This is a genomic window from Bacillus sp. FSL K6-6540 (assembly GCF_038007545.1).
On the sequence record NZ_JBBOXH010000001.1, the window covers coordinates 1,825,001 to 1,939,758 of the forward strand.

Genomic DNA, 114,758 nt, shown 5'->3' on the forward strand with positions numbered 1-114,758 from the left:
TTCGAAGAGTGCAAAGGCATAAGGGAGCTTGACTGCGAGACCTACAAGTCGAGCAGGGACGAAAGTCGGGCTTAGTGATCCGGTGGTACCGCATGGAAGGGCCATCGCTCAACGGATAAAAGCTACCCTGGGGATAACAGGCTTATCTCCCCCAAGAGTCCACATCGACGGGGAGGTTTGGCACCTCGATGTCGGCTCATCGCATCCTGGGGCTGAAGTAGGTCCCAAGGGTTGGGCTGTTCGCCCATTAAAGCGGTACGCGAGCTGGGTTCAGAACGTCGTGAGACAGTTCGGTCCCTATCTGTCGTGGGCGTAGGAAATTTGAGAGGAGCTGTCCTTAGTACGAGAGGACCGGGATGGACGTACCGCTGGTGCACCAGTTGTTCCGCCAGGAGCATGGCTGGGTAGCTACGTACGGACGGGATAAGCGCTGAAAGCATCTAAGCGTGAAGCCCCCCTCAAGATGAGATTTCCCAATTCGTAAGACCCCTTGAAGACGACGAGGTAGATAGGTTGGAGGTGGAAGTGCAGCAATGCATGGAGCTGACCAATACTAATCGGTCGAGGGCTTATCCAAATTTACCCCAAAAAGTGAAGCGAAGCTTTGAAGCAACGCCGAATACTTTTCGGGGACCCCGATACCACATCGGGTGAATGCTACGGATTCTAATGTGCTGCAAATATCGTTTCGTATCTAGTTTTCAGGTGATCAAAACTGAATTGTAAGTGTACAAGCTATGCTTGCAAGGAGGATGGTCACGGCATTTGGCGATGCCGTATCCTGAATATACGTTTGGTGGCGATGGCGGAAGGGTTCCACGCGTTCCCATACCGAACACGACCGTTAAGCCTTCCAGCGCCGATGGTACTTGGACCGAAGGGTCCCGGGAGAGTAGGACGTCGCCAAGCGGTACATATTCCCTGATAGCTCAGTTGGTAGAGCACTCGACTGTTAATCGAGTTGTCACAGGTTCGAGTCCTGTTCGGGGAGCCATACGGAGAGGTGTCCGAGTTGGCCGAAGGAGCACGATTGGAAATCGTGTAGGCGCCAAAAGCGTCTCGAGGGTTCGAATCCCTCTCTCTCCGCCAGCAAGGACTTTATATACGGCCCGTTGGTCAAGGGGTTAAGACACCTCCCTTTCACGGAGGTAACAGGGGTTCGAATCCCCTACGGGTCACCACTTTCTTTAATGCATCAGGGGATGAGAATCCCGTCGGTTCGTCGGAGGATAACTTCGTAAGCATAGACTTCGCAGTCTCGAACGAAGTGAGAGTATCCCCTACGGGTCACCACTTTCTTTAATGCATGTAACAATCCAGATGGAGGCTTAGCTCAGCTGGGAGAGCATCTGCCTTACAAGCAGAGGGTCGGGGGTTCGATCCCCTCAGCCTCCACCATGATTTATCCCCAAAAAGTGAAGCATATGCTTCGCAGGTAATTTCGATTACTTTTCGGGGACCCCATATAAGCAACCCTTTTAATGACGCGGGGTGGAGCAGTTCGGTAGCTCGTCGGGCTCATAACCCGAAGGTCGTAGGTTCAAATCCTGCCCCCGCAACCAATTTATATCGCAATAGCGATAATGCCTCTTGGAACTGTGGTGTAGAGGCCTAACATGCCTGCCTGTCACGCAGGAGATCGCGGGTTCGAATCCCGTCAGTTCCGCCATTCTTATTAGCTTCAGGGATGAGAATCCATATTGGGTTCGTCGGAGCTTAGCTTCGTTAGCATAGACTTCGCAGTCTCGAACGAAGAGAGAGTATCCCGTCAGTTCCGCCATTCTTTAACTCTTAGTAATAAGAGCCATTAGCTCAGTTGGTAGAGCACCTGACTTTTAATCAGGGTGTCGAAGGTTCGAGTCCTTCATGGCTCACCATCTTTACCAAAAGAGCTGGAAACGGAATACATATCATATTTGCGGACGTGGCTCAGCGGTAGAGCATCGCCTTGCCAAGGCGAGGGTCGCGGGTTCGATTCCCGTCGTCCGCTCCATTTTGCGCCCTTAGCTCAGCTGGATAGAGCGTTTGACTACGAATCAAAAGGTCGGGAGTTCGAATCTCTCAGGGCGTGCCATTTTTACAATCAGATGCTTAACTTATGAAATTTCTTTGTGCCGGTGTGGCGGAATTGGCAGACGCGCGCGACTCAAAATCGTGAGGGAAACCGTGGGGGTTCGAGTCCCTTCACCGGCATTAATTAACGGGATGTAGCTCAGCTTGGTAGAGCACCTGGTTTGGGACCAGGGGGTCGCATGTTCAAATCGTGTCATCCCGATTCAAACCGAAAGACCGCTTTCAGTATATCTGAAGGCGGTCTTTCTTTGTTATGGATAGAAATGATGCCAACGGCAAGAGCGGAACTGAATATTTTGACAGCATCCCGGTCACAATATGAAAAACATTGAATAGAAGGGGATAACCTTGAGTGTTTTTCATTTCTTCAAGAAACTGTTCAGAAAACGGTGGAGACGTTGGAGACGCGCGATTTGGTCTTGTTCGATCGTGGTGCTCGTAGGTGTCATGGTATGGTCCGGCCAGAATATAACCGATCAGATGAAGAGGCTGCTCACCGCTACTTTCGATGAAACGCCGCTGGCTGTTGAAACGATGCAATACCTGCAAATCGAGGATGATAAGCAGGAGGAACGCAGGCAGGATCAGAGGGAATTCATGCAGAAGCTGAATACCTCGAAGGGAAAGAAGCATGTTCATGTCCGCATCACGTATGTCTGCGGCATTGAAGAGCAGGATATGGGAAAGCTTACGGCGGACGGCATTTATGAACTGATGAATAAAAATCCTTTATGGCAGGGACGGTTGGATAATAAAGGGAATGTCTGGCTCGAGCAAACCGTATCCGACCTTTCACCCGCCTGCAAGCGGCAAGCCTATATGAGCATCGATGCCAACGGGAACTTAACGTTGTTTGACGGCCCGCCGGAAGAAGAGAAGGTCATGCGCACCTTCTTCCAACTGGATGTCGGCTCGATGGAATCCTCTTTGCCTAAAGACGTGATTCAGCAGCTTGAAGAAGGTATTCGAATTCAAGATATGGAAGAGTACAACAGTGTACTGTCAACCTTTAGCGACTATGCACGGGATATGGCCGAAAATGTCATGAGCCCTAGCCCTTGAAACATCCATGCTTGTCGCTTCATCACCAAAGCCGCAGCTGCCCGGAATTTTCCGGGCGGTTTTTTGGTGTTTAGCCGTTCCATCGGCGGTGCCGTCAGGGAAGATATAGAACTGTGGCTTATGGGATCAAAGTTTTTCCTCAATTGAGGCCGAACTTTTGTTATAATGGGAGAACGATACATATGTTCGCTTCATCAGAGGAGAGATTGGTTTGCGCATTTTAGGAATCGACCCGGGGATTGCGATTGTGGGCTTCGGGTTTGTCGATAAGGTTGGAAGCAAAGTCACGCCGGTCCAGTATGGCTGCATCCAGACGGAAGCCCATACACCGGATGAAGAGAGGCTGCATCACGTGTATGAAGGCATGCTGCAGCTTATCGATAAATATGAGCCGGAGGCCGTTGCGTTCGAGAAATTGTTTTTTAACCGCAATGTCACCACCGCGATGTCCGTATCCCAGGCGAGAGGAGTTCTCATACTGGCGGCGGTCCAGCGCGGACTCCCGATTGCAGAATATACGCCTATGCAGGTTAAGCAGGCCATCGTCGGCTATGGCAAGGCGGAGAAGAAGCAGGTACAGGAAATGGTCAGGATGTTCCTGAAGCTTCAGAGCATCCCAAAGCCCGACGATGTGGCGGATGCTCTAGCCGTGGCAATCTGCCACGCCCATTCCTACACACTTAATTCCAAATTAAATGAGGTATTGCGAAAATGATCGATTTTTTACGGGGACAGGTTGTCCACTTAGAGAGTGAATATATTGTGCTGGATGTTCAAGGCGTAGGATACCGGGTGTTTTGTCCGAATCCGTATGCTTTTGCCAAAACGGAAGGAACCGTGACGGTCTTCACCCATCATCACGTTCGTGAGGATGCCATTCTGCTGTTTGGGTTTCCGACGCGGGAAGAGCAGAAGCTGTTCCGTAAGCTGATCGAGGTCTCGGGAATCGGCCCGCGCGTGGCGCTCGGCATACTCGGCGGAGGATCTCCGGATCATGTGGTTTCCGCGATCTATCAAGAGAATATATCCTTCTTGATCAAACTTCCGGGAATCGGCAAGAAAACAGCGCAGCGCATGATTTTGGATCTTAAGGATAAGCTTGAGGGCTTCGGGAATGCGAGCATGATGACCGGTCTTTTTGCCATCCAGGAGCCGGAATCGGATGATGGCGGCTCGGCATGGTCCGAGGCTCGCGAGGGCCTGAAGGCGCTTGGTTATACGGATAGCGAGCTGGATAAAGTCTGGCTGAAGATCAAGGATTCCGGCGCAAGCGGCGAATCCGTCGATGTGCTCATGAAACGGGCACTGCAGCAGCTATTCGCTGGATAGATAGAGAATCGCTGCAAGAGAGGAGTTATATAGATGGATGATCGAATTATTTCTGCCAATCTGATGATGGACGAACAGGCTGTCGAACTTAGTCTGCGTCCGCGTTATTTGGCTGAATATATAGGACAGAATCAAGTAAAGGAAAATTTGAAGGTATATATCGAGGCTGCAAAAATGCGCAACGAGGCGCTTGACCACGTGCTGCTGTACGGTCCTCCGGGACTTGGCAAAACGACGCTGGCCAATATTATCGCCAATGAGCTTGGCGTTAATCTGCGGACGACGTCCGGCCCGGCCATCGAACGGCCTGGCGATCTGGCGGCGCTTTTGACCAATCTGCAGGAAGGAGACGTCCTGTTTATTGACGAGATCCACCGGCTGCACCGGACGGTGGAGGAAGTGATGTATCCGGCCATGGAGGATTTTGCGCTGGATATTATGATCGGGAAAGGGCCAAGCGCACGCTCCGTTCGCCTGGATCTCCCGCCGTTCACCCTAATTGGCGCGACAACCCGGGCTGGCCTGCTCTCAGCGCCGCTGAGGGACCGTTTTGGTGTGGTAAGCCGTCTGGAATTCTATACGGTAGATGAGCTGAGCTACATTGTGTCACGCAATGCCGATCTTTTGGGGATCGAGATATTGGGAGAGGCTGCAGAAGAGATTGCCCTAAGATCTCGGGGGACACCGCGCATTGCGAACCGCCTGTTGAAGCGGGTACGCGATTATGCGCAGGTTCGGGGCGACGGCATGATCACGCCAAGCATCGCGCAGGAAGCGCTGAAGATGCTCCAAATCGATCCGATGGGCCTGGATTTTATCGATCACAAAATGCTGAACGCCATGATCAAGAGCTTCCGCGGGGGACCTGTGGGACTGGATACCATTGCCGCAACCATCGGGGAAGAAAGCCAAACCATAGAGGATGTTTATGAACCGTATCTTCTACAGATCGGTTATTTGCAGCGTACGCCGCGGGGACGCGTCGTTACGCCTACAGCTTATCAGCATTTAGGCATTCCCTTTCCGGAGGATCGCCGCTAGCTGAAGGAATCATGACATTTATGCCATATACCATATCCTATTAGTTACGGGAGGAAAGACATACATGGATAGGAACTGGACGAAATCATTATTCGGTTGGACCACCAAAGGACTCTTGTCGCTGGCTGTTGCCGGAAGCTTATGGAGCGCGCCCGCCGTGCAAGCAGCCGCCCCTTCGTTAGATACGATTCGGGTTGCGATGTTCCTGGATCTGGGAAGCCAGTATAAATCGACGACGAATGCCGTGACGCTGAAATCCGCCGAGGCTCTGACCGCATCGCTGCTTGCCTCCAGTATTCATCAGACTCTGATGAGTATCCCTGCGAACCAGCAGGTCCGGATGAGCGTGGATACATACCGCGTTAAGGTGCTTGAGACAACGGATTGGAAAGCCGCTTCGGAAGCAGCGAAAAAGCTGCAGGCGACAAGTGACAAACCGATGCTGTTTGCGGATGGCAAGGTGTACAAGCTGTACGCCGGCATGTACGGTACAGAAAAAGCGGCCGCGGATGCGGCTGCGCGTACAGCGAAGACAGCGGCTGCATATTTGAATGGGCAAACGCCAGCCGTTAAAGGCGCGCTGCATCTGTCTGCCGGATCGTACGGATCGGAGACAGAGGCCGAGACCGTGCGTAAGGCGTACGCCGATGCCGGTCTGGATGCATTCAATGTTATGGTGCCGTCCGGGGAAACTTCGGCTTATGAGGTGTGGGTAGGCGAAGCGGCGAACACAGCCGATCTCGCTGCCGTCAAGAAAGAAGCTGCCAAAGTATCCGGCGGCCTGGTTGAACAGAACGCCAACACGCCGGGTCTTATCATAAGAAGTGACGTAAGCCTGAATCTGGCGGCTCCCCAAGAGGTGACGCATTACATGCTGTCAGGTAATCAATCCGTTCTGCGGGTTGACGGGAAATCAGGAGCGGGAACGAATGTGAAGGAGCGATCCGATCGCTCCTATCGGGGCGCTTTGGAGATCGGGCAAAAGAACGGTCAATTATACCTCGTCAACGAATTGCCGTTCCAGCAGTACCTTTATTCCGTCGTGGGGGCGGAGGTGCCGTCTTCTTGGGGAACCGAGGCTCTGAAGGCACAGGCCGTGGCAGCGCGCAGCTATGCGCTCTTCCAAGGAAATAAGTTCGAAGTAGCGCATGTCGTGGACACCACGCTGAGCCAGGCCTACTATGGGACGGCTTATGAGTATCCAAGCATTATTCAGGCAGTGGATGCAACCGACGGCGAAGTCGTCATGAAAGACGGCAAAATCGTGGAAACCGTGTTTTCCTCCAACAGCGGCGGGATGACGGCGGACTCCACCGAGGTCTGGGGCAACCGTAACGATCTGTTTGCTGCGGTGGAAAGCCCTGGCGACTCCTCATCCCAGGCCGCGCTTAAAGCTTGGTATCATGTGCTTCTTCCGAGTGGCGTTACGGGTTACGTGCGTGAGGATAATGTAAAGGAAACCGGCAATGCAACATCGGCAGGGCTTCCTTATATGACCGTTACCGCGAAGGATACCAACGTGCGTCCGCTGCCGCTGATCCAATCGAACGTTGAGCCCGTAAGCAAGATGAATCCGGGAGAAACGGCCGTCGTCCTGGACAAAGTCGCGGAATCCAACAGCTTCGAATGGGTTCGTGGGCCTTATACTTCGGATCAATTGCTGGCCACTTTAAAAGGAAAAACCGCCAATAGCCTACCGGCCTCCATCACTTCGCTGGATGTAACGGAACGAGGCCCATCGGGGCGGGCTCTTACGGTGAAAGCCAACGGTCAAGTTCTGGACGTAAAATATCCGGATATGTTCCGGTCGGCTTTTAACGGTCTGCCAAGCACTTTGTTTGATATTGAATCGACCGGAAGTTATACTGTATTGAGCGCGAATGGTGCGGTATCAACGGTTTCGAGCGGTCAAACGGTATCCGTCATTTCCGGAAGCGGAAACGGAAACGTCAAAGGCTCCGGTACCGTGGTGATGAATGGAACGGGGACAGCACGCGTAATCGAAAGCTCTCCGGGCTTTAAATTTACCGGTAAAGGCTTCGGCCACGGACTGGGCATGTCGCAATGGGGTGCCAAAGGAATGGCTGACGAAGGGTATGATTATAAGCAGATACTCCAACACTATTACCGCAACACGACTATAACGAAGGACTGACCGACATGAATGTGGATTTGTATGATTTTGAATTACCCGAACACTTAATTGCGCAGACGCCGCTTCTGGATCGAAGTTCTTCCAGGCTTCTCACGCTTAACAAAAAGAGCGGACAGATCAGCCACCAGACGTTTGCGGATATCATAGACAGCCTGAATCCGGGCGATACGCTCGTATTAAACGATACGAAGGTAATCCCGGCCCGATTGTTCGGCGAAAAGGAGGATACAGGCGCGAAAGCCGAGGTCCTTCTGCTGAAGAATATGGGAGAAGATCGCTGGGAAGCACTCGTAAAACCCGGCAAGAAGCTGAAAAAGGGAAACGTGATTTCCTTTGGCGACGGGAAACTAAAGGCGGTCATTGAGGAGGAAGGAGAGATGGGTGCTCGCACCTTGTCCTTCTCGTATAAGGGAATTTTCCAAGAAATCCTGGATGAACTGGGCCAAATGCCACTCCCGCCTTATATTAAGGAAAAGCTGGATGATCGCGATCGTTATCAGACCGTATACGCGAAGCATGAAGGATCCGCAGCCGCGCCGACGGCCGGCCTTCATTTCACGGAGGCTCTCCTGGAACAAATACGTGCCAAGGGAGTCGACATCGCTTTTATTACATTACATGTGGGACTGGGAACTTTCCGCCCGATGTCCGTGGACCAGGTCGAGGACCATGTCATGCATGAAGAGTACTATTCCCTATCCCAGGAAACGGCAGACCTGCTAAACGAAACGAAGCGGCGCGGCGGCCGGGTTATCGCCGTAGGGACTACCTCCTGCAGAACGCTGGAGACGGTAGGCTCACAGTTAAAGGGCGAGCCTCTGCACGAGAGCAGCGGCTGGACAAGCATTTTCATTTATCCGGGATACTCTTTTACCGTGGTGGATGCGCTGATTACGAATTTTCATCTGCCGAAATCCACGCTGGTCATGCTGGTCAGCGCGCTGGCCGGACGCGAACACATCATGCAAGCGTACAAGGAAGCCGTAGACAAAGAATACCGTTTCTTCAGCTTTGGCGACGCGATGTTTATCTATTAATTTCGGAGGTTGGTTATTACCATGGCAGCAGCTGTTACTTATGAACATATTAAAACGTGCAAACAATCGGGCGCCAGGCTCGGCAGAGTGCACACCCCCCACGGCGTGATCGATACGCCGACATTCATGCCTGTAGGAACGTTGGCAACCGTAAAAACGATGAGCCCGGAAGAGCTTAAAGCGATGGATGCCCACATTATTTTGAGCAACACCTATCACCTCTTCCTGCGACCGGGACATGATATTGTGAAGGAAGCAGGCGGACTGCACAAATTCATGAACTGGGACCGGCCGATTTTGACCGATAGCGGCGGTTTCCAGGTATTCAGCCTGGCGGAAATGAGAAAAATATCGGAAGAAGGCGTACATTTCCGTTCGCATCTGAACGGAGATAAACTGTTCATCTCTCCGGAGGTCGCAATGGAGATTCAGAACGCGCTGGGATCTGATATTATGATGGCCTTTGATGAATGCCCGCCTTATCCTGCGGAGTATGAATACGTCAAACAATCCACCGAGCGGACTTCCCGCTGGGCTGAACGCTGCCTGAAGAGTCATGCCAGACCGGAAGACCAAGCCCTGTTCGCCATCGTGCAGGGAGGCATGCATGAGGATCTTCGCCGTCAGAGCGCCCGTGATTTGACTTCCATGGATTTCCCGGGTTATGCTATTGGTGGACTTAGTGTGGGAGAATCGAAGCAGCTAATGTATGAAGTGCTGGATTACACGGTGCCCCTGCTGCCGAACAATAAGCCTCGCTATTTGATGGGAGTCGGATCACCGGATGCGTTGATCGAGGGCTCGATTCGTGGTGTGGACATGTTCGATTGCGTGCTTCCGACGCGGATCGCCCGCAACGGGACAACGATGACAAGTCAAGGCCGTCTTGTCGTTCGAAATGCTCAATATGCCAGGGATTACGGACCGCTGGATCCGGAATGCGACTGCTATACCTGCCGTAACTACTCGCGTGCTTATCTGCGCCATCTGATCAAGAGCGACGAAACGTTCGGACTGAGATTGACGACGTATCATAACCTGCATTTCCTGATCAATTTGATGCGGGGCGTGCGTCAGAGTATTATGGAAGACCGTCTGCTTGATTTCCGCGATGAGTTTTTTGATAAGTACGGCCTACACGATAATGAAAAAGGGTTCTAAAGCAAGATCATGGCCATCATGATAAGTTTGTGAAAGGGGGGAAAGAAATGTTTGGTTCATTTGAACTCGCAGCAGCACCGCAAGGTGGCGGAGGCATTTTGGGATTGATTTTGCCTTTCGTTCTGATGTTCGTCATCTTTTATTTTCTGCTTATCCGTCCACAGCAGAAGAAACAGAAAACAAGAAACGCAATGCTTAGCGCCTTGTCCAAAGGCGATAAAGTGGTAACGATCGGAGGCCTTCACGGGACGATCGTGGAGATTACCGACGACATCGTGGTTTTGAAAGTGAACGACGTAACGAAGTTGACGTTCGACCGCAACTCGGTAAGCCATAGCGTGAATACGGATGCATAATCTCGTTTCACCTACATATGGAAAGTCATCGCTATAAACAAAGGCCGACTCCTTTTAGGAATCGGCCTTTGTTTTTTTATCACTGGGCGTGAAGTGCACCAAAGTCGTTGCAAGGTTTTATTTTTTTAAGTTAACCCCGAACATTCCCCCGATGGCGCCGGCAGCAAAAACCGTGGCAATCAGCGTCAAATCTCCGAGTGACAAGGAACTATCCAAGGCTAGAAAGCCGATGACGAGCAGCGTAATCCCATATACCAGCCCGGTCAGGCAGCCATAATACCAGCCTTTGTTACCTGCGCGTTTGCCGCTCACACAGCCCCCAATAAAGGCCGCGACGGCATGTACCAGAAACGTGTAGAACGATAAATCATCCTCGGCCAGTCCGCTGCCCCACAGCAGCAGGGATAGCGCCAATGCGCCAAGAAACATCCAGAAATAAGAATACAAGAGTCCTGAAAGAATCGGATTAGTGATCCTGAAAGTGAATACTCGCCGGATCGGTTCCATGAATCATCCCCCTTAACAAATCTTGATAATTCCATTGTATGGCCAAGCCTGTACATATAGTACAAACTGAACATTTTGCATCGGGTTTTGCAGGATTACCATTAATTAATCAATTGTAATCGAATGGGAAGACCTGCGGCAGGCCAGAATAGCTGTACATGAGAATGTTCGACAAGCTAGGGAGGGATTGTTTATGTCTCATATGACTATTCTGATTCTGCGGACCGTTCTGATGTATGTGGTCATCTTTGTTACCATGAGAATCATGGGCAAACGGGAAATCGGAAAGCTGTCTATCTTCGATTTGGTCATATCCGTCATGATCGCAGAGATTGCCGTTTTTGTCCTCGAAGATGTCCATAAACCGATTTGGGACGGACTAGCTCCTATCGCCGTGTTGGTTGCCATTCAGGTAGGACTTGCCTACATCGGCCTGAAAAATCGAAGCATCCGGCTGTTTGCGGACGGAAAACCCAGCATACTGGTATCCCGAGGCAAGCTTCACCGCAAAGAGATGTCAAAGCTTCGCTACAATCTGGATGATCTGATGCAGCAATTAAGGGGAAAGGACATCGACAGTTTGGCAGACGTGGAATTTGCGATTCTCGAAACTTCCGGCCAGCTCACCGTTATTCCAAAAGATGCGGATAACGGTTCGAACCGCTCGAATAGTTCATCAAGTTCTTCCAACGCCTCAAGCTCCACTCATTCTTCAGGTGCTTTATCCAAGGCCAAATCCGAAACAGGAAACCCTACCGTTGTTGATATTCCATACGATAAAATTACGTACGAAGGACTGCCCATTCCGCTTATATTGGATGGAAAGGTGCAGGACGAAAACCTTGAACTAATTGAAAAAACACGGTTCTGGCTGAAAAACGAGATTCAAAACCACGGAGCCAAGGATTTTAAAGATATCTTCCTATGCTCCATCGACCATAAAGGACGTATTTACATCGACCGCAAAGACAGGGACTAGCGGCGGCCAAACTTGTTGAACCAGGTACCGACGACAGGGACGCGTTCCAGATCCCGGGGCGTTACCAGCTTGGTCATAAAAATCATGATGAAGTAGACCAGAATGCCAACCACGATCGAGGTCCAAAACTGCAGCCAGGGGGTCGTCGAGAACGGAAGATGTCTATACCCGTAAAGAACGCAGGCACCCATAATGATCATGACGGCAGCGATTTTGACATAATCGAGCAGGCGGAAGCGAAAGCCGATCAGCCTGGAGAGACTAAAACCGTGAAGCAATGTAACCGCGATGCTGTTAACGATGATGGCAATGACGGCCCCCTTGATGCCGAAGGCGGGGTTGGATGCCAAATATACGATAAGGCTCATCTTGATGATCGCACCGAATAAGGTATTCAACAATGCCCGTCCCGGGCGGTCCAATGCTTGCAAGGCAGCTTGAAGCGGGGACTGCACATACAGAAACAAGGCAAAGGGCGCCATGATTTTGAGCATATCGCTAATCTCGGCGTTGTCGTAGAGCAGCAGGCACAGCGGCTCAGCCAGGACAAACATAATGATGGCAAACGGAGCTCCCGAGACAAGAGCCAGCCGAAGGGATTGATTCATTCGCTTATGGATGGTAGGCCGGTCGTTGCGGGCCGCTGCCTCCGATAGGGAAGGCACCAGGGAGATGGCCAGGGAAACGGTCAACGCACCGGGCAATAGCAGGAGCGGGATGATCATGCCTTGCAGAGCGCCGTATTGGGCGGTGGCCACGGATGTCGCGATACCTGCCATGGCGAGGCTGCGATTGGTCAGTATCGTTTCCAGCAGGTAGGAGAAGGACCCTACCATCTTTCCGCCCGTTACAGGCAATGCAATGCCGAATAACCGCTTCAGGATGCCTTTATTCGAAGAAGAGTCCGGCGCTTTTTTTTCAGATACGGCTTCTTGTGGCTTAGGTAAAAGTTTGTTCGTTCTTCGGCCCTCGCCGGAATATTGCAGCAGCAGCGCAATCATGCCAATCAGCTCGCCCACGGCTGTTCCAAGCATGGCCCCGGCTGCCCCGTAAGCGATGCCTTTGGGCATCAGGAGATGCGCAAACCACAACATGCATATAATTCGGACTATCGTCTCGATAACGGAGGAACTTGCAGAGGGGATCATATTTTGTTTGCCCTGGAAATATCCCCGGTAGACCGACGAAACGGCAATGATGATCATCATGGGCGTCATGCTGATGAAGGTTTGATATACACGCTCGTCCGGCAAAAGCACGCCGGTTACCCAAGGAGCAAGCAGCAGGCTGAGTCCAGTGAAGAGGGCTCCTGCCGTAATTGTCAGCATCAGGCTGACATGCAGAATTTGCTTGGAAGCATCAGGCTTCCCGGCACCTTCCGCTTCGGCGACCATTTTGGCAATAGCTAGCGGAATACCGCCCGTGATGATGGTCACGAGCACGATAAAGAAGGGGTACCCCAATTGGTAAATTCCGACACCCTCAGGTCCGATGATCCGGGGAAGGGCGATCCGGGGAATAAAACCGAGTAGGCGGTTTAATATGCCGGCTGCAAGTAAAATCAGCGTTCCTTTAATAAACGATTGCTTGTTCACTGTCCATCCCACTCCCTGGTTAAGGCTGAATACGTTGACACGACATGGCTATTCTTATGGATATGCCCTACCTGTCCCATCTGATGACTTTACTTTTTTTTCTGGACATGGTAGGAATAGAAGGAAAGCCATATGTCATGTCGAATGTAACTTAGGGTCAACAGGGAGTCAGTGAGGAGGCCATATGCATGGAACTCGAGCAAATGAGCGAGGAAGAATTGATGAGCACCATTGAAATGGTATGCTTGAGCAAGGTTGAGGAAATGCATTTGATTGGGTACGAGTACGTGACGAGCGACGATATTTGGAACTGTGTCAGCAGCAAGTACGAAAAGGAAGGCGTTCCGTCCCTCCACCAATTGGTCAATGACATTCTGTCCTTGAAAGCAACAGCTTTGATGAACTATATGACAATATCAGCATATAAGGGATCTTCTTTCGATTAATCGAAGAGGTCCCTTTTGCCTTGCGGATATAAGGGTTCATCCATAAGCCCGACAAATTTTGATAAATTGACTGGGTTTTATGACATCGCTATAATAGGAATATTGAGTAAAAAGGGGGAACAAGGGACGGCATGAAGAGAATTATCAGTTTCGTCGGAACCGTGCTCGTGATCACTATTTTAATGGCCGTTACAACTCCAGGCTTGCTGAAAGACGTCCGTCTAGGTTTGGATCTAAAGGGTGGATTCGAAATCCTTTATGAAGCAGAACCGTTGATGGAAGGGCAGCAGGTTACCAAAGAAGCGCTGCAGGAAACCGCAAAGAGCTTGCAAAAGCGTGCGGATGCGATGGGAACATCGGAGCCTGAGGTTACGCCGGAAGGGGCGAACCGGATTCGCTTGAAGGTGGCGGGCGTAACGGATGAGGCCGAAGTTCGAAAAACCATGAAAGAACCTGCGAACCTCACATTCCGAAGCAATGACGGCTGTAAAGAAGGCGAGGAGTTCTGTAAAATAGAGCTCCGCGGCGACGATTTCGTCGAGAACGGCGCATCGGTAGCCTATGACCAGCTTAATCAGCCTATGATAGATATTAAAGTGAAGGACAAAGGGAAGTTTGCTGAAATTACAGAACGTCTTCTCGGTCAAGAGCTGGCTATCTTCATGGACGACCAATTGCTGTCAGCTCCGACGGTACGAGCCGTATTAACGGACGGTACCGCGCAAATTACAGGGAACTACTCGCTGGATGAAGCGAAACAGATCCGGGATACGATCAATCTCGGCGCCCTGCCGCTGAAGCTGGTCGAGAAATATTCGCAGAGCGTAGGGGCTACGCTTGGCATGCAATCTCTTACAAAAACTTTAGAAGCCGGTCTGATCGCTTCCGTCGCGATTTTGCTGTTCATGATTATCCGATATCGCGTACCGGGCTTGCTGGCAAGTTTCGCACTTATTTTGCACACATGGCTGCTGATCCTTATTTTCGTATGGGCTGACTTTACGTTGACGCTTCCAGGCATTGCGGCATTTATATTAGGTATTGGTATGGCGGTGGATGCCAACATTATCACCTATGAACGCATTCGGGAAGAGATCAAGACAGGCAAAAGCGTGCCATCTGCAGTGAAATCAGGCGGTAAATCCTCCCTGCGCGCCATTATGGACTCCAACTTGACGACGATTCTCGTTGCCGCTGTCATGTTCGGATTCGGTACCGGTGCGGTAAAAGGTTTTGCCCTTGTATTGATTTTGGAGATCATCGTTAGTATTGCCACGAACGTTTATTTCTCCCGTTTCCTGCTCAATCTGCTTGTGAATATCGGTTGGGCCCGCAAACCGAGCCATTATGGCGTAAAGGAGCGTGACATTCGTGAGCTTTAAGAACTTCGATTTCGTAGGTAAAAGCAGAATTTTCTACGTACTATCCATTGTAATTACGATTTTGGGTTTGGTTTTTCTCCTGACTCGCGGTCTTAACTATGGAGTTGATTTCCAATCCGGCTCGAACGTGGACATTTCACTCTCCAAACCGTTGACTACGGAGCAAATCAATACCGTATTAGAGGATGCCGGAATCGGGGAGGATGCGAGCGTTACTCCGGGTAATGACCGCGTCAACATCCGATTCAGCGAGGTGCTGACCGAGGATCAGGATCAGAAGCTTCGTTCCGGCATCGAGAAGCTGGACGAGAAGGCAACCTTCGAAATTAATACGGTTGACCCCGAGATGGCCAAAGAGCTGGGACGAAACGCAATTTATGCCGTATTGATTTCCTGTATCGGGATTATCATCTATGTCAGCATCCGCTTTGAATGGCGGTTTGCGATTGCAGCGATCGTAGCGCTCCTGCATGATGCCTTCGTTGTCATCAGTATCTTCTCCATCCTTGGATTAGAGGTAGACTTGACATTCATCATCGCCGTCCTGACCATCATTGGTTATTCGATCAACGATACCATCGTTATCTTTGACCGTATCCGGGAAAACCTGCGGTTTGCGAAGATTAAGAGGGTCTCGGATCTCAAGGATCTGGTTAACAAAAGTTTGTCGCAGACGATCGGGCGATCGATCTATACGGCCTTGTCCGTATTCATCGCTGCATTCTTCATGCTCCTCTTGGGCGGCGAGTCGATCCAGATGTTCTCGCTGGCCATTTGTATCGGTTTGGCATTCGGCGCGTACTCTTCGATCTTTATCGCAAGTCCGTTGTGGCTCCTTCTTAAAGGCCGCAATGTGAGCAATAAACCGAATTCGCCGAAGCCAAGCAAAGATAAAATCGAAATTTAATTAAACCGCTGAAGGGCGTTTGCAGTCCAGATATCAGAAGATCCTATACAAGTGAAAGCCGCGTCGCAGGCGACGCGGCTTTCTAAAGTTAGCAGCAGGCAGCATGACGAGTACAGGATCGACAGTGACATTGAGGGGGGCCTCAAGTGAGCAATGAACGCTTGAATCATACGGAGACTGTCCTATGGACAGGCATTGTAACGGATTTGGCATTAGCCTTGTGCAAAGGGATAGCCGGTTACTTATCCGGCAGCAAGGCTCTCATCGGAGATGCCCTGCATTCTGCGGCGAATGCCGTAACTTTATTGGTGGACCGGTTGCCAAGCCTTGGCATATTCGGCACGAAAAGTCCGATGCGGGACAAACGGAACGTTTCGAGTACGACGGAGCCCGTCATATCGATCTTATTTGCCGTGTTATTGATCATGGGCGGCATTCAAATTGCGGTATCCGCGATCCAGACCATGGCATCGGATAACCTCGAGCCGCCGGCCACATCGGCGCTCCTTGCAATTTTCATATCGATGGCGGTGAACGAAGCGGTATTCCAATATCAAAGTTGGCAGATGAAAAGACTGCATGATCCCCGGTACGAAATGTTATCGGCTGATCATCGGTTTGCCTTATATTCATCGCTAACGGTATTGATCGGCGTGTCGCTATCCATGGCAGGCTCCTATTTTGAATGGTCGCCTCTATTCTACATGGATTCCATAGCGGCTCTTATCGTGGCTTGTCTCGTGGTCCGGAAAGGATATATACTCATCGTTCATTCCGTTTACGGCACGCTTGCGGAGGAGAAACGCCATGAACACGAAGCCGAGTTCATGGATACGATTCAGCGGGTGCACGGCGTGATCACGATCGAGGAGCTGAAGGTTCAAGAATACGGACAGATTCGCCACGTGAACATCGAAGTGAAAATCACCGTGAATCCGAGAACGTCCGTATTGGAAGCTCAGGAAATTGCCGAGCGAATCCGGAAGCTGTTGACCCATCGATTTATTCAGGTTACGGATGCCAAGGTTCACGTTGTGCCTTATGAACCCGGTTACCCGTATAAATCGAACTATGACTTGATGGACAACGATATGCCGACACTGCCGCAATAAGGGCGGAGCTTTTAAGACAGCAGGAAATAGGCAGGAAAAGGAAGGTGAATCCCTGTGCTGTATTCCAAATATGAATGGAGAATACGAGAGGCAGCGTCAACGATCACCGAACGGCTGGCCCATGATTTGTCGCTGCCACCCATCGTGGCTTCACTCATGGCGTCCCGGGGGATACAATCAGCCGAGGATGGCCGGGAATTTTTATATGGAACGTTTGAGCTGACGCACGACCCTTATCTCATGCAGGGAATGCGGGAGGCCGTGCCGCGCATCCGCAAAGCGCTGGAGGATCGGGAGCATATTCTGATCTACGGCGATTATGACGCGGACGGGGTTTCCAGCACATCATTGATGATTCATCTGATGCGTTATTTGGGAGCATCTTATGATATTTATATCCCTCACCGATCCAATGAAGGTTATGGCTTACATAATCATGCGCTGGATTGGGCCCATCAGCAAGGGGTCAGTCTGGTGATTACCGTAGATACCGGGATTAGTGCGGTTGAGCAAATCGCGTATGCCAACAGCCTTGGCATCGACGTCATCGTCACCGACCATCATGAGCCGCCTGAGGTGCTGCCTGAGGCATATGCATTGATCAATCCGAAGATCCCGACATGCCCGTATCCCTTTAAGGGGCTGGCCGGCGTAGGCGTGGCTTACAAATTGGCACAGGCTCTCGTGGGTGACCCGCCGGAGGAATGGCTCCAGATCGTTTCGATCGGAACGATCGCTGACTTGATGCCGCTCACGGGGGAGAATCGGGTGCTTGTGAAGCACGGGATCGAATCGATGCGAAAAACGCGGTATGAAGGCATCCGCAGCTTGCTTGAAGTATCGGGAATTCATGTAGAGCAGGTGACGGCCGTTAACGTGGCCTTCTCCATGGCACCACGGATTAACGCCAGCGGCCGCTTGGACCATGCAGGCCGTGCCGTTACGCTGCTTACAACGGAGCACAGGGAAGAGGCAGAGCGCCTTGCTTGGGAGCTGGACGGGCTGAACAAGGATCGGCAGCAAGTGGTCGAAAACATCGTCCAGGAAGCGCTGGGTATGGTTCAAAACCGCTGGAGAGGGCAGGAGATCCCGCCTGTTATCGTACTGGCGGGCGAGGGCTGGAATGTCGGCGTGGTCGGCATCGTGGCTTCCAAAATCCTGGAGCGCTTTTACCGCCCCGTTGTAATTCTCGGGATTGATCCCGAAACGGGAAACTGTAAAGGCTCTGCCCGTTCGATTCCGGGATTCGATATCTATGCGGCTTTGCTTTCTTGCAAAGACGTCATGGACCACTTTGGCGGCCATCCTTCCGCAGCCGGCATGAGCCTCCATCGAGACCGCTTGGCGGCATTCGAACAGGGACTTCATCGATATGCGGAGGATGCGCTCGAAGCAGAGCATCTGATTGCCGTTTGCGAAGCGGACCTGGAAGCCAGTTTGTCGGAGGTATCCGTACCCATTCTGGAACAGATGGAACAGTTAGGCCCGTTCGGCATGGCGAATGCCGTACCGAAGATTGTTTTTCGGGACGTTGTCATCAAGGACGTCCGCAAGATCGGCAAAGAAGGGAAACATCTGAAGCTTCGTTTGCAGCAAAAGCGGGAGGTTATCGATGCGATCTCATTCGGCTGGGGCCATCTTGCCGATATTCTGCCGGTGGGTTCGGTTGTGGATGTGCTTGGCGAGCTTTCCGTCAATGAATGGAACGGGAGCCGTAAAGTGCAGCTCATGATTCAGGATATCTGCGCCCCTTATCAGCAGGTGTTTGATTACCGCGGGATCAAAGAACCGATCCGGGAGATCCAGAGGTGGAGAGCTGAACTGGAGCCGCATCTGCGGTGCCCGGCTGTCCGTTCCGCGGTGGTGTACGCAAAAGATTCACATCCGGAAATAAAAAGTCAATTGTATGATATGTGCCTTTGGGTATATGATAGGAATGCTGGCATCGTGCCGGATAATGAAATCGCCGCGAGCGGCAGTCAAGAAGACATTTCCGTTTTGTTCGTACTGGATGTACCGGAGACGGCTGAGCAGCTCGCTGCATTCATGTCAGCCTTCCATTCCGTTCCCAATATATTTATGTTACATCCGACCCGGAACCTGCGCGAACGGCTGCAAATTCCGGACCGGGAACAGTTTAAGAAGCTGTACGTATCACTCGCTGGACTGACGTCCGCTCCCATGCCGGAAAAAGAGGTCGTAGCACGTCTACAGAAGCAGACTTCGTTGTCATCGCGCATGCTGGTCAAAGTACTGGATGTCTTTGAAGAATTGGCATTCATTCAGCGTGACCAGGGACAAATTACCTTTGTACCGAAGCCGGAGAAAAAACCGCTCGACGCATCCCGTCACTTCCGGGAATTAAGCGACTTGGCGGATATGGAGCAGCATCTGCTGCATGCCGGCACCGAACAGTTAACCCAGTGGATGACGTCCCGTACAAAAGGCGTATCTTAACCGCAACTATACAGGAGGAGATTATTTTGGATTTTAAAGATTATATTCGTGTCATTCCCGATTTTCCGCAAGCGGGGATCAGCTTCAAGGATATTACCACACTGCTGAAGAATGGTGAGGTATATCGCAAAGCCATCGAGGAACTGAAGGTCTTGGTTTCCGATCTCAAAATTGATGTGATAGCTGGTCCCGAAGCCCGTGGATTTGTCGTGGGTGCTCCGCTGGCTTACGCGCTTGGCGTGGGATTCGCGCCCATTCGCAAAAGCGGCAAGCTGCCTTACGAAACGATTGAAGTGGGATATGACCTCGAATACGGTAAAGATCGCTTGGCGATGCATACCGATGCAATCGAGAAAGGGCAAAATGTATTGATTGCGGATGATCTTCTTGCAACAGGCGGTACGATTGCGACTTCGGTTAACCTCATCCGTCAATTGGGCGGGAACGTTGTTGGCGCTGCTTTCATGATCGAGCTGACGGATTTGAACGGCCGTTCGAAGCTGGATGACATCGATGTATTTACGTTGATGCAGTACGAGTAAACGACACTATTCTTCCTGATTTTCCCGGGAAATAATAAAATGCCCTGAGCAATCAGCTCAGGGCATTTTTCTGTTTTGCAATAAAGTTGTCGGTTCAATCCGGCGTTTTTTCCACGAGCGGCTCATCATTCTTTTCATTGGAGAGCCCGGTAATTTCGAAGAGTTTGAAGAGGACAGCCATTATGACACCTACGATGGTCGCCAATGCCATACCCTTCAGCTCGACCGTGTTAATCTTCAAGGTTACGCCGCTGATTCCTGTTACCAGTACGATTGTAGCCAAGATCATGTTGCTTGCTTTGGAGAAATCCACCTTCTGCTCCACGAAGATCCGTAGGCCGGAAGCTGCGATTACCCCGAACAGCAAGAGAGACACGCCGCCCATAACCGGTGTTGGAATGTTCGCTACAACGGCGGAAAATGTTCCTGAGAAGGAAAGAATAATGGCAATAATGGCGGCGCCTCCGATGACAAACACGGAATACACCTTCGTCAAAGCCATGACCCCGATATTTTCACCGTACGTTGTATTCGGCGTGGAACCAACGAATCCGGACAAGATGGTGGAAATACCGTTGCCAAGCAGGGAGCGGTGAAGGCCAGGATCCTTGGAAAGGTCTTTGCCCACGATATTGCTGGTTACCAGCAGGTGGCCGATGTGCTCCACGATAACTACGAGCGAAACCAGAATGATGGTCCAGATCGCCCCGCTATCAAAAACCGGGGTTGTCAGCTCCGGAGCCGACAGGAACTTCGCGTTTGCGATTTTTTCCGTGTCCACGACCCCAAGCGCGAAGGAAAGCGCATATCCGACAACGATCCCGATCAGGATGTGGATAATTTTGGCGAAGCCGCGGAACAAGATGGAACCCAACACCGTAACTCCGAGGGTAACGAGCGAGATGGTAATGATTTTAGGATCGATGGATTGCCCTTCTTCCGGCAAAAATCCAGCCATGCCTGCGGCAACCGGAACAAGCTCAAGCCCGATCATCGCAATGATGGCACCCATAACCGCAGGCGGGAAGACGAAGTCGATCCATTTGGTTCCCGCATATTTGACAATGAACGCCACAATACAGAAGATAATACCCGTCACGATAAAGGCGCCCAAGGCTTTGCCGTAATTGGCTTCCGGATCGCCTGCCAGTACGATCAGCACCGGTGAGATAAAGGCGAAGCTGGAGCCGAGGTAGGCCGGAATCTTTCCTTTACATAAAAAAATGTAGAGCAGCGTGCCGATACCGTTCATCAGCAGGATCATGCCGGGATCCACGCCGAATATATTCGGTACAAGCACCGTGCTTCCGAACATGGCGAACAAATGCTGCAGGCTCAGAAGGAACCCGGGACCAAACGGAAGCTTCTCATCTACTTGAATTTCACGTTGCAAACCATTTCACTCCTCTATAGGACTTTAAATATAGGACCGTTCGCGTACGATCTTTAATAGATTAAATACAATCGTTCGTTTTTTCAACAATAATTTTTACAGTTCGTCAAAATATTCAATTCATGTCATGTTTTGATGTCCCCGTGCAGAAAAAGGGCATACTATAAGTGACCGAACGCTCCACATGTTGACGTATAACGCCGCAAGCGTCATAATGATAGGAAAACAATCACGAGGGAACCTGCACGTTTTGACAAGGGCGGGTTCCATTTTATATAGAAAGGGAAGAGAAGGACTCCAAAATGGGCATAGAGCGATTACTCGAAAAGGCCAGCGCCTATATAAAAGAACCCGATCTTCTCCGCATCCAGGAAGCTTATGAATTTGCGGAGCAAGCCCACCACGGACAAGTGCGGAAATCGGGAGAACCTTATATTCTTCATCCGCTTGCGGTAGCAGACATCGTGGTGAACATGCAGATGGACACATTGTCCATTATTGCTGCATTGCTTCACGATGTCGTTGAGGATACAACCGTATCGCTCGAGCAGATCCGCGAGCGTTTCGGGGATACCTGCGCAATGCTGGTGGATGGTTTAACGAAGTTGGAACGCATCCAATTCCGATCCAAAGAAGAGCAGCAAAACGAAAATTATCGCAAGATGTTTATCGCCATGGCACGGGATATCCGCGTAATCGTCATCAAGCTGGCGGACCGGCTTCATAATATGCGCACTCTTAAGTACCAGTCCGAGGAGAGCCAGCGCCGCATTTCCTATGAAACCTTGGAAATCTTTTGTCCGATAGCCCATCGTCTCGGTATTTCCGCGATCAAATGGGAGATGGAGGACATTGCGCTTCGTTACTTGAATCCGCAGCAGTATTACCGCATTGCGAATTTGATGCACAAGAAGCGTGCGGAGCGGGAGCAGTACATCGACAACGTCATCGTCTGCATCCGCGAGAAGCTTGACGAAATGGGCATTCAAGCCGATTTGTCGGGCCGGCCCAAGCATATCTACAGCGTGTTCAAAAAAATGACGGTGAAGAACAAGCAGTTCAACGAAATTTACGATCTCCTTGCAATCCGCATTATTGTGGACAATATCAAGGATTGTTATGCCACGCTCGGCATCATCCACACCCTGTGGAAGCCGATGCCCGGCCGCTTCAAAGATTATATCGCCATGCCAAAAACGAATATGTACCAGTCCCTCCACACGACGGTGGTAGGGCCTAACGGGGAGCCGACGGAGGTTCAGATCCGCACCTGGGAGATGCATCGAACGGCGGAGTTCGGTATCGCGGCACACTGGGCGTATAAAGAAGGCTCAGCAGGCAACGGGGGCAGCTTCGACAACAAGATGACGTTTTTCCGCGAGATATTGGAGCTGCAGCATGAAACGAAGGATGCGTCGGAATTTGTAGAATCTTTGAAAATGGACTTTTTCTCGGATTTGGTATTTGTGTTTACGCCAAAAGGCGAGGTGATCGAGCTGCCTTCCGGCTCCGTTCCCCTCGATTTTGCCTACCGAATTCATACCGAAGTAGGAAACCGCACCATTGGTGCCAAGGTCAACGGAAGAATCGTTCCGCTGGATCATCAGCTCAAAACCGGCGATATCGTGGAAATTTTGACGTCGAAGCATTCCTACGGCCCGAGCCAGGACTGGCTGAAGATTGCCCAATCCTCGCATGCCCGAAGTAAAATCAAGCAGTGGTTCAAGAAAGAGAAGCGCGAAGAGAACGTCGAGAAGGGCCGCGAGATGCTGGAGCGCGAAATCAAGCGCCTCGGTCTTGACGTGTCCGAGTGGACGACGGACGATAAATTAATGGAAGCGGCCAAGAAATTCGCTTTTAATGATATCGAGGATATGCTATCGGCGGTCGGCTTCGGCGGGATCACTGCCGCGCAGATCTGTACGAAGGTGACCGAGAAGCTGCGCAAGGAGCAGGAAGAAGCCAACCAGCTTGAATTAACCTCCGAGATGAAGGAAATCAAGCCGGCCGAGAAGCGCAGCCGCCCGACCAACGGCGTCCGCGTCAAAGGGATTGATAACCTGCTCGTGCGTTTCGCAAGATGCTGCAATCCCGTACCCGGCGATGATATTGTAGGCTATGTAACCCGCGGCCGCGGCGTATCGGTCCATCGTTCGGATTGCGCGAATCTGCCGACAACGGATGAAGGCGAGGATGCGGCACGCGTGATTGAGGTGGAATGGGAAACGGCCGTCGAGGCGAATTACAGCGTCGATATTGAAGTGACGGGACACGATCGCAACGGACTGTTGAACGAAGTCCTTCAGGCCGTCTCCGAGAGCAAGACGAACATTTCCGCCGTCACGGGGCGATCCGACAAGAACAAAATGGCCATGATCCACATGACCATCCTGATCCGCAATACGGATCATCTCCAATCCGTAGTGGAACGAATCAAGCGGGTGAAGGATGTGTATACCGTTCATCGGATCATGCAGTGACGGCACGATGCGCTAAGGGAATGGTCCCGGGGTTCATGACGATCCCGGAGGATGATACGAATGCGGTCTGTTATCCTGAGGGAGACAGGCCGTTTTATTTTTTGAAGATGAAGGAGCTAATCCGATGAGAGTGGTCATTCAACGATGCAAGAATGCGCAAGTCGCAGTGGATAATGAAATCGTCGGCAAGATTGAAGCGGGATTGATGGTGCTGGTCGGCGTGACGCATGAGGATGAAGAGAAGGATGCCAAATACCTTGCGGAAAAGGTAGCGGGGCTGCGGATTTTTGAGGATGAGGACGGAAAAATGAATTTCAGCGTCCAGGACGTGGGCGGAGCGATTCTGTCGGTGTCCCAATTTACCCTCTATGGAGACACCCGCAAAGGAAAGCGGCCGAACTTTATGGCTGCCGCAAAACCGGATCAAGCGAATGCATTGTACGAGTCGTTTAACCGCGAGCTTTCGGCGAAGGGATTGCAGGTGGAGACCGGGGTTTTCGGAGCAATGATGGACGTGTCGTTGACCAACTGGGGACCGGTGACCTTAATTATTGACAGCCGATCCTAACCTGCCTGAAAAGGACGGCAGCATGCATCATATCGTAGAGATGGGGCATCCTGAGTGAATAATCGAAGGTTGTTATTCGCAAGCAAAGGAGCCGTACGATATGCGTCAATCCCCCAAATTTTCGATATGGAGCAGTTTGCCTGCGACGGTCGGGACCGGAGGCGTCAGGGAAGCAGCCAGCACGGAACGCATGGTTTCGGCGCCGGAAGAATCTGCACAGCTCATCAGCATCAAGGGAAATATGCGGAAGCAGCTGCCCCGATCGTAGATTTCAGCACAGCGTCGCGTGCCATAAATGCGGATTTTTATAAGCGGAGCCTGAGATGATCTCAGGCTCTTTTTGGCGTTCGCGGATCATCGCCATACTCAAGCTTCCTTCGGGACAGACATCTGTTGCAGGCAAGCGCCGTTGATAGGCCTTTTTCGTGAATTCCGCTGTTATAAAAAAGAGATTCCAGGGTAATAACAAATCGAGGACATTTCAGGAAGGAGACATGCCAGATGAGTAAAGTAGCATTTCTACTAGCCGACCAATTCGAAGATTCCGAGATGAAAACTCCTTACGATGCCGTGAAGGAAGCGGGGCATCAGGCTGATATCATTGGATTGAAACAAGGACAAGAGGTAAAGGGCAAACAGGGCAAGGCTTCCTACACAACCGATAAAGCCATTGCGGACGTCAACATAAACGATTATGATGCGGTGGTTATTCCAGGCGGTTCTTCTCCGGAAAACTTGCGACTGGATTCCCATATATTGCAGTTTGTTGCAGCAGCGGACAAGGCGGGCAAACCGATTGCCTCGATATGCCACGGGCCGCAAATTTTAGCAAGCGCCGACCTGCTGAAGGGACGCACGATCACTTCCTATCCTCCGCTTCAGGATGATATGGTAAACGCCGGCGCCAACTTTAAGGATGAGGAAGTCGTCGTGGATCGGAATTTCATTACGTCCCGGACTCCGAAAGATGAGCCGGCCTTCGTGCGCGAGCTGTTAAAAGCGCTGTAGGCGCTAAATTAGCTGTATGGTTGTCCATGTAATACCGATCTTTCAAACACGCGGGTTGAAAAAAAGGAGGAATGGACATGTCTAGACAAATTCAAGCTTATTTCAGGACGGAAGACGACGCTGAAGGCGCAAGGACGAGGCTGCTGACGTACAACACGGAACAGCTGGAGGTCGGACAGCTTCAGGATTCGGTCCGAAGCGGAGGGAATATCCTCGTGCCGCTGGTGCCATGGGGCAATGCCGGCACGGGTGGTGCTACCGCAGGGGCTACAACGATGGGGGCTCCCGGCGGCGTAGTCGGGGCTCCCGGGGTGATTGTGGGGGCAAGGGATACCAGCCGCGACATCGCCCAGGATCGGCCGGACAGCGATGATCTGCCCGGCGACGGATGGCGGGAAGCGGACGTAACCGACGGGGACTATGACGATCTCAGGTACACCTTGTCCGTTAAGGTAAGGGACGAGGACTATGATCAGATCGTGCATGATTTGCGGGCCAATAACGCTTATGTGGAGCGATTTGATTAATGTCTGATTAGCGAAAGAGACGCGGCAGGCGATGAGTTACTAAGAAGGGCTTATCCGCCCGAAACGCAAAAAAGGGCTGTTCCTTTGGTGGAGCGGCCCTTTTCAACTCTATGACATAAAAGCGCTTTCTTGCTTGTAATATAACTGTAATGTTTGTTCAATGTTTCTTTAATATTCCCTGTTTATAATAACAGCATGACCCCCTTTTTTATATAATATATGTTTTGGACCTACAACAGTGGTTTGTAGGTCTTTTTCTTTTTTCGGGAAATTTCTACAAAGTTTCTTGACTTTAGTGCGGCGGTTCATTAGAATCTAAAAATATAATGTTTTGGGTATACTATATTTATAAATAACGGATTTCATGACGGGAACAAGTACTCCATCCCCACAAGACCAGAGAAGAATCCCTTGGCTGTAAGGATTCGCTTGATGAGTGGACGAATGACCTCCCCGAGAACAGACGGCGAAGCAAGCACCGGTTAACCGGTGGGATAGACAGTAGCCGAACTGCGCGGCCGAGCGTTATACGGATGAAGCGGATGGTTGAACACATGTTAGGATGTGTCGCCGCCGGAATGTGGGTGGTACCACGGGTGATAAATTAAACATCTCTCGTCCCTGTTGTCTTAGGACAGCGGGACGGGAGATTTTTTGGTTTCACGGCTTGTTGAGAAATGACTCCCTAGGAGTTTTTCCATAGTTAAACAGATCTAGGCAAGGGACATGTTCAAAAGGTGAGTATGTCATAGGACGCGGAGGGATGAAGATGGCAAACGAGAAATTCGAGAAACCGACAGGCACGCAGGACATCCTGCCAGGAGCCGTCGAGAAATGGCAGTTTATCGAGGAGAAGGCACGGGATCTATGCCGGAGGTACAACTACCGCGAAATTCGCACACCGATCTTCGAACAGACCGAATTGTTCGAACGCGGGGTCGGCGAAACGACGGATATCGTAGAGAAGGAAATGTACACGTTCAAGGACAAAGGGGATCGCAGCATGACTCTTCGTCCGGAAGGGACGGCAGGCGTCGTTCGGGCTTACGTGCAAAACAAGCTGTATGGAGAGCCCGATGTCACGAAGCTGTACTATTTGGGGCCCATGTTCCGCTATGAGCGGCCGCAGGCGGGCCGATACCGCCAGTTCCACCAGTTCGGCGTAGAGGTGTTCGGCACCGCGGATCCGGCTATCGATGCCGAGGTCATTGCGCTGGGGTACAGCTTCTACAAGGAACTTGGACTGAACGGGGTAAAAGCAGAGATTAACTCCGTGGGAACGCCCGAGGTAAGGGCAGCTTACCGCAGCGCGCTGCTTGCTTTCCTGGAACCGATGAAAGACAGCCTTTGCTCGGACTGCCAGTCGCGCATGGAACGCAACCCGCTTCGCGTGCTGGATTGCAAGAAGGACCAAGGGAAGTTCGGTGATGCGCCTTCGATCCTGGAGAGCCTGGACGAGGAGTGCAGCACGCATTTCGAGAAAGTCCAAGGGTACCTGGACGCCATGGGCATCGAGTATGAAATCAATCCAAGACTGGTTCGGGGATTGGACTATTACACGCATACCGCCTTCGAATTCAAGGCCCAGGGCATCGGCGCGATTGATACGGTAGGCGGCGGCGGACGATTCAACGGTCTCGTCGGCCAGATCGGCGGACCGGATCAGCCGGGCATCGGGTTCGGCATCGGCCTTGAGCGTATCCAATTGATTCTGGAGCATCAAGGCGTCAATCTGTCGGCCTCGAAGCCTTTGGATGTCTATCTGGTGGCGCTGGGTGAAGCCGCCGAGCGGGAATTGGCGAAATTGATCTACGAACTCCGCAGGAATGGCGTGTCCGCGGAACGCGATTATCTCGGCCGGAAAATGAAAGCCCAGATGAAATCGGCCGATCGTCTGCAAGCCCGTTATACCGCCATTCTGGGCGACGACGAGCTGGCACGCGGCGAAATCGCATTGAAGTCGATGGAGACCGGCGAGCAGCGAACCGTGAGGCTGGATAGCCTGGTACAGGAATTTGTTTAATCGCCGTAAAGCGGCTTAATTATACTAAAGGGGAATGATAACCGATGAAAAGGACGCATCATTGCGGTCACCTGACAACCGCGAACATTGGAGAAACTGTAACACTGAACGGATGGGTACAAACCCGCCGCGACTTGGGCGGCGTGCTGTTCATCGATCTGCGCGATCGCAGCGGCATCATGCAAATCGTATTTAACCCGGATTTCTCCGGCGAGGCATTGGCCGTTGCCGATAAAGTCCGCAGCGAATTCGTGGTGGCCGTATCCGGGAAAGTCGTAAAGCGTGATCCGGAAACGTTCAACCCGAACCTGCCGACAGGCGAAATCGAAGTACAAGTAACCAGCATCGAAGTGCTGAACGCAGCCAAAACGCCTCCGTTCTTTATCGAAGACGGCGTGGAAGTGGATGAGCAGCTCCGCCTGAAGTATCGTTATCTGGACCTTCGCCGTCCGGAGATGCAAAAAACGCTGATGCTGCGCTCCAAAGCATCGAAAGTATTCCGCGACTTCCTCGATGATGAGGGCTTCGTGGATGTGGAGACGCCAATTCTGACCAAAAGCTCACCGGAAGGCGCGCGCGACTATCTCGTGCCGAGCCGCGTACACGCAGGCGAATTCTTTGCGCTTCCGCAATCCCCGCAAATCTACAAGCAGCTCCTTATGGTGAGCGGGCTTGAGCGTTACTACCAAATTGCGCGCTGCTTCCGTGACGAAGACTTGCGGGCCGACCGTCAGCCGGAGTTTACCCAGGTCGACATCGAGACATCCTTCATGGATCGGGAAGACCTGCTGAACATGATGGAGCAGCTGATGGTGAAGCTGTTCAAGGAAACCATCGGCGTTGAGCTGGCGACGCCGTTCCAGCGTATCAGTTATGCCGACGCCATGGGCAAATACGGCTCCGATAAGCCGGATCTCCGCTTCGGCATGGAACTGATCGAAATGAACGACATCGTTGCAAGCAGCGGCGTCAAAGTATTCTCTTCCGTCATTGAAAAAGGCGGCGAAGTGAAGTGTTTGAACGCTAAAGGCTGCGGCACCTGGACCCGTAAGGAAATTGACGATCTGGGACCGTATGCAGCCCGTTACGGAGCGAAGGGTCTTGCCTGGATTCAAGTGAAAGAGGGCGAATTCAAAGGGCCAATCGTGAAATTCTTCAGCGAGCAGGAAATTGAAGCGGTAAGAGAACGCACGGGAGCCGAAGACGGAGACCTGCTGCTGTTCTCCGCCGACAACAAAAAAGTGGTTGCCGACGTGCTTGGCGCGCTCCGTTTGAAAATCGGACGCCAGCTTGGCCTGATCAACGACAACGAATACAAGTTTGCTTGGGTGCTGGACTTCCCGCTGTTCAGCTATGACGAAGAGGCGAAGCGCTATGTGGCCGAGCATCATCCGTTCACCCGTCCAAAAGACGAGGATCTGGGTTTGATGGATACGGATCCGCTTGCCGTACGCGCCGAGGCTTACGACATCGTTCTGAATGGATACGAAGTAGGCGGCGGTTCCATGCGGATTTACAAACGCGAGATCCAAGAGAAAATGTTTGCGGCTCTAGGCATGTCGCCGGAAGTGGCGCACGACAAATTCGGCTATCTTATGGACGCCTTTGAGTACGGCACGCCTCCGCACGGCGGAATCGCCTTCGGGTTGGACCGTTTGGTCATGCTGCTTGCCGGACGCACCAATCTGCGTGAAACGATTGCGTTCCCGAAAACGGCAAGCGCAACGGATCTGTTGATGGACGCTCCTTCCCAGGTGGACGGAGGACAGCTGGAGCAGCTGCATATCAAACTCGCCAAGAAGCCGGGCGACGAGAAAAAATAAGCCTGTTGTTCTTGATAAAGGAGGTTGCTTGAATTATGCTGCACCAATTTTCCCGAACGGAATTAGCCATCGGTCCCGAAGGCCTTGAAGTGATGAAGAACAGCACCGTGGCGGTGCTGGGTATCGGCGGCGTGGGTTCCATTGCGGTGGAGGCCCTCGCCCGAACCGGAGTCGGCCGCATCATTCTGATCGACAAAGACGTGGTGGACATCACGAACATCAATCGGCAGATCCACGCGTTAACGACAACGGTGGGTCAGAAGAAAGCGGATTTGATGGTCGATCGGGTCAAACTGATCAATCCGGAATGTGAAGCGATCGCCCTGAACATGTTCTACACCGAAGAAACGTATGAAGAGCTGTTTAAGTACGAGCTGGATTATGTGATCGATGCCTCGGATACGATTATTTATAAAGTGCATTTAATCAAGGAGTGCCTGCGTCGGGGCATTCCGATCATCTCCAGCATGGGCGCGGCCAACAAAATGGACCCGACGAAGTTCCAGGTGGCCGACATCTCCAAAACCTCCATGGATCCGATTGCCCGAATCGTGCGCACCAAGCTGCGCAAGGACGGCATTAAGAAAGGGGTCAAGGTCGTGTTCTCTCTGGAAGAGCCGATGAAGCCCCGCCAGGACGTGACGGAGAAAATCGTGCCCGAGAATGCTCCGGAAATCCGGAAGGCGAAGCAGCCGCCGGCAAGCAATGCATTCGTGCCGCCTGTGGCGGGACTGATCATGGTCAGCGTGACGGTGAAAGAGCTGCTCGAAAAAGGCGGCGTCTCGTTGTAACGGGGTGTCCGGACACATTTAAACTCGGATCGAGAAAACGATAGACAAAAGGAAGGCAGAAAGAAAGAACAGCCTTTCGGCAAAATTGAGCGTGGTTAACCAAACGCAGTGTCCAGCAATGGACGCTGCGTTTTTTGCTGCGGTGGACAAGCGATTCGAACAGCAAACCCAAACAATAAAATTCCTGTGACAGCGCTTTGCTAGTATATCCCGGCGAGTTGTGCTACAATGGAACTCCTTTTTGTGTCACGGCCCTAAAGCCAGACTTCGATACGAAAAAATATGTTCTTAGGAGGTAACTGAAAGTGTCAGAATCTTTTCAAAGTGCCTATCAAGAAGAAGAGTCAAGGCTAAACGAGGTTATCGTTGAAATTGACCGTCAGCTTGAACGGCTGCGCGGTATTCCGGTATACACGGGCCATGATTTTACCGAGCAGGTGCTCGAGGCAGGCCGGGAAGAGAAACGGCAGGCCCTCGCCAAAAGCTTGCCGGAGCCTTATTTCGGAAGGCTGGATTTTCAAGAGAACGGAACGGGGGCGAAGAAACCGCTCTACATCGGGAAGATAGGCTTCGACAAGGCGGACGCTGGTGATCACCCGATGGTGATTGATTGGCGGGCTCCGGTCGCGAGTCTATTCTACTCCTTTACGGGCGGTACCGATCCGGCTTCATTCGAAGCGCCCGAAGGTATTATCGAGGGGCTTGTGTATTTAAAACGAAACGTCGTGATCCGCAAGCAAATTTTGGAGCGGGTATCGGACACGTACAATCGGGAAAGCGGCGGACCTGCCGTATCCGATGAGTTTTTGGTCTACCGTCTCGGTGAGAACAAGGATAACCGGCTGCGGGATATCGTGTCCACGATCCAAGCGGAGCAGGATAAAATCATCCGGGCGGCCAAGAACACCGCCCTCATCATCCAAGGGGTGGCGGGAAGCGGAAAAACGACGGTGGCGCTGCATCGGCTGGCTTATTTGCTCTACCAGTACAAGGAGCAGGTAACGGCCGAGAAAATGATCATATTCGCGCCAAACCTCATGTTCCTGGATTACATATCCGATGTGCTGCCCGAGCTCGGAGTTGGTGATATTCAGCAGCGGACCTTTGGCGATTGGGCGGCGAAGCTGCTTGATATTCAGCTGTCCTCGGAGGATCATGCGCAGACGCTTCATCAGTGGTTCGAGACGGAACCGGGCCAAGGGACGCCGGATATCGACGATAATGTGAGCGGGCGCTATAAAGGCTCCTTAAGGCTGATGGATATCGTGCGGCGGTGCGTGGAGTCCATCGAAGCCGCAGCCCTACCGGACGGGGATTTCTCTCCATGGGATGGAGCCGTGCTGAAACAGGAGACGATGGCGGAATGGTTTTACCAGGAATATAAGCCCTATCCGCTGGCGAAACGGAAGGAACGGCTGCTCGCCAGATTGCATCGCTGGGCCTTAATGGAGCTGAAGAAATCGCCATCGGCGGCCGTGCTGAAAGAACGGAAGAAAAAAGCGGCACAACGAGAAAAGGCTTATGCCAATCGCTGGCCGAAATTTGAACCGATTTCCCTATATAAGCAATTGTTTGGAGCGGTCAAGGCGGCTGGCTCCTGGGTCGAAGAGCTCTCCGCTCTTATTCCGCCGGAGGTACTGGCCGCAACGCGCAAAGATCTGAAGAAGAATGTGGTCCGGGAAGAGGATTTGCCTGCCCTGCTGTATTTCCACTGCTTGCTGAACGATATTTCCTCAGAGCAGCGGTTTGACCACATCGTCATCGATGAAGCCCAGGATTTCTCTCCGTTTCAGGTGGCTGTGCTGGATCTGTTCGTAAGAGGACATTCCTTTACCATACTAGGCGATCTGTCGCAGGGCATTCATGCGTATCGCGGCGTGCATGCGTGGGAAGAAATGAGCTCCCTGTTCAAGGAAGAGGAAACGGCTTATTTTGCGCTGACGCGCAGCTACCGTTCCACGATGGAGATCATTGAATTTGCCAATGGGATACTGGAGAAGGGGGTCGAAAGCGACCTGCTGGCCGTGCCTGTATTCCGTAGCGGCGATGCCGTTCGCCTCATTCCTTATGATGCCGCGAACGCCAGAAGGAAGGATTTGGAGCGGGCCATGGGTGCACTCATTGCCAAGGAATACCGGACGGTAGCCATTCTCACCCGCACCTTGCGGGAAGCGAAAGAGCTGCATGAGGAGTTAAGCCCGTCCTGGCCGATGCTGAATCTGATCGATGGCAGCAAAGGAACGTATCAGGGCGGGTATTCCGTGCTCCCCGTGTACTTGTCCAAAGGGCTTGAGTTCGATGCCGTTGTGGTGGCGGATGCGGACCGGGCGCATTACGCGGAGAAAGCTTGGGATGCCAAGTTGATGTATGTAGGCTGTACGCGTGCACTGCATGAGCTGTGGCTGCTGCATGGGGAGCCGCTGCCTTCGTATATCATGGCAGAGACTTCAGAGATCATGGCGAGCGGTTGGCCAGCGGAGTAATCGTTCGATTGCGCAACGGCTGTCGGTTCCCGGAATGTCAATAGAGAGAATCGGAAGTCCCGCAGGGATTCACATGGCAGCATGTGTTAGCCTCTGCGGGACTTTTTGTTGTGCAGGGGCTTGCTAGGGGTTTAACCAAGCATTTGGTAGGAGGAGCCCAGATTTTCGATAAACCGGATCAAAGTCCAGACAGCAAGGATGGAACAGGCAGCGGCCAGAAGGATGAAGAGGGCCATTTTTCGCATAGGCTTTCGTTTCAATTCCATAGTCTCCCTTCGTGCATAGTGGTTAAGCGACACGCTTCATAACAAGACCTCGTCGTCGTCCTCACTCCGGATTCCCTGCCTGTACTCGTAAAGCATGATGGCTGAACGTATGAAGACGTACAAGCCGAGCAGGAACTGCAGGATAAGAACGGCATACAGCAGGTTTATCGCGAGTCTCTCATCGTCGAGGTATCCGGGGCCGAATGTTTCTTGTAAAAGATGATGGGTACTGACATGTAGATAGAGCCCCAAAATACTGAACGTCATATGGATAACCGCGTTATACAATTTGCGAACGGATTTTTTGCGAGTCGTCATCACATTCTCCCCAGATCAGGTTTTTCTAATGTTTCCCTATTATATGAAACGCTCCCGGTCCGATAAAAGTTGGATATGATCAAAATAAGCTGCAATATCCGAACCATGGGACGACTGAAGCGTAGGACAGGAACTTACCGTAGCGCAGGCACGGCGAATGCGAATATGATATGATAGAGCGTGATGGATTGGATTGAAACGACTTATTTTTGCACCGATATCAGACAAGGAAGTGTTGTCATGGATTTATTCAGTATCGGGCGTGAAGGGGACCGGAATTCCCGGCTGCTGGCCGATCGGATGCGCCCTTCGTCGCTGGATGAATATATAGGACAAGAGCATATAATCGGACCGGGCAAACTGCTCCGGCGGGCCATAGAGGCGGACCAGGTTTCGTCGATTTTATTGTACGGCCCGCCTGGTTGCGGCAAAACAACGCTTGCGCATATCATTTCCCAGCAAACGAAAGGGCATTTCGTTCGGCTGAACGCGGTGGAAGCCACGGTCAAGGACGTTAGGGAAGTCATTGAACAAGCCCAGAGCAACCGCAGCCTGTACGGCACCAAAACAATCCTGTTTTTGGATGAGGTGCACCGGTTCAACAGCTCCAGACAGGATGCGCTGCTGCCTGCCGTGGAGAACGGCACGATCATATTTATCGGCGCGACGACCGAGAACCCCTTTCATTACGTCAACGGAGCTTTAATGAGCCGCTCCACCTTGTTTCAGCTTCAGCCGCTGACCAAGGACCATTCCATGATTGCGATGCGGCGCGCGCTGATCGATCAAGACAAGGGTCTTGGATTCATGGATCTCAAGGCAGATGAGGAAGCGCTGGAGCACATTGCAGCCATGGCGAACGGGGATATCCGGCGTGCACTCAATGCGCTGGAGCTGGCAGCGATGACGACGCCTCCGGATTCCACCGGTACGGTTCATATTACGCTCGAGGTGGCCGAGGAATCGATTCGCCGACCTACCGTGCGTGCGGACGAGTCCACGCAGTACGATGTGCTGTCCGCCTTTCACAAGAGCATTCGGGGCTCCAGCGATGCGGCGCTGTTCTGGTTTTTGTATGCGGTCGAAAAGCTCGGCATGGACCCGATGGTGTTCATCCGCCGCCTGATTGCTGCCAGCAGCGAGGATATCGGGCTTGCCAATCCCCAAGCCATGGTGCAGGCGGTAAGCGCATTGGATGCCTACCGGAACAACGGCTGGCCGGAAGCCAAGCTGAACATCGCTCAGGCGATCCTGTTCGCCGTGGAGAGCCCGAAATCCGATGGCGTTGTATCCGCCATATCCCGCGCGATGTCCGCCATGGATGAAGTGAAATCGGCGGAGGTTCCGCTGCATCTGCGCGATGCGCATTACTCGGGGGCGGTTAAGCTGGGACATGTCGGCTACAAGTACCCGCACGATTATCCGGGCCATTACGTGAAGCAGGAGTATTTGCCGAAGGAGCTCTCCCGCCGGGTGTTCTATCAGGCCACGGAGCAGGGGAACGAAGCCAAGATCGCCCACAACCAGCGATTACGACGCGAAGAATAGGGTCGTACGGCGATAACGGGATTTACGGCCGCTAGCTTAATTAAATGGAGGAAATGAATGATGAGAACAGGGAAACAACGGTTTGTCATCCTGCTGCTGTCCGCCGGCCTTATGCTGAGCGGCTGTTCGGGAAAAAGCGCCCAGGAGCAGGTCGCAGGTGGACAGGCAGCCGAGGCGGCGCATGAGCACGGACATCAGACGCAGTTGTCCAACGGGGATATCCAGGAGGCGACGTCTTCGATCGATGAGCTGCCGACCTTTTTGAAGAGCCAGACCAGCGAGCTCCAAACGATTTATGCTTTGTCCGCGCAGGTGAGTGATGTCCTGAAATACATTCCTTGTTACTGCGGCTGCGGGGAAAGTGCCGGTCATGAGAGCAACCTGAACTGTTTTATCGATGAGATTCAGGAGGACGGCACCGTGGTATGGGACGATCATGGCACCCGTTGCGGGGTGTGCCTGGACATTGCCGTGGAATCTGCCAAAATGAGCAGCGAGGGCAAGAGCCTGACGGAGATTCGGACCGCAATCGATGAGAAATACAGCACAGGTTATGCTAAGCCGACACCAACCCCGATGCCGCCTGCAGAAAGTTAATCCTGCTGAGGCTAAACAAGAAGGTACCCGATGTGATCAATGGATCACTCGAGTGCCTTTTTTCTGTTGGGATTCATCTCCTTTATGGACGTTATCAGGAATCGCTGATTCGCTTCATAGGATCAATAGGCGTGATCTATCTCACAGCGTTAAACTATATATGGATGTAAATTGATTAAACGAAACTATATATAGTGTGTTAATGATCTGAGAAGAAGGGGTTGATCGATTTCATGAAAGTCATGAAGAGAGACGGATGCCTGGTCAATTTTGAGATAAGCCGGATTGTAAAGGCGGTGGATAAAGCTTTTATAGCAGTTGAGGGAGTGTCCCGCAAGGAGGCTTCCCTGCAGCTTGGCGAGGAGGTTGCCCGCGCCACCGCGGGGATGGAGCAGGTGAGTGTGGAGGAAATTCAGGATATCGTTGTCGAACAATTGCAAAGCACAGGTTATGCAGAGGCCGCCGCAGCTTATCAACATTACAGGGAAGCCCGTGACCTGGAGCGGATGCGGAGGGGAGAGCTCTACAAGATCAGCAGGGATGTGATTGGGGTAACGAATCTGGATCTGCTGCGGGAGAACGCGAATCTGAACGGGGAATCCTTCAGTGGAAAAATGAGTCGGATCGGCTCCGAGTACGCCAAATGGATGGCAAGCAAATTTATCCTGCCCGGAGAGCTCATGAGAGCCGTCAGGGATGGTTATGTGTACGTGCACGACCTGGACCAGTATGCACTCGGAACGACGAACTGTATTTTCATCCCGTTTGACCGTCTATTGGCCAAGGGCTTCAATACCGGTAACGGATCGGTCAGGCCGCCGCAAAGCATCATGACCGCGATGGCGCTGGTGGCCATCATCTTTCAATCCCAGCAGAACAGTCAATTCGGCGGCGTGTCCGGAAATAAAATCGACTGGGATCTGGCCCCTTATGTCGGCAAATCGTTTCGCCGGCATTTTCGGAAAGGGCTGGCCTACTTCGGAGAAGCGGGGCTGGGAGAGGATCGGCCGTATGAACGAGCTCTTGAGGATCACGAAATATACATAGACAATGAGCAGCTGAAGGACACATATCCGCGAATATACCATTATGCCTATAATGAAACGGTGAATGAAGCCAAGCAGGCCGCGGAATCCTTGATCCATAATTTGAATACGATGAGCAGCCGGGCCGGCGGACAAATTCCTTTCACTTCGTTGAATTACGGCATGTGCACGTCAACCGAAGGAAGGCTGGTGTCCCACGCCCTGCTGGATGCCACAATGAAGGGGCTCGGCGGGGGAGAGACGCCGATATTTCCGCAGCATATTTTCCAGTGCAAGCAGGGGGTCAACCAGGCGGAAGGGGAGCCCAATTACGATCTGTTCCTGAAAGCCGTTGAGTGCTCCAGCCGCAGGCTCTACCCGAACTTTGTCAACGTGGATGCGTCGTTTAATCTAGTCTACTATAAGCCGGACGAGCCAGACACGATTATTGCCACCATGGGCTGCAGGACACGGACGATTTCAGACCGGTTCGGGCGAAACCGCCTAAGCGGAAAAGGCAACTTGTCCTTTAATACGATCAATCTGGTTCGCCTCGGCATCGAGCATGGCATCATCGAAGGCAAGCGGGATATGCCCGACCTGAGCCTTTTCTACGAGCAGCTGAATCAGTATATGACGATTGCGGTAGAGGGTTTGATTCACCGCTACGAGCTGCAGGCGGACCAACCGGCGAAAGCGTCCGATTTTATGATGCGGGAAGGCGTGTGGGAAGGCGGCGAAGACCTGGCCCCGGAGGACAAGGTACGCGAACTGATTAAGCACGGCACTCTGGCACTTGGATTCATTGGGCTTGCAGAATGCCTGAAGGCGTTGACCGGACTGCATCACGGAGAGGACGAAAGCAGCCGCAGGCTGGGAATCGAAATCATCCGACATATGCGTCAATTCTGCGATGCGGCCAGTGAAAAATACGACCTGAACATTACGCTGTTTGCCACGCCGGCAGAAGGGTTATCCGGGAAATTCACGAAGCTCGACCGGCAGACCTTCGGGGTGATCGAGGGAGTGACTGACCGCGAATATTACACGAACTCTTTTCATATACCCGTGTACTATCCGATGGCCGCCTACCGCAAAATCCGTTCCGAAGCTCCTTTTCATGAGCTGTGCAACGCCGGAGCGATTTCGTATGTGGAGCTGGACGGCAACGCAAGGCAGAATACGGCTGCTTTCCGGGACATCGTGCAGTTTGCCCTGCAGCAGAACATCGGATATTTCTCCGTTAACCATCCCGTCGACCGGTGCCCGGCATGCAACTACGAAGGCATTATCGGAAGTGCGTGCCCTGGATGCGGCGCCTTGGAGGCGAATGGAAACTTCCAGCGGCTGCGGAGGGTAACGGGATATTTAACGGGCAATTATACGGAGCGCTTCAATTCGGCCAAGCAGGCCGAGGTTCGGGATCGGGTGAAGCATTTGTGAATGTGTGCGGATACATCCCCGAGAGCATCAATGAAGGCCCCGGACTTCGTGCGGTTCTATTCGTGAGCGGCTGCCGCCATGCCTGCGCCGGATGTTTTAATACGGATTCCTGGGACTTTGAAGCGGGGGAGCCCTTTACCGAAGAAATGTCAGCGGCGATACTGCAGGATATCCTGGACAATCCTTTGCTGGATGGCGTGACCTTATGCGGTGGAGACCCCTTCTTCTCCCCGGAAGAATGTGCGGCATTCGTACGCAGGCTCAGGACCCTCTGTCCCGCAAAAAACGTATGGGCCTACACAGGGTTCACCTTCGAAGCGCTGATGAGGCAGCCGAAGCTGCGCGAATTGGCCCTGCTGTGCGACGTCATCGTTGACGGCAAATTCGAGTTGGAGCGCAGGGATGTCTCGCTTCCTTTCAGGGGCAGCTCGAATCAGCGTTTCATCGATGTAGCCGCCAGCATGGAGCAGGGAATTGCCGTGGAGTATATTCTTCGCTAGCACGCAAAAAAAAGAGCACACGCTTTACGGAACATTCCGTATCAAGTGTGTGCTCTTCGCGTATCATTCAGCGGATTAATAAGGAACTTTATCCGCCGTTTCGATCGTTCCCCCGCCAAGGCATTCGTCCCCTTGATAGAAGACGACGGCTTGTCCCGGCGTGATCGCTTTTTGCGGGTTCGCAAACGCGACATGAACGGTTCCGTCTTCGCGCGGGGTTATGGTTACTTCCTGGTCCGGCTGACGGTAGCGGAATTTGGCGGTGCAGGTGTAGGCGTCTTTGGGCATAGCGTCTTGTCCTGCAATCCAATTTATTCCGGAGGCAACGAGTCCGGTCGAATATAAGCTCGGATGATCGCCTTGAACTACGTACAAAATATTGTTGGTCAAATCTTTGTCGGCTACGAACCAAGGCTCCCCGGAGCCGGATCCGCCGATCCCGAGGCCTTGGCGTTGCCCCAGCGTGTAGTACATCAAGCCGTCATGGCGGCCCTTTACTTCACCGGTGACAATGTCCACCATATCGCCGGATTGGGCGGGAAGGTATTGTCCAAGGAACTCCTTGAAATTCCGCTCGCCGATGAAGCAAACGCCGGTGCTGTCTTTTTTCTTGGCAGTATACAGCCCGGCCTCCTCAGCTAGTCGGCGGACTTCCGGTTTCGGCAGATGCCCGATCGGGAACATCGCCTTGGCAAGCTGCTCTTGGCTCAGCGCATTGAGGAAGTAGGTTTGGTCTTTGTTGCTGTCCACACCCCGCAGCAGCCGGTACTGTCCGTCCTCCTCGATGACGCGGGCGTAATGGCCGGTAGCGACGTAGTCGGCTCCCAAGTCCATGGCCTTGTTCAGAAATTCGCCGAATTTGATCTCGCGGTTGCACATGACATCGGGGTTCGGCGTTCTCCCGGCTTTATATTCATCGAGGAAATAGGAAAATACTTTATCGAAGTATTCCTTCTCGAAATTGACGGTATAGTAGGGAATGTCGAGCTGCTCGCACACGCGGCGCACGTCTTCAGCGTCCGCTTCGGCTGTGCAGTAGCCAAGCTCATCGGTATCATCCCAGTTTTTCATAAAGATGCCGATCACTTCATAGCCCTGCTGTTTGAGCAGGAGCGCTGTTACGGAGGAGTCGACTCCTCCCGACATGCCGACAACGATACGAGTGTTATGTTTTTCTTTTGACATCGTTATCACCATTTTCATATTGAATTGTGCCCATGGAGGTATTTTAACATATTGGAACAAGGTTCACACGCTTCATTTTGTCCACTCAGGGTGAACATTTTTCGAGTTTCCAGCTGGAATATTACCCATTGGGGTCCAGGATATGTTACGATAAGCTGAGGGTAATGATCGGAATACGGAGAAAAATACAGGATAAGCTGCTTTACTCATGGATTACGACGTATTTATCGCTCGCCCGCCACCTACAACTCATGTACAGGATGGACATAATATACAAATTACCGAAAGAGGTGTCACCTTTGAAGATATCAACAAAAGGAAGATACGGATTAACGATTATGATGGAGCTGGCCGCCAAGTTCGGCGAAGGGCCGACTTCGCTGAAGAGCATAGCCGAGAAGAACCAGCTGTCGGAACATTATCTTGAGCAGCTGATCGCGCCGCTGCGGAATGCGGGCTTGGTAAAGAGCATCCGCGGTGCATACGGCGGATACATCCTTTCCCGGGACCCGGCATCCATCACAGCAGGGGACGTCATCCGCGTGCTGGAAGGGCCGATCTCGCCCGTCGATTTTACGGAAGAGGACGATCCGGCGAAGCGTGACCTCTGGCTCCGGATCCGCGACAGCATCGCTGAAGTGCTGGATTCCACGACGCTGGACTACCTGATCAATTACCATGAACAGTCTGCTGCAGACAACTATATGTTTTATATTTGACAGGGATTAGAAATCCCGAGTATTCATAGGGATTGGGAGTTGTTGAGAAAAAACGTTACCCACAAGTTACCCACAGACCTTAGTTATTAATGGCCCATTCAAAATCGTCCGCAATTGTTAGCTGGCGATTTTGGGTGACGTGCAGATAAATAAGTGTTGTGGTTTTTGAGTTGCCTTTATGTCCTATTCTTGCTTGGATCTCCGGGAGGCTTACTTTTGGATTGGATGCCAGCAATGAGACGTGAGTATGTCTTAAACTATGAGGTGTGAGGCTGGTCGGCAGATCAGCTTCTTTTAGTACGCGACGCATTATCTTAGGTATTGTGGTGATTGGGATCGGATATCCTGGAAACTCACTACTCCAGAAAACAAAATTATCATTTGGATTAAACTCTTTTGCAGATAGTTTCTCCGTTCGTTGCCAGCTTCTTAAAACTTCAAGGGCTTTGGCAACGGTATCCCCGTAACTTACCAATCGCTCGCTCTGATCATTCTTGGTCGGTCCGAATGAGTATTCTCGGACGTTGTCTCCTTCGAGCTGCTTATTCACATCGATTGTACGGCGCTCGGCATCGATATCCTCCCACTGTAACCCTGCTGCTTCGCTAATACGAAGCCCGGTATAGGCTAACACCAGGAACAACGCCCATAAATTCGGAGTAAGCATAAATCGGGCTACTTCTAAGAATTTTTTTAACTGGTTCTTCTCTAAGAACTTTGGAAGGACCTGTCTTTTTTCTCCAATTTTTCGAGGAGCCTTTTTTTCCTTCGGAATCACTGCGTCAGCGGTAGGATCCTCTGTAATTAATTTGTTCCGTTTGGCATGCGTGAACATAAGACTTGCAACAGTGTGAATGGTGATGATTGTATTTCGTTTTCTGTTTTCTTCTTTGAGCTTATACAAAAAAGATTGGTACTCACTCATAGTTACGTCCCGAAGCATGAAGGCTCCGAAGTTTTCGAGAATTACGCCTAAAGCAAATTTTCTATTTTTTATAGTCTTTTTTCTCGGTTCCCGCTCGATGATGTACTCCTTCAACCATACTTTGCTCCAAGCATTTACGGTCAAATTCGCTTCGTATATCAGCGTTTTTTGAATTTTTCGAGCCTGAATAAGAATGCCGAAATCAACAGCTTCTTGAACAGTTTCAAAACGAGGCGACTCCATTTGCTTAGTTGTTTTTGTCTCCTTACCGTTTATAAACTTAGTGGTTGGGACCCGGTAACGGTACGTGTATTTCCCGTCTTTCTCGCGGACGTTTTTTGGTAAGCTGTCGTCTTTCTTCTTCTTTGCCACTGTGCTCCTCCTTTCGTTATAAGAACATGTGTTCGGTTAATAGATATATTGAAACAGCCTTGCGGCCGGAAAGCGCAAAGGTTAGTAGAAAGTATGAAATTCCTCTGGTATACCACAGCGTAACAAGAAGTGTCCGCAGATTTCGCCGTGCTCTGGTGCATTGTCGCCAAGCAAGAGATGAAGTGCGAACCGGTTAGCTTCTCGTTCAATCTTGTCCACTGAAAACAAAGTGCTCTTTCTTAAGAATGGAGTATTAAGTCCTGGATGAAGAAGATGGTGTCCAAGTTCGTGGGCCAGTGCGAAAGACGCTGTGAATCCTTCCAAGCGATTGTTCACGTGGATACATGGGATTCTCTTTATGAATGTGTAGTAACCCCAAGTGTTTTTTCCTAAATCTTCATACAGAACCGTTATGTTTTTCTCGGCTGCTATTCTCGATGGATTATTGGTCCCGTGGGCGCTAACAAGTCTCTTAGAAAGTAAAATTTCCATTGGACATCCCCCGGAAGGTTATTTTCGATATTTTTTTGGTGTGAATTTCTTCTTGGCCATTTCCTTAGACATTCGCAACGTATTCTCCAAAGATATGCGCAGTAACTCCCGATCCTCTTCGTCCATTGGCTCCCCCAAAAAAGCTAGTGATGAATCACTGCTGAGCTGCTCCATCATACGCTCCAGCTCTTTGGCTATGTCGTGCTCGTCTTTTTCGTTCAACTTGTAATAAGGTTGTCCATCATCTGGAGTGCGACCTAATAAATAGTCAGTAGTCGTATTAAGTATGTCCGCAATTTTTTGCAAATCAGAACTTGAAGGCGTTACCCTGTCGTTTTCGATATGCCCGAAGTTAGAACTTCCCATTCCGAGTTGATCTGCAACCTGCTTTTGCGTAAGTTTGGCCTTCTTGCGTAAGGTTTTTATCCTAAACCCCATCGACATCAAAGTCATTCCCCTCAAAAAAAAGTGTATTTAAAATACAAATAACTGTTGACTGTATTAAAAATACGATTTATACTAGGGTCATATCGGAGGTGATGCACATGAAAAGGGCGGCACTTAAGGAAGCTAGGCAAGCCCTTGGCCTAACTCAAATCGAAGCCGCTGAGTCTTTAGGAGTGCATGTTGAACATGTTCGTAGTCTTGAATATGGCCGTGTAAACCCAAGCCTAAAGTTAATGTTCAAGATTTGCCAACTCTATAAAGACTCTCCCGAAAGATTGTTCCCTGATTTGAATAAATAGTATTATCAATACGACAATTGTATAATACCGTATTTTAATTAGGGTGTCAATTAATCCAGTGAATTTTTTTTTGAGGAAAAACCGTATTTAAAATACGATTCATGAAGAGGTGATTATTATGCCAAGTAAGATTGCTAAGCGGACATTCGTGCACTTGGCTGAAGAGCTCAAACCGACACTTGATGTTTTAGACGCTGCTGCCTACCTCAATGTCAGTAAATACACCGTCATCAACCGCATTAAGGAAGGAAAACTGAAAGCCTACAAAGAGGGTATTCGCTGGAGAATTAAGCGAAGCTGGCTGCTTGAATACCAGGAGAGTCTTTCTTTATCAGAATACAGGGAAGGAGGCCTAGGCGATGAGCAAAGTCACGGATATGGTCGCTGATGAGGTTATCGACTACTGCGCTAATGAGTTATGCGGCAAGGAGATCCACTTTGGACAGCCAGTGACGAAGATCGGCCATGAGCTGGTTTGCTCGGGGAAATGTCTGGTCGAGAAGATCGGCGCCGTAACCATTATCGCAGGAAGGGAGAATGGAAATGGGCGAACAACGAGTGCGCGAAATTGTAAAAGAGGAAATGAAAACGAAAAAAGCCACTGCGGTAACAGTGACTTCTAACGTGAAAATTAACATCTCAGAAAAAGTTGATGTACAGAAACTAAGTGAATTACTCCTGACTTCCCTTACCGCTAATTCCAACAACCTGATCGGTAAATAACAAAAGATCTCCAAAAGTAAAAGAATTAGTAGGGTCAGCAAAAGGTGTAACTTTAGCGTTTCTTAAATAAACCAAAGAAGAGTCGCTTATCAGGTTGGAGACACCCTTTTCTTCAAAATCTGCAATAGCTAAATTTCGATTTACAACAGTTGAGGCAAACATGAACTTTTTGAAATCATTCGTAGCTGTGCTACTGTCTGACGCTTTTTCTATGTCGACTACTTCCCCTGTGACATAACCGAAATTTGTCAATAGAACTAGTTCAGTTTTATCTGTAATTTCAATTCCTTCAATAGAATTTTCATTCAGAACGTTAAACGCTGAATTTAGTGAATGAATAGTTAAAGCTTTTAGATCCAACCGGCTGTTAATTAACTTTGAGTCTTTTTTTTCAGACACTTAGTAACCCTCCCAATTAATAAATATTCTGACATATTCCATTATTCGACAAAGGGAGGCAGAAGTCCTATCAGATGGACTTTAAGAAATGCCGCAGATTTGGAAAGGAGGTGAAACAGGAAGGTGAACACGAGTTTACGGATCCGCAGCTGTAAAAACCTGATGGAACTGATCGAGACAACCAAGTCGGCGCTGCTTCGGGAAGTGTACCGCCGGCAATATATCAGCCTGGCTTCAAGGCTGAAAAAGAAAAATGCAGCTTGAACGGCGTAGGACCCGTCAAACTGCAAAACAATCAGCATATTAAAGCCAGTTTATCACTGGCTGGAAGGAGAAGCAATATGAAAGCTACTGGAATAGTTCGTTATCTTGATTCCCTCGGCCGCGTCGTTGTTCCAAAGGAGCTGCGTCGGGTACTCGACATCGCCGATGGGAGCCCTATGGAGATCTATAGTGAGGGTGACAAGATCATCCTAAAGAAATATGCTCCTAGCTGCTTCATCTGCGGGGAGACAGACCCTGAAAAGTTAAAGCCTTTCCAATCTAAGTTGATTTGCACAGGCTGTATCAAGTCGGTTGTTGAACACTACGATCAATTAGTAAAAAACAAATAATTTAAATACTAGGAGGACTCATATATGCAACATCTTATCCCGATTCAAATCACGCTCCAAGCAGCCAACGCTGCTGATGCTAAACAGTTGGTGCAAGATCTCGCCGGAACAATGAGCAGCATGCCTGCAGCTGATGTGCCTGCAGAAACCAAGGTATCGACGGTTCAACCGGAAGCCGTTGCAGCTCCTCCTGCCTACGCGCCGCCAGGGCAAGCCTATCCGAGTTATCCGCCTGCTGGCCAGCCAGGTACCGGGGCAACCAACTCTGCGCCAGCTGTTCCGACAGCGCCGCCTGTGGCTGCTCCGACGTCAGCGCCGGCAAGTTACAACCCGCCAGCACAGCCAGTACCGACCAGCGCGCCTACTTATGATTTGACACAACTTGGTGTGGCTGCTCAGCCGTTGCTTGACGCTGGCCGTCATGCCGAGTTGATCGGATGGCTGCAGCAACATGGGGCCCAGGCTCTTACACAGCTTGACCCTCAATACTATGGTGAGTTTGCAACGTATCTCCGGAGCCTTGGAGCGAAAATATGACGGAGATTGCACACGCAGAACGGGCTCACGCCCTACTGTCGGCCAGCGGAGCACACCGCTGGCTACACTGCACGCCTTCTGCCCGGCTTGAGGAGACTCTGCCAGATACAGAAAGCGAGGCAGCCAAGAAAGGAACGCTGGCCCATGAGATCGCGGAGCTCAAGCTTCAAAAGGTATTCTCCGGGCTTCCGACGCGAAAATACAATGCCGCTCTTAAAAAGTTTAAAGCACATGAACTGTATGAGTCTATTATGGATGACCATACCGACGCTTACCTGGATTACATCCAGTCCATTGTCCATACATTCCCGACGCCGCCTTTCGTGGCGATCGAGCGGAAAGTGGACCTGACCGATTATGTTCCAGAGAGTTTCGGAACGTCGGACTGCATTATCATCGGTGCCGGTAAGCTTTATGTGATCGATTATAAAAACGGCCAAGGCGTACCTGTGCCGGCGGAGGACAACCCGCAAATGAAACTGTATGCGCTCGGAGCATTTAAAGCCTTCTCGCTGCTCTTTCCGATTCAAGAGGTCCATGTAGCCATCGTGCAGCCGAAAGTATGGGATCAGCCTTCCGAGTGGTCTCTGTCTGCGGCGGATCTTCTTACCTGGGGCGAGACGATTAAACCTATCGCGGCCAAAGCGTTTGCCGGTGAAGGGGATTATGCGATAGGCGAGCACTGCGGCTTCTGCAGAGCTCGGGATACCTGCAGGGCACGGGTGGAGCAGCTTCTATCCGTGGAAGACAAGGCTCCGTTAAAACCGCCGCTAATCAGCTGGGAGGAAGTTGGCGACGTCTTGCGCCGTGCTGACGGGATTGTGAGCTGGTACAAATCTTTGAAAGAGAAGGCGCTGGCCGAGGTCCTTAAAGGCGGGGAAGTTTCCGGATGGAAAGCCGTTGCAGGCAGGGGCGGCCGGGAGTATGCCGATCTGGATAAAGCTTTTAAGCATCTCAAGGAAAAGGGCATTGAAGAGGCTGTGCTTTATGAGAGGAAACCGCTGACTCCTCCTCAGCTTGAGAAAGAGTTAACCAAGCAAGTTTACAAGGAGCTGCTTGAAGAACCTGGGCACGTAATTAGTAAACCAGGTGCTCCAACACTAGCGCCTCTGGATGATAAGCGTCCGGCATTCAGTGATAAGGTCAAACCCGAAGAGGCTTTCGGTGCACCGGCAGGAAGCTAAATATGGGTGACATTGCGGAATATCATATCGATCAAATGACGTCTGGCCGCTGGTCTAGCGGCACATATAACCGAGGAGGAACACGACAAATGACAAACGAAACAACCGTAACTACAGGACAGGTAAGACTTAGCTTTGTGCATCTTTTTCAACCGCATGCGAATCAGCCAGGACAAGAGCCAAAATACAGTACTACTATCCTAATTCCCAAAACAGACGTAGCAACTATGCAGCGCATCAATGCTGCCATCGAAGCCGCAGCACAAAAAGGAGTAGCTGGCGTTTGGAATGGTGCACGTCCACCGCAACTCAAAACACCAATTTGGGACGGTGACGGTGTTCGTCAAAATGGAGAGCCTTTCGGACCTGAAGCTAAAGGGCATTGGGTTATGACGGCCAGCAGTAAACAGCAGCAGGCGATTGTAGACGTAAATCTCAACCCGATCATTAACCAATCCGAGATTTACAGCGGCATGTTCGCCCGCGTCAATATCAACTTTTATCCGTTCTCGAATAGCGGTAATCGAGGTGTAGCTGCCGGGCTTGGACCGGTTCAAAAGGTGGCTGACGGGGAGCCTCTTGGTGGACGAATCAGCGCGGAACAGGCTTTTGGTGGTAACGGTGGCGGCGTTGGTTATGCTCCTCCTGCAGCGCCTCAAGGTTTTGAACAGATCCCGCCGCAACAATACGGCCAACAACCACCTGCAGCTCCGCCGGCTTACCCTCAACATGGTTACGGCCAACAGCCGCCAGCGCAACCCGCGCCTGGACAGTACGGCCATCAGGGGTACGGCCAGCAACCACAACAGCCGCAGTATGGCCAACAACCACCCGCTCAACAACCGCAGAGGGATCCGATCACAGGGAAACCACTTAACGGCAGCGTTTGGGGCATCTAAGAATTGACACTAAGGGGTTCTACTTTTAGAGCCCCTTTCCTTTACCCAAAAGGAGGGCATATGCGGCATTTATCGATAGATATTGAGACGTTTTCCAGCGTGGACATCAAGAAAGCCGGTCTTTATAAATACGTTCAATCTCCGGATTTTGAAATTCTACTATTCGCTTATTCCTGGGATGACGAGCCGGAAAGGATCATTGACCTGGCACTAGGTGAGCAGATACCGTCAGAAATCATTTGGGCTCTTAGTGATCCACAGGTTATCAAGCATGCCTACAACGCTGCATTCGAATGGTACAGCCTCAGTAAGTTTTGGCACACACCAATCGAGCAATGGCGCTGTACGCAAATACACGGCCTGTACTGCGGTTATCCGGCAGGTTTAGGGAAGATCGGTGAAGCGCTGGGCTTACCGCAGGACAAGAAGAAGATGGGCGTCGGCGGCTCATTGATACGCACATTCTGCATACCGATCAAAAAGCCGTCAAAGAAAAATGGCTATCGAACTCGGACGCTTCCACACCATGAGCCTGAGAAATGGCAGTTGTTCAAGCAGTACTGCATCGGTGACGTTGTGGCTGAGAAAGAGATCCTGCGCCGGCTGTCTGTGTTTCCGGTACCGGAACAGGAATGGATGTTATGGCAGCTTGATCAACGTATCAATGTCCGCGGAATAGCGTGTGACCTGCAGCTCGTTGAGGGGGCATTGGCGGTCGATGAAAAGTCCACAACGGAGCTGATGAAGGAAGCCGTTCAGCTCTCGGGCCTGGATAATCCGAAGTCAGTACAGCAGCTCAAGAAATGGCTAACCGAGGAGATCGGCGAGGAAGTGGATAATCTCCGCAAGGATACCGTGACCTCATTAATAGAAGGGGCTGACGAGGGAAGGGCAAAACGTGTCCTGGAGATCCGGCAGGAGCTCAGCAAAACGAGCGTCAAGAAGTATCAGGCTATGAAGATTGTAGCCTGCGAAGATGGCCGGGTCCGAGGATTGCTCCAGTTTTATGGAGCCAACCGCACAGGCCGTTGGGCAGGCCGTTTGGTACAGGTTCACAACCTTCCTCGAAATTATCTCAGCACCTTGGAGTATGCCAGGCAACTAGTTCAAGAACACAAGGCGGACATGATCAAATTCGTTTACGGGAATGTACCGGACACACTCTCTCAGCTGATCCGTACGGCGTTCGTTGCTCCGGACGGGAAGAAGCTCCATATCGCCGACTTTTCAGCCATTGAAGCACGGGTGATTGCCTGGCTAGCTGGAGAGCAGTGGAGGCTGGATGTATTCGCCAGTCACGGCAAGATATACGAGGCATCAGCAAGTCAGATGTTCGGTATCCCTTTGGAGGAGATCGACAAGGATCTTCGGCAGCGAGGAAAAGTATCCGAGCTAGCCCTGGGTTATCAAGGCGGTAAGGGTGCGCTAATCAGTATGGGTGCCCTCGATATGGGATTGACTGAGGCAGAGCTGCCGGAGATCGTAACAAGGTGGCGTAATGCGAACAGACGGATCGTGGATCTGTGGTTTACCTTGGAGGCCGCTGCGCTTGAAGTCATGCAGACGGGGCAGCCTGTCGGCGTACGTGGAATTATCATGGCCAGAGAAAGCCACTACGGGAATGGCCTGGACTTCTTCACGATACAGCTTCCGAGCGGCCGCAAGCTTTACTATGTTGAGCCGAATTTGGCACAAAATGATTTTGGCAAGATGGCGCTCCATTACAAGGGACCGGATCAGAAGACGGGGAAGTGGACAACGATCTCCACCTATGGCGGGAAGCTGACAGAGAACATCGTCCAAGCGATCGCCCGGGACTGCCTGGCCGTCTCCCTGGTGCGTGCTGAACAGGCTGGTTTTGAAACCGTACTGCACGTACATGATGAAATCGGCATTGAGTCGGATCGGCCAGAGGACTTGGATCGGATGCTTGAGTTGATGGCCGAGCCGATTCAATGGGCACCAGGATTGCGTCTTATGGCAGCCGGCTTTACAACGAGCTTTTACATGAAGGATTAGATCCAATATATGGAAATTATTCAACAAAATCTATTTTGTTCATTTTTAGAAAGTCTATGATTCGATTTTTAATGTTATTTCTAGACATGAAGTTGTTCCCGTCATTAAATCTTGTTTCTACGAAATCTGTCAGTACTGATAATGATAACTTAGTTTGCACCCCAGTGTCCTGGTCATCACTAATTTTCTTTTCTAGAAATTCCATAATTCCTGTAAATATCAAATCCTCTGCAGATTTATGAGACCTTGGACTATTAACAATAGTTGTATTCGTAGTTTGTTTAATATTTCTTTTTATAGATGCCATGTCAATTCTTAAATCTTGGATGGCGTCAATAAGAAATTGATCAGTTGACACAGTATTTTCTTTTAAGGTTGCTGCCTTGAATGTTCCAAAACTTTTTAAAAAAGGAGAATGATTAGGGTCACTGATTGAGTCCTGATAGGTTGCTACGACTTTTTCTGCAAGCCGTTCTTTAAACTCAACAATTTCTTTGTATCGCAGGTCCCTAGGGTATTGGAGGTGCTCAATTACTCCAGTATCAAAGGAATAGTCCGTCTGATCATCCTTAATTATGACAGTAGGCTTGTCAAAAGCTAATCTCATACCTAGCTCAAACATAACATTTGGGTTCTTGCAACTGACGTCACAAATAATAATGTCAGAAGTATAAAGGCCTTCAACTATTCGTCTGTGTATTAAACCTACACTATTACCTTCACTTACTATTTTGGGTTCGGTTTTATAATTAGGGATGTCTGAAAGTGATTCACTGATAATACGTTTTACATCAATCCAATGTCCAGCTGAGCAACCATCTATCGGTGCAATGGGCATTACTAGCCCGACATTCAAAATCTTTTTATCCATAAATGCCTCCTACAGATTTACTAGGAACATTATACCAATTTACCGATCAATTAGTACAGTACAGCGCTTATTCTAAATACAAATTCACAAAGGCATAATGTGTGTTACACGAAAGGAAGGGCAGGGCTCATGCAATTTGATAGACAACTAACCATATCCGCAGCAGGCAGTCGTCACAGTACGAACTGGCAGCCTCAAGTTATCTATTGGTCTGAGCTGGTGGAGCGCTTCCGGATGGCCACGCGTGGAACGGAGACGTTGGCGGAATACTTGGCCATGCCGAAGAGCCGGCAGGACGATCTGAAGGACGTCGGCGGCTTTGTCGGCGGATCCCTCGCAGGCGGCCGCCGGAAAGCCCGGGCGGTCACAGGGCGCGACGTGTTGACGCTCGACCTGGATAATATCCCGGCAGGCGCTACGGCTGATGTGCTCCGCCGGCTCGACGGCCTCGGCTGCGCTTATGCCGTATATAGCACCCGAAAGCATGAGGAGGCAAGACCCCGGCTTCGGGTGCTTGCCCCTTTGGATCGGACGGTAACGGCAGATGAGTATGAGCCGCTGGCCCGCAAGCTGGCAGCGATCATCGGCATCGAGCTTTGTGACCCGACGACTTTCCAAGCAACGCGGCTCATGTACTGGCCGAGCTGCAGTGCAGACAGTCAATACGTATTTACCTACGGCGATAAGGCTTTCCTGTCTGCAGACGGCCTCCTGGCCATGTATCAGGATTGGCGAAATATTGCTGAGTGGCCGCAAGTTCCCGGCGTGCAGCAGACGCATGTACGCCTGGCCGCCAAACAAGGGGATCCGACCGATAAACAGGGGATCGTCGGGGCGTTCTGCCGAGTATACGATGTGCCGGCAGCCATTGAAACCTTTTTACCTGGGATGTACACGCCGACGGATGACGGTAGCGGCAGGATGACGTATGTCGGTGGATCCACTACAGGCGGGGCCATTATTTACGACGATGGAGCTTTCCTGTATTCCCATCATGCTACGGATCCGTGCGGGGGGCGCCTGGTCAATGCCTTTGACTTGGTCCGCTTGCATAAGTTTGGCGACCAGGACGACGAGGCCAAGATCGGAACGCCGACGAACAAGCTCCCATCCTATACGGCGATGACGACCTTCGCTATGCAGCATGAGCCAGTTGCGGCGCTACTCAAGCAGGAACGTTACGAAAAAGCGGTTGTGAGTTTTAGTGGACCTGGAGACTTTGCGGCAGGGTCAACTACAGAAGCTACCGGCAACATGGACTGGATGCAGCGCTTGGAGATGAACAGCAACGGCTTGTACCTCAAAACGGTGGATAACGTCTTAATCGTGCTGGAGTTTGATCCGGCTTTGAAGGATAAGATCGCATTTGATGAATTCGCTAATCGGGGTTTGGTTCTTGGTCCGCTGCCATGGGATCCGCGTCCGGATCGGCGGCCGTGGGCGTCTTCAGATGACGCCGGCATTTACCACTATATCGAGAAAGTATACGGAATCGCAGTGGACGCCAAGATCAACAACGCTTTGACGCTGATCTCGCATAAGCGCCGTTTCAATGATGTAAGGCGTTATCTGGAAGGGCTTCAATGGGACGGTGTTCCTCGACTGGATACACTATTCACAGATTACCTAGGCGCAGAGGACAACGTTTATACCCGGGCCGTAGCCCGAAAATCATTCACGGCAGCCGTAGCTCGTGCAATGGTTCCTGGCATTAAATACGACTATATGCCAATACTGGCCGGAGCTCAGGGGCTTGGGAAATCCACTTTTCTGCGATTAATGGGCAAGAAGTGGTATTCCGACAGCTTGACTACCTTCGAAGGTAAGGAAGCCATGGAGCTGATCCAGGGCATATGGATCAATGAGGTCGGCGAGCTGACGGGTATGTCCAAGTCGGAGAGTAACGCAGTTAAGCAGTTCCTTAGCCGAACAGAGGACATCTATAGAGAAGCGTACGGCAAGCGAACAATGCCGTATCCACGGCGCTGCGTGTTCTTCGGTACGACTAACGATAGTGAGTTTTTACGGGATCGTACGGGGAACCGCCGCTTTTGGCCAATCGATGTGGGCCTACGACCACCGACAAAAAGCGTCTTCCGAGATCTGGAGGGTGAAGTCGATCAGATATATGCCGAAGCCTTTGTTCGCTGGCAGCTGGGAGAGCAATTGTATTTAACCGGAGAGGCTGAAGAGCTTTCGAAGCAACAGCAGGAAGCCCACAGGGAAAGCAGCGTCAAAGAAGGGATCATAAGGGCTTTCGTGGAGAGGCCTGTTCCGGCAGATTGGCAGAAACGTGATATCCCAACAAGGCTGATGTACTGGGGAGGCGAGTTTGGGAAGCCCCATGAAGGCGAGGCAGGGCCCCGGGACCGGATATGTGCGGCAGAGGTTTGGTGCGAATGCTTCCGATCGGATATTAAGTTTATGAAGCAATCGGATGCACGGGAGATCAACGGGATACTGTCTTCAATGCCTGGATGGGAGGAGTACCGGGGGCGATTCGGTCCATATGAATTCCAGAGAGGATTTAAACGAAGAGAAGCTGTTTTTCAAGTCGGTAACGGTCAATGGAAGGATCAATTAGCCCGTTGACTTGGTTGACAGCCCAGACGTTGACACCGAACAAAGCGTCAACAATCGAAGTGTGACAGATTTTTAGGTGTCAACGTCTATGTCAACTCTAATGTCAACGCCCAAAACCTTTGCTATATCAATATTACTTATACTTTATTGACACTGTTGACACTTAAGTAATTAAAGATAAAAAACAAAGAGAATAGAGAGATTAGGGGGTATCGTATAACGCCTAATCCCCCTGATTTATAAAAAAGATACGTGTGTGTAGGCGCGCACGCGTAACACACGGCGAGGAGGGCTGTCAAGTATGAGGGAGCGGATTGTCGAGACTTATTTACGTGAACAGGTGAAGGCTGCCGGCGGCATTGCATACAAGTGGACCAGTCCAGGGAATAGCGGCGTACCGGATCGGATCGTGATTCTCCCCGGCGGAATAACCGTGTTTGTGGAGCTGAAAGCGCCAGGAGGTAAGCCCACTAAGCTGCAGCTGGTTCAACATAAACGCCTCCGTGAGTTAGGTTGTGATGTACGAGTGATAGATAGCAAGGAGCAAGTGGATACCTTTCTTGAGGAGTTGGTGGGATGAGTACCGCGGTTCTGCAGAAATTTTCACCTTGGGATTACCAGCGGTATTGTATCAACCGGTTACTGACCGATGAGGCTTTAGGCCTTTTCCTGGACATGGGCTTAGGTAAGACGGTTATAACATTGACTGCAATCAATGACCTGAAATATAACCGTTTTGCCATTCGTCGGACCCTGGTTATAGCGCCGAAGAAAGTAGCCGAAGCAACCTGGAGTAATGAGGCGGGCAAGTGGCAGCACCTTCAACATTTGAGAATCATTCCGGTTCTTGGTAATCAACAGAAACGGATCCGGGCGCTAAACACGCCTGGAGACATCTGGGTGATTAATCGGGATAATGTGGCTTGGCTGGTTGAGCATTATCGAAACGCCTGGCCGTTTGACATGGTTGTCTTGGATGAGCTATCCAGCTTTAAGAACCATCAGGCCAAACGCTTCAAAGTCTTAACGTGGGTGAGACCCCATATCAAGCGGATCGTTGGCCTGACCGGTACGCCAGCCCCTAACGGTCTTCTGGACCTATGGGCGCAGGTTAACCTTCTGGATCAAGGGGAGCGACTGGAGAAGTTCATTACGCATTATCGAACGAGATATTTTGAAAAGAATTATAACGGACACGGGTACACAGCAAAGCCTGGCGCTGATGATGTGATCCAGCGAAAGATTGCTGATATCTGCATCAGCATGAAGGCCGAGGATTATCTGGAGTTGCCTGATTGCATTACGAATGTGATTCCAGTCGTCCTGGATGAAAAGGCTGCCAAGCAGTACAAGCAAATGGAGAAAGATCTGCTGCTTGAGCTGGATGATGATACGGAAATAACGGCTACCAGTGCCGCTGTACTGACGGGTAAGCTGCTACAGCTTTGCAACGGAGCCCTGTATGACGAGTACCGCAACGTTCACGAGATCCATAACTGCAAGATCGAGGCCTTCATGGAGCTGATCGAACAGCTGAATGGTAAACCGGCCCTTGTGTTCTACAGCTATCAGCACGATCTTGCACGGATCCATAAGGCACTTGAAAAATCGGGCTTACGGATCCGGGAGCTGAAGACACCGCAAGATCAACTAGATTGGAATGCCGGCAAAGTGGATATCCTTCTGGCCCATCCGGCCAGCGCGGCCTATGGGCTAAACTTGCAAGACGGCGGAAACCATGTCGTGTGGTACGGACTTACCTGGAGCCTGGAGCTTTACGAACAGGCTAACGGGCGTCTGCACCGTCAGGGCCAGAAGCAAAAGGTTATCTTGCACCATCTGGTTGTACAGGGCGGCGCTGATGAGGATGTCATGGCCGCATTGGAATCTAAAGCCACGACACAGAACAAGCTGCTTGAGGCATTGAAAGTACGAGCTGAAAAGATTAAGAGTGGAGAGTGATTTAGATGACCCCTGAACAACAGGTAATTGAACAGCTTTCCCAATACCGGCAAAAGAAAGCCCGTATACAGGCGTTATCGACGTATAGCGTTGGGGCCGGCATCACGGTATCCAGGCTGAACGAGGACGACCAGCTGCAGGAGCTCCACCGGAGGTTGCGAGGGCTACCGACGTATATGTACCTCTCCGGATATGAGCAGAAACTGGAGAATGTAGCACATGCTTATATGACTCGATACCCTGCAGGAGTTAAAGCCCAGAAGCAAGCTATCCCAGTTCAAGTGATAGATCCAGAAGATACGGAGCTGCTGCAGGAGCTGCGGCGAAAGATTCAAAAGGTGATCGCAGCGAGAGGTTATGATATCCGAAACGGGATTGAGGAGATCATGGAGCGGCTGACCGAGCTGCAAGATCTACAGGCTGAAGTGAACAGGATCGACACGGTGTTGGATGCCCTTGAACAATATAAGCCGGATTATGCGAAGCTGCTGCGGTTGCATCTGATCGATGGTATACCCTGGGATAAGGCCACGAAGGAATTGAACATTTCCAAGGATGTGTTTTATCGTTGGAGGAAGAAGGCTTTGACAGAGTACGAAAAATTAGCGAATTAAATGCGAACAGAACGAGAACAAATGCCTGATTTTCCGTGTTAATATGATATTGTGCCCTTCATGTAAGGAGGCGGTCAAGCGGCCGTCTCTTTTATAACCGGATGTAGTCTGGGTAGCACGCTTGCCTTGGGAGTAAGTAGTGTGGGTTCAAATCCTGCCGTTCGGATTATTCAAAACCTTTATCATCTCCCCCTTTTTGCCGTCTCTGATTGAGGCGGCATTCTTTTGCAGGAAGTATCTCCCTTCATGTCGAATTTTTAGACTAGGAGGGGATTTTCTTGGATGTTAGATGGTGGTCAGTCATTATTTCTGCGACAGTTGCAATTATTATAGCAGTTGGTAATCATTTTTTAGTAGAACCATATAAAGAGAAAAGAAGATGGAAAAAGCAACAATTGTCCAATCTGTATGCCCCTTTGTACGCGTTGATGTCAGCTAAAATGAATTTAATTAAGGATCAAATCATCAGTAAAAATAAATTGATGATAGGCAGCGTAGAACCGTCCCCGTTACTGAGCCGGGATTATATGAATGAATTTATTATGAAAAATGCCGGATATGGAAGCATGGAGTTTCTAGAAATGTGGGGGAAATATATCTCAAGTTTAAAGCCTGACGACGAAACTACAAGTAATTTAGTGAAATCAATACTATGTGATTATAACAATTTGAAAAAGGAACTCGGTCAAGAATTCAATCAAGTAGAAATTGATACCGGAATTCCCGAGATTGTAAAGGAACTCAGAAATAAATAATACATTCCCTATCAGCATCCTAATGGGTGCTGTTTAAATCAATTTTGGCCGTCTCGGATCGAGGTGGCCATTTTATATCTCGAAAGGATAATTAAGAATAATGTCGAATCCTTCCAATTGAGAAGCATAATTGAGGGGGATTTTAAGTGGCAACAGAAGAGAAATCACTGAGGGGATTTGTGGTAATTGCACTCGCAGTTACTGTTATTTGGGCGTTACTTGGATTGGTAGCATATTTTTTATTCTCTAACTGGGAGGCCAGGGGCACTTTTGGTGATATGTTTGGATCTATAAACGTTTTATTTTCAGGCTTGGCTCTTGGCGCTGTAGTTTATACGATTCATTTACAACAACAGGACTTAAGAATTCAAAGAGAAGTCCAACGCATCCAGCTTGAAGACCTAAAGGTTCAGTCACAAGCAGCAGTTAGTTCTGCGGAGCAGTTAGCAGCCCAACAACAATTGTTGAATTTCCAAATCTGCCAGGATACAGTCATTAATCTTATAAATATAAAAAATAAATTTGTAGAAGAATTTACTTTTGAAATGGGAACACATATGAAAGGGAGGAAATTGATCCCGGATTATGTTGCAAGAGGGATTGAAGCTGTTGTTGAATATTATAGGCGAAATACACAACCTTCGAGATTAGAGATGTATTTTAATACTTTTTTCTACACACTTCAATTCATAACTGATTCGAATATTGATGAAAAACAGAAACAAGTTCTAGCAGACATACTCAATATCCAAACTACAGATACGGAGTTGGCCATCATTTATCGCTATTATCGGGATAACCCAATTCTTAATAATAGTCAACACAGGCTTGCTCTATTGAGTAAGTATAATTTTGATATTCGAGTAAATTAGTTAAACTGCCACTTAATAAAGTGGCTTTTTTCTTTGTTACAAAACCAACACAACGCCGGGGGTGGTGATCGTGTAAATGGCGGAATTGCATAAGCTGGCCGAACAGGATTATCTGTCAGGCATGAAATATCAAGAGATTGCTGATAAACACGGCGTCTCGATTAACACCGTCAAGAGCTGGAAGCAGCGGCATGGCTGGTCCCGCGAAAAGGGTGCACACAAACCGAAAAGGGTGCACACAAACAAAGGCGGAGCGCCCAAGGGGAATAAGAATGCTGTTGGGAACCGCGGTGGCCCAGGCGGCCCTCCAGGAAACGATAAGGCCGTCACGCATGGATTCTTCCAGAAGTATCTGCCGGCGGAGTCCCTGGAGATCATGGAGCAGCTGCAGACGAAGGAGCCGCTGGACATCGTATGGGAAAACATCATGATCCAATACACGGCCATTATTCGGGCGCAGCAGATTATGTACGTTAAGGATCGGGACGACGTCACGACGACCAAGATCGAGGAGAAGGGCGGCAATGTTTGGGGTGAAAAGTGGGAGGTTCAGCAGGCTTGGGATAAGCAGGCCACATTCCTCCAGGCTCAGAGTCGGGCCATGGCCGAACTCAGAAGCTCTATCAAGCAATATGACGAGCTCCTTAAGACGGATCTGGCGACCGAGGAACAGGAGCTGCGGATCGCCAGGCTGAAAGGTGAAGTCGAGAAAATCAACAACGAATCGAATCCGGAAGTCGTTGTGTTTAAGGATGATCTGCATGAGTAGAGAAATCAGCTTACAGCAGACTGTCGGAAAAGGTTATGCCGAGTTCTGGCGCTACAAAGGGCGCTATCGGGTCGTAAAGGGCGGCCGCGGATCCAAGAAGAGCGTAACGAATGCGTTGTGGATTCCATACAACATGATGAAGATGCCGCTGGCGAATACGCTGGTCCTTCGGAAGACGTTTAATACTCATAAGGACAGCACATGGGCACAGCTCAAATGGGCCGTGAACCGGCTCGGGGTAGCCCACCTATGGAATTTCAAGAAGAGCCCGCTGGAGGCTATATACAAGCCCACCGGCCAGAAGATTCTGTTCCGGGGTCTCGATGATCCGATGTCGATCACCTCTATCACGGTGGACACCGGCTATTTGTGTTGGGCTTGGTTCGAAGAAGCCTATCAGATCATGAACGAGGACGATTTCGACAAGGTGGATATGTCCATTCGGGGCGAGATGCCGGAGGGATACTTCAAGCAGCTGACGCTGACATTTAACCCTTGGAACGAAAAACACTGGTTGAAATCCCGCTTCTTCGATAACCCGGATCCCGACACGTTAGCCCTGACTACAACGTACCGCTGCAATGAATTCCTGGGCGATGATGACCGTGAAAGGTTCGCCTGGATGAAGAAGCATAAGCCAAAGCGTCACAGGGTTGAAGGTGACGGCGATTGGGGCATAGCAGAAGGGGCCATATTCGAGGATTGGCGAGAAGAGGACTTTGATTACCGGGCGATTGCCAAGCTTCCAGGATACCGCGCAGTGTTCGGTCTGGACTTCGGTTATACCAATGACCCGACGGCTCTCGTGGCTGCCCTGGTGAACAAGGAAGAGAAGAAGCTGTATATCTTCGATGAGCACTATGAGCACGGCATGATGAACGATGATATCGCGGCCATGATCAAGTCGAAGGGGCACGCCAAGGAGCGCATTATCGCCGATTCTTCGGAGCCGAAGTCCATTGATGAGATCCGCGGGCTGGGTATAGGTCGGATCCGTGCTGCGGAAAAAGGCAGTGACAGCGTAAAGGTTGGCATTCAGTACCTGCAGCAGTACGAGATCATTGTCCATAAGTTCCGCTGCCCGAACGTCAGCATTGAGCTATCGAGCTATGTCTGGGAGCAGAACAAGGCCGGGAAATTCCTGAATAAGCCGATAGATGACTTCAACCATACGATTGATGCGCTGCGGTACGCCATGGAGCAGATCCGGAAGCCAAGCGGAGTATCGTTCGAATAAGAGAGGAGGGAAACTGTGAACACCTTACAGGAGATTCTGCAGAATATCGAAGCGAATGCACCAATGACCATAGATGAGATCCTGCGTGAAGAAATCAAGGACTGGGAAAAGTCAGATGAGCGGAAGCTGATGCTACTCGGCCAGAAGTATTACAGGGTCAAAAACAAAATCCTAGAGCGTACTCGCCAGGTCATTGATGCACAAGGGAAGCTATCAGCAGTCAAAAATCTGGCGGACAACCGTATTCCGCATGGTTTTGTGAGAAAGCTGGTCGATCAGAAGACCGGCTATTTGTTGTCTCGTCCGTTCATTCCGAAAACGGAAGACAAGACGTATCAGGATCTGCTGGATGATTACTTTGACGAAGACTTTAAGCGGATGCTGAAGAACACAGGGAAGGACGCTATCAACTGCGGGAAGGCGTGGCTCCAAGTCTACTATAACGAGCAAGGCGATCTATCGTTTATGCGCATACCACCACATGAAGTCATACCGCTCTGGAGAGATGCCGCCCATACGGAGCTCGATGCAGTCATTAGGGTGTATGAGGTGACGATGTATGAGGCGAGGCAGAAAAAGATTATCCGGAAAGCCGAGTTCTGGGACACAAGCGGAGTAAGGTTGTATGAGGCTGCCGACGGCGGGGAATTCCGATTCCTTGAGACCAAAGGACATTTTTCAGCTGTAAGTAAATCTCCAGAAGGTGAAGCTGTCGAAGAACCGATGAGCTGGGAGCAAGTTCCGTTTATCTGCTTTAAGTACAATGACGAGGAGCAGCCACTCATTGATATCATTCAAAAGATGGTCGATGACTACGATCGGAACCGGTCGGATAACTCTAATAACCTCGAAGACTTGCCGAATAGCACATACGTGGTAAAAGATTACGACGGTACCGACGCAGCCTCATTCCGGAAAAACGTCTCTCAGTATCGAGTCATTTTTGTCCGTGGAGACGGCGATGTAAAGACGATCGCCCTGGAGTTGGACACCGAAGCCCACAAGATGCATATCGAGCAGACCCGGAAAGACATATATGAGTTTGGTCGGGGCGTAGATACACAGTCGGAGCGCTTCGGGAATAGCCCTTCTGGTGTAGCGTTAAAGCATTTGTATGCGGATCTGGATTTAGACGCGAATGACATTGAATCCGAGTTCCAGGCGAGCCTTAACCGGTTGCTATGGTTCATTGATACGCACATCTACAACACTTCCCAGAAGGACTATTCCGAGAAGAAGGTTACATTCATCTTCAACCGGGATATGGCAATCAACGAAAGTGAAATCGTGACTAATGCAAAAGATAGCGTGGGGATCATCTCCAAGAAGACGATCGTCGCTAATCACCCATGGGTAACGAATACGGACGACGAAATCAAGCAGTTTGAGGAAGAAGAGGCAGCGGACCAGCAGCGATTCAATAAAGGGCAGTATGACGGCCTGGAAGATGAGCCATCATGAATTCGCAGGATTATTGGCGGAAGCGTGCTGAACAGGTTGCGAGTAGGCAATTTCAGAAATCGGACCGGTACGCTGCTGGTCTCAGGCGGCAATATGAACTAGCCGAGAAATCCATACTGAGGGATCTGGAATCGTTTTACTCACGGTTTGCCGAGAACAATGAGGTCAGTATGGCCGAGGCGAAACGACTTCTGACAGCTGGTGAGCTGGCCGAGTTCAAAATGACGTTAAGTGAATTCCGGAAGAAGGCCAAGAACAATGCAGACGGCCAATGGACCAAAGAGCTTGATAACGTCTATTACCGGACCCGTGTTACCCGTTTGGAGGCGTTACGGCTTCAGGTGAGGCATCAGGTCGAAATATTGGCCGCAAGCCAGCAGGCGGGCACAGGGAAGCTGCTGGGTGATATTTACGAGGACACTTATCACCGAACCCTCTTCGAAATCAATAAGGGCGGAAACGGGATCCTGGCTTCATTTGCTCGTGCCGATAAGGAAGCCGTGCAGGAAGTCATCAGCCGGCCATGGTATGGGAAGAACTATAGCTCCCGGATCTGGGACGACCGCGATAAGCTGCTTCGGGAGCTGCGGACGGGATTATCGCAGTCTTTCATTCGTGGCGACAGTGCCAAAAAGGTCAGCGAGCTCCTGGCGAAACGGATGGGCGTAGCAACCTCTACTGCTGAAAGGCTCGTCCTGACAGAGAGCGCCCACATTATCAACGAGGCAACTGCTGACGGGTACAAGAATAGCGGCGTTGTTCAGCAATATGAAATCCTAGCTACGTTGGACAGCAGGACTAGTGAGACCTGCCGCGGCATGGACGGCAAGGTGTTCAACTTGAGTGAGCGTGAAGTCAGCGTTAATTACCCACCATTTCACGCCCGCTGCCGCACAACGGTTACGGCTTATTTTGATGACGAAGTGGATCCAGGCAAACGGATCGCCAAGGATAACACTGGTCAGCGGATTTATATTTCCGGTGATATGAAGTATGAAGATTGGAAAAAGGAATATATCGACTCGCCAAACACCCAGAAAAAGGATATACTCAAGGCAGATGACCACTTTAAGGCGATCATGGACAAGACCGAGGCAACGCCAGAATACAAGAAGGTTCTGACGGATCGGTTCAGCGCGGGTTCAGATGTAGCCAAGCGAGTTTTCATGGACTATGTTCTGGGCAACGTAATCAAGGATTCCCGCTTCAAGCAAGGAGCCCATTACTCGCCGGTTTCCCAGGTTGTAAATATGGACTTTGCGGATGACCTGAAGAACCCTAGAGGCAGCGGAGCGACCTATTTCCATGAGCTGGGCCATTATGTCGATAACCTGGCCGCGATTCAGATTAAAGGCAAGCCAACCATTGGTGGTTTGTCGCATATGGATCTTGAAGGGATTGGAGCTGATGACTTTAGAAAGGCAATCCTTCGCGATGTCCAGGATTACATTGAAGGCTACACCAAGAAAAACGGCGTCAAGCTGCAGCAGGCCAGACTGGAGATTTCCGAAGCCTTGTCAGCAGGGAATGGAGCTCTGCACTCGGCCATTTCCGATATCTACGGTGGCGTGACCAGGCATAAGATTCGAGGGTTATATGGGCACCGGTTAGATTACTGGAAACAGCTTCCGAACGCGGTTGAGAAGGAGGCATTCGCCCACATGTTTGAAGCGAGCTTTGATCCGGATGGTAAACGGGCCGAGTTGATGAGGGAGTACCTGCCGAAATCATTCGCCCTGTTTGAAAAAATACTGGAGGCGATTCGATGATTGAAGTAACGTCAGAACTGAAGTCGAAAATGGATGCCTATTTCGATCGATTCGGTGAGATAGTCCCGCTAGAGATGGTCCCAGGAAGTGAGACAAACGAAGGCCTGATCGACAAGATTGACCGAAGCCTGGAGGCCGGGGAGGATCTTCTACCGAAGGAATACGGCTGGAAGTTTGATGGCAGCGAAATATACTGATGAGCACTTTCGAATTTATGAGGGTGCTTTTTGTTTGGGCTCTGAATGAGACTTTCAGGGCCTTTTTGCTCGTTGGCCGGAGCATAACGGCTGCCCATGGCGGGGTTGCGCTATAAAAACCAATTGGGAGAGTGTTGACTATGGATTTAAAGGAATTGTTGGGTGAGGAGCTTTACAACCAGGTCATCGCAAAGGCAGGTGATAAACATAAGATTGCCATTGTCTCCGACGGTGCATGGATCCCGAAAGACAAATTCAACGAAGCCAATGAAGCTAAAAAGAAGCTCGAGACCGATCTGAAAGATCGTGACAAGCAGCTCGCCGATCTGAAGGATGCAGCAAAAGGCAATGAGGAGCTGCAGGCACAAATCAAGAAGCTTCAAGATGACAACAAGGCGACGAAGGAGAAATATGACGCTGATATGAAGGATCTGCAGCTGAATACGGCCTTGAAGTTGGCCCTTGGTTCTGATGTGCATGATGCAGAGTATGCCATATCACAGCTGGACAAATCGAAAATCGAGATCGGCGAGGACGGCAGCATCAAGGCCGGCCTTGAGGATCAAGTGAAGAGTCTTCGTGAATCGAAGGCTTTTTTGTTTGCTGACAAACAGGAACAACCAGGCACGCTTTTCAAAGGAGCAAAGCCCGCAGAAGGCGGAAGAGGTGGCGGGGAAGATAATCCTATCGCTGCCGAAATTTCTAGTATCTTTTCACAACGATAACAAGGAGATGAATGAAAATGTCTATTAACACTTTAGAATTTGCAAAACTATTTCAGACCGAATTGGATAAACAAATCGCACAGCAAGCGACATCTGGTTGGATGGAAAGCAATGCGGGACAGGTCAAATATAACGGCGGTGATGAAATTAAAATCCCTGACATCGTGGTTCAAGGCCTGGCTGACTATGACCGTGATACAGGCTTTGTCCAAGGGTCGGTGACGTATAAATACCAAACCCATAAGCTGACGCAGGATCGCGGTCGTACATTCCAATTAGATGCCATGGATGTGGATGAAACGAACTTTGGCGCCTCTGCTGCAAATGTAATGAGCGAATTCCAGCGGCTTCATGTTATCCCAGAAATCGATGCATACCGGTATAGCTTCATTGCAGCCAAAGCGGAGGCAGCCGGTAAAAGCAGAACTTACGCACTTGCAGAAAACTCCATTCTTACGGAGCTGTACAAGGATATTTTCGACTTGGCCGATATGGGCGTGGATCTGACCCAGTTGGTTATCTCCATCGCTTATCCAGCTTATGGTGTACTGACAGGAAATGAAAAGATTCAGAAACGAATCGATGTCGGCCAGTTTGCTCAAGGTGGCATTAATCTTCAAATCAAGATGCTGGACGGCATTCCGCTGATCCCTGTTTCCTCCAACCGTATGAAATCGGCATTTGTCTTTAATGACGGGGAAACGGCAGGCCAGGAGGCCGGTGGTTTTGTGCCGGCAGTTGACGCGAAGAGTGTGAACTGGATCGTTTCTCCACGTTCTGCGCCGATCGGTATCAGCAAAACGGATAAGGTAAGGATCTTTACGCCGGATGAGAACCAGAAGGCCGATGCCTGGAAACTGGACTATCGGAAATACCACGACGTAATCATTCCCGACAACAAAACTAAGGCGTTCCGCGTAACGACAGGAGGATAATAGCTATGAGCAAAATTACACTGAAAAGATTGAATGTAGTTAAAGTCGTGGACTCTGAGTCGAAGGCAAAAACCTTGGAAGCCAAAGGCTTCAAGCGTGTGGTGGAGAACGAGAAGCCGGACGACAAGAAAGGCAAAAAAGACGAGAAGTAGGTGCCGGCCATGTTGAATGAAGCTGTCGCGGACATTATCAAGCAGCGTTATAAGCTCCCGGCATCATTGGATAGCCTGGTCAAATCCTATATCGATGAATCAGGTCTGCACATCATGAATTACCTCGGCCTAGATACGGTAGATGAGATCCCCGCCGCGCTAAAATTCACCTGGGCGAACATCGCTATGGGAGCCTTTAAGGGAGACCAGTCCCATTTAGAGGAGCTGGATGACTTATTGTCCGCCGACATCGATATGAAGATCGGGGATACTTCGGTTAAGACTTCGGCCGGCAGCTCCTCCGGCGGGGGTTCAGTAGCCGTGGCCGTCCAGGCATATGTTTCGGATCTGAATCGGTACCGGAAGCTGAGGTGGTAGTCGATGAGCAAATTACGTCGATACCGTAAGATCATGGAGAAGACATACACGGATCTGGCAATCATCCAACGATATGAGGATTACGAAGTCGGATCCGAAACCAAGCAGCGGTTAACCACGAAATACCAAGATGTTCCCTGCCGGATCTCCCAGACGGGCCTTGCTCGGAACGGACAAACCGAAGCCGAGAACCAGATCGATTATGACGCCAAGTTGTTCATCGCGCCGGAAGTCGAAATCCTGCAAGGCGACGAGCTGGAGGTGACCCGCAACGGTCGGAAATACCATTTTACGGCCGGCGAACCGTTTCCGCCGTATTCGACCCATCAAGAAATCAAGCTAACCCGAAAGGATCGAGCCTAATGCCGAGATGGGGGAGCTTTGACTTTGATGAACTGGAGCGCATGGCGAAAGCTTTCAAGAAGGCGCTGGATGAAAGAGTGATTGATCGCTTCATTCAGGACTTTTTGCTGGAGATGGCCTATCGTACCGAACGGAAGATCAAGAAACGTACGCCAGTGGATTCAGGGGAGCTGCGGAGGAATTGGCGAGTGGGCCGCGTAGAACGGCGCGGCGATTCTTATGTTGTTGAGATATTCAATAACACCGAATACGCTTCCTTTGTTGAAAACGGCCATCGGAACCGCGATAAAACCGATTGGGTGGAAGGGCGGTTCATGATGGCCATCTCCATGAAGCAGATTGAAAAGGAGCTGCCGGTCTATCTGGAGCGCAGGCAGGCGGAGCTGCTGAAACAAATTATGAACGGTCGCAGACCAAGACGGTGAGGTGATGCTATGGACGCGGACCGATTGACACAAGCCGTCATGAATAAGCTGAAGATAACCTTCGGCTGGACTGTATATGGAAAGAGAAGGCAGGGCTTAAAGGAGCCCTGCTTTATTGTGCTTCTCTTAAATGCTGGGCATGGCCGGATCCAAGGACGGCGGTATGGACAGAACCATTTCTTCAACGTGCAATACTTCTCGGCCACGAATGAGGATTTCATTTCGGTTGCTAGCCAGCTTTTGGACGTCCTGGAGTGGATCGAGATCGACGGCATGAAGTTTAGAGGGACCGGCATGAACTTCGAGGTGATCGATGACGTGCTGCACTTCTTTGTGGATTATAACTACCACGTCATGAGGGCCAAAGATCCGGGAATCAAGATGAATCAGATGAAACAGGAGGGACGCCTGAAATGAGTGCAAAAGAGAACAAGGCTCAGACGCAACCAGCGCCGCGCTACACGAAGGAGCAGCTGGTGGAAGCCAAACGGTTTACCACGTCAGATAAAGACATCCTGACGGGCCTGCTGTCGCCAGACAAGACGTATACGCTGGACGAGGCAGCGGCCGTAATTAAATCATTCAAAGAAAGGGAGGTGTAAGGCATGGCAGGAGGAACATGGAAAACACAAAACAAGAATCGAGCCGGGGTGTATATCGTCTTTGAGACGACCGAGCAAACAATGGGTGCCCTAGGTGAGCGAGGCGTGGCATCGTTGCCGCTCTCGCTGTCCTGGGGACCCTCGAAACAAGTCATTACGGTAGAGGCAGGGGCAGACACGAAGGACGTCTTGGGTTACGACGTTTCGGCTCCCGAGCTGCTGCCATTGCGTGAGGCCCTGAAACGGGCCAGTAAAGTCCTGCTGTATCGGCTGAATGCCGGCACTGCTGCAACGGCCACGAATACGACCCTGACGGTAACGGCTAATCACGGTGGGGCCCGTGGGAACGACATCCGGATTATCGTCCAGAACAATATCGACGACCCGGCGAAATTCGATGTCATTACGCTGCTTGCCGGCGAGGTGATGGATACACAGATCGTGGCCGAGATCGAGGAGCTGGTCGCAAACAATTGGGTCACATTCAGCGGCACCGGCGCGCCGGATGTTACTGCAGGCCTGAACTTGACCGGAGGCGCAGACGGTACCGTGACCAACGGCGACCACACGGATTATCTGACCAAGATCGAAGGCTATGATTTCAATACTATCGGCCTCTTGACCACGGACGCCACACTGAAGCCAGTATACACGGCAGCCATTAAACGGATGCGGGAACAGGAAGGCAAAAAGGTACAGGTGGTCATGGCCGACTATGCAGCTGCGGACTATGAGGGCGTGATCAGCGTCAAAAATGGCGTAATCCTGTCTGATGGCTCTGTTCTGGATAAAGTGAAGGCTGTTGCCTGGGTGGCCGGGGCTACCGCGGGAGCTGCTGCAGATGAATCCCTGACGTATTCCGCATATGACGATGCTGTGGACGTTGATGTCCGGTATACGAACAGCGAGATTGAGGCGGCATTGCGAGGCGGTGAATTCCTCTTTATCCATTCCTACGGGCGTGCTGTTGTCGAACAGGACATTAACACGTTCCGGAGCTTTACACCAGATAAAGGACGGGAGCGATCCAAAAACCGCGTGCTCCGCGTATTGGATAGCCTGGCGAATGATCTGAAGAGAATCTTCGAACAGTTCTATATCGGCAAGGTGGATAATAACGCAGACGGCCGGGCGTTGTTCCGGAAGGAAATCGTTACGTACATCGATACACTCGCCGGGATTGGAGCCGTGCAGAACTTCGACGCCCAGGCTGACGTCACAGTGAAGCAAGGAGATACAGCTGACAGCGTATACGTCGAGCTGCGCGTGCAGCCGGTGGATGCGATCGAGAAAATCTATATGCGGGTATTGGTCCGCTAAGGAGGGATAATGCATGCCAGATTTTTTAAAGGCCCAGGACACCATTTCCGGACAGGAAGGTCGGGCGTATCTCACATATCAAAACCGGAACTATGAAATGTTCTATATTAAGACGCTGGAAGCATCGGTCGAAAAGAATAAGTCAGAGGTTCGTACTCTTGGCCGACGCGGTGTGCAGCATAAATCAACCGGATGGACTGGATCCGGGACGATGACCATTTATTACGTGACATCGTTCTTCCGGCAGATCATGTACGACTATATCAAATCGGGCCGAGACGCTTACTTTGATGTCACGGTTACCAATGAGGATCCATCGTCAACGATTGGTGCCCAGACTGTAACACTTAAAGGTGTGAACCTGGACAGCGTGATTATGGCGTCGTTAGACACGGAATCTGAAGCGCTGGAGGAAGAGGTCAGCTTTACTTTTGATGACGTAGATATGGGGCAGTCGTTCCAAGAACCAACACTCGGCATCTAATCTAAAATCCATCGAATAGAAAAGGAGAATAACCATGTCAGATATGTCTATGTTTTTCGCAGGTAACGCAGGTTTAGAGGTAACGGAGGATTTTGTGGTTTCGGATCGCTTTAAGGGCGCGGACGGCAAACCGGTAGCGTGGAAGCTTCAGAGCATCACGGAGGAAAAAAATAACGAGATCCGCAAGGCCTCTACCAAGAAGGTAAAGGGGAAAGGCGGCATCTATACGCCTGATCTGGATCCGAACGAATACATGGCCAGGTTGATGTCGAGTTGTGTTGTCTTCCCAGATCTGCAGAACGCAGAACTGCAAAAGTCGTATGACGTCAAGGGAGCCGAGGTGCTTCTGCGCAAAATGTTGCTCCCTGGTGAATTTGCTGCGCTAGGGGAGCGCGTGCAATCGATGAACGGCTTCGACCAGGATGTCAACGAGTTGATGGATGAGGTAAAAAACTAATCAAGGAGGGTGATGGCGACGCAAATTTCGCCTACTACGCCCTCCATGAATTGAATATTCTACCTCATGAACTTATGGCGATGTCGGTCCGGGAACGGGCCGCCATCTATGCTATGATTTCGATCCGGGTTGAGAAGGAACGGGAAGAGGCTAAAAAGCTCAAAGGTAAAAAGCGGTAGACCCAAGCCTGAAAAATTTGGTAGAATGATTGGGAAATATGACCTATTCAGGGGGACGAATTTGTGAAAAAGTCATTGGGTTTATTTGCAGTACTATTATTGCTATTGGTCACTGTCGTGGGATGTGGGTCCGGAGAAAACAAGGATTTGACGCTGGAGAAATTCATCAAGGCTTATCAAGATGAAGGCATAGAAGTAGATCCTGAAAAGAAACCGGTATACAACATGATTAATGCAAAAGACGGGGTTATATTTACAATTGATAGAGATAAAGTGGCTATCTACGAATATGCCTCAGAAAAGGATCTCGATAAGAATATGAAGGATAATGATCTCATCAAAGATTGGCCTAGAAACGGACGATTTTTACTCGAGTCTGATAATGGTCAAGCAAATGAGATATTTAAAAGTGTAAATTGATAAACAGGCGCTCTCTATTTTGAGGGCGTCTTTTATTTTTCTTGGAAGGAGGTATGTCATGGCGACAGTATCCTCTACGCTCAAGATGTTTGACTCAATGACCGGGCCCCTGAAGAACATCACGAATGCCCTCAACATCGTAATAAGCGCGATGGAGCAGATGCAGCGGACCACAAACCGAAATGCTAATATCGGCCGTCAGCTGGCAGCGGCAAAGAACCAGATCGCGACTGCTGAGAGTAAGATCAATCATGCTATCGAACAGTCCACAAGGCAGCAGGATCGATTCAACGACTCAGTGAGACGCGGTCAAAAGGAAACGGGACGGCTGGCAAATACGGTCAAGGGAATCGCGGCAGCATATCTTACGTTCCACGGCGTTCAGCAGCTTGGCGGGGCAACGATCGGCGGCGCGATGAAGCAACAGGAGATGGTGAACACCTTTACCTCCCGGTCCGGTAATGATGCCCTTGGTAAGGCAATTTATGAACAGACGGTTCAGCAGGCGCTCAAGTACGGCCAAGACGTTGACGCGAGCTTGCTCGGGAGCATGTCTTTTATGAGTGCAACGATGGACCCCAAGCAGTTAACCGACATAAATAAACTGTCTATGCGGCTTGCCAAGCTGAATCCGACAGAAGGGCTTGAAGGGGCGGCGTTCTCCTTGAAGGAGCTCCTGAGCGGTGACTATACGTCCATCTCCGAACGCTTTAACATCAGCCGGAGCATGCTTAAGGACAGCGAGGCGCGGCTGGCCGGGATGAGAGGCGATGTTGACGGATTTATCAAGGGAATGGATAAGATGCTGGATCAGCAAAACCTCACCGAAGAAGCCTTCGAGAAGATGCTGGACTCCCCTGCAGCGAAGTGGAATCGAGCCATACAAACATTCAAGTTTAACATGGCGACTGCAGGCAAGGATGGATTACAGTCTCTAGCCCCTCTGTTTGACAAGATCAACGCCGGCTTTGACTCAGGACAATATCAGTCCACTTTTGATATGTTGTCCTGGGGCATACAGGCTGTGGTACAGTCATTCATGTGGTTTCTGGATGCAGCGACCCAGGTATATACCTTCATGAGTACCAACTGGCCGTTACTTCAGCCAATAGTGTACGGTTTGATAGGAGCGCTTGGATCGTTGGCTCTGATCATGGCTTTAAACAAGGTTGCCATGATTGTCGGTGCCGTTGCTACCGGTATCCAGACAGCGGCGTTATTTATTCAAGCAGCTGCTGTTAACGGCTTAAAGTTTGCGTGGGCCGGATTGAATACGGTGATGAAAGCAAATGTTTATATTCTCATCATCACGAGCATCATTGCTTTGATTACCTGGTTGTATAACCTATGGCAAACGAACGATCAATTTGCAGCTGGTTTCATGAGGGCGTGGAACGCGATATTAAACTTCTTTGACCAGATTCCTGTGTTCTTTATACGGATTGGAGTTGGAATCACTAATGCTTTCTACGATGCAAAAGTAGAATCATTGAAGGTAATCGATGAACTGGTTAATGGAGCTATTGATAAACTGAATGCCTTTATTGAGAAATTAAATAATTTACCCGGTGTGAAAATCCAGTACATCGACGGAGTGGTTTTTTCCGCTTCTGCACAACTCGAGGCCGAAGCTGCACGTCAAGCAGGCGAAGCTAAGATAGCGGCAGCTCAACAGAAGGCTCAGGGGAAAGCAGCTGAACGAGAGGCCAAGGTCGAGAAATGGCTGGACGACCGCGCGGCCAAAAGGGCGAAGGCGCAAGCTGAAGCTGAGAAGAAGCAGAAGGGCGCAGGCAATGTCGGAGATTATAAGGTACCAGCTTCGGCGATGGCTGCGGCTGCCGAAACACCGAAGATTGATAAGGTCGGGAAGGTTGGTCAGGTCGATAAAATCAAAGGTACGGTGGATGTAAGCAATGAGGACATGAAGATCATGCGCAATATCGCCGAGATGAAGAAAATCCAAAACTTCGTAACACTGACACCTACCGTTAACCTCAAGACGGGGAATATCAACAACAGCGGTGACCTGGATACGATCATCACCAAAATAAACACCCGACTTGAAGACGACTTCGCGGCTAGCGCCAAAGGGGTGTACGACAATGCCTGAATATAGCATTGAGCTGAGTTTCAATAACCGGGAGGTCGTGTTCGAGATCCCTGTGCTTCCGGAGGAAATTGAGATCGAGGGTGAAGGTGAAGGGGAGGAGCACAACGTCGCTGGCCTTGGCTGGATCAACGCGATCGATGCGCCAAAGCTCAAAGAGATTACATTCAGCGGCGTGTTTCCTGCAGACATGGAGAACGTGATACAATCCAAAGGTTTTGACGCCCCTGCAGATTATATTCGCCGGCTTGAGGATTGGATGGCCAAGAAGAAGCCGATCCGGTTTATCTATATCAGCCAGGGCTTGAAGATCAATATCCCGGTATCTATCGAGGAGTTTAACTATAAGGAGGTTGGCGGCGCCCCTGGGGATTTTGAGTATACATTAACCCTCAAGGAATATGTGTTTTACTCAGCCAAAAAGGTCACGATCGCAAAGACGACCGGCGCCTCTGCCGGCAAGAAAAAGCAAGCCGCGGCCAAGAAGCCGGACCGGCCGGATGAGCGCGCCAAGCCTAAGACGGTGAAGATCAAAAGCGGAGATTCACTTTGGACAATCGCGAAGACGCACCTTGGAGACGGCAGCCGGTATAAAGAGCTCATGAAACTGAACAATATCACGGAGGGCCAGGCCAAAAAGTTGAAAGTCGGTACCGTGATTAAGCTGCCGGGGTGATGCTATGAAAATCGTGATTGATAACAAGGACGGGAACGTCTGGGACGTATCGAACGTTGTTAAGGATATCCGATATTCTACGTCCCGGATCGGGAAGGCTTCCTCATTGGAGTTTACCCTGGTTGACAGCGGCATTTACCAGGATAAGAAATTCAATTATCAAAACGGGGACATCGTTCAGTTTACCGACGGCACGAACAAGGTGTTCATGGGCTACATCTTCAAATTCGAGATGAGCAGGAACGGAGAGGCGAAGATTCTGGCTTACGATCAGCTTCGGTACCTGAACGCGAATCATACCTACGTTCTGACCAACGTAACCGCGACCCAGATCGTCCAGCGGATCGCCAAAGACTTCAACCTGAAGACAGGAAAGCTAGCTGATACGAAGTACAAGATTCCAAACTTCCTGCAGGATGATCAAACCCTGATGGACATGGTTTGCTGGGCATTGGATAAAACGCTGATTAAGTACAGCACCAACTTCGTTTTTTACGATGACTTTGGGCAGCTGACACTCCAGAATATCAACGATATGAAGTATGGCTTTGTCATAGGAGAAGGGAGTCTGATGACAGACTTCACCTATTCGAAATCCATCGACGAAGACACTTATAACCATATTGTGTTGTATCGGGATAACGAGAAATCCGGTAAACGGGAGACATTCAAGATCGAGGACAGCAGCCGGATTAAAAAATGGGGTAAGCTGCAGCTATATCAAAGCGTGGACGAGGATATGACCAAGGCCCAGATTAACGATCTCCTGACCCGCCTGATCACGGTCAAGAATCGGGAAACACGTAAGATGAAGATCGAAGCGATCGGCGACCTTCGGCTGCGGGCAGGGATGTACGTCAATATCCAGATCGCGCGCTTTGGGATCAATAAATTCTTCTTGGTCGATGAGTGCACGCACAGCATATCCGGAGCGCAGCACACAATGACCCTTGACTTGAGGATGGTGTAAGCATGCTGGATATCATCAAAAAGGCAGCAATAAACGCGATGGATGCAAGCAATCCAGTCGCCGTGCAAATAGGATCTGTCGTATCGATAAGCCCCTTGGAGATTAGCCTGGATCAACGGCTAACACTACCGGAGGCTTTTTTAATTGTACCGGAGTCCCTGACCCGTTATGAGATCGATCTGAGTCACGTTCACAAGCTTTCCGGTTCTCCAGATACAGAGAAAGCTTTGACGGATAAAATCGTCATACGTGAGGGATTGGCTGTGGGTGACGCTGTGATTCTGCTTCGGGTCCAAGGTGGTCAGAAATATGTTGTTTTCGATAAGGCGGTGAGCGGATGATCCCACAAAGCGATATTGAAATGACAGATGAGGAACTGGAGCCGGTCACGCTCCCGAGTCGGACCTATCGGTTCGACCGTGTGGATGGCCGGATCAGCAGCCAAACCGTGGATGGGATCGAGGCCGTCAAGCAGACCGTCTTTAAAATTCTCTCGACTCAACGTTTTGAACATCTTATTTACTCCGGAAATTACGGTAACGAGATGGAGCTGAGCGAGGTTCGAGGGCGGGCCGTCTTCGAAAGCGAGGTTGAACGATGGGTAACCGAAGCCCTGACCCAGGACGACCGCATCGCCTCCGTGACCGGATTCAGCTTTGATTACGGTATGGATACGGCCTTGGTCCGGTTCACGGTGGATACGGAATTCGGATCCTATCAAGATGAGCAGGAGGTGTAACAGTGTACGAGGATCAAACCTTTGAAAACATCCTGGAGCGAATGCTGGACCGGGTACCGGACGGGATCGACAAGCGCGAGGGGAGTATCATCTACGACGCTCTGGCGCCGGCAGCCGCCGAGCTGGCTCAAATGTATGTTGAACTGGACTTGAATGCGAATTTACGCTTTCCGGATACGGCCAGCGGTGAATACCTAGATCGGTCCATCGCCTGGTCAGGTGTCAAACGGAAGATGGCGAGTAAGGCGCAGCTCCGGGGCGTATTTTATTCTGGATCCGGCGCGCTGTTGGATATTCCGATAAGCAGCCGCTTCAGCTTGGGCGAACTGAATTATGTCGCCGTAGAACGCCTATCCGCCGGGAACTTCCGAATGGAATGTGAGACAGCCGGATCAGAGGGCAATCGTCATTTCGGATCCCTCATCCCGATCGAATACATTTCGGACTTGGGACGCGGCGAGCTGACGGAGTTGTTGGTGGCAGGAGAAGACACGGAAGAGGATCCAGTCCTGTATGAGCGGTACCAGGAAAAGGTTTCACGGCCAATCACGTCCGGCAATCGGTACCAGTATGAGTTATGGGCCCGAGAGATTACCGGCGTCGGCCGGGCTCGGGCGTTTCCGGAGTGGGCTGGACCAGGAACGGTGAAAGTCGTTCTACTGGACAATGAGATGCGCGCGCCGGCAGCTCCTGTCGTGGAAGCCGTGCAGCAGTATATCGACCCAACACAAGATGGTATGGGTGAGGGGGCTGCGCCGATCGGGTCCGTGACTACGGTTGTCGGGGCGACGGAGATCCCGATCAACATATCGGTCAAAGTGACACTGGCTACCGGCGCGACCGTGGAAGAGGTCAAGGAGCAGCTGGAGCGTGGTGCAGCCGATTATTTCCGTGATCTGGCCTTCACGGATCCGCTCGTTCGGTATACGCGAATCCAGGGTATCATTCTCGGGATCCCGCCGGTCATTGACTATGCCGACCTGTTTGTTAATGGCGAAGAGAAGAACATTGAAATCGGCATGGATGGTGTAGCCGTTCTCGGGACGGTGACGGTAACATGAGCGGATCCGATCGGTTAAAAGGTTACCTGCCTAAATACTACGACGGCGTGCTGGAGATGGAGCAGCTGACAGGAACCGAAGGACCTGAAGTGGATCTGATGGCCTCACGGATCGAGGAGCTGCTGAATCAATCCTATCCTGAATCGGCGACCTGGGCGATTAGTCGATATGAGAGAGATCTGCAGATCACGATCGAGACCGGGAAGCCGATCGAGCAGCGCCGGTCCGTTGTCATCTCGAAGATGCGCGGTCAGGGCAACGTTTCCGGAAGCATGATCAAGAACGTAGCCCAGGCCTATGATGGTGGCCAGGTGGATGTGTCTGTTACGCCGGCGGATTACAAGATAACAATTACCTTCATCGATACGCTCGGGATCCCGCCGAACCTGGATGACTTGAAGAATGCGCTGAACGATATCAAGCCGGCACACCTAACCCTAGAGTACGATTTCCGGTTCCTGCTGGTCCGAGATATCCATAAAGTCATGACGTTCAATCAGCTCAAGCAGACGCCATTTAGTAAAATGGCCTTTAGAAGAAAGTGAGGTTAACATTATGCCAAATCAGACACCGATTCTAAGTCTATACAAAGTAGATGGCGATACGGACGGGAACGACACGTTTAATGTGGATGTGGTTCTTAATGATAATTGGGATAAGATCGATGCTGCTGTAGCACAGTTTAAAGAGATACTGGACAATATCGAAGTTGATATCCCGGAGGCTTCCCTAACAGAAAAAGGTATCGTACAACTCTCCAATGCCACGAACGGCACGCGGGAGAACGTAGCAGCGACAGAAAAGGCCGTAAGCCAAGCTTTTCAAGCTGGCAATGAGCGGAAAGCGGAAGTGGTTGCCGCGCTTGTTGCCATAGGAGTATCGGCATCCACAAGCGAAACATGGGCGCAGCTCATCCCGAAAATTGCGGCAGTTATCCGGGCGACAGGAAATGCAACGGCGGCGGATATCCTTGCGGGGAAAACCGCATCCAATGCAAACGGGTCAGTAACAGGAACAATCCCCGTCCTTACTGGTAATAGAACAGCTACAGGCGTTGCTAAATGGCCTGATGGAGCACTAGCTGTATATCCTGAAAAGGGATATCAAAAAGGGGGATCTGGTGACGGTGAAATAAAAGTCACCACTGCACAATTACAGGGAGCTGAGCCCAATTTAAATTCTGCATACATCCTAAGTGGCCGTCCAATTTTCGGTGTACCTGGCGGAATAGCAAACCGAAGCGCAGAAAATAACCATATGCCAGGTTTAGAAAAAACAGTATGGGCTGGAGATCGGTACTTCATTCGCCCCCCTGCCGGTTATTACAACGGTTCAACCTGGGTTACAGCTCCCGAGCCTAACCTACGGCCGGAGAACTTTCGGGCAGGAGTGGATGTAGGCGGAATGTTAGGTACTCTTAAGACAATTGGCCCTGGGGATAAGATGTACTTTTTCCAAGACCCAGGACCAATTGGCCGACTAGGTACCACCCCCAGAATAGGATCAGGATGTATTATTTCTGTATCTGGTACGTATCGTGTCAGATTCCAATTGGGAGTAGATGATGGGCTCATTGGGTATGGTCAGATATATGTTAATGGCTCACCAGGGGGCATATTGCGATCGGTTACATCATCCTACATTGGCTATATAGAGGATATCACCATAAACGGTAATGATAAAATTCAGGTGTATGTGTGGACAAATAAGAGCGGCGGCTATGTAAATCTCAAAGATCTTTCAGTTTCAACAGATATTGAGGTTTGGAGTTCGCTAAACTAAATACGGAGGGGAATTTTGAATGAAGGTGAAAAAACAATATAACACTTTAGACGATCGTGAACTGCTGATTCAGGAACACTCCGATTTGTTCTTAATTGAGGAACATAATATAACTGAAGGGAATTTCCTTGTTTTCGCTGATGAGTATCCTGAACCAAGTCCCGACCCAGAACCTACGCTTTCAGAACAAGTGGCCGAACTGAACTTGACCGTTGGAAATATAATTTTGGAGAGCGCCAACGACAAAGCCACAATAGCATCCCTGGAGGATACAGTGGGTACGCTGCTCTTCGAAGTGGCTGCACTGAAAGGAGGTGTAGAGTAAATGTGGTATTCGATCGTCAAGCGTTATTACGACAATCAGCATCCTTTATACAATGACGACAGTTTAAAGACCTTTGTTGTAGCAAAGATGATCACTCCAGAAGAATACAAGCAAATCACAAACGTTGATTATGCAGCATAGCGCGCCGCAAGGCGTATTTTTTATGCCCCTGGGTGGTCCGGGGGCTTTTCTTATTCAAAGAAAGATAGGGGGAAGAAGGGTGGACTGGACCGTGCTCACAGCAATCATTTCCGTCACCGCAGCCATTAGCGGCATTGTACTTGGCTGGGTCGGTAAGACGAAGGCCTATAAGGCAGAGGTGGTACAAGAAGCCACGGCGGACGCGTCGCTGCATACCGACGTCTCTTACATCAAGCGTGGTATCGATGACATTAAGGTGGATGTCCGTATCCAAGGCCAACGTATGGATGGTTTTGCCGAACGTTTGACGAGGGTTGAGGAGTCTGCAAAACAAGCTCATAAGCGCTTGGACGATATGAAATAGAGAGGATGAATGTATATGGAATGGAGCATGATTTTTGAGTATATCAATCCTGAGTTGATCGTGGTTGTCATTGCTTGCTGGATTATTGGCTACGTGTTCAAACAAACACCGTTTATCCCTGATTGGTCCATTGTTTATTTGGTCGGGGTGGTCGCTATTGTATTTGTCTGCTTGATCCAGGGATTCACGGTCCAGGCGATCATTCAAGGGATCCTATGCGGTGCGGTGGCGGTATTCGGTCACCAGGCTGTGAAGCAGACGGCCAAGGCAGCAGGTGGATCCAATGAGTAATAAACAGGCTTTTGTCCAAAAAATCGCCCTTTTCGCGATCGCCGATATGAAGAATACATTTATTCCGGCATCGTTGATCATAGCCCAGGCTGCGCTCGAAAGCGCCTGGGGAACATCCGGATTGACGAAGAAAGGGAATAACCTCTTCGGGATCAAGGGCAAAGGGCCTGCCGGCAGCTGCACGATGCCAACAACCGAATACGTGAACGGGAAGCCGATCAAAGTAGACGCCGCCTTCCGTGCCTATAACAATTGGGGCGAGTCCATCGCCGATCATACTAAGCTGATCCTGAACGGGGTTAGCTGGGACCGTAACAAATACAAGAAGGTTATCGGGGTGGACGGTAAGACGGCCGCGAGGGAGATCCAAGAGGCGGGTTATGCGACGGATCCGAAGTATGCGGATAAGCTGATCGCCATTATGGATGAGTACAACCTGTATCAATACGATGTCGTGAAAGGGGGAAAGGAGCCTGTGAAAGAGACCAAGGAACGTGATATTAACGTGGTCAGTCCCTGGGCAGCTCCTGCTTGGGAAGAGATGAAGAAGAACGGGTATGTGGACGGCAGCCGGCCAGGCGCGCCCGTCACGCGAGAGGAGCAAGTGGTTATGATGTATCGACTGCGGAAGAACTTCCTTAAATTGATCGGTGGCAATACCGTCCGGATCGCGGAGCTGGAGAAGCAGCTGCAGGCAATTGAATCAGAAAAGTAGATTTACAAAATGTCCCAAATGAAATATAATATCAACAAAACCGAGGGCATCGGTAAGAAGAACCTCGCTGGCTTAGGCTTGCGAGGTTCTTTTTTTTTGTTTATCGGAAGTTTAAATATACTGACGGTTGATATATAATGGTGAAAACTGATCCTGAGCAAAGGAGGGAAATCTGGTGTCTAAGAAAATCCAGTATCTCGACTACGCCGTACAGGACAACGTTTTGGTACCTCTGGTCTATCTCACTTCGGAACAATTCGACCAGTTGATATTTGAATATGATTCCTTTAACCTGAAACAGGTACGGCGGCGTAAGAAAAGAGGGGCCTGATCTCGGCCCCTCTCCCTGAAACTTATCCGCGACGCTTGCGCTGCGTCATGCGGTGGTGCAGGTCATACGCCCGCTGTTCAGCTTCCGTGAGGGCATACCGTCCAAGTATCTGTTCCTCACGATTTTTGAACTCCTCCTTGGTGATCCGTCCTAGCCCCATCTGGTCTCGGGTCACTCTAAGGAGGTGTTCTCGTTTTTGGAGCTTTTCAAAAGCTTCCATTAACACTTTATCCATTTGTCTCACCTCCTTTATAATTTAATTATATACGAAATTCGTATAGTTGTCAACGATATTCGTATAAATTATTCAAATATCGTTTACATTTAACGATAATCGTATATAATGAAGGTGAGGTGATCGAAATGTTCAAGCTCAAGCTGGACAGAATACTATTTGAAAAGAGAATGAATGCGAATCAATTATCTGAAATGACCGGAATCCGCTATCCTACAATTCTGGATATGGTCAAGAACAAATCAAAAGCATGGTCCCCTGATAATTTAGATAAGGTATACAAGGCGCTAGAATTAAACAGCGTAACTGAATTAATTGAATATGTGAATGAAGAAGCCACCGAGGCATAGAGCGCGGTGGCTTTTTTTTACATTGATCAGGGAACGTTAGTTCGCATATAATACAAACAAATGTTCTTGTTTTGTGAATGACCAAACCGGCAAAGTTAAGGAGGGCACTGTAAATGACAAAATTAGATGGGAACGGTCTTTGGGAGTCCAGTCGTATGATGATACCAGAACATAGGGAAGCCATAATTCGGCTACAGCTCAAACAGGGTAGGAAAGATCGGCCAACCTTGGATCCACAGGAAATGGAATTGATTGAGCAAGCACTGGCCGAGTCGTTTCATGAGCACCGTCCCATTAAATTAAGGCTGTTTGATGAGTATGAGGATACAGAGTTAACAGGTATTGTCGTATTGATCCACACGTTCAGACGGGAAATCAAATTGTCCATAGCTGAAGATCGCTGGCAATGGATTAAGATCGATGAGGTAATTTCGGTAAGTTGAACAAAAGAAATTTGTGGAAAAAGGACTCCAGCTCATAACGGCGGAGTCCTTTTTCAATGGGCCTTGAGTAATTCAGAACCCACACTTTACCCACAAAAAAGCTTGTAGGTTGTTGTTTGTCCTTGTAGGTTGTACTATGATAGAATACGCTAAAATCTTGATTCTGAAAGGGTTGTTGTAGAATGAACTTTACTCTTGTACATCCTGTCAGATATATGTTTTATATTTAAGGGTGACGACGGAGATGAAATCAGTATACTTGGATCATGCCGCATCAACCCCGGTTCATCCGGAGGTCGCGGAGCGGATGATGAATGTCATGACGAGCCAATACGGCAATGCTTCGAGCGTCCATGCTTTTGGACGGGAAGCGAAGAAGATCGTGAACGGGGCGCGTGATCGAATAGCGTCTTTGTTAGGATGCCATTCGGACGAGCTGGTGTTTACCGCAGGCGGGACCGAGAGCGATAACCTGGCTGTTCTGGGACTGCTGGAGTCCTTGGGCGTGGAAGGCAGACATGTGATTACGTCAGCGGTGGAGCACCATGCGGTGCTCCACACTTGCCATGAGCTGGAACGGCGGGGCTGCCAGGTTACCTATGTCCCGGTGGACCCTACAGGGCGTGTTTCTGTAGAGGACATTGCGGGCGCGATTCAGGACAACACGGCGCTGGTGACCATCATGTACGGCAACAATGAAGTAGGCACCGTTCAGCCGATCGCCGAAATCGGCGAGTTATGCCGGAGCCGCGGAATCGTATTCCATACCGATGCCGTTCAGGCATTGGGCTCGGAGGCGATCAACTGCCGCGAGCTGCCGGTGGATATGTGGAGCTTCTCCGCCCACAAAATCAACGGGCCGCAGGGCGTAGGCGCTTTGGTCGTCCGCAGGGGACTCAGCGTATCTCCCCGTCTGTTCGGAGGGCTGCAGGAGAAAAAGCGCCGGGCCGGAACAGAGAATATGGCCGGAATCGCCGGTTTTGCGGCGGCAGTGGAATGGACCGTGCAGAATATGGAGACGCGGATCCAGCATTATCGCGAACTGAGATCGACCCTCCTTGACGGGCTTCGTCAGGAGATTGGCGAGAATTCTTTTGTGATCAATGGAAACCCGGAACATCACCTACCTCACATCCTGAATATCAGCTTTCCCGGTGCCAATACGGAGACGATGCTGATGAACCTCGATATGGAAGGAATTGCGGCGGCAAGCGGCTCGGCTTGTACGTCGGGATCCCTGGAAATATCCCATGTACTCCGAGCAATGAAACTTTCTGACCCTGTTTTGCGCTCCGCGATTCGTTTTAGTTTCGGTTTGGGTAATACTACTCAAGAAATGGAGTACACTGCCCAAAAAATTGGAACCATCCTTAATCGGTTACGTAAATAGATGTTAAGGGATTTCTCCTTCTACGGATAGGGGGTATGCGTTCGTCCATTTCATCCTTGGAAATTGCCCGTCGGTCAGCTTTTTTTGGGAACCGCGGTTGATTTCAAACCATGAAGGATGAGGAGGTGTCCACGGTTATGAAACTTCAAGAAATGATCGGACTGGCTGTATTCGACGTGGAGAACGGTAAGGAAATCGGCAAAATCCACGATTTTATACTAGATGAGAACTGGTTGATTACCGGATTGGAGCTGGAAGGCAAGGCTTTGTTTTCCTCTCATGTGAAAAGCGTCTCATGGGAAGATATCGTAGCCTACGGGGAAGATGCCGTCATGATCCGGAGCCAAGAGGCTGTCCGCAAATTGGGCGCCAACGATATACCGCTTACGTACCTTTTGGGCAAACGCAAATTGAAAGAGATGCAGGTCCTGACAGAGGATGGTGTCCTGCTCGGTCGTATATCGGATGTTTATTTTGAGCAGGAACAGGGCAATACAATACTAGGGTTGGAAATATCCGATGGATTTGTCTCGGATTTGATCGAAGGTCGCAAATGGCTGCCTTGCACAGCTGAAATGGCTATCGGCGAGAGTGCCGTCATGGTACCCCCGATGAGCGAACAGCGTCTGGAAAAAGCCATTAATTCTGTGAACGGATAGGGTGAGGTAGGATGAAATGTCCAAACTGTAGTTCCAAAGATATCGGAAAAATCGGCTCCCACCAGTTTTATTGCTGGGGTTGCTTTATCGAATTGACGGTTAACGGAGAGAAAATGTCCGTATACCAGGTAGAAGAGGACGGCACGCTGAGCTCGCTGGATGATTTGTTCTTCGGCGATGACATGCAGCCGGATTTTCCTCAGATGCACGCGTCTTCCTGAAGAACGCGTACATAGCGTAAGATCAACGACTCCTTGCGTAAGGCCTGTGCGGCTGAATAGCAGGAGTCTTTTTCATTTTGGCCGGCGGAAATGTTAGTTTATTTCTGGAAGCTTGTACATATACTACAGGGTAGCTTTCGAAAAAAGGAGGGTGCCTGTGTGGAACAGCTGACCGAGAACAAATGGTTTCGGTTGTTGGTTTGGTTGATGCTTGGACTCATCTCCCTTTATTTTGTCTGGCTGCTGCGCCCGCTGTTTCTGGATGTCTATCGCTTTCTTAAGGCCGTCCTGGCGCCATTTTTGGTTGCCATGATCATATCGTATGTGTTGAATCCGATTGTATGCACGCTCTCTGACCGCAAAGTTCCGCGGAGCATTGCGGTACTGCTCATTTATGCCGTCTTCCTGACTTCGCTGGCCGTCATTCTGATCAATATGATTCCGATGCTGATCCGGCAGCTGGAGGAGCTCAACGAGCACTTGCCTGAATTATCGATGAACGCCCAAAGCCTGATGACCAATCTGGACAGCAGGCTGCTGCCCCCGGGAGTAAGGACAGGCGTCAACAGCTGGTTCCTGCAGATGGAGTCGAGGCTGGCCGGTGGAATTTCGGATTTCATGGACAATATCGGCAACACCATCAACATCCTGTTTAATGTGTTAATTGTTCCGTTCCTGATCTTCTACATATTAAAAGATTTTGAGGTGTTCCAGCGAACCGCCGTATCCTATCTGCCGCGGAGCCGCCGGAAGTCGATTGTCACGCTGCTGAAAGAGATCGACACAGCCCTCGGGAATTATGTCCGCGGACAATTTCTGGTATGCTTGATCATCGGCGTTCTCGCTTACGTGGGGTACATGATCGTGGGCATGCCGTACGCGCTGCTGCTGGCCAGCATCGTGGCGGTGTTTAACATCATCCCGTATCTAGGCCCCTTTCTCGGGGCGGCTCCTGCGCTTGTGATGGCATCCACGATTTCCTGGAGGATGGTGCTGCTGGTGGCGGTGGTCAATATGGTCTGCCAAACGCTGGAGAGCAATGTCATCTCGCCGCAAGTGGTCGGCAAGAAGCTGCATATGCATCCGCTTCTGATCATATTTGCGCTCCTTGTCGGCGGACAGGTGGCAGGAACCGTGGGTCTGATTCTGGCGGTACCGGTCTTTGCCGTCATCAAAGTGCTGCTGCAGCATGTTTTCGCTTATTATGTCAGGAAGAAATCCGGTTGACCCCTTCGGCCGATAACCAGCATGTTCATGCATTGACAGATGTATTCCCCCTATATATACTTGAAATGATAAACCTATAACCGTTAAAATCGATGACAAAATCGAGTAGGCTTTGTGCACCTTGCCCAGAGAACAGGTTCCTGCCCGGAGAATTTCCGGCTGGCTGCGAGAACCTGGAAGCGTCCCTAGCCGAATGCTAATTTTCGAGTGTGATTCAAAATTCACCGGGCGGCTCCCGTTATCAAGCTGTTACGAGGCGATCGTCGTATTCGTTATCCAAGGAAGACATGCTGGAGGATGAATGGACGATAACCAGGGTGGTACCGCGAGAACATTCGTCCCTGAATTATATTCAGGGGCGTTTTTTGTGTTCGGATACAAATGATTGTATCCCTATATTACGACTGAAGGAAGTGTAGAGATGAAAGCTAGTGAGATCCGTTCCAAATGGCTAGAGTTTTTTGCAGAGAAAGGCCACAATATTGAGCCGAGTGCATCGCTTGTACCGCATAATGACCCGTCCCTGCTCTGGATTAATGCAGGCATGGCTCCGCTCAAGCCTTACTTCGACGGGCGCGTGAAGCCGGAAAATCCGAGAATTGCCAACTCGCAGAAATGCATTCGTACCAACGATATCGAGAATGTCGGCAAGACCCGCCGGCACCATACATTCTTCGAAATGCTGGGCAACTTCTCCATCGGCGACTATTTTAAAGAAGAAGTGATCACCTGGGCCTGGGAATTCCTGACGGACAAAAAGTGGATCGGCTTCGATCCGGAGAAGCTGTCCGTAACCGTGTATCCGGAGGACGAGGAGGCCTATAAACTGTGGAACGAGAAAATCGGTCTCCCGAAGGAGCGCATCATCAAGCTGCAGGATAACTTCTGGGATATCGGCGAAGGACCATGCGGACCTTGCACCGAGATTTTCTATGACCGCGGCGAAGGATACGACACGGAGGCACCCGAATCCGAAATGTTCCCTGGCGGCGAGAACGAACGCTGGCTTGAAGTTTGGAACCTCGTGTTCTCCCAGTTCAACCACAACAAGGACGGCAGCTATACACCGCTTCCGAACAAGAACATCGATACGGGCGCGGGTCTGGAGCGCTTTGCTTCCATTCTGCAAAACGTGGCTTCCAATTTCGATACCGACCTGTTCCAGCCGATCATTCAGAAGACGGCAGAGCTTGCCGGCGTAAAATACAACGAGAAGACGGAATACGATATCGCTTTGAAAGTCATTGCAGACCACATCCGTACGGTTGCATTCGCTGTAGGCGATGGCGTGCTGCCTTCCAACGAAGGCCGCGGCTATGTCATCCGTCGTTTGCTCCGCCGCGCGGTTCGTTACGGAAAGGTGCTCGGACTGGACAAACCGTTCATGTATACTTTGACCGGAACCGTAGGCGATATTATGGGAGTATACTACCCAGAGGTCGTTGAGAAGCGTGCCTTTATCGAGAAGGTCATTGCGACGGAAGAGGAACAGTTCCATAAAACGCTCTCGGACGGCTTGAACATCCTGGCTGACGTCAGCGCCGAAGCGAAGAAGCAGGGCAAATCCGTCATCAGCGGCAGCGACGCGTTCAAATTGTATGATACGTACGGCTTCCCGTTTGATTTAACGGAGGATTATGCGTCCGAACACGGATTGACCGTGGACCGCGAGGGCTTTGATGCCGCGATGAAGGAACAGCGTGACCGTGCGCGCGCAGCCCGTCATGAAACGGAAAGCATGAAGGTCCAAGGCGGCGTTCTTTCCGATTATACGGTTAAAAGTGAATTTGTTGGATATAATGACACCGTCAGCGAGGCGAAAGTGCTCGCCATTGTGTCCGGTGACAGCTTTGCGGACAGCGTCAGTGAAGGCGAGACCTGTCAGGTCATTCTGGACGTTACTCCGTTCTATGCTGAAAGCGGCGGCCAGGTCAGCGATCAGGGGATGTTGGAAGGCGGATCCGTGCGTGCCCGAGTGGAAGGCCTCTTCAAGGCTCCGCATGGACAGCATGTGCATTTCGTAACCGTCGAGCTCGGCGAGCTCAAAGTGGGCGATACGGTCAAGGCGCAGGTCGACTCGGCTATGCGCAATGACATCGTCAAGAACCATACAGCGACTCATCTTTTGCATAAAGCGTTGAAGGAAGTGCTTGGCGATCATGTCAATCAGGCAGGTTCCCTTGTTGAACCGCAGCGTCTGCGCTTCGACTTCTCCCACTTCGGCAGCATTACGCAGGAGGAACTGGCCGATATTGAGCGCCGCGTGAATGAACAGGTATGGAAGAGCGTTCCGGTCGTTATCGAGCGCAAGGCCATTGATGAAGCGAAGGCGATGGGCGCCATGGCCTTGTTCGGCGAGAAATACGGCGATATCGTCCGTGTCGTTCAGGTCGGGGATTACAGCATCGAGCTGTGCGGCGGATGCCATGTGGACAACACGTCCCAGATCGGAATCTTCAAGCTGCTTGGCGAGAGCGGCATCGGCTCCGGCGTTCGCCGCATTGAAGCCGTAACGGGACGTTACGCTTATGAGCATCTGGAGGGCCAAATGGACCTGCTCAAGCAGGCTGCCGGCTTGCTGAAGAGCAATCTTGCGGACGTGCCGAAGCGGATCGAAGGCCTGAACCAACAGGTGAAGGATCTTGCTCGGGAGAACGAGTCCCTGCAAGGGAAGCTGGGAGCCATTGAAGCCAGCCAGCTGACCGACAAAGTGAAGCAGGTCGGCAATACGTCGCTGCTGGCAGCCGAAGTACAGGCCGGCAGCATGGACGGACTCCGCGGCATCGCTGACGAATTGAAGGGCAAGCTGCCTGAGACCATCCTCGTGCTCGGCTCCAAAGCAGGCGACAAGGTGAATTTCGTCGTAGCGGTTCCGCAGGAGCTGGTGAAGCAGGGCTATCATGCCGGCAAGCTGGTTAAGGAAGTCGCGTCGGTATGCGGCGGGGGCGGCGGAGGCCGTCCGGATATGGCCCAAGCCGGGGGCAAGGATGCTTCCAAGCTTGCCCAGGCGCTGCAGCATGCGGAGGACCTCGTAGCCCGGGGCGTGTAAACATGATTTGTCCAGATTGTGTACGGCAGGCTACCGTAAGCGGGAAGCGGCATTTGCTGTACACAATCCCGAATTTTTTGGAACACTCTCTAAATATTTCGCTTTGGATTTCCGTAGAGACTTAGGATTATGTTATGATATAACTAGATCAAGCTGGTAAATATTTATTCGACGAAGCATGGTAAACATGTTCTTTGAAGAAGCGAGGTGTGTCACACATGGACTCCATGGATAAGACAGTCAAGTTCAATGTAAAAGGTGATGAAAAGGAGGCTTCCGCCCAGGACATTCTACTTTCGGTATACGATTCGCTGGTAGAGAAGGAGTACAATCCGATTAACCAAATCGTAGGGTATCTTTTGTCCGGGGATCCCGCTTATATACCTCGGCACAATAATGCCAGAAGTTTGATCCGGAAAAAAGAGCGAGATGAATTGATTGAAGAACTGGTCCGGTTCTACTTAGCCAGTCACCGTTAGGAGCACACAGGGATGAAGAAGATCATGGGATTAGATTACGGGGACCGCAGAATCGGTGTTGCCATCAGCGACGCGTTCGGATGGACGGCCCAAGGGGTTGAAGTTATCGAACGCCGCCGCGACGAAGGCGAGCTGGACAGAATTGCCGCACTCGTCAAAGACAACGAGGTCGGCGAGATTGTGGTCGGCCTGCCTAAGAATATGAACGGCACGATTGGTCCGCGGGGCGAAATCTGCATGGAATTCGCAAACACGTTGCGAGAGTCCCTATCCTTACCCGTTCACCTTTGGGATGAACGGCTATCAACAGTATCCGCTGAAAGGACATTGCTTGAAGCCGATGTCAGCCGAAAGAAGCGAAAACAGGTTGTAGATAAAATGGCGGCAAGCTTGATTTTGCAAAACTACTTGGATTCTAAAAGGTAAAGGTGAGGGTGATTACAATGGCTAATGAGCATATTGGTATGGAAGAAGAACCGGAAATTATTTATATTCCCGACGATGAAGGCAACGAGGAAGAATTCGAAGTCATCATGAAATTCGAAGTGGATGGCTCGGATGCCAAATATATGATGGTCGTACCAAGGGAGTCTGCAGAAGAAGAGACCGACGAGGTTTACGCCTTCCGTTATGAGGAAGACGGAGAAGACCTGAAACTGTTTATGATCGAAGACGATGAAGAATGGGCCATTGTTGAAGAAACCTTCAATACGCTCGTGGAAGAGCTGGACGGGAGAGACGAATGATGTCTGATTTTTCGGTTGAGAATATCGTATGGACCCAAGCCCTTAAGGAAGCATTCGGTGAGAGTGTTGAGCTTGAGGACGATAAAGGCCATCTCGAGGTTTATGATATTGCCGCCGAATTTGAAGTGGATGGTCAAGGGTATGCCATTCTGGTTCAGCCGGACCGCACCGATGAGGAGTACGAGGTTCTCCGGATCGTGAAGAATGCGGATGGCGGATTGGAGCTGGCCACCATTGATGACGACGAGGAATGGGAGAATGTGTCCGAGCTCTACGATGAGCTGACGTTTCCCGAGGGAGACGAGGACTAAGCTCCCTCCTGCAGGAGCACATGCTTAATTTTCAAATGAAAGTTCAGGAAGGGGCGGAGCTGTCCGCCCCTTTTGGTGTGAAGGGATGAGTAGATTGAAGAAACTGGCAATAGCAGCATTGGTTCTGATCCTCATTGCAGGCGGGGCCGTATTCTACGTATGGAATGGTTTGCAACCCGTTCAGAGCTCGGAAACTCCCGTCGAATTCACCGTGGAGTCCGGCATGAGCACATCCTCTATCGCCGATCTGCTTGAGGAAAAGGGACTGATCAAAAATGCTCTCATACTTAAAGGTTATCTGAAGCTTAGCGGCGAAGGCAGCCGTCTCATGGCGGGCACCTATGAAGCAACGCCGGGCACTCCCTTCCAGGAGCTGTTATCCAAGATGAACAACGGCGAAGTGAAGCCTGAGGAAATGGTCCGTTTCACGATCCCCGAGGGATATACGATCCTTCAGATGGCGGAAACCATCGCTCGCGAGAGCGGCATCGACGAGAAGGAGTTCCTGGAGGTTGTGGACCAGCCATCCGGCTGGAATGTGCCCATAGCGGAAGAGATTCCCGCAGAAGCAAATCTGAGGCATCATCTGGAGGGCTACTTATTCCCGGCGACCTATGAACTGCCGAAGAAGGATCTAACGGCAAAAGGGATCGCAGAGACCATGCTGAAGGAAACCGAGAAGCGTTTGGCTGAAATTCCGGATTGGGAGAGCCAGCTGGAGGCGCGAGGCGTGACGTTCCATGAGCTCATGACCATCGCTTCGCTGGTGGAGCGGGAAGTGGTTGCGGACCAGGAGCGAGCCCTGGTAGCCGGCGTGATTTATAACCGGCTGGACGAGGATATGAGGCTTGAAATCGATGCGACCGTTCAATATCTGTTAGATAAGCCGAAGGAGCGGCTGCTTTACGCCGACCTGGAGGTCGAGAGCCCGTATAACACTTATCGTCAAAAGGGACTTCCGCCGGGGCCTATCTCGAGCCCGAGCCTGGAATCCATTCAGGCAGCCCTGAACCCGGAGAAATCCGATTATTTGTTCTATGTGACGAAGAAGGACGGTACGCAGGAGCATCTCTTTGCCAAAACGTACAAAGAGCATTTAAAAAACATCGAGGCCAGCAAAAAGATGGCACAACAATAATATGACGTGTTCAGCAAGTCCGATTGCGGCAGGCAGGCCACGCCTCAATACTACGGCATGAAAGAGGCTTGTTGAACAACCTCTAATAGGGAGGAAATCATCATGAGTATCAAACCTGAATTATTGGCGGCAGCCGGCTCCGTGGCCGATGCTGCTGCTTACTTGGAAGCCGGAGCCGATGCGCTGCTTGTCGGCGAAGACCGCTTCGGCATGAGATTGCCCGGCAGTTTGCCCCTGGACGAAATTGCGCAAGTCGTGCAGCTTGCTCACGGGCAAGGGAGCAAAGTGTACGTAAGCTTGAACAACTTAATGACCAATGATTTGCTGCCGGAGCTTCCCGCTTATGTTAAAGCGGTCGGAGACATCGGAGTGGATGCGGTGGAATTTAACGATCCCTCGGTGCTAACCACCGTAAAAGACTTGGCTCCGCAGGTAAAGCTCCACTGGAATGCGGAAATGACCGCCACCAACTATTCAACGGCCAATTACTGGGGAAGCAAAGGCGCCTCCCGGGTTATTCTGGCGCGTGAATTGAATATGGACGAAGTCACGGACATGAAGCCGCAGCTTCAGCTGGAAGCGCAGGTCCAGGTCCACGGCATGACCAACATCTATCACTCCAAGCGGCGCCTGGTGAACAGTTACATGCAGCAGCAGGGCAGACCAGTCAATGACGGCAGCCTGGGCAAAGAGCGAGGCCTGTTCCTCATCGAGGCCGAACGCCAGGACGAGAAATATCCGATCTATGAGGATATCAATGGCACCCATATCATGAGTTCGGAGGATATCTGCATTCTGGAGGATCTGCATCTGCTGATGGCAGCAGGCGTGGACAGCTTTAAGGTAGAGACACTGCTGAAGCCGCGCCATTACAATGAGGTTGTAATTCGAACGTATCGTAAAGCGATCGATCTCTATGCTGCAGACGCTTCAGCTTATGCATTTCAGGAAGAGTGGATGGACGGAATCCGCGCGATTCAGGATCCGGAACGCGAATTGTCGTTTGGATTTTTCTACAAGGAACAAGTTTATTAAGGAGTGGACAGCATGGAAGCAATGGCACAGCCAAAATACAAAGGCAAACGCTATCGCCTGGACAAGCCGGAATTGCTCGCCCCGGCCGGTAATTTGGAAAAACTGAAATTTGCGGTGCATTATGGCGCCGATGCGGTATATATCGGAGGACAGAAATACGGCCTTCGTTCGAATGCGGACAACTTCAGCTTCGAAGAAATGAAAGAAGGCGTGGAATTCGCCAAGAAATACGGCGCGAAGGTGTTTGTGGCCACCAACATTTATGCGCATAACGAGGACATCGAAGGCATCGAATCCTACCTGCGAAGCCTGGAAGAAGCAGGCATTGCAGCGATCATCGCTGCCGATCCGGCGATTATCGAGGTTGCCAAGCGCGCTGCACCTAAACTTGAAGTACATCTGAGCACGCAGCAGTCCACGCTCAATTGGCAGGCCGTGAAATTCTGGAAGGACGAAGGATTGCCGCGGGTCGTACTGGGACGGGAGGCAAGCCTGGAGGAAATCGCAGCGATTAAAGAGCATGTTGACATTGAGATCGAAGCCTTTATCCATGGAGCAATGTGCTCCTCGTTCTCCGGTCGCTGCGTATTGTCCAACCATTTTACGGACCGTGATTCCAACCGGGGCGGATGCTGCCAATCCTGCCGTTGGAAATATGATTTGTTCGAGGATGGACGAGAAGAGCAGGGACATTGGGTGTCGGAAGAGCAGCAGCTGATGGAACAGCCTGCCCCTGCTCCATCCCCGTTCAAACCGGGCGTTACCCAGATCCCGCTGTTCCAGCCGGAAGATAATCAGTTTACGATGGGGTCGAAGGATCTCTGCATGTTGGAGCATATTCCGGATCTGATCGAGGTCGGAATCGACAGCTTCAAGATTGAGGGACGGATGAAATCGATCCATTACGTTGCGACTGTGGTCAATGTGTATAGACAGGCGATTGATTCTTACATGGCCGACCCTGACCATTATGTATTGAAGCCGGAATGGATCGAGGAAATTAATAAAGCGGCCAACCGACCGCTGAATACTGGATTTTTCTATGATACGCCGGACCATGAGGATCATATTTATGAACCGGAAGAGAAGGCGGTGCCTTATGATTTCGCCGGATTGGTGATGGAATATGACGAACACTCGGGAACGGCCGTCATCCAGCAGCGGAACCACTTTAAGCCGGGGGATCAAATCGAATTTTTCGGGCCGGAAGGGACCTTCTTTAAGCAGACGGTTGGGCCTATCCAGGATGAGAATGGAAGCGAACTGGATGCAGCTCGCCATCCCCTTCAGCTCATTCGCATGAAGGTGGATCAGCCGGTGCGTCATTTTGATATGATGCGAAAACGCAAAGGATAATAAAATATAGTTCTTAAGAACTACACAATTGAGAATCCGGGTCTGTGGATGGACCTTGGATTCTTTTTGTTTACAAAAAAATTAGGATTTAAGAATTGTTTTTTTGCGAAAACCCAAAGGAAAACACCCCCAATTGTCGAAATAAAGAGTAACGAATACGTTTCAGGGGATTGGACCGACGTATTAATAATATGATTGTGGTAGGTGAACAGCTAATGTCAGAAGTTGAGCAGCATGATAAGAAACCGAAAAAGGACAAGAAGCCCGGGGGAAACAAAGAGAAAAAGAAAACGCCTTCGGCATCATCAGGGATACATACTGCCAAGTCGTTCGTTTCCAACATGGGAACGGCCATAAGCCGCATGCCGATGAACCCGGCAAAATCCGTCGGAATCCGGTTGTTCCTGATCTTTTTGTCAGCCATTGTATTTTTTGTGATCGTCCTGGGGTATCTGTCTTACAACAAGGCAAAGGACACGATTGAGAAGAATGCTGCAAACGGCAATCAGCAGACGATTATCCAAACCTCCGAGAAAATCGACATCATTCTGGATAAGTACGAGAATGCCGGCAGACAAATCTTCTATGACATTGAATTGCAGAAGTTGTTGTCCGAGTACACGGATAAGAAGTTAAGCGAGTACGATGCGTTTACGGTAGAGCGGACCATCCGCGATAAACTATCCAATCAGATTACGTCGGACTCGGCCATCAGAGCCATTTATTTGATCCCTTCCAAGGGAGAGAAGATCATATCCGCAGGACAATCCTCGGAATCCTCCAAAACCGTCCTTGAGCAAAGCTGGTATGCCGAACTGAAGGAAGGCGACAAGAAGATTATGTGGCTGCCAACGATGCAGAACAGCGGTGCTCCGTATTTCACGATTGCCCGCTCCTTGGGTTCCATGAACGACCTGACGTCTACGTATGTCGTCATGTTTGAACTGAACGCCTCGGTGCTGGATGCCCAGCTGAAGGGAATTAACCTTGGCGAGAACGGTCAACTGCAATTGATCAGTCCGGAAGGCATCGTTGTTTCCTCCAGCGATTCCTCCATCGTGGGTTCGGAAACCGCTTGGACGTTTGCGAAAGAGTTTCCGGCCGACACCAAAACGGATGACGTAAGAACGAAGGATGAGGAAGGAAGAAATGTACTGGCGGTTTACAATACGCTGAGCACGAACGATTGGAAGCTCGTAGGTTCTGTCCAAACCAGCGAGCTCACGAAGGATGCCTCCAGCATACTGGTCATCACGCTGATCGTGGCTGCGATCGACGTTATTTTTGCCATTCTGATCGGGATTTGGATGGTAAGGATGATTGCCCGTCCGATAGGCAAGCTGAACCTGCTGATGAAGGAAGGCGCTAAAGGGAATTTGAATGTTCGTACAGACCATAAGAGCCAGGACGAAATCGGTCAGCTCTCGGCCAGCTTCAACGATATGATGGAGCAGATTACCGGACTCGTGCAGCAAACGAGCAATACCGCCCAGGAAGTGCTTCGAACGGCTGCCGAATTAAGCGATGCCTCGAAGAAGACTGCGATTTCGGCCAAAGAAATTGCCGTGGCTACCGAGGAAATTGCGAACGGAGCCAGCAGTCTGGCAGTTGAAGCAGAGCGCGGCAGCGATCTGACCAACAACATCTCGAAGCAGATGCAAATCGTTGTTACGGCTAACGAAGAGATGGGCAAATCGGCCCGTCACGTAGAAAGCTCCAGTGAGCTGGGAACAAAGCATTTGAGCGACTTGCTGGATAAGACCCATCAGACCGAGGATATGACCCGCTCGATGATGCATAAGGTTGATGGCTTGAAGGAAACGACATCTTCGGTTGCCAAAGTGCTTGATGTGCTTCAGAACATCACCAAGCAAACGAACATCCTCTCCTTGAATGCAACGATCGAAGCGGCCCGTGCCGGAGCAGCCGGTAAAGGCTTCATGGTCGTGGCCGATGAAATCCGCCAGCTGGCAGACCAATCCAGGCAATCCATCGATATGGTCAGCCAAATTACGGACCGCATCATGGCCGAGATGAACGAAACCGTGCAGGTACTGCTCGATGCGAACCCGCTCTTCAAGGGTCAGATGGATGCCGTTAAGGAAACGAACGATATCTTCGTATCCGTTCAACAGCAGATGGTAGAATTTATCGATCGCTTGGATTCCGTCACGCATTCGATTGATGAGCTGAATGAATCTCAAAATGTACTTTCGGAAGCGATGAGCAATGTGAGCGCGGTAGCCGAAGAATCCTCCGCAACTTCGGAAGAGGTGGCTTCTCTCTCCACAGAGCAGCAAAGCGTCAGCAGTCAGCTGGTTAATCTGTCAACACAGCTTGAGAATGTATCGAATGAGCTGAAAGAGACCTTGTCTCGTTTTAGATTATAGAAAGTTGTTTCATAGGCTGTTCCATCCGTTAAGCGGGTAGGAGCAGCCTTTTTTCTGTTACGGATAAAAATGGATTTCAGAGGGTATCATAACGGAGAATATGGTTGAAGGAGTCGAGGTCACATGAAGACGAAGCAGCCTGGCCAAACGCCTGAATTCCTGTCAACGCACCTAAAGGAAAACCTGGAAACATTGAGTCTGTTGCTCAATGACCCCAGCGACCTCACCACCAAAGTGCTTCAGGTTGGGGGCGTTTCATATACCTCAGCCATTGTCAGCTTGGAAGGATTATCCGATCAGTTGTTGATTAAGGAGCAGATTATCCAGCCGATTCAGCATAACCCGGAGCAATACGCGTCATCCATGAAGGATGTGCGGCATGTTCTCCATGAAATCGAGAATCGGATGATATCCCTGCAGATCACCAACCGAACGAGGCGCTGGGATGAAGTCATTCCGGTCATTCTTTCGGGCGATACGATTCTTATGCTGGAGGGTACGGATGAGGTCCTGCTGATCAAAACCCGCAAATGGCCGGGACGGAGCATTGAGGAACCTCAAACCGAAGCGCTGGTCCGCGGCCCGAGAGTAGGATTTACGGAAAGCATCTACACCAACATCTCCCTGCTGCGAAGACATATTCGCGAGCCCAATTTGACGATCGACCCCCATACCATCGGCAGGCGATCGAACCAGTCGCTTGTGGTCGTCTATATTAAAGGATTGACGAATCCGGAGCTGATCGAAGAAGTCAACCGCCGGCTGAAGTCGCTGGATCTCGACTATGCCCCTGAATCCGGAACGGTGGAGCAATGGATCGAGGACAGCTTTTTATCGCCGTTTCCCCAGATCCTCAATACCGAGCGACCGGATAAGGTCACTTCCGCCCTGCTGCAGGGAAAAGTAGCGATTTTGCTGGACGGTACCCCTTTTGTGCTTCTGCTTCCGTTTACTTTCATTTCCCTGTTACATTCCCCGGAGGATTATTACGAACGATGGAGCATTGGCTCGCTGATACGTTTGCTGCGTCTTGTGGCCATCGGAATTACCTTGTTTCTTCCCGCGCTGTATATTGCCATCCTGTCTTTCCATCCCGGCATGATCCCGTTTAAGCTCGTATTTTCGATTGCTGCTTCACGGGAAGGGGTGCCCTTTCCTGCAGTGATCGAAGCCTTACTGATGGAAGTTACACTGGAATTGCTGCGCGAAGCGGGAATTCGCCTGCCGAAACCGATAGGTCAAACGATCGGTATTGTCGGAGGACTTGTGATCGGGGAGGCTGCGGTTCAGGCGGGGATCGTGAGCCCGATTATGGTCATCATCGTGGCACTGACAGCAATATCCTCCTTTGCCATTCCGTCTTACAGCGCAGGTATTTCTTTTCGAATGCTCCGCTTTGCGATCATGATTGCTGCAAGCTTTCTGGGACTGTATGGGATCGTGCTGACCTTTATCATGATCTGTATCCACTTGATGAGGCTGCATAGTTTCGGAATCCCTTATCTGAGTCCCATTGCCCCCTCTGTTCAGCACGATTGGAAGGATATGTTTATCCGCGTGCCGGTGACTTGGCTTACGCTCAGACCTTTATTTATGAAGCCCCAGGATATCCATCGGGCAAAAAAGCGGTGATTCGTAATGAACCTTAACCAACGAAGCAGTCAAACGATCGGAAGAAAAGAGATTGTCTACTCTGTCAGCAATATGATGATTGGACTCGGAATCCTCACGCTCCCCCATACGATTGCGAAGAAGACCCAGTTCTCGGATGGCTGGATGCCGATCGTTCTCGGCGGCATGATCGCATTTGTATTTGCTTGGGCCATCGGCGTATTGGCTTCGAGGTTTCCCGGTAAAAACTATCATGCAATGGCCTCGATGATTTTGAGCCGAAAAGCAGCCCATGTGCTGACGCTGTTAATGAGTCTTTACTTTCTGTTATTTGTCAGTTACCAAGTGCGCGGCGTTTCCACGATAACGAGGCTGTATTTATTCGATAACACGCCGGAGGAAATCATCGGGCTGGTTTACTTGCTGGTATTAATCTATGCCGTTGCCGGGCCAAGCATCGCTTTGGTGCGTTTGAACCTGATTTTCTTTCCCATCGTTGTCACGATTTTGCTGCTGATCGTCCTCTTGAATCTTGGAAGCTTAAACATGCACTTTCTGCTGCCTGTGTTTAAAACCGATTGGAGAAGAATCGTTGCCTCTTCGAAGGATACGGTATTCTCCTACCTCGGACTGGAGATCATGCTGTTCTACAACATCTATGTCGCTAGGAAAAGCAAGCTTCCAGGATCTATTTTACGCGGGTTGATGATACCGATCTGCATATACTTTGTTGTTTTTGTGTTTGTCATTGGCGTTTTTGGACCGGTGGTGGTTTCCAATACGCTGTATCCGTTAGCCGAATTGGCCAAAGAGGTTGAAGTCCCGGGAGGGATATTCGAACGGTTTGAATTTTTCTTTTTTGTCATCTGGCTGATGACGTTGTTCAGCACGAATGCGATGGCGTTTGACGTGGCATTATTGGCGCTGGAATCCGTATTCCCTAAACATCAAAGATTTACGATGATCCTTGTTCTGGCCCCGATCCTGTTCATCCTCGGTTTATTGCCGAGCTCGCTCCGAGAACTCAACGTATTTGCCGAATGGATCAGTTATATGGGGGTCGGATTCGCATGGGTGCTTCCGGCACTGCTGCTCTTGATCGCTAAAGTTCGGGGGGTGAAGGGGGATGGCTAGAAAACTCAGGATGTTATTGGCGCTCATGCTGTTATGGCCGACAGCCGGCTGCTGGGACCGCATCGAAATCGAGGAGCGCGGATTTGTAGTCGGCACGGCTCTTGACGCGGCAGAGGAAGGACAAATTAAGCTTACGTTTCAAATTGTCGTGCCTACGCAGATGAAAGGCTCCAGCGGCCAAAAGAGTGAGGGAGGGAGCCCTTTTATCAATCTGTCCTCGACCGCGAGCAGCGTATTTAAAGCCGCGCGGAAGATGTCGAATGAGATCAGCCGCTCTCCTTACCTGGCCCATAATCAAGTGATCATTATCTCTGAAGCGCTGGCCGGAACGGAGCACATAGGCGATGTACTGGATTTGTTTGTCCGGGATCCGGAGAACCGGCGAGCTTCCAATATTATGGTCGCTGAGGGAGAGGCAAGCAAGATCCTGGAGATCCATTCAAAGATTGAAACCTTGCCTGTGCAGTACATTCGTTCGACGCAAGAAAATAAGGACAAAAGCGAATCCATCACGCCTCCAACGAATATGGGGGAACTGCATCATTTCCTGTTGTCCAAGTCGAGTTATGCGCTGCCCCGGGTATCGATCACGCAAGACGACAGAGTATCCACCAGCGGCGCGGCTGTGTTTAACGGCGAGAACTACAGGTTCATGGGATTCCTGGACAACGATGAAACCACGGGCCGGAACATGATGCAGGGAACGGTAAAAACCGCATCCCTGGAACTGGTCGTTCACGGCAAACAGCTCGTTTATGAAGTCAGGGAATTCAACCGGATCATTCGAGTCCATCTGGACGATCGCGGACTTCCCGAGTTTGACGTTGAAATTTCGGTCAGAGGCAATATTGGGGAAGCTGAGCTGGAAGAGAGCGAAATCGTTCGCGAACTAAACGGGGAGATCAAACGCAAGGCGGAGGAACGGATCAAGGAAATCGCAATGGATGTTATTCAAAAGGCCCAGAACGATTATAAATCGGACTTTTTGGGCTTCTGGAAGAAATGCCAAGAGCAGGAGTACGAAACTTGGAACCGTTACAAGGACGACTGGGACCGAGGTCAAAACATTTTTTCGCAATGCAAGATCCATGTGCACGCAGACGCAAGAGTCCGAACCATTGGAACCATTACCGGGACGGAATAAGGAAGGAAGGCAGGTTGATGGAATTCATGGATCTTCGCTACGATATTTTGTTAAATCCGCTTGTCGTGATTGGTATACTGCTGCTCATCCTCGTACCGATGACCTTATTCCAAACGAACCGGTATCTGCACAAATACGGGGATCCGCCCTGGAAGCAGCCGGAGAAACCGGATGATGGTGCAGAGAGAAGCGAACATGATTGAGTCAGCTTCCATATGGAAATAATGAGGAAACAAAGACTCAATTGGAGGAGCGGAACCATGAGGCTAATCCGCAATAAACGAATTACATACGGATGGCTGATTTTGACGATATTGATTGCTATTTTGACGATGCGCCTTGCCTGGGTGCAGCTCGTGATGAAGCATCAACGGGTCCCCGGAAGCCGGCATACAATGGTTGAGGCATCGCTTATCCAGCGGGAACGGGGCATCGTGCTGGATTCGGGCCGCGGACATTTTACGGATCGCAACGGAAAACCGCTCACAGGCAATTTGATCTGGACAGCCGTATTGTTTCCGGCCGGCGAGAAGGAGCTGAGGAGCGCCCATCATCAGGTTGCCAAGCTGGCCCGCATCTTGGGAACGGACACGAATCAGTTGCTGCAAATCTGGGGCAAGCTAAAGGAGCCGCAGCTATGGCATGGAGCGGATTCCCGCATTCCACGTTCCTTGTCCAAGGAGCAGATCAAGCAGATTCGCGAGCTTGAGCTCCCCAAACTCAAGGTTCTTCCTTATGAGCAGCGGTACGGTAATCGCCAATCGGGCATGCAGTGGCTTGGTTTTGTATCCGGCCAGCGTAAGGAAAGCCTGTTCTTTCAGGATTATCCGGAGATTTCGGGAACCAGCGGCCTGGAGAAGACGATGGATTCGCTGATCCGGGGTGAAGGACCTACGGTCGTCTATTTTCCGGTAAACAGCACGAATGAAGTGATTCAGGATATGAAGCCGATGGTGAAGGCGCCGGACAATCGGTACTATCCGTTACGGGTATCCACAACGATCGATATCGATATTCAGCGGGGGATCGAGACCATCACGGAAAAAGCGGGCATGAAAGAAGGGGCGGTTGTCGTGCTGGATGCACGCAATGCCGATATCGTGGCGATGGTATCCAGACCGTTTTACAATCCGGAGCAGATACATCCGAAAGACGGTCAGTGGGAGAATCGCGGATTGAAAGCGGCCACGCCAGGCTCCGTGTTCAAACTTGTCACGGCAGCGGCCATTTTGGAGAATGGTCTCAGCTCGCCAAACGAACATTTTCATTGCGATGGGGAATTCGGCAAGTTCGGATTGTCCTGCTGGAAAAAGGGCGGGCATGGAACGATTGATCTGCGCGAGGGCTTTGCGGAATCCTGCAACGTCGTATTTGCCACGCTTGCGGAAAGATTAACCCCACAGCAAATGACCTCAGCGGCATCCGCGCTGGGCTTTGGTCAAAGCGTAGGCTGGCAATCACAGCAGTTTTTAGGGCTTCGCTCATTTGCACCGTTGGATCATGAAGAGAAGGGGACGGTCTTTTCCGGCTCCGCAGATGCCTCCGATGCAGGCGTAAGAGTGCAGACAGGCATAGGCCAAAGAGACGCTGCCGTATCTCCGCTCCAAGCCGCTAATGCGATGGTGACGCTGCTTCATGGCGGGGTGAAGACCAAGCCGCGTATTGTGAAGCAGATTCGGTACGCGAACGGCCAGTTGCTTCAGGATACGAATCCGCTGTACGAAGGCCCAGCAGGAAACGGTATTTCCCGGGAAACCTCTTCGATCCTGCTCGAATGGATGGAGGATGTCGTTCAAGAGGGAACAGGAAGCGCTTTGAATCATCGCAAATGGACCCTTGCAGGCAAATCGGGAACCGCTCAGGTCAAAGTAAAGGGCCGCGCCCGAAACAATCAGTGGTTTGTCGGGTACGGCCCGGTGGAGAAGCCACGTTATGCGGTGGCAGTATTGGTGGAGAATCGGAGCACGAACAGCAGCAATCAGGCAACCGAAATTTTCGGTCAGGTCTCCGATTTCTTGGCCTCGGTTGAAGCGGGCTCCGGCTCCGCGTAAGAGCGGGACATATCCCAAGGGGACACATCGAATTCTTCGCTCGGCAGATGGATCCACTGCTTCAGATATCCCTGCGCAAGCAATTCCTTGATGAGAATCAGCAGGATGGGAGCCAGAATCAAACCGGCAACCCCAAATATCGACAGGGAGATCATCATAAAGGACAGCATCAGAAAGGCGGAGGATACGCCGATCGAGTTTCCCGTAATTTTAGGCTCAAGCAGCTGTCTGGAAATGACCACAACGGCAAGCAGAACGATCAAGCCGATTGCAAGCCCGGTGTTGCCTACAATGAACAAATAGGTGATCCACGGAATAAGAATAACGGGAACCCCAAGCAGTGGCAATACATCGAATACGGCGCAGATAAGCGCGACGGACAGGGAATTGCCTGTACCTAATATCAAGAGTCCTATGTATACAATGACAAAGGTGATGCTGACCAGCTTCATCTGGGCTTTAATATAAGAGCCGATTGCCTTGAATACATTGTCCTTCAGGAAAACGAAAGCCGTCTTAAGCGTCTTCGGCGTCTTGTCCTTGGCGATTCTCCGCCAGCTGCCGATTTCCGTGCTCAGGAAGAAAGCGAGGATAATCGCAACCCCGAAATTCGCGATGAACGAGGAGAACGACCCCATGAATCCAACGATGTAACGGAAGAACGACTCGGCAGCGCCCTGGGCAAAGGTGGTAATGTCTTGGAAGTAACCGTTCAGGCGGTCCGTCAGATCCGGCGGCAGCGCGTCGAGCTTCGTCTGCAGGAACATCAGGGTTTCCGAGAAATGTTTCTGGATCGTTTGGGTGTAAGCCGGCAAATTGTCCTGCAGGTTCATGAATTGCGATACGATGAGCGCTCCGGCTCCAAACAGGATGCCAAGGATGACGAGCAGGAAGAGCAGAACGGATATCGCGGCGGCGAAGGGCTTCGGAAGCCCCCTGCGGTGCAGGAATTTGGAGAAAGGCTCAATTATCAGGAAAACGAGGAAAGATAAAAACACCGGAGCCGCAATCTGGTAAAGCTTGCTGAATATGAGCATGATCAAGTAAACCGTAAGCACGATTAAACCTATATCGAAGGCGGTTCTCCAATATTTTTTATACAAGGGAAGCATAGTGGGATATCGGCTCCTTTATACTTTATTGATAGATATCATTGTACACGATTTGCGAAAAAAAAGCCTATTTCTTTAAGTGCTATGATAAAATAATAATAGTGTCTTTCATTAGAAAAAGAAATAAAAAGCGGGGAGTTAGCATGCAAACGTTACTGCTATGGTTGTTTTACCTTTCATCTTTTTATGCATTCATTCCCGGCATCCTGACCCGGATATTCGGATTTCGAGTATTTCGCAGGGGAACAGGCTTGGAAGACTTCGCCTTAACCTTTGATGATGGTCCTGATCCGTTCTATACACCAAGACTGCTGGATCTATTGAAGCGGTATAATATGAAAGCGACTTTTTTTCTGGTCGGTTCCCATGCCGAGAAGCATCCGGAGGTCGTCAAACGCATTCATAGCGAGGGTCATCTGATCGGGATTCACAACTATGTTCACAAGAGCAATTGGTTAATGCGACCCGTGACCGTCCGCAAGCAAGTCAAACGCACGGACGATATCATCTACGCCATAACCGGCGAGCGCTCGAGATATTACAGACCGCCTTGGGGAATCGTGAATCTATTCGATTTTGCCAAGAATACCGGCTGCCGCATCATCTTATGGTCCTCGATGTTTAATGATTGGCGAAGCAAGATCGGCGCTGACAAGCTGACTCAGCGTATGCTGGCCAAGCTGAACGGCGGCGAGGTTATGCTCCTCCATGACTGCGGTACGACGATGGGAGCGAACCCCGATGCGCCGGAGCAAATGCTGATTGCCTTGGAACGCGTACTGAAAGTCGCAGAGCAGAAGGGAATGAGAAGCATCCGAATCGACGACATGATGGCTAAGGAAAGCAAAGCGAAAGCGAAGAAGCTGTCTCCTCTCAAGCGGTTGATCGTCTCGTTGTGGCTCTTGTGGGAAAAAGCATTTCATGCGGTGTTCGCGCTTGAAACGGTTAATCCGGAGGATCCGATGCTGCATTTCCGAAAGCGTGCTTTCACCGGCAAAACGGTCGTGATGGAAGACGGCAGCCGGCTTGAGAAGGGAGACCAGGTGCTCGAGCTCCACTTTGACAACAAAAAATTGTTCGAGATCGGCAGCCGCTCCCGCTCGGAAGTGCAGCTTGCCATCAAAATGATTCGTGCCGTGCAGAAGGATTTGCCTTCTCTGGCGAACATGGTGCTGGACCGGCCCGAGTTTAAGGATATCAAAGGGTTGTATGCCGTAACCATGATTTCGCGTGGCCCCGAGCAATTCGGATTCCATGTGATGGATTTGCCTCGGGGGCTGTTCGCAAGCTCGTCCAGACTGTATCTGAAACTGCTGCTCAGCGTCATTCACCCGAAAGGGCAGGCCCGCCTGAAGGAGGGCACCCAGATGATGGAGCCGAAAATGCTCGTCATGCCGGTGGATGTTCTGATCGGACGTTATGCGGAGAAGAAAACGCAGGTTTTGCCTCCATCGGAGGAACAGCAGGAAGTTCAACAGGAGCATGCGGGTGATCTGGCGGTTGCCAGTGTCTCGCAAGGCATGTAGTTCATCGAATCGATGGTTTCCGCCATTATGCATGGATTATCTCTTAGATGGTTTTGGTTATAAAAAAGGGGTTATCCCCGCAGGCTGCTGCAAATGCCTGCGCGGGATAACCCCTTTGCTTTATTAAGGATTAGATTTTCAATACGCCGCCAGAGCTGGCGTTGGTCACAAGCTTCGAGTAGCGGGCAAGGTAACCGGTTTTCACTTTCGGTTCGAACTCAACCCATTTGCTGCGGCGTACAGCCATTTCCTCTTCGGAAACGTCCAGCAATTGAATCGTCCGTTTATTCAGGTCCAGCTCGATGATATCCCCGTCTTCAACGAAAGCGATAGGTCCGCCTTCAGCCGCTTCCGGCGAGATGTGTCCGATGCTGATGCCGCGGGAAGCGCCGGAGAAGCGTCCGTCCGTGATCAGACCGACTTTGGCTCCAAGCCCCATGCCTGCAATCTGCGAGGTCGGCGCCAGCATTTCCGGCATGCCCGGTCCGCCCTTCGGCCCTTCATATCGAATGACAACCACATGGCCTTCCTTGACCTTGCCGTTGGCAATGCCGCTAAGCGCCTCGTCCTGGGAGTCAAAGCAGATGGCAGGTCCTTTATGGTATCCGCCAACCGACGGATCGACCGCACCGACTTTGATGATGGAGCCTTCAGGAGCCAGATTGCCGTACAGTACCGCGAGTCCGCCGCGCTCGGAATACGGGGAATCGATCGGATGGATGACGTTCTCATCCTGGATTTCGCAGCCCTCTACGTTCTCGGCCAGCGTTTTGCCGGTTACGGTAATGCAATCCCCGTGCAATGCGCCCGGCTTCTTCAGAAGCTCGTGCAGAACCGCGCTTACTCCGCCTGCCAAATGCACATCCTCGATGAAGTAATCCGAAGCCGGAGCCAGCTTGGAAATGTGAGGAACGCGGTCAGCGACTTCGTTGATCCGCTCCAGCGGGTAATCAAGGCCGGCTTCTTGGGCAAGCGCCAATGTATGAAGCACCGTGTTGGTGGAGCCGCCCATCGCCATATCGAGCGCAAACGCATTGTCGATAGCTTCCAGGGTTACGATGTCACGCGGCTTCAGGTCCATTTTGACAAGTTCCATCAATTGTTTGGCCGATTGTTTAACAAACTCTCTGCGCTCTTCGGCGATGGCAAGAATGGTGCCGTTGCCCGGCAGAGCCAGACCCAGCGCTTCGGCGAGGCAGTTCATGGAGTTGGCGGTGAACATGCCGGAGCAGGATCCGCAGGTTGGACATCCGTATTGTTCCAATTCCAGGAGCTCATCGTCATTGATTTTGCCGACCTGGTGAGCGCCGACGCCTTCGAATACGGAAGTCAGGGACAATTTGCGGCCTTTGCTGTCCACGCCGGCCTTCATCGGTCCGCCGCTGACAAACACCGTCGGGATGTTAACGCGCAGGGCGCCCATCAGCATGCCTGGCGTAATTTTGTCGCAGTTCGGGATGCACACCATGCCGTCGAACCAGTGGGCGGATACAACGGTTTCCAGAGAATCCGCAATGATCTCGCGGCTTGGCAGCGAGTAGCGCATGCCGATATGTCCCATGGCAATTCCGTCATCCACGCCGATGGTGTTGAACTCGAACGGAACGCCGCCGGCTTCACGGATCGCATCCTTCACGATCTTGCCGAATTCCTGAAGATGCACGTGACCCGGAACGATATCGATGTAAGAGTTGCACACGGCGATGAACGGTTTGCCGAAATCCTCTTCCTTAACGCCTGCTGCACGCAGCAAGCTGCGGTGCGGCGCGCGGTCAAAGCCTTTTTTGATCATGTCTGAACGCATTTTTTTGGTTGTCATGATGTCGATTTCCCCCCAGATCTATTATAAAATTGTTACGCTTTAGCGCGGTCTTCCGGCAAAGCAGCCGGGTACCTGTAAACAGCGAATAGGTTTTAAATGAGTCTATCACAAAAAGGTAGGTTTTTCTACATGATATTAATAGGAAGCGATGGAAGGAAGGCTGTCGTGACGGCCAAGAAAAAGCCTGTCCCCCTTCGTCGGGAACAGGCTTCCTACTGAAAAGGTATGCTATTTCTTGCCGCCTTTGCGGCCAATTTCCTGATAGAATTCGCGATTATGATTCCGCGAGGTGGCTTCGCCGCCCTTTTGACCGATTTCCTGGTAAAACTCGCGGCTATGGTTTTTGGACGTCGCTTTGCCGCCTTTTTTGCCGATTTCCTGATAGAATTCGCGGCTGTGTTTTTTGGCGGTGGCTTCGCCGCCAAGACGTCCGGCTTCTTCGCGGGTCATCTTTCGATTGCTGTTGGTGGCCATGAACAAATCACTCCTTTACCGTCGTATTTGCTATGCGTATATGTTACTTACCACGGTCCATTTGTCATGAATCAAAACATTCGACTAAAGATTGGTAAATTTTCAAGTCGGAGCGATTTCTTGATCCCACGTGCTAATTACGCTTAAATCAGAGTTTATTTCATGGTTTAATAAGAGTATGATCAAGAATAGGATAGGGAGGTTTTGAACCGTTGCCGTTTGTTCAAGTGAAAGGACGAACCGTTCCCTGCCAAGGGATCTTGTTTGATAAAGACGGTACGCTGCTTCATTTCATGGCGCTGTGGGGAGGATGGGCCGATTATGTGCTCGAGTTCATGGAGGAACGGCTGGAGCTGATGGGATCCGGCTTTACGCTGCCGAAAGAGAAGGTGCTGGGGACCAAGCACGATGCCGGCGGACGCGTATCGGGGTATGATCTGCGGGGTCCGCTCGCCATGGGCACCGTGGAGGAGACGAACGGGCTTCTGGCCTGGCAATTGTACGCAGCCGGGATGCCATGGAACGAGGCGATTGTGCAGGTCCATCAGATTACGAAAAATGCCATGTACGAAGTCCGTCAGCGAAAGCCGGCATTCCCGATGCCCGGACTGGAACATTTCCTGGAAAAATGCAGCTTGGTCTCCGTGAAGATGGCAGTGGTGACTTCGGATCAAACCTCAGGCGCCATGGAGCAGTTGGAATGGATGGGGCTTCGCTCGTACTTTACGGTCATTATGGGAAGAGATCAGGTTCGAAATGGCAAGCCGCACCCCGAAATGACCGAGGCGGCCTGCCGCCGGCTCGGAATCAAACCGGAGGAAGCGGTTGTCATCGGCGACAGCAACGCGGATATGCAGATGGCGAAGCAAGCAGGCGCTGCGCTGGCCGTAGGTTTAATGACGGATGATGGGGAGCCGGCGCATCTGACAGATGCCGATGTTGTCATATCCGATTATAATGAATTAGACGTGCACAGGTAGACGTGTTATTTTAAGGGCTGTACGGAGGTGTATAAGAGTGGAGAACAGGGAAAAGATCGAGCAGTTGGCAACATGGATCGAAGCGAGCGACTACATTGTTTTTTTCGGGGGAGCCGGTACCTCCACCGAGAGCGGAATACCAGACTTCCGTTCGGCAGCCGGACTGTACCAGAGCGAGCACCAGTCTCCGTATCCGCCGGAGGTCATGCTCAGCCATACTTTTTTTATGCAGCATCCGGAAGTGTTTTACGACTTTTACCGGAGCAAGATGCTGCACCCGCTTGCGCAGCCGAACGGCTGTCACCGCCTATTGTCGAGACTCGAGCATGACGGGAAGCTAAAGGCGGTCATCACGCAGAATATCGATGGCCTGCATCAGTCGGCGGGATGTTCCGAGGTGCTGGAGCTTCACGGTTCCGTGCACCGCAATTATTGCATGGATTGCTCCCGATTCTACAGCCTTCAGGAGATTCTGGACATCAAGGAAACCGTCCCGCGCTGCAAGGATTGCGGAGGGCTGGTTCGGCCGGACGTCGTGCTGTATGAAGAGGAATTGGACCAGAACGTCATCATGCGCTCGATCCAGGAAATATCGACGGCCGACTTGTTGATTATTGGGGGGACTTCCCTGACGGTACACCCCGCCGCTAGTTTGATCTCCTATTTTCATGGAAGCAAGGTAGCTTTGCTGAATGCAGATCCAACCCCATACGATCACCGGGCAGGCCTCCTGATTGCGGATCGGATCGGTCAAGTCATGACGCAGGTGGATAAACTGATCAGCACGTGAGGGGACAAAAGGCGGCGTATTGCCGTACCTGTCCCTGTAATCGTTTTCTTGTCAAAGGAAGACCAAACGCGATAAGATGGAATTTAGCAATGGACCTATTCACTTAGAGAGGCAGGGATTGCAAGTGACCTATGTGGCTAGCGAAGACCGCTATGAAGGAATGAAGTATAACCGCGTGGGGCGGTCCGGGCTGAAACTTCCCGCGATCTCCCTTGGATTATGGCATAATTTCGGTGGCGTCGACACGTACGAGAACGGGCGGAACATGATTACGCGCTCCTTCGATCTGGGCATCACCCACTTCGATCTGGCGAACAATTACGGACCTCCTGCAGGCTCTGCCGAGGAGACTTTCGGTAAAGTGCTTTCCAGAGACCTTAAGGCATATCGTGACGAAATCGTCGTTTCGTCCAAAGCCGGCTATTATATGTGGCCCGGTCCTTACGGCGATTTCGGATCGCGTAAATATCTGGTATCAAGCCTCGACCAGAGCTTGAAGCGAATGGGCCTGGACTATGTGGATATTTTCTATCATCATCGGATGGATCCGGAAACGCCGCTCGAGGAAACCATGGCAGCGCTGGATCATCTCGTTCGTTCTGGCAAGGCGCTGTATGTCGGAGTCTCCAACTATTCGCCGGAGAAGACCCGGGAAGCGATATCGATCCTGAAAAGCCTGGGTACCCCGCTGCTCATCCATCAACCGAGCTACTCCATGCTGGACCGTTGGGTGGAGAACGGTTTGCTTGACGTCCTGGAAGAGAACGGGGTCGGAAGCATCGCATTCACGCCGCTTGCTCAAGGGCTCTTGACGAACAAATATTTGAACGGAGTGCCTGTCGATTCCCGTGCCGCAAGCGCATCCGTGTTCCTGAACGAAAGCAATATCACGCCTGAGGTGCTGCGCAAGATCAGAGCCTTGAACCAAATCGCCCAAGCCCGGAACCAGAGTCTGGCTCAATTCGCGCTCGCCTGGGTTCTGCGCGGCGGCCGGGTGACGTCTGCCCTGATCGGAGCTAGCAAAGTAAGCCAGATTGAAGACAACGTGGCTGCCTTGAACAATCTGGAGTTCTCGAAGGAAGAGCTGGATCGCATAGAAGCGATTCTCAAAACGGAGAATGCATCTTCTTCGGAAGGATAGATGTTGGCGAAAACATGGCGGCATTGAAATAGATACAAAAAAGGAGCGCCTTTAGGATGATAACCGCCTGAAGGACGCTCCTTTTTTTGCTAAGGGATGACTTGGGCGCAATCTTTAAGTAAGCGCGGATGAAGAGATGATGTCCTTGCGGTACCGCGACGGGGATCGGCCGACGAGCCGCTTGAATTGGCGCGAGAAATAGAGCGGATCGGTCAGTCCGACCGATGCGGAAACCTGCTCGATGGACAAATCGGGACGTTCGCGCAGCAGCCGTTTGGATTGGTCGATTCTTAATTTAAGCAGATACGTGATCGGAGTCATGCCCGTTTCCTGCTTGAAGATCCGTGACAGGTATGCGCGGTTGTAGCCTAGGCTCGTACACATCTGTTCGATCGAGACAGGATGGGCGTATTGGGAAGCCATGTAACTGATCATCTGCTTCACCGTGCGCTGAACTTGGGGTTCTGACAGCGTCAATCGGGACGGCCGGTCGCTCTGATTCATGATCTCGGCCCAGATTAAATGCAGGTAACCGATGGCGGCCATGTGAGAGCTTTCTTCCCTGGATTGAAAATGGCCCTGGATGAGGGATACATAGCCGGGAATGGGGTTGTTCTCCACGAGGTGGAGGACAGGCTTTTCGGGCGTGAGTCCCAAACGGGATATCTCTTCATCGGCGTGTTCTCCGTCAAAGGCGACCCAGCGGTAACGCCACGGCTGGCTCGCATCGGATACATAGCTGACAATCTGGCCGGGATGAATCAGGAAGCAATCGCCGGGCCCGAGCTGGTATCTGTCGTTTTCGGTCCGAAATACGCCATGGCCCGATTCGATGATGTGCAAGAGGTAATGATCGAATATTTTGGGCCCCAACGCATGCTCCGGAAGGGTCTGGCTCTCGCCGGCGAATCGCACGTGGAGCCAGCCGCCGCCTTGCTGTGCTGGGTTGGAAGCAACAGAATAGGTTGGTTTCATCATTCATTTTCCTTTACAATGAGTTTGGGAAAAAGAGGAACTATAGGGATTTCGTGATCATGAATTTATTGTACCTCCATAAGTCACATAAATCCATATGTAACACACAAGATTTCATTATCGGTTAACGAGATTTCCATTATACTGAAGACAGTAAAACTACCATATGTACAGGATGGAGTGATAGGCAGTGACGACGCAACAGCTTATGGAAAGATTTATGGACAAGCACGGTGAGAGCCAGCATAAGGTTCGCATATTTAATGCGCCAGGGCGCGTGAACCTGATCGGGGAGCATCTGGATTACAACGGGGGCTATGTGCTTCCGGCAGCCCTGGAGTTTGGCACAACCTTAATTATCCGACCGCGTGACGATAACAAGGTGAGCTTTTCATCCACCAATATCCCCTATGAATTAACGATCAGTCTGGACGAGGATTATGGCTACAAAATCGATCAATGGACGGATTACCCGGTCGGCGTCATTACCGAGCTGAATAAAATCGGCTGCGGGCTCAGCAGCGGCTATGACCTGCTGTACCACGGGGATATCCCGAACGGGGCAGGCCTCTCGTCCTCAGCGTCCATCGAAGTGGTCACGGCTTACGCCTTCTTGAAGATGGAGGGCAAGGAGACGGATACGGTGGAGATCGCAAAGCTTTCGCAGCGGGTGGAAAACCTGTTCGTCGGCGTCAACTCCGGCATCATGGATCAATTCGCCGTAGCCAACGGCAAGCAGGATCATGCCATTCTGTTAATGTGCGATACGCTGGAGTATGAGCTGGTGCCTTTCCGGACCGGAGCATACAAAATCGTGATTTCGAATACCAACAAACGGCGCGGACTCGTCGATTCCAAATATAATGAACGCCGCAGCGAATGTGACCGCGCTTTGGAAATTTTGCAAAAGGAGCTTCCGGCGTTATCGTATCTCGCCCAGCTGAATCCGGATCAATTCGCGACCTTGCGGGACAGCATCCAGGATGAGACCGTCAGAAGACGCGCCCAGCATGTCGTCGAGGAGAACCAGCGCGTGCTTGATTCCGTGAAGGCTTTGAAAGAGGGGAATCTGGAAGTTTTCGGACAGTACATGAATCAGTCCCATGACTCTTTGCGTTATCTGTACGAAGTCACGGGCGACGAGTTGGATGCTCTGGTGGAAGAAGCCCAGCGGATTCCGGGTACGCTCGGTTCCAGAATGACGGGAGCCGGCTTTGGCGGCTGCACGGTATCCCTCGTGCACGAGGACGCGGTGGAACGTTTCATCGCGGAAGTGGGACAGCAGTATGAGGCCAGAACGGGACTGAAGGCGGACTTCTACGTATGCGGCGTAGGTCAAGGCGTGCATGAAGTAAAGGAGGGCGAATAATATGGCTATTTTAGTGACTGGCGGAGCAGGTTATATCGGTTCACATACCGTAGCGGAGCTGCTGGAGCAAGGGGAAGACGTTGTAGTCATCGACAGCCTGGAGACGGGTCATCGCGAAGCGCTGCTGGGCGGAAAGCTGTATGTCGGCGATCTGCGCGACAAGGCGCTGCTGAAGCAGCTGTTCTCGGACAACGATATTGATGCCGTTATCCATTTTGCCGCGAATTCTCTGGTCGGCGAGAGCATGAAGGATCCGGTGAAATATTACGATAACAACGTGTACGGCACGCTGTGCCTGCTGGAAGCCATGAATGAGGCGGGCGTTCGAAAGATCGTCTTCTCTTCAACGGCCGCGACCTACGGTGAGCCCGAGAAGGTGCCGATCGAGGAAACGGACCGGACCCAGCCGACGAACGTGTACGGGGAAACCAAGCTGATGATGGAACGGATGATGTCCTGGTTCGATACCGTGCTCGGGGTGAAGTATGTCTCCCTTCGTTACTTCAACGCGGCCGGCTCGCATGCCAGCGGCAAGATCGGCGAGGATCACCGGCCGGAGAGCCACTTGATTCCGCTCGTTCTGCAAACCGCTTTGAAGCAGCGCGCCAGCATCTCGGTGTTTGGCGACGATTATGCAACTCCCGATGGCACGTGCGTCCGCGATTACATTCACGTCAGCGATCTGGCGAATGCGCATCTGCGCGCGGTTGAATACCTTCGTCGCGGCGAGTCCAGCAATGTGTTCAATCTCGGCAACGGACTCGGGTTCTCGGTCAAGGAAGTGATCGAGACATCGAAGCGGGTGACGGGTGCCGACATTCCGGTTGTCACGGAAGCCCGCCGTGCGGGTGACCCTGCGGTATTGGTGGCGTCTTCGGACAAAGCGCGCACGGTTCTCGGATGGACGCCGTCCAGAACGACGCTGGAGGAGATTATCGAGAGCGCATGGAAGTGGCACAGCAGCCGTCCGGACGGTTACGGCGACAATTAATCCAAGGGGGACGATGAACATGAATGCTGCAACATCAAGTACTCCCGAATCCAAGCAGGTTCTGCATGCCATTGAAATGCTGGTGCGATTCGCGCTTCATAAAGGCCTGATCCAGGCAGCGGATGCGGATTACAGCCGCAACCTGCTGCTGGAGGATTTCGGGTTCAGCGAGCCGTACGGCGCCGAAGTGAACGACCTGATGCCGGATGGGCCCCAGGCTATGCTCGACATCCTGATCGATTACGGTGCGGCGCATGGCATGATCCCGGAGAATACCGATACGTACCGGGATTTGCTGGACGCCAAAATCATGGGCCGCCTCATGGCAAGACCTTCGGAAGTAACCGCTCGGTTCCGGAGGGTAGAGCAGGAGCAGGGGATCATCGAGGCTACCCGGCAATTTTACAACCTGTGCATCGACTCCAACTACATTCGGATGGATCGCGTAGCCAAAAACGAATACTGGCGGCATGCCAGTGCGTACGGCGATATTGAGATTACCATCAATCTATCCAAGCCGGAGAAGAGTCCGAAGGAAATCGCCATGGCCAAACTGCTGCCTCCGCCGATTTATCCGAAATGCCAGCTCTGCCGGGAGAACGTGGGTTATGCAGGCAGGGTCAATCACCCGGCGCGGCAAAACCTGCGCATTATCCCGCTGGAGTTGAACGGTGAGCCATGGTTCTTCCAATACTCGCCGTATGTTTACTATAACGAGCACTGCATCGTGTTCCACCACGATCACGTGCCGATGAAGCTGACCAAGGAGACGCTTGCCCGCCTCTTGAGTTTTGTTGATGCTTATCCGCATTATTTTCTCGGATCGAACGCGGATCTTCCGATTGTCGGGGGCTCCATTCTCACACATGATCATTTCCAGGGGGGGCGGCATACCTTCCCGATCCAGAAAGCGCCGAAGGTGGCCGGGTTTACGCACGGGGATTATCCGGGCGTATCCGTTGCCATCGTGAAATGGCCGATGTCGGTGATCCGGCTATCCTCAAGCGATCGGGATTCGCTGCTTGAATGCGCGAACGGCATTTACGAGGGCTGGAAAACCTACAGCGACCCTTCGGCAGACATTGAGGCCTTCAGCGAAGCGGACGGCGAACGGGTCCGCCATAATACGGTGACTCCGATTGCCCGCCGTAATGACAAGGGCATCTATGAGATGGATCTGGTTCTGCGGAATAATCGCACCAACGAGCAGCATCCGGAAGGGATCTTTCATCCTCATCGGGAAATGTTCCACATCAAGAAGGAAAACATCGGCTTGATCGAAGTGATGGGCCTGGCGATCCTGCCGGGCAGGCTCAAGGAAGAGCTGGATCAGATCGCCGAGATTCTGGCGGGGAACGAGGCACTGTATGCGGACAGCCAGGCCGCTGACCATCCGCTCGCCGTCCACGGCGAATGGATCGAGGAGCTGCGGGGCCGGGGCATAGCCGCATCCGATAAAGCCGGGGCCACCCAGCTGGTACGCCGGGAGGTCGGCAGCAAATTCACGACGATTTTGGAGCATGCCGGGGTATACAAACAGACGGCGGAAGGGCAGCAGGCATTTCAGCGATTCCTGAGCCATATGGGATACGTCCCTGACAGCAGATAAATATTCTTGGATGGAAATATGATGTGTCGAAGCTAACGATAACTAGGATTCATTCAAACAGCCGATCTTCCGAAAGAAGGACGGCTGTTTGTTTTGCTTAATGGGAATGGTATAGAATGAAAAAGCACGCATGAATGAATTAGATGCAAACCAGATGCGATGGAGGTAATGTGACATGAGACCTTTTGTCTTTCATAATCCGACTCAGTTGATTTTTGGCAAGGGCAAGCTGAGTGCTTTAAGCGGTGAAGTGGCCAAATACGGCCGGAACGTTTTGCTGGTGTACGGCGGCGGCAGCATCAAGCGCAGCGGCCTTTACGATCAGGTCATCGCCTTGCTGAAAGAAGCGAATGCGGTGGTGACGGAGCTTGCCGGGGTGGAACCGAACCCGCGCCTGTCAACGGTACATAAAGGAGTGGAGTTGTGCCGGGAGCATCACATCGACCTTATTTTGGCCGTCGGCGGCGGAAGCGTCCTCGACTGCTCCAAAGCGATTGCCGTAGGGGCCAAGTATGACGGAGATATGTGGGATTTCGTAGAGCGCAAAGCCGTACCGCAAGCGGGTCTGCCGCTTGGAACGGTTCTTACGATGGCCGCAACGGGATCGGAGATGAACGGCGGCTCCGTCATCACCAATGAAGTGACCCAAGAGAAGATGGGCTGGGGCAGCCCGCATGCTTATCCCGCCTTTTCGATTCTGGACCCTGTGCATACCTTCTCCCTTCCCCGGGATCAAACGGTGTACGGCATCGTGGATATCATGTCCCACGTACTGGAGCACTACTTCCATCAGGATACCAATACGCCGGTGCAGGATGGTTTCTGCGAAACGATTCTTCGAACCGTTATCGATACGGCGCCGAAGTTGGTTGAGGACCTGGAGAACTATGAGCACCGCGAGACGATCATGTACTGCGGTACGATGGCGCTGAACGGCATGATCAACATGGGAATGGCCGGCGACTGGGGAACCCATAACATCGAGCACGCGGTATCTGCCGTATACGACATTCCGCACGGCGGCGGCCTGGCAATCCTGTTCCCGAACTGGATGAAATATAATCTGAACGCGGATCCTCAGCGCTTCAAGTCGCTTGCCGTGAATGTATTCGGTGTTGATTCGGCCGGGAAAAGCGATGAAGCGGCCGGACTGGAAGGAATCGAGGCGCTTCGCCGCTTCTGGACTTCCATCGGTGCGCCGAGCACGCTGGGAGATTACGATATCGACGACCGCGAGATCGGGTCCATGGCCGATAAAGCGATGCGCTTCGGTCCTTTTGGCAACTTCCGCAAGCTGCAGCGCGAGGACGTCGTTGAAATCTATCGGATGTCGTTATAGGGGTTGTCCTGTCGTTAGCTGACAAGGAATAAAAATGGTTTTAAAGCCTGCCGGTTCAAGCCGTGCAGGCTTTTTTGCTGGGGCGTCGAATATAGAATATGAAGAGATTTTCATACGTTTGAGGCAAATAATTGAAACTTTAGCAAACATTTTGCCGTATTACTTGTTATACACAGTAAGGAATTCCAGAGGGGGCAATCAACATGGAAGCGTTATATTGGGGCTGTCTGATCGGAGGCGTGATCTTCGCCATCGTAACCGTGGTGCTAGGCGACATACTTAGCTCGGCGCTTGACGGATTGTTGGACTTTTTGTCAGTGGATTTTTTCAATCCGGTTGTGATCGCTGGGGGAATCACCGTATTCGGCGGAACCGGAATCATGCTGACGAAATACACGGAATTGGCGGCAGGTGCCCATGTAACGCTATCTGTCTTGGCGGCCATCGTCATTTCGATTCTCGTCTACTTCGGGTACGTGAAACCGATGGAGAACAGCGAGAACTCGACGGGCTTCTCCATCAAGGAGCTTGCGGGCAGGATCGGCGTAGTCACGGTGCCGCTTCCTGCAGAAGGATTCGGGGAAGTGATGGTCAAGGTCGGCGCAGGCAACACGATGCACATTGCCTCAAGCTTTGATCGCCAAACGCTTCCGGCAGGTGTCCGCGTGGTGGTTGTCGACATTGTTGATGGCGTCCTAAGGGTGTCCGAACTGGAAGAACGAAAAGGAGAGGATTGATTCAATGCCAGAGTACTTAGTAATTCCGTCGATTGTTGTAGGCGTCATTGTCGTGTTAGGACTTGCGTTCTGGGCCCGCTACAAAACGGTGAGCCCGGATGAAGCGATGATTGTCACCGGTTCTTTTTTGGGAAGCAAAAATTT

120 protein-coding genes, 12 tRNA genes, 2 rRNA genes and 1 pseudogene (2 of these 135 running past the window's edge) are annotated in these 114,758 nt (G+C 51.1%); 119 read left to right on the top strand and 16 right to left on the bottom strand.

Annotated elements, in window-relative coordinates; genetic code table 11:
* From MHH82_RS07825 to yajC, 21 genes are all read left to right on the top strand, one after another.
* A 23S ribosomal RNA gene (locus MHH82_RS07825) occupies positions 1–577 on the top strand; it begins 2,352 nt to the left of the window's first position.
* A 215-nt stretch (positions 578–792) separates the two neighbouring features.
* Positions 793–909 (top strand): 5S ribosomal RNA (gene rrf, locus MHH82_RS07830).
* Between the two features lie 9 nt (positions 910–918).
* Positions 919–994, top strand: a tRNA-Asn gene (locus MHH82_RS07835).
* 3 nt (positions 995–997) lie between these two features.
* A tRNA-Ser gene (locus tag MHH82_RS07840) sits at positions 998–1,089 on the top strand.
* Between the two features lie 17 nt (positions 1,090–1,106).
* Positions 1,107–1,181 (top strand) — tRNA-Glu (locus tag MHH82_RS07845).
* Positions 1,182–1,322: 141 nt separating this feature from the next.
* Positions 1,323–1,398 (top strand) — tRNA-Val (locus tag MHH82_RS07850).
* 87 nt (positions 1,399–1,485) lie between these two features.
* Positions 1,486–1,562 (top strand) — tRNA-Met (locus tag MHH82_RS07855).
* 30 nt (positions 1,563–1,592) lie between these two features.
* Positions 1,593–1,669: transfer RNA gene (locus MHH82_RS07860), tRNA-Asp, on the top strand.
* Positions 1,670–1,801: 132 nt separating this feature from the next.
* Positions 1,802–1,877: transfer RNA gene (locus tag MHH82_RS07865), tRNA-Lys, on the top strand.
* A 41-nt stretch (positions 1,878–1,918) separates the two neighbouring features.
* A tRNA-Gly gene (locus MHH82_RS07870) sits at positions 1,919–1,993 on the top strand.
* A 4-nt stretch (positions 1,994–1,997) separates the two neighbouring features.
* Positions 1,998–2,074 (top strand) — tRNA-Arg (locus MHH82_RS07875).
* A gap of 39 nt (positions 2,075–2,113) precedes the next feature.
* Positions 2,114–2,193: transfer RNA gene (locus MHH82_RS07880), tRNA-Leu, on the top strand.
* A gap of 8 nt (positions 2,194–2,201) precedes the next feature.
* Positions 2,202–2,275, top strand: a tRNA-Pro gene (locus MHH82_RS07885).
* A 146-nt stretch (positions 2,276–2,421) separates the two neighbouring features.
* On the top strand, positions 2,422–3,135 hold the full coding sequence (locus MHH82_RS07890) for a BofC C-terminal domain-containing protein (protein ID WP_015734032.1): 714 nt from the start codon (positions 2,422–2,424) through the stop codon (positions 3,133–3,135).
* A 211-nt stretch (positions 3,136–3,346) separates the two neighbouring features.
* Positions 3,347–3,850 (top strand): crossover junction endodeoxyribonuclease RuvC, encoded by a 504-nt coding sequence (ruvC, locus tag MHH82_RS07895; protein ID WP_009592782.1) that lies wholly within the window; start codon positions 3,347–3,349, stop codon positions 3,848–3,850.
* Entirely contained in the window at positions 3,847–4,464 is a 618-nt protein-coding gene (ruvA, locus tag MHH82_RS07900) for a Holliday junction branch migration protein RuvA (protein ID WP_009592777.1), read from the top strand. The genes ruvC and ruvA overlap by 4 nt, the downstream gene beginning before the upstream one ends.
* A gap of 33 nt (positions 4,465–4,497) precedes the next feature.
* On the top strand, positions 4,498–5,505 hold the full coding sequence (gene ruvB / locus MHH82_RS07905) for a Holliday junction branch migration DNA helicase RuvB (protein WP_009592741.1): 1,008 nt from the start codon (positions 4,498–4,500) through the stop codon (positions 5,503–5,505).
* Positions 5,506–5,569: 64 nt separating this feature from the next.
* Positions 5,570–7,660 carry a SpoIID/LytB domain-containing protein gene (locus MHH82_RS07910; protein WP_340964915.1) on the top strand — a complete coding sequence of 697 codons (2,091 nt, stop codon included), beginning with the start codon at positions 5,570–5,572 and terminating at the stop codon, positions 7,658–7,660.
* A 5-nt stretch (positions 7,661–7,665) separates the two neighbouring features.
* Positions 7,666–8,697 carry a tRNA preQ1(34) S-adenosylmethionine ribosyltransferase-isomerase QueA gene (queA, locus tag MHH82_RS07915; RefSeq protein WP_340964919.1) on the top strand — a complete coding sequence of 344 codons (1,032 nt, stop codon included), beginning with the start codon at positions 7,666–7,668 and terminating at the stop codon, positions 8,695–8,697.
* 21 nt (positions 8,698–8,718) lie between these two features.
* Positions 8,719–9,858, top strand: coding sequence for a tRNA guanosine(34) transglycosylase Tgt (gene tgt / locus MHH82_RS07920; protein ID WP_015734036.1), 1,140 nt, complete (start codon positions 8,719–8,721; stop codon positions 9,856–9,858).
* A gap of 47 nt (positions 9,859–9,905) precedes the next feature.
* Positions 9,906–10,214, top strand: coding sequence for a preprotein translocase subunit YajC (gene yajC / locus MHH82_RS07925; protein ID WP_145035202.1), 309 nt, complete (start codon positions 9,906–9,908; stop codon positions 10,212–10,214).
* Positions 10,215–10,331: 117 nt separating this feature from the next.
* Here yajC and MHH82_RS07930 read toward each other — a convergent pair whose 3' ends face one another.
* On the bottom strand, positions 10,332–10,721 hold the full coding sequence (locus tag MHH82_RS07930; protein ID WP_015734038.1) for a TIGR04086 family membrane protein: 390 nt from the start codon (positions 10,719–10,721) through the stop codon (positions 10,332–10,334).
* 193 nt (positions 10,722–10,914) lie between these two features.
* Between MHH82_RS07930 and MHH82_RS07935 the strand changes: the two genes are divergently transcribed.
* Positions 10,915–11,700 (top strand): DUF421 domain-containing protein, encoded by a 786-nt coding sequence (locus tag MHH82_RS07935; protein ID WP_015734039.1) that lies wholly within the window; start codon positions 10,915–10,917, stop codon positions 11,698–11,700.
* Here MHH82_RS07935 and spoVB read toward each other — a convergent pair.
* A complete protein-coding gene (spoVB, locus tag MHH82_RS07940) occupies positions 11,697–13,295 on the bottom strand; it encodes a stage V sporulation protein B (protein ID WP_340964924.1) in 1,599 nt (532 codons plus the stop codon). The two genes, MHH82_RS07935 and spoVB, sit on opposite strands and share 4 nt — an antisense overlap.
* A 188-nt stretch (positions 13,296–13,483) precedes the next feature.
* Between spoVB and MHH82_RS07945 the strand changes: the two genes are divergently transcribed.
* The 6 genes from MHH82_RS07945 (at position 13,484) to MHH82_RS07970 (ending at position 20,141) form a co-directional block, all read left to right on the top strand.
* Complete coding sequence (locus MHH82_RS07945; RefSeq protein WP_096772930.1) at positions 13,484–13,741, top strand: post-transcriptional regulator; 258 nt, start codon at positions 13,484–13,486, stop codon at positions 13,739–13,741.
* A gap of 131 nt (positions 13,742–13,872) precedes the next feature.
* Positions 13,873–15,123 (top strand): protein translocase subunit SecD, encoded by a 1,251-nt coding sequence (gene secD / locus MHH82_RS07950; protein WP_009592810.1) that lies wholly within the window; start codon positions 13,873–13,875, stop codon positions 15,121–15,123.
* A complete protein-coding gene (gene secF, locus MHH82_RS07955; RefSeq protein WP_049788676.1) occupies positions 15,113–16,030 on the top strand; it encodes a protein translocase subunit SecF in 918 nt (305 codons plus the stop codon). Before secD ends, secF begins: the two co-directional genes overlap by 11 nt.
* A 146-nt stretch (positions 16,031–16,176) precedes the next feature.
* Entirely contained in the window at positions 16,177–17,142 is a 966-nt protein-coding gene (locus tag MHH82_RS07960; protein WP_015734042.1) for a cation diffusion facilitator family transporter, read from the top strand.
* Positions 17,143–17,196: 54 nt separating this feature from the next.
* Complete coding sequence (recJ, locus tag MHH82_RS07965; RefSeq protein ID WP_340964935.1) at positions 17,197–19,599, top strand: single-stranded-DNA-specific exonuclease RecJ; 2,403 nt, start codon at positions 17,197–17,199, stop codon at positions 19,597–19,599.
* A 26-nt stretch (positions 19,600–19,625) separates the two neighbouring features.
* Positions 19,626–20,141, top strand: coding sequence for an adenine phosphoribosyltransferase (locus MHH82_RS07970; RefSeq protein WP_009592753.1), 516 nt, complete (start codon positions 19,626–19,628; stop codon positions 20,139–20,141).
* 94 nt (positions 20,142–20,235) lie between these two features.
* On the opposite strand, the gene uraA is transcribed toward MHH82_RS07970, so the two are convergent.
* Entirely contained in the window at positions 20,236–21,534 is a 1,299-nt protein-coding gene (uraA, locus tag MHH82_RS07975; RefSeq protein ID WP_015734044.1) for a uracil permease, read from the bottom strand.
* 302 nt (positions 21,535–21,836) lie between these two features.
* Between uraA and MHH82_RS07980 the strand changes: the two genes are divergently transcribed.
* From MHH82_RS07980 to MHH82_RS08020, 9 genes are all read left to right on the top strand, one after another.
* Positions 21,837–24,014 carry a RelA/SpoT family protein gene (locus tag MHH82_RS07980; RefSeq protein ID WP_009592739.1) on the top strand — a complete coding sequence of 726 codons (2,178 nt, stop codon included), beginning with the start codon at positions 21,837–21,839 and terminating at the stop codon, positions 24,012–24,014.
* A gap of 124 nt (positions 24,015–24,138) precedes the next feature.
* A complete protein-coding gene (dtd, locus tag MHH82_RS07985) occupies positions 24,139–24,582 on the top strand; it encodes a D-aminoacyl-tRNA deacylase (protein WP_015734045.1) in 444 nt (147 codons plus the stop codon).
* A gap of 100 nt (positions 24,583–24,682) precedes the next feature.
* Positions 24,683–24,850: a hypothetical protein gene (locus MHH82_RS07990; protein WP_009592793.1), complete on the top strand. Its 168-nt coding sequence runs from the start codon at positions 24,683–24,685 to the stop codon at positions 24,848–24,850.
* 233 nt (positions 24,851–25,083) lie between these two features.
* On the top strand, positions 25,084–25,590 hold the full coding sequence (locus tag MHH82_RS07995; RefSeq protein ID WP_009592768.1) for a type 1 glutamine amidotransferase domain-containing protein: 507 nt from the start codon (positions 25,084–25,086) through the stop codon (positions 25,588–25,590).
* Positions 25,591–25,667: 77 nt separating this feature from the next.
* Complete coding sequence (locus MHH82_RS08000) at positions 25,668–26,117, top strand: hypothetical protein (RefSeq protein ID WP_009592790.1); 450 nt, start codon at positions 25,668–25,670, stop codon at positions 26,115–26,117.
* Positions 26,118–26,886: 769 nt separating this feature from the next.
* The gene (gene hisS, locus MHH82_RS08005) at positions 26,887–28,140 is read left to right on the top strand and encodes a histidine--tRNA ligase (protein ID WP_015734047.1); all 1,254 of its coding nucleotides are present in this window, start codon (positions 26,887–26,889) and stop codon (positions 28,138–28,140) included.
* 44 nt (positions 28,141–28,184) lie between these two features.
* On the top strand, positions 28,185–29,963 hold the full coding sequence (aspS, locus tag MHH82_RS08010) for an aspartate--tRNA ligase (protein WP_015734048.1): 1,779 nt from the start codon (positions 28,185–28,187) through the stop codon (positions 29,961–29,963).
* A 35-nt stretch (positions 29,964–29,998) separates the two neighbouring features.
* Positions 29,999–30,754: a tRNA threonylcarbamoyladenosine dehydratase gene (locus MHH82_RS08015; RefSeq protein WP_009592791.1), complete on the top strand. Its 756-nt coding sequence runs from the start codon at positions 29,999–30,001 to the stop codon at positions 30,752–30,754.
* Positions 30,755–31,059: 305 nt separating this feature from the next.
* Complete coding sequence (locus MHH82_RS08020; RefSeq protein ID WP_015734049.1) at positions 31,060–33,237, top strand: HelD family protein; 2,178 nt, start codon at positions 31,060–31,062, stop codon at positions 33,235–33,237.
* A gap of 131 nt (positions 33,238–33,368) precedes the next feature.
* Here the strand turns inward: MHH82_RS08020 and MHH82_RS08025 are convergent, their stop codons facing one another.
* A complete protein-coding gene (locus MHH82_RS08025; protein WP_260871268.1) occupies positions 33,369–33,497 on the bottom strand; it encodes a hypothetical protein in 129 nt (42 codons plus the stop codon).
* 42 nt (positions 33,498–33,539) lie between these two features.
* Positions 33,540–33,821 carry a hypothetical protein gene (locus MHH82_RS08030; protein ID WP_015734050.1) on the bottom strand — a complete coding sequence of 94 codons (282 nt, stop codon included), beginning with the start codon at positions 33,819–33,821 and terminating at the stop codon, positions 33,540–33,542.
* A 240-nt stretch (positions 33,822–34,061) separates the two neighbouring features.
* Between MHH82_RS08030 and MHH82_RS08035 the strand changes: the two genes are divergently transcribed.
* The 4 genes from MHH82_RS08035 (at position 34,062) to nrdG (ending at position 38,934) form a co-directional block, all read left to right on the top strand.
* Positions 34,062–35,369 carry a replication-associated recombination protein A gene (locus MHH82_RS08035; RefSeq protein WP_015734051.1) on the top strand — a complete coding sequence of 436 codons (1,308 nt, stop codon included), beginning with the start codon at positions 34,062–34,064 and terminating at the stop codon, positions 35,367–35,369.
* Positions 35,370–35,426: 57 nt separating this feature from the next.
* Positions 35,427–35,966 (top strand): PCYCGC domain-containing protein, encoded by a 540-nt coding sequence (locus MHH82_RS08040; protein WP_015734052.1) that lies wholly within the window; start codon positions 35,427–35,429, stop codon positions 35,964–35,966.
* Positions 35,967–36,199: 233 nt separating this feature from the next.
* A complete protein-coding gene (locus MHH82_RS08045; protein ID WP_340964953.1) occupies positions 36,200–38,434 on the top strand; it encodes an anaerobic ribonucleoside triphosphate reductase in 2,235 nt (744 codons plus the stop codon).
* On the top strand, positions 38,431–38,934 hold the full coding sequence (gene nrdG, locus MHH82_RS08050; RefSeq protein WP_036666269.1) for an anaerobic ribonucleoside-triphosphate reductase activating protein: 504 nt from the start codon (positions 38,431–38,433) through the stop codon (positions 38,932–38,934). Before MHH82_RS08045 ends, nrdG begins: the two co-directional genes overlap by 4 nt.
* A gap of 75 nt (positions 38,935–39,009) precedes the next feature.
* Here the strand turns inward: nrdG and mnmA are convergent, their stop codons facing one another.
* A complete protein-coding gene (gene mnmA, locus MHH82_RS08055) occupies positions 39,010–40,119 on the bottom strand; it encodes a tRNA 2-thiouridine(34) synthase MnmA (RefSeq protein ID WP_340964958.1) in 1,110 nt (369 codons plus the stop codon).
* A gap of 299 nt (positions 40,120–40,418) precedes the next feature.
* Here mnmA and cymR point away from each other — a divergent pair, with 299 nt between their 5' ends.
* Positions 40,419–40,838, top strand: a complete 420-nt coding sequence (gene cymR, locus MHH82_RS08060) for a cysteine metabolism transcriptional regulator CymR (protein WP_015734056.1) — start codon at positions 40,419–40,421, stop codon at positions 40,836–40,838.
* A gap of 79 nt (positions 40,839–40,917) precedes the next feature.
* On the opposite strand, the gene MHH82_RS08065 is transcribed toward cymR, so the two are convergent.
* The 3 genes from MHH82_RS08065 to MHH82_RS08075 form a co-directional block, all read right to left on the bottom strand.
* Positions 40,918–42,135 (bottom strand): tyrosine-type recombinase/integrase, encoded by a 1,218-nt coding sequence (locus tag MHH82_RS08065; protein WP_340964962.1) that lies wholly within the window; start codon positions 42,133–42,135, stop codon positions 40,918–40,920.
* Between the two features lie 81 nt (positions 42,136–42,216).
* On the bottom strand, positions 42,217–42,627 hold the full coding sequence (locus MHH82_RS08070) for an ImmA/IrrE family metallo-endopeptidase (RefSeq protein WP_340964965.1): 411 nt from the start codon (positions 42,625–42,627) through the stop codon (positions 42,217–42,219).
* Between the two features lie 18 nt (positions 42,628–42,645).
* Complete coding sequence (locus MHH82_RS08075; protein WP_340964967.1) at positions 42,646–43,071, bottom strand: helix-turn-helix transcriptional regulator; 426 nt, start codon at positions 43,069–43,071, stop codon at positions 42,646–42,648.
* Between the two features lie 101 nt (positions 43,072–43,172).
* On the opposite strand from MHH82_RS08075, the gene MHH82_RS08080 reads away from it, so the two are divergent.
* From MHH82_RS08080 to MHH82_RS08090, 3 genes are all read left to right on the top strand, one after another.
* Positions 43,173–43,373 carry a helix-turn-helix transcriptional regulator gene (locus tag MHH82_RS08080; RefSeq protein WP_340964969.1) on the top strand — a complete coding sequence of 67 codons (201 nt, stop codon included), beginning with the start codon at positions 43,173–43,175 and terminating at the stop codon, positions 43,371–43,373.
* Positions 43,374–43,491: 118 nt separating this feature from the next.
* Positions 43,492–43,761 carry a helix-turn-helix domain-containing protein gene (locus MHH82_RS08085; protein ID WP_340964971.1) on the top strand — a complete coding sequence of 90 codons (270 nt, stop codon included), beginning with the start codon at positions 43,492–43,494 and terminating at the stop codon, positions 43,759–43,761.
* On the top strand, positions 43,733–43,996 hold the full coding sequence (locus tag MHH82_RS08090) for a hypothetical protein (protein WP_340964974.1): 264 nt from the start codon (positions 43,733–43,735) through the stop codon (positions 43,994–43,996). Before MHH82_RS08085 ends, MHH82_RS08090 begins: the two co-directional genes overlap by 29 nt.
* 49 nt (positions 43,997–44,045) lie before the next feature.
* On the opposite strand, the gene MHH82_RS08095 is transcribed toward MHH82_RS08090, so the two are convergent.
* Positions 44,046–44,495 carry a hypothetical protein gene (locus MHH82_RS08095; protein ID WP_340964977.1) on the bottom strand — a complete coding sequence of 150 codons (450 nt, stop codon included), beginning with the start codon at positions 44,493–44,495 and terminating at the stop codon, positions 44,046–44,048.
* Positions 44,496–44,618: 123 nt separating this feature from the next.
* Between MHH82_RS08095 and MHH82_RS08100 the strand changes: the two genes are divergently transcribed.
* The 6 genes from MHH82_RS08100 (at position 44,619) to MHH82_RS08125 (ending at position 49,748) form a co-directional block, all read left to right on the top strand.
* Positions 44,619–44,759, top strand: a complete 141-nt coding sequence (locus MHH82_RS08100; RefSeq protein WP_340964980.1) for a hypothetical protein — start codon at positions 44,619–44,621, stop codon at positions 44,757–44,759.
* 77 nt (positions 44,760–44,836) lie between these two features.
* The gene (locus MHH82_RS08105; protein WP_340964981.1) at positions 44,837–45,109 is read left to right on the top strand and encodes an AbrB/MazE/SpoVT family DNA-binding domain-containing protein; all 273 of its coding nucleotides are present in this window, start codon (positions 44,837–44,839) and stop codon (positions 45,107–45,109) included.
* Positions 45,110–45,133: 24 nt separating this feature from the next.
* Positions 45,134–45,646 (top strand): hypothetical protein, encoded by a 513-nt coding sequence (locus MHH82_RS08110; protein WP_340964984.1) that lies wholly within the window; start codon positions 45,134–45,136, stop codon positions 45,644–45,646.
* The gene (locus MHH82_RS08115) at positions 45,643–46,830 is read left to right on the top strand and encodes a DUF2800 domain-containing protein (RefSeq protein WP_340964987.1); all 1,188 of its coding nucleotides are present in this window, start codon (positions 45,643–45,645) and stop codon (positions 46,828–46,830) included. Before MHH82_RS08110 ends, MHH82_RS08115 begins: the two co-directional genes overlap by 4 nt.
* An 89-nt stretch (positions 46,831–46,919) precedes the next feature.
* Positions 46,920–47,729: a DUF2815 family protein gene (locus tag MHH82_RS08120; RefSeq protein ID WP_340964995.1), complete on the top strand. Its 810-nt coding sequence runs from the start codon at positions 46,920–46,922 to the stop codon at positions 47,727–47,729.
* Positions 47,730–47,789: 60 nt separating this feature from the next.
* Positions 47,790–49,748: a DNA polymerase gene (locus MHH82_RS08125; RefSeq protein WP_340964998.1), complete on the top strand. Its 1,959-nt coding sequence runs from the start codon at positions 47,790–47,792 to the stop codon at positions 49,746–49,748.
* Positions 49,749–49,764: 16 nt separating this feature from the next.
* Here the strand turns inward: MHH82_RS08125 and MHH82_RS08130 are convergent, their stop codons facing one another.
* Positions 49,765–50,619 (bottom strand): hypothetical protein, encoded by an 855-nt coding sequence (locus MHH82_RS08130; RefSeq protein WP_340965001.1) that lies wholly within the window; start codon positions 50,617–50,619, stop codon positions 49,765–49,767.
* A 129-nt stretch (positions 50,620–50,748) separates the two neighbouring features.
* On the opposite strand from MHH82_RS08130, the gene MHH82_RS08135 reads away from it, so the two are divergent.
* From MHH82_RS08135 to MHH82_RS08320, 38 genes are all read left to right on the top strand, one after another.
* Entirely contained in the window at positions 50,749–53,211 is a 2,463-nt protein-coding gene (locus MHH82_RS08135) for a virulence-associated E family protein (RefSeq protein ID WP_340965004.1), read from the top strand.
* A gap of 292 nt (positions 53,212–53,503) precedes the next feature.
* Positions 53,504–53,782 carry a VRR-NUC domain-containing protein gene (locus MHH82_RS08140; protein WP_340965007.1) on the top strand — a complete coding sequence of 93 codons (279 nt, stop codon included), beginning with the start codon at positions 53,504–53,506 and terminating at the stop codon, positions 53,780–53,782.
* Complete coding sequence (locus tag MHH82_RS08145; RefSeq protein ID WP_340965009.1) at positions 53,779–55,164, top strand: DEAD/DEAH box helicase; 1,386 nt, start codon at positions 53,779–53,781, stop codon at positions 55,162–55,164. The genes MHH82_RS08140 and MHH82_RS08145 overlap by 4 nt, the downstream gene beginning before the upstream one ends.
* A gap of 5 nt (positions 55,165–55,169) precedes the next feature.
* Entirely contained in the window at positions 55,170–55,778 is a 609-nt protein-coding gene (locus tag MHH82_RS08150) for an RNA polymerase subunit sigma-24 (RefSeq protein ID WP_340965012.1), read from the top strand.
* A gap of 97 nt (positions 55,779–55,875) precedes the next feature.
* Positions 55,876–55,944 (top strand) — tRNA-Pro (locus MHH82_RS08155).
* Positions 55,945–56,056: 112 nt separating this feature from the next.
* A complete protein-coding gene (locus tag MHH82_RS08160; protein ID WP_340965015.1) occupies positions 56,057–56,533 on the top strand; it encodes a hypothetical protein in 477 nt (158 codons plus the stop codon).
* A gap of 146 nt (positions 56,534–56,679) precedes the next feature.
* Complete coding sequence (locus tag MHH82_RS08165) at positions 56,680–57,405, top strand: hypothetical protein (RefSeq protein WP_340965017.1); 726 nt, start codon at positions 56,680–56,682, stop codon at positions 57,403–57,405.
* A gap of 76 nt (positions 57,406–57,481) precedes the next feature.
* On the top strand, positions 57,482–58,174 hold the full coding sequence (gene terS, locus MHH82_RS08170) for a phage terminase small subunit (protein ID WP_340965020.1): 693 nt from the start codon (positions 57,482–57,484) through the stop codon (positions 58,172–58,174).
* Positions 58,167–59,411 (top strand): PBSX family phage terminase large subunit, encoded by a 1,245-nt coding sequence (locus tag MHH82_RS08175; protein WP_340965023.1) that lies wholly within the window; start codon positions 58,167–58,169, stop codon positions 59,409–59,411. The genes terS and MHH82_RS08175 overlap by 8 nt, the downstream gene beginning before the upstream one ends.
* A 15-nt stretch (positions 59,412–59,426) precedes the next feature.
* Complete coding sequence (locus tag MHH82_RS08180; RefSeq protein ID WP_340965026.1) at positions 59,427–60,872, top strand: phage portal protein; 1,446 nt, start codon at positions 59,427–59,429, stop codon at positions 60,870–60,872.
* Positions 60,869–62,641, top strand: a complete 1,773-nt coding sequence (locus MHH82_RS08185; protein WP_340965029.1) for a minor capsid protein — start codon at positions 60,869–60,871, stop codon at positions 62,639–62,641. Before MHH82_RS08180 ends, MHH82_RS08185 begins: the two co-directional genes overlap by 4 nt.
* Positions 62,638–62,838: a hypothetical protein gene (locus MHH82_RS08190; RefSeq protein WP_340965032.1), complete on the top strand. Its 201-nt coding sequence runs from the start codon at positions 62,638–62,640 to the stop codon at positions 62,836–62,838. Before MHH82_RS08185 ends, MHH82_RS08190 begins: the two co-directional genes overlap by 4 nt.
* Before the next feature lie 140 nt (positions 62,839–62,978).
* Positions 62,979–63,563 (top strand): phage scaffolding protein, encoded by a 585-nt coding sequence (locus MHH82_RS08195; RefSeq protein WP_340965035.1) that lies wholly within the window; start codon positions 62,979–62,981, stop codon positions 63,561–63,563.
* Positions 63,564–63,580: 17 nt separating this feature from the next.
* The gene (locus MHH82_RS08200; RefSeq protein WP_340965038.1) at positions 63,581–64,498 is read left to right on the top strand and encodes a hypothetical protein; all 918 of its coding nucleotides are present in this window, start codon (positions 63,581–63,583) and stop codon (positions 64,496–64,498) included.
* A 5-nt stretch (positions 64,499–64,503) separates the two neighbouring features.
* On the top strand, positions 64,504–64,650 hold the full coding sequence (locus MHH82_RS08205) for a hypothetical protein (protein WP_340965041.1): 147 nt from the start codon (positions 64,504–64,506) through the stop codon (positions 64,648–64,650).
* 9 nt (positions 64,651–64,659) lie between these two features.
* The gene (locus MHH82_RS08210) at positions 64,660–65,028 is read left to right on the top strand and encodes a hypothetical protein (RefSeq protein ID WP_340965043.1); all 369 of its coding nucleotides are present in this window, start codon (positions 64,660–64,662) and stop codon (positions 65,026–65,028) included.
* Between the two features lie 3 nt (positions 65,029–65,031).
* Positions 65,032–65,391, top strand: coding sequence for an ABC transporter ATP-binding protein (locus MHH82_RS08215; RefSeq protein ID WP_340965046.1), 360 nt, complete (start codon positions 65,032–65,034; stop codon positions 65,389–65,391).
* Positions 65,391–65,816, top strand: coding sequence for an HK97 gp10 family phage protein (locus MHH82_RS08220; protein WP_340965049.1), 426 nt, complete (start codon positions 65,391–65,393; stop codon positions 65,814–65,816). The genes MHH82_RS08215 and MHH82_RS08220 overlap by 1 nt, the downstream gene beginning before the upstream one ends.
* Before the next feature lie 9 nt (positions 65,817–65,825).
* On the top strand, positions 65,826–66,233 hold the full coding sequence (locus MHH82_RS08225; protein WP_340965052.1) for a phage tail terminator family protein: 408 nt from the start codon (positions 65,826–65,828) through the stop codon (positions 66,231–66,233).
* Complete coding sequence (locus MHH82_RS08230; RefSeq protein ID WP_340965054.1) at positions 66,230–66,418, top strand: hypothetical protein; 189 nt, start codon at positions 66,230–66,232, stop codon at positions 66,416–66,418. The genes MHH82_RS08225 and MHH82_RS08230 overlap by 4 nt, the downstream gene beginning before the upstream one ends.
* Before the next feature lie 3 nt (positions 66,419–66,421).
* Positions 66,422–67,738 carry a phage tail sheath family protein gene (locus tag MHH82_RS08235; protein ID WP_340965057.1) on the top strand — a complete coding sequence of 439 codons (1,317 nt, stop codon included), beginning with the start codon at positions 66,422–66,424 and terminating at the stop codon, positions 67,736–67,738.
* Positions 67,739–67,751: 13 nt separating this feature from the next.
* On the top strand, positions 67,752–68,222 hold the full coding sequence (locus MHH82_RS08240; protein WP_340965059.1) for a phage tail tube protein: 471 nt from the start codon (positions 67,752–67,754) through the stop codon (positions 68,220–68,222).
* Between the two features lie 34 nt (positions 68,223–68,256).
* Entirely contained in the window at positions 68,257–68,679 is a 423-nt protein-coding gene (locus MHH82_RS08245) for a phage tail assembly chaperone (protein WP_340965062.1), read from the top strand.
* 242 nt (positions 68,680–68,921) lie between these two features.
* A complete protein-coding gene (locus MHH82_RS08250; protein ID WP_340965064.1) occupies positions 68,922–69,278 on the top strand; it encodes a hypothetical protein in 357 nt (118 codons plus the stop codon).
* Between the two features lie 58 nt (positions 69,279–69,336).
* Positions 69,337–71,388 carry a hypothetical protein gene (locus tag MHH82_RS08255; protein ID WP_340965067.1) on the top strand — a complete coding sequence of 684 codons (2,052 nt, stop codon included), beginning with the start codon at positions 69,337–69,339 and terminating at the stop codon, positions 71,386–71,388.
* On the top strand, positions 71,381–72,061 hold the full coding sequence (locus tag MHH82_RS08260) for a LysM peptidoglycan-binding domain-containing protein (RefSeq protein WP_340965070.1): 681 nt from the start codon (positions 71,381–71,383) through the stop codon (positions 72,059–72,061). Before MHH82_RS08255 ends, MHH82_RS08260 begins: the two co-directional genes overlap by 8 nt.
* Positions 72,062–72,065: 4 nt before the next feature.
* Positions 72,066–73,031, top strand: coding sequence for an XkdQ/YqbQ family protein (locus MHH82_RS08265; RefSeq protein WP_340965073.1), 966 nt, complete (start codon positions 72,066–72,068; stop codon positions 73,029–73,031).
* Between the two features lie 2 nt (positions 73,032–73,033).
* Positions 73,034–73,372, top strand: a complete 339-nt coding sequence (locus MHH82_RS08270) for a DUF2577 domain-containing protein (RefSeq protein WP_340965076.1) — start codon at positions 73,034–73,036, stop codon at positions 73,370–73,372.
* On the top strand, positions 73,369–73,770 hold the full coding sequence (locus MHH82_RS08275; RefSeq protein WP_340965079.1) for a DUF2634 domain-containing protein: 402 nt from the start codon (positions 73,369–73,371) through the stop codon (positions 73,768–73,770). Before MHH82_RS08270 ends, MHH82_RS08275 begins: the two co-directional genes overlap by 4 nt.
* Positions 73,771–73,772: 2 nt before the next feature.
* The gene (locus MHH82_RS08280; RefSeq protein WP_340965082.1) at positions 73,773–74,831 is read left to right on the top strand and encodes a baseplate J/gp47 family protein; all 1,059 of its coding nucleotides are present in this window, start codon (positions 73,773–73,775) and stop codon (positions 74,829–74,831) included.
* On the top strand, positions 74,828–75,376 hold the full coding sequence (locus MHH82_RS08285) for a putative phage tail protein (protein WP_340965085.1): 549 nt from the start codon (positions 74,828–74,830) through the stop codon (positions 75,374–75,376). The genes MHH82_RS08280 and MHH82_RS08285 overlap by 4 nt, the downstream gene beginning before the upstream one ends.
* Before the next feature lie 10 nt (positions 75,377–75,386).
* Positions 75,387–76,613 carry a phage tail protein gene (locus tag MHH82_RS08290; protein WP_340965088.1) on the top strand — a complete coding sequence of 409 codons (1,227 nt, stop codon included), beginning with the start codon at positions 75,387–75,389 and terminating at the stop codon, positions 76,611–76,613.
* A 19-nt stretch (positions 76,614–76,632) separates the two neighbouring features.
* Entirely contained in the window at positions 76,633–76,938 is a 306-nt protein-coding gene (locus MHH82_RS08295; protein WP_340965091.1) for a hypothetical protein, read from the top strand.
* Positions 76,939–77,079 carry an XkdX family protein gene (locus MHH82_RS08300; protein WP_340965092.1) on the top strand — a complete coding sequence of 47 codons (141 nt, stop codon included), beginning with the start codon at positions 76,939–76,941 and terminating at the stop codon, positions 77,077–77,079.
* Positions 77,080–77,170: 91 nt separating this feature from the next.
* Entirely contained in the window at positions 77,171–77,443 is a 273-nt protein-coding gene (locus MHH82_RS08305) for a hypothetical protein (protein WP_340965095.1), read from the top strand.
* Positions 77,444–77,458: 15 nt separating this feature from the next.
* The gene (locus tag MHH82_RS08310) at positions 77,459–77,734 is read left to right on the top strand and encodes a phage holin family protein (RefSeq protein ID WP_340965098.1); all 276 of its coding nucleotides are present in this window, start codon (positions 77,459–77,461) and stop codon (positions 77,732–77,734) included.
* Complete coding sequence (locus MHH82_RS08315; RefSeq protein WP_340965101.1) at positions 77,727–78,449, top strand: glycoside hydrolase family 73 protein; 723 nt, start codon at positions 77,727–77,729, stop codon at positions 78,447–78,449. Before MHH82_RS08310 ends, MHH82_RS08315 begins: the two co-directional genes overlap by 8 nt.
* 175 nt (positions 78,450–78,624) lie before the next feature.
* On the top strand, positions 78,625–78,780 hold the full coding sequence (locus tag MHH82_RS08320; protein ID WP_340965104.1) for a hypothetical protein: 156 nt from the start codon (positions 78,625–78,627) through the stop codon (positions 78,778–78,780).
* 22 nt (positions 78,781–78,802) lie between these two features.
* Here the strand turns inward: MHH82_RS08320 and MHH82_RS08325 are convergent, their stop codons facing one another.
* Positions 78,803–79,015: a hypothetical protein gene (locus MHH82_RS08325; RefSeq protein WP_340965106.1), complete on the bottom strand. Its 213-nt coding sequence runs from the start codon at positions 79,013–79,015 to the stop codon at positions 78,803–78,805.
* Positions 79,016–79,143: 128 nt separating this feature from the next.
* Here MHH82_RS08325 and MHH82_RS08330 point away from each other — a divergent pair, with 128 nt between their 5' ends.
* From MHH82_RS08330 to MHH82_RS08425, 20 genes are all read left to right on the top strand, one after another.
* A complete protein-coding gene (locus MHH82_RS08330; RefSeq protein WP_340965109.1) occupies positions 79,144–79,365 on the top strand; it encodes a helix-turn-helix domain-containing protein in 222 nt (73 codons plus the stop codon).
* Between the two features lie 113 nt (positions 79,366–79,478).
* Positions 79,479–79,808, top strand: a complete 330-nt coding sequence (locus MHH82_RS08335) for a YolD-like family protein (protein WP_340965111.1) — start codon at positions 79,479–79,481, stop codon at positions 79,806–79,808.
* 244 nt (positions 79,809–80,052) lie between these two features.
* Positions 80,053–81,198: a cysteine desulfurase family protein gene (locus MHH82_RS08340; RefSeq protein ID WP_096772945.1), complete on the top strand. Its 1,146-nt coding sequence runs from the start codon at positions 80,053–80,055 to the stop codon at positions 81,196–81,198.
* 137 nt (positions 81,199–81,335) lie between these two features.
* Positions 81,336–81,857 (top strand): PRC-barrel domain-containing protein, encoded by a 522-nt coding sequence (locus MHH82_RS08345; protein ID WP_009592754.1) that lies wholly within the window; start codon positions 81,336–81,338, stop codon positions 81,855–81,857.
* Between the two features lie 11 nt (positions 81,858–81,868).
* Positions 81,869–82,078, top strand: coding sequence for a hypothetical protein (locus MHH82_RS08350; protein ID WP_015734058.1), 210 nt, complete (start codon positions 81,869–81,871; stop codon positions 82,076–82,078).
* A 159-nt stretch (positions 82,079–82,237) separates the two neighbouring features.
* Positions 82,238–83,305 (top strand): AI-2E family transporter, encoded by a 1,068-nt coding sequence (locus MHH82_RS08355; RefSeq protein ID WP_009592785.1) that lies wholly within the window; start codon positions 82,238–82,240, stop codon positions 83,303–83,305.
* 421 nt (positions 83,306–83,726) lie between these two features.
* The gene (gene alaS, locus MHH82_RS08360) at positions 83,727–86,354 is read left to right on the top strand and encodes an alanine--tRNA ligase (protein WP_096772946.1); all 2,628 of its coding nucleotides are present in this window, start codon (positions 83,727–83,729) and stop codon (positions 86,352–86,354) included.
* A 218-nt stretch (positions 86,355–86,572) separates the two neighbouring features.
* Positions 86,573–86,833, top strand: coding sequence for an IreB family regulatory phosphoprotein (locus tag MHH82_RS08365; protein ID WP_006208869.1), 261 nt, complete (start codon positions 86,573–86,575; stop codon positions 86,831–86,833).
* Positions 86,834–86,845: 12 nt separating this feature from the next.
* Entirely contained in the window at positions 86,846–87,259 is a 414-nt protein-coding gene (ruvX, locus tag MHH82_RS08370) for a Holliday junction resolvase RuvX (protein WP_015734060.1), read from the top strand.
* Positions 87,260–87,276: 17 nt separating this feature from the next.
* Positions 87,277–87,579, top strand: a complete 303-nt coding sequence (locus MHH82_RS08375; protein ID WP_015734061.1) for a DUF1292 domain-containing protein — start codon at positions 87,277–87,279, stop codon at positions 87,577–87,579.
* A complete protein-coding gene (locus tag MHH82_RS08380; protein ID WP_175320776.1) occupies positions 87,579–87,890 on the top strand; it encodes a DUF1292 domain-containing protein in 312 nt (103 codons plus the stop codon). The genes MHH82_RS08375 and MHH82_RS08380 overlap by 1 nt, the downstream gene beginning before the upstream one ends.
* Before the next feature lie 94 nt (positions 87,891–87,984).
* A complete protein-coding gene (gene mltG, locus MHH82_RS08385; RefSeq protein ID WP_015734062.1) occupies positions 87,985–89,028 on the top strand; it encodes an endolytic transglycosylase MltG in 1,044 nt (347 codons plus the stop codon).
* A 102-nt stretch (positions 89,029–89,130) separates the two neighbouring features.
* A complete protein-coding gene (locus MHH82_RS08390) occupies positions 89,131–90,063 on the top strand; it encodes a peptidase U32 family protein (RefSeq protein ID WP_340965127.1) in 933 nt (310 codons plus the stop codon).
* A 12-nt stretch (positions 90,064–90,075) separates the two neighbouring features.
* The gene (locus MHH82_RS08395; RefSeq protein ID WP_015734064.1) at positions 90,076–91,419 is read left to right on the top strand and encodes a peptidase U32 family protein; all 1,344 of its coding nucleotides are present in this window, start codon (positions 90,076–90,078) and stop codon (positions 91,417–91,419) included.
* Positions 91,420–91,634: 215 nt separating this feature from the next.
* Entirely contained in the window at positions 91,635–93,809 is a 2,175-nt protein-coding gene (locus MHH82_RS08400; protein ID WP_009592774.1) for a methyl-accepting chemotaxis protein, read from the top strand.
* 123 nt (positions 93,810–93,932) lie between these two features.
* Positions 93,933–95,441 carry a spore germination protein gene (locus tag MHH82_RS08405; RefSeq protein ID WP_145035218.1) on the top strand — a complete coding sequence of 503 codons (1,509 nt, stop codon included), beginning with the start codon at positions 93,933–93,935 and terminating at the stop codon, positions 95,439–95,441.
* 6 nt (positions 95,442–95,447) lie between these two features.
* Positions 95,448–96,554, top strand: a complete 1,107-nt coding sequence (locus MHH82_RS08410) for a GerAB/ArcD/ProY family transporter (protein WP_036666261.1) — start codon at positions 95,448–95,450, stop codon at positions 96,552–96,554.
* A complete protein-coding gene (locus MHH82_RS08415) occupies positions 96,547–97,698 on the top strand; it encodes a Ger(x)C family spore germination protein (protein WP_251493483.1) in 1,152 nt (383 codons plus the stop codon). The genes MHH82_RS08410 and MHH82_RS08415 overlap by 8 nt, the downstream gene beginning before the upstream one ends.
* 17 nt (positions 97,699–97,715) lie before the next feature.
* Positions 97,716–97,901 carry a hypothetical protein gene (locus tag MHH82_RS08420; RefSeq protein ID WP_251493486.1) on the top strand — a complete coding sequence of 62 codons (186 nt, stop codon included), beginning with the start codon at positions 97,716–97,718 and terminating at the stop codon, positions 97,899–97,901.
* A gap of 57 nt (positions 97,902–97,958) precedes the next feature.
* Positions 97,959–99,749, top strand: coding sequence for a peptidoglycan D,D-transpeptidase FtsI family protein (locus tag MHH82_RS08425; protein ID WP_015734069.1), 1,791 nt, complete (start codon positions 97,959–97,961; stop codon positions 99,747–99,749).
* Here MHH82_RS08425 and MHH82_RS08430 read toward each other — a convergent pair.
* The gene (locus MHH82_RS08430; RefSeq protein WP_015734070.1) at positions 99,698–100,861 is read right to left on the bottom strand and encodes an AI-2E family transporter; all 1,164 of its coding nucleotides are present in this window, start codon (positions 100,859–100,861) and stop codon (positions 99,698–99,700) included. The genes MHH82_RS08425 and MHH82_RS08430 overlap by 52 nt on opposite strands.
* A gap of 143 nt (positions 100,862–101,004) precedes the next feature.
* Between MHH82_RS08430 and MHH82_RS08435 the strand changes: the two genes are divergently transcribed.
* Positions 101,005–102,387: a polysaccharide deacetylase family protein gene (locus MHH82_RS08435; protein WP_251493489.1), complete on the top strand. Its 1,383-nt coding sequence runs from the start codon at positions 101,005–101,007 to the stop codon at positions 102,385–102,387.
* A 130-nt stretch (positions 102,388–102,517) separates the two neighbouring features.
* Here the strand turns inward: MHH82_RS08435 and ilvD are convergent, their stop codons facing one another.
* Entirely contained in the window at positions 102,518–104,206 is a 1,689-nt protein-coding gene (gene ilvD, locus MHH82_RS08440; protein WP_015734072.1) for a dihydroxy-acid dehydratase, read from the bottom strand.
* 237 nt (positions 104,207–104,443) lie between these two features.
* Positions 104,444–104,683: pseudogene (locus MHH82_RS08445) on the bottom strand (KGG domain-containing protein); the annotation flags it as partial.
* Between the two features lie 212 nt (positions 104,684–104,895).
* Between MHH82_RS08445 and MHH82_RS08450 the strand changes: the two are divergent.
* The 3 genes from MHH82_RS08450 to mgrA all read left to right on the top strand — a co-directional run bounded on the left by MHH82_RS08450 (position 104,896) and on the right by mgrA (position 107,594).
* A complete protein-coding gene (locus tag MHH82_RS08450; RefSeq protein WP_340965146.1) occupies positions 104,896–105,663 on the top strand; it encodes an HAD family hydrolase in 768 nt (255 codons plus the stop codon).
* A gap of 37 nt (positions 105,664–105,700) precedes the next feature.
* Positions 105,701–106,453, top strand: a complete 753-nt coding sequence (locus MHH82_RS08455; RefSeq protein ID WP_015734074.1) for an NAD-dependent protein deacylase — start codon at positions 105,701–105,703, stop codon at positions 106,451–106,453.
* A gap of 124 nt (positions 106,454–106,577) precedes the next feature.
* On the top strand, positions 106,578–107,594 hold the full coding sequence (gene mgrA / locus MHH82_RS08460; protein ID WP_090912155.1) for an L-glyceraldehyde 3-phosphate reductase: 1,017 nt from the start codon (positions 106,578–106,580) through the stop codon (positions 107,592–107,594).
* A gap of 114 nt (positions 107,595–107,708) precedes the next feature.
* On the opposite strand, the gene MHH82_RS08465 is transcribed toward mgrA, so the two are convergent.
* Entirely contained in the window at positions 107,709–108,572 is an 864-nt protein-coding gene (locus MHH82_RS08465; protein ID WP_340965149.1) for an AraC family transcriptional regulator, read from the bottom strand.
* A 187-nt stretch (positions 108,573–108,759) separates the two neighbouring features.
* Here MHH82_RS08465 and MHH82_RS08470 point away from each other — a divergent pair, with 187 nt between their 5' ends.
* The 6 genes from MHH82_RS08470 to MHH82_RS08495 form a co-directional block, all read left to right on the top strand.
* Positions 108,760–109,938 carry a galactokinase gene (locus tag MHH82_RS08470; RefSeq protein ID WP_015734077.1) on the top strand — a complete coding sequence of 393 codons (1,179 nt, stop codon included), beginning with the start codon at positions 108,760–108,762 and terminating at the stop codon, positions 109,936–109,938.
* A gap of 1 nt (position 109,939) precedes the next feature.
* The gene (gene galE, locus MHH82_RS08475; protein ID WP_251493501.1) at positions 109,940–110,929 is read left to right on the top strand and encodes a UDP-glucose 4-epimerase GalE; all 990 of its coding nucleotides are present in this window, start codon (positions 109,940–109,942) and stop codon (positions 110,927–110,929) included.
* Between the two features lie 19 nt (positions 110,930–110,948).
* On the top strand, positions 110,949–112,538 hold the full coding sequence (locus MHH82_RS08480) for a UDP-glucose--hexose-1-phosphate uridylyltransferase (protein ID WP_340965157.1): 1,590 nt from the start codon (positions 110,949–110,951) through the stop codon (positions 112,536–112,538).
* 175 nt (positions 112,539–112,713) lie between these two features.
* On the top strand, positions 112,714–113,877 hold the full coding sequence (locus MHH82_RS08485) for an iron-containing alcohol dehydrogenase (protein WP_015734080.1): 1,164 nt from the start codon (positions 112,714–112,716) through the stop codon (positions 113,875–113,877).
* A gap of 203 nt (positions 113,878–114,080) precedes the next feature.
* Entirely contained in the window at positions 114,081–114,614 is a 534-nt protein-coding gene (locus MHH82_RS08490; RefSeq protein ID WP_015734081.1) for a hypothetical protein, read from the top strand.
* A gap of 4 nt (positions 114,615–114,618) precedes the next feature.
* Positions 114,619–114,758 carry the beginning of a flotillin family protein gene (locus tag MHH82_RS08495; RefSeq protein WP_009591831.1) on the top strand. The gene runs 1,390 nt beyond the window's last position, so 140 of the gene's 1,530 nt are visible here — the first part of the coding sequence; its start codon is at positions 114,619–114,621; its stop codon lies off the right edge, out of view.

Coding starts and splice junctions, on each gene's coding strand:
- MHH82_RS08315 (WP_340965101.1), top strand. CDS start 77,727: ATGAGTAATAAACAGGCTTTTGTCCAAAAAATCGCCCTTTTCGCGATC.
- MHH82_RS08285 (WP_340965085.1), top strand. CDS start 74,828: ATGAGCGGATCCGATCGGTTAAAAGGTTACCTGCCTAAATACTACGAC.
- MHH82_RS08150 (WP_340965012.1), top strand. CDS start 55,170: ATGACCCCTGAACAACAGGTAATTGAACAGCTTTCCCAATACCGGCAA.
- MHH82_RS07990 (WP_009592793.1), top strand. CDS start 24,683: ATGCGTCAATCCCCCAAATTTTCGATATGGAGCAGTTTGCCTGCGACG.
- MHH82_RS08430 (WP_015734070.1), bottom strand. CDS start 100,861: ATGCTTCCCTTGTATAAAAAATATTGGAGAACCGCCTTCGATATAGGT.
- MHH82_RS08350 (WP_015734058.1), top strand. CDS start 81,869: ATGAAATGTCCAAACTGTAGTTCCAAAGATATCGGAAAAATCGGCTCC.
- yajC (WP_145035202.1), top strand. CDS start 9,906: ATGTTTGGTTCATTTGAACTCGCAGCAGCACCGCAAGGTGGCGGAGGC.
- MHH82_RS08260 (WP_340965070.1), top strand. CDS start 71,381: ATGCCTGAATATAGCATTGAGCTGAGTTTCAATAACCGGGAGGTCGTG.
- MHH82_RS08270 (WP_340965076.1), top strand. CDS start 73,034: ATGCTGGATATCATCAAAAAGGCAGCAATAAACGCGATGGATGCAAGC.
- MHH82_RS08130 (WP_340965001.1), bottom strand. CDS start 50,619: ATGGATAAAAAGATTTTGAATGTCGGGCTAGTAATGCCCATTGCACCG.
- ruvA (WP_009592777.1), top strand. CDS start 3,847: ATGATCGATTTTTTACGGGGACAGGTTGTCCACTTAGAGAGTGAATAT.
- MHH82_RS08220 (WP_340965049.1), top strand. CDS start 65,391: ATGCCGAGATGGGGGAGCTTTGACTTTGATGAACTGGAGCGCATGGCG.
- MHH82_RS08110 (WP_340964984.1), top strand. CDS start 45,134: ATGCAACATCTTATCCCGATTCAAATCACGCTCCAAGCAGCCAACGCT.
- MHH82_RS08210 (WP_340965043.1), top strand. CDS start 64,660: ATGTTGAATGAAGCTGTCGCGGACATTATCAAGCAGCGTTATAAGCTC.
- alaS (WP_096772946.1), top strand. CDS start 83,727: ATGAAAGCTAGTGAGATCCGTTCCAAATGGCTAGAGTTTTTTGCAGAG.
- MHH82_RS07995 (WP_009592768.1), top strand. CDS start 25,084: ATGAGTAAAGTAGCATTTCTACTAGCCGACCAATTCGAAGATTCCGAG.
- MHH82_RS08330 (WP_340965109.1), top strand. CDS start 79,144: ATGTTCAAGCTCAAGCTGGACAGAATACTATTTGAAAAGAGAATGAAT.
- MHH82_RS08145 (WP_340965009.1), top strand. CDS start 53,779: ATGAGTACCGCGGTTCTGCAGAAATTTTCACCTTGGGATTACCAGCGG.
- MHH82_RS08075 (WP_340964967.1), bottom strand. CDS start 43,071: ATGTCGATGGGGTTTAGGATAAAAACCTTACGCAAGAAGGCCAAACTT.
- MHH82_RS08080 (WP_340964969.1), top strand. CDS start 43,173: ATGAAAAGGGCGGCACTTAAGGAAGCTAGGCAAGCCCTTGGCCTAACT.
- MHH82_RS08105 (WP_340964981.1), top strand. CDS start 44,837: ATGAAAGCTACTGGAATAGTTCGTTATCTTGATTCCCTCGGCCGCGTC.
- MHH82_RS08465 (WP_340965149.1), bottom strand. CDS start 108,572: ATGATGAAACCAACCTATTCTGTTGCTTCCAACCCAGCACAGCAAGGC.
- galE (WP_251493501.1), top strand. CDS start 109,940: ATGGCTATTTTAGTGACTGGCGGAGCAGGTTATATCGGTTCACATACC.
- MHH82_RS08400 (WP_009592774.1), top strand. CDS start 91,635: ATGTCAGAAGTTGAGCAGCATGATAAGAAACCGAAAAAGGACAAGAAG.
- MHH82_RS07980 (WP_009592739.1), top strand. CDS start 21,837: ATGGGCATAGAGCGATTACTCGAAAAGGCCAGCGCCTATATAAAAGAA.
- MHH82_RS08115 (WP_340964987.1), top strand. CDS start 45,643: ATGACGGAGATTGCACACGCAGAACGGGCTCACGCCCTACTGTCGGCC.
- MHH82_RS08135 (WP_340965004.1), top strand. CDS start 50,749: ATGCAATTTGATAGACAACTAACCATATCCGCAGCAGGCAGTCGTCAC.
- MHH82_RS08030 (WP_015734050.1), bottom strand. CDS start 33,821: ATGACGACTCGCAAAAAATCCGTTCGCAAATTGTATAACGCGGTTATC.
- MHH82_RS08120 (WP_340964995.1), top strand. CDS start 46,920: ATGACAAACGAAACAACCGTAACTACAGGACAGGTAAGACTTAGCTTT.
- MHH82_RS08085 (WP_340964971.1), top strand. CDS start 43,492: ATGCCAAGTAAGATTGCTAAGCGGACATTCGTGCACTTGGCTGAAGAG.
- aspS (WP_015734048.1), top strand. CDS start 28,185: ATGAAAAGGACGCATCATTGCGGTCACCTGACAACCGCGAACATTGGA.
- MHH82_RS08490 (WP_015734081.1), top strand. CDS start 114,081: ATGGAAGCGTTATATTGGGGCTGTCTGATCGGAGGCGTGATCTTCGCC.
- MHH82_RS08235 (WP_340965057.1), top strand. CDS start 66,422: ATGGCAGGAGGAACATGGAAAACACAAAACAAGAATCGAGCCGGGGTG.
- MHH82_RS08125 (WP_340964998.1), top strand. CDS start 47,790: ATGCGGCATTTATCGATAGATATTGAGACGTTTTCCAGCGTGGACATC.
- MHH82_RS08290 (WP_340965088.1), top strand. CDS start 75,387: ATGCCAAATCAGACACCGATTCTAAGTCTATACAAAGTAGATGGCGAT.
- dtd (WP_015734045.1), top strand. CDS start 24,139: ATGAGAGTGGTCATTCAACGATGCAAGAATGCGCAAGTCGCAGTGGAT.
- MHH82_RS07930 (WP_015734038.1), bottom strand. CDS start 10,721: ATGGAACCGATCCGGCGAGTATTCACTTTCAGGATCACTAATCCGATT.
- MHH82_RS08420 (WP_251493486.1), top strand. CDS start 97,716: ATGGAATTCATGGATCTTCGCTACGATATTTTGTTAAATCCGCTTGTC.
- MHH82_RS08040 (WP_015734052.1), top strand. CDS start 35,427: ATGATGAGAACAGGGAAACAACGGTTTGTCATCCTGCTGCTGTCCGCC.
- MHH82_RS08480 (WP_340965157.1), top strand. CDS start 110,949: ATGAATGCTGCAACATCAAGTACTCCCGAATCCAAGCAGGTTCTGCAT.
- MHH82_RS08015 (WP_009592791.1), top strand. CDS start 29,999: ATGCTGCACCAATTTTCCCGAACGGAATTAGCCATCGGTCCCGAAGGC.
- MHH82_RS08390 (WP_340965127.1), top strand. CDS start 89,131: ATGAGTATCAAACCTGAATTATTGGCGGCAGCCGGCTCCGTGGCCGAT.
- MHH82_RS08265 (WP_340965073.1), top strand. CDS start 72,066: ATGAAAATCGTGATTGATAACAAGGACGGGAACGTCTGGGACGTATCG.
- MHH82_RS08140 (WP_340965007.1), top strand. CDS start 53,504: ATGAGGGAGCGGATTGTCGAGACTTATTTACGTGAACAGGTGAAGGCT.
- MHH82_RS08000 (WP_009592790.1), top strand. CDS start 25,668: ATGTCTAGACAAATTCAAGCTTATTTCAGGACGGAAGACGACGCTGAA.
- MHH82_RS08275 (WP_340965079.1), top strand. CDS start 73,369: ATGATCCCACAAAGCGATATTGAAATGACAGATGAGGAACTGGAGCCG.
- MHH82_RS08215 (WP_340965046.1), top strand. CDS start 65,032: ATGAGCAAATTACGTCGATACCGTAAGATCATGGAGAAGACATACACG.
- MHH82_RS08415 (WP_251493483.1), top strand. CDS start 96,547: ATGGCTAGAAAACTCAGGATGTTATTGGCGCTCATGCTGTTATGGCCG.
- MHH82_RS08035 (WP_015734051.1), top strand. CDS start 34,062: ATGGATTTATTCAGTATCGGGCGTGAAGGGGACCGGAATTCCCGGCTG.
- MHH82_RS08485 (WP_015734080.1), top strand. CDS start 112,714: ATGAGACCTTTTGTCTTTCATAATCCGACTCAGTTGATTTTTGGCAAG.
- MHH82_RS07935 (WP_015734039.1), top strand. CDS start 10,915: ATGTCTCATATGACTATTCTGATTCTGCGGACCGTTCTGATGTATGTG.
- MHH82_RS08045 (WP_340964953.1), top strand. CDS start 36,200: ATGAAAGTCATGAAGAGAGACGGATGCCTGGTCAATTTTGAGATAAGC.
- MHH82_RS08410 (WP_036666261.1), top strand. CDS start 95,448: ATGAACCTTAACCAACGAAGCAGTCAAACGATCGGAAGAAAAGAGATT.
- MHH82_RS08375 (WP_015734061.1), top strand. CDS start 87,277: ATGGCTAATGAGCATATTGGTATGGAAGAAGAACCGGAAATTATTTAT.
- secD (WP_009592810.1), top strand. CDS start 13,873: ATGAAGAGAATTATCAGTTTCGTCGGAACCGTGCTCGTGATCACTATT.
- queA (WP_340964919.1), top strand. CDS start 7,666: ATGAATGTGGATTTGTATGATTTTGAATTACCCGAACACTTAATTGCG.
- ilvD (WP_015734072.1), bottom strand. CDS start 104,206: ATGACAACCAAAAAAATGCGTTCAGACATGATCAAAAAAGGCTTTGAC.
- ruvB (WP_009592741.1), top strand. CDS start 4,498: ATGGATGATCGAATTATTTCTGCCAATCTGATGATGGACGAACAGGCT.
- mnmA (WP_340964958.1), bottom strand. CDS start 40,119: ATGTCAAAAGAAAAACATAACACTCGTATCGTTGTCGGCATGTCGGGA.
- MHH82_RS08345 (WP_009592754.1), top strand. CDS start 81,336: ATGAAACTTCAAGAAATGATCGGACTGGCTGTATTCGACGTGGAGAAC.
- MHH82_RS08230 (WP_340965054.1), top strand. CDS start 66,230: ATGAGTGCAAAAGAGAACAAGGCTCAGACGCAACCAGCGCCGCGCTAC.
- MHH82_RS08255 (WP_340965067.1), top strand. CDS start 69,337: ATGGCGACAGTATCCTCTACGCTCAAGATGTTTGACTCAATGACCGGG.
- MHH82_RS08325 (WP_340965106.1), bottom strand. CDS start 79,015: ATGGATAAAGTGTTAATGGAAGCTTTTGAAAAGCTCCAAAAACGAGAA.
- MHH82_RS08240 (WP_340965059.1), top strand. CDS start 67,752: ATGCCAGATTTTTTAAAGGCCCAGGACACCATTTCCGGACAGGAAGGT.
- MHH82_RS08195 (WP_340965035.1), top strand. CDS start 62,979: ATGGATTTAAAGGAATTGTTGGGTGAGGAGCTTTACAACCAGGTCATC.
- MHH82_RS08090 (WP_340964974.1), top strand. CDS start 43,733: ATGAGCAAAGTCACGGATATGGTCGCTGATGAGGTTATCGACTACTGC.
- MHH82_RS08380 (WP_175320776.1), top strand. CDS start 87,579: ATGTCTGATTTTTCGGTTGAGAATATCGTATGGACCCAAGCCCTTAAG.
- MHH82_RS08200 (WP_340965038.1), top strand. CDS start 63,581: ATGTCTATTAACACTTTAGAATTTGCAAAACTATTTCAGACCGAATTG.
- MHH82_RS08295 (WP_340965091.1), top strand. CDS start 76,633: ATGAAGGTGAAAAAACAATATAACACTTTAGACGATCGTGAACTGCTG.
- MHH82_RS08225 (WP_340965052.1), top strand. CDS start 65,826: ATGGACGCGGACCGATTGACACAAGCCGTCATGAATAAGCTGAAGATA.
- MHH82_RS08070 (WP_340964965.1), bottom strand. CDS start 42,627: ATGGAAATTTTACTTTCTAAGAGACTTGTTAGCGCCCACGGGACCAAT.
- MHH82_RS08185 (WP_340965029.1), top strand. CDS start 60,869: ATGAATTCGCAGGATTATTGGCGGAAGCGTGCTGAACAGGTTGCGAGT.
- ruvX (WP_015734060.1), top strand. CDS start 86,846: ATGAAGAAGATCATGGGATTAGATTACGGGGACCGCAGAATCGGTGTT.
- tgt (WP_015734036.1), top strand. CDS start 8,719: ATGGCAGCAGCTGTTACTTATGAACATATTAAAACGTGCAAACAATCG.
- MHH82_RS08310 (WP_340965098.1), top strand. CDS start 77,459: ATGGAATGGAGCATGATTTTTGAGTATATCAATCCTGAGTTGATCGTG.
- MHH82_RS07945 (WP_096772930.1), top strand. CDS start 13,484: ATGGAACTCGAGCAAATGAGCGAGGAAGAATTGATGAGCACCATTGAA.
- hisS (WP_015734047.1), top strand. CDS start 26,887: ATGGCAAACGAGAAATTCGAGAAACCGACAGGCACGCAGGACATCCTG.
- MHH82_RS07910 (WP_340964915.1), top strand. CDS start 5,570: ATGGATAGGAACTGGACGAAATCATTATTCGGTTGGACCACCAAAGGA.
- MHH82_RS08340 (WP_096772945.1), top strand. CDS start 80,053: ATGAAATCAGTATACTTGGATCATGCCGCATCAACCCCGGTTCATCCG.
- MHH82_RS08175 (WP_340965023.1), top strand. CDS start 58,167: ATGAGTAGAGAAATCAGCTTACAGCAGACTGTCGGAAAAGGTTATGCC.
- MHH82_RS08405 (WP_145035218.1), top strand. CDS start 93,933: ATGAAGACGAAGCAGCCTGGCCAAACGCCTGAATTCCTGTCAACGCAC.
- MHH82_RS08425 (WP_015734069.1), top strand. CDS start 97,959: ATGAGGCTAATCCGCAATAAACGAATTACATACGGATGGCTGATTTTG.
- MHH82_RS08245 (WP_340965062.1), top strand. CDS start 68,257: ATGTCAGATATGTCTATGTTTTTCGCAGGTAACGCAGGTTTAGAGGTA.
- MHH82_RS08335 (WP_340965111.1), top strand. CDS start 79,479: ATGACAAAATTAGATGGGAACGGTCTTTGGGAGTCCAGTCGTATGATG.
- MHH82_RS08190 (WP_340965032.1), top strand. CDS start 62,638: ATGATTGAAGTAACGTCAGAACTGAAGTCGAAAATGGATGCCTATTTC.
- MHH82_RS08205 (WP_340965041.1), top strand. CDS start 64,504: ATGAGCAAAATTACACTGAAAAGATTGAATGTAGTTAAAGTCGTGGAC.
- terS (WP_340965020.1), top strand. CDS start 57,482: ATGGCGGAATTGCATAAGCTGGCCGAACAGGATTATCTGTCAGGCATG.
- MHH82_RS08300 (WP_340965092.1), top strand. CDS start 76,939: ATGTGGTATTCGATCGTCAAGCGTTATTACGACAATCAGCATCCTTTA.
- MHH82_RS08395 (WP_015734064.1), top strand. CDS start 90,076: ATGGAAGCAATGGCACAGCCAAAATACAAAGGCAAACGCTATCGCCTG.
- MHH82_RS08365 (WP_006208869.1), top strand. CDS start 86,573: ATGGACTCCATGGATAAGACAGTCAAGTTCAATGTAAAAGGTGATGAA.
- MHH82_RS08435 (WP_251493489.1), top strand. CDS start 101,005: ATGCAAACGTTACTGCTATGGTTGTTTTACCTTTCATCTTTTTATGCA.